Source organism: Paenibacillus sp. 7523-1 (assembly GCF_002276415.1).
In the GTDB taxonomy this organism is placed as follows: domain Bacteria; phylum Bacillota; class Bacilli; order Paenibacillales; family Paenibacillaceae; genus Paenibacillus; species Paenibacillus illinoisensis_A.
Map to the genome: position 1 here is coordinate 346029 of NZ_NPBR01000005.1, position 115343 is coordinate 461371.

At 45.5% G+C, this 115343-nt stretch carries 100 protein-coding genes and 1 riboswitch (1 of these 101 only partly in view); of the genes, 20 read left to right on the forward strand and 80 right to left on the reverse strand.

Annotated elements, in window-relative coordinates; all coding sequences use genetic code 11:
* The 7 genes from CHH60_RS05010 to CHH60_RS05040 all read right to left on the reverse strand — a co-directional run.
* Positions 1 to 594, reverse strand: partial view of a glycoside hydrolase family 88/105 protein gene (locus CHH60_RS05010; protein ID WP_095358655.1) — the 5' portion only. The gene continues 510 nt to the left of window position 1, outside the view; 594 of the gene's 1104 nt are visible here — the first part of the coding sequence; it begins with the start codon at positions 592 to 594; the stop codon falls past the left edge of the window.
* 127 nt (positions 595 to 721) lie between these two features.
* The gene (locus CHH60_RS05015) at positions 722 to 2779 is read right to left on the reverse strand and encodes a glycoside hydrolase family 65 (protein ID WP_095358203.1); all 2058 of its coding nucleotides are present in this window, start codon (positions 2777 to 2779) and stop codon (positions 722 to 724) included.
* Positions 2780 to 2816: 37 nt separating this feature from the next.
* Positions 2817 to 5108, reverse strand: coding sequence for a helix-turn-helix domain-containing protein (locus tag CHH60_RS05020; protein ID WP_095358204.1), 2292 nt, complete (start codon positions 5106 to 5108; stop codon positions 2817 to 2819).
* Between the two features lie 160 nt (positions 5109 to 5268).
* Positions 5269 to 6594, reverse strand: a complete 1326-nt coding sequence (locus tag CHH60_RS05025) for a Gfo/Idh/MocA family protein (RefSeq protein WP_095358205.1) — start codon at positions 6592 to 6594, stop codon at positions 5269 to 5271.
* Entirely contained in the window at positions 6591 to 8123 is a 1533-nt protein-coding gene (locus tag CHH60_RS05030; RefSeq protein ID WP_095358206.1) for an extracellular solute-binding protein, read from the reverse strand. Before CHH60_RS05030 ends, CHH60_RS05025 begins: the two co-directional genes overlap by 4 nt.
* Before the next feature lie 23 nt (positions 8124 to 8146).
* Complete coding sequence (locus CHH60_RS05035) at positions 8147 to 9016, reverse strand: carbohydrate ABC transporter permease (protein WP_095358207.1); 870 nt, start codon at positions 9014 to 9016, stop codon at positions 8147 to 8149.
* Complete coding sequence (locus CHH60_RS05040; RefSeq protein WP_246310935.1) at positions 9016 to 9894, reverse strand: ABC transporter permease; 879 nt, start codon at positions 9892 to 9894, stop codon at positions 9016 to 9018. The genes CHH60_RS05035 and CHH60_RS05040 overlap by 1 nt, the downstream gene beginning before the upstream one ends.
* Positions 9895 to 10054: 160 nt before the next feature.
* On the opposite strand from CHH60_RS05040, the gene CHH60_RS29700 reads away from it, so the two are divergent.
* The gene (locus CHH60_RS29700; RefSeq protein ID WP_176475987.1) at positions 10055 to 10192 is read left to right on the forward strand and encodes a hypothetical protein; all 138 of its coding nucleotides are present in this window, start codon (positions 10055 to 10057) and stop codon (positions 10190 to 10192) included.
* A 58-nt stretch (positions 10193 to 10250) separates the two neighbouring features.
* On the opposite strand, the gene CHH60_RS05045 is transcribed toward CHH60_RS29700, so the two are convergent.
* The 4 genes from CHH60_RS05045 to CHH60_RS05060 form a co-directional block, all read right to left on the reverse strand.
* A complete protein-coding gene (locus tag CHH60_RS05045) occupies positions 10251 to 10943 on the reverse strand; it encodes a hypothetical protein (RefSeq protein ID WP_095358209.1) in 693 nt (230 codons plus the stop codon).
* A gap of 146 nt (positions 10944 to 11089) precedes the next feature.
* Positions 11090 to 11818, reverse strand: coding sequence for an amino acid ABC transporter ATP-binding protein (locus CHH60_RS05050; RefSeq protein ID WP_095358210.1), 729 nt, complete (start codon positions 11816 to 11818; stop codon positions 11090 to 11092).
* The gene (locus CHH60_RS05055; RefSeq protein ID WP_095358211.1) at positions 11811 to 13259 is read right to left on the reverse strand and encodes an amino acid ABC transporter substrate-binding protein/permease; all 1449 of its coding nucleotides are present in this window, start codon (positions 13257 to 13259) and stop codon (positions 11811 to 11813) included. Before CHH60_RS05055 ends, CHH60_RS05050 begins: the two co-directional genes overlap by 8 nt.
* Before the next feature lie 379 nt (positions 13260 to 13638).
* The gene (locus CHH60_RS05060; protein ID WP_095358212.1) at positions 13639 to 14874 is read right to left on the reverse strand and encodes an MDR family MFS transporter; all 1236 of its coding nucleotides are present in this window, start codon (positions 14872 to 14874) and stop codon (positions 13639 to 13641) included.
* Between the two features lie 139 nt (positions 14875 to 15013).
* On the opposite strand from CHH60_RS05060, the gene CHH60_RS05065 reads away from it, so the two are divergent.
* On the forward strand, positions 15014 to 16786 hold the full coding sequence (locus CHH60_RS05065; RefSeq protein WP_095358213.1) for an ABC transporter substrate-binding protein: 1773 nt from the start codon (positions 15014 to 15016) through the stop codon (positions 16784 to 16786).
* A 116-nt stretch (positions 16787 to 16902) separates the two neighbouring features.
* On the opposite strand, the gene CHH60_RS05070 is transcribed toward CHH60_RS05065, so the two are convergent.
* Entirely contained in the window at positions 16903 to 18624 is a 1722-nt protein-coding gene (locus tag CHH60_RS05070) for an ABC transporter ATP-binding protein (RefSeq protein ID WP_095358214.1), read from the reverse strand.
* Between the two features lie 450 nt (positions 18625 to 19074).
* On the opposite strand from CHH60_RS05070, the gene CHH60_RS05075 reads away from it, so the two are divergent.
* A complete protein-coding gene (locus CHH60_RS05075; protein WP_095358215.1) occupies positions 19075 to 19887 on the forward strand; it encodes an undecaprenyl-diphosphate phosphatase in 813 nt (270 codons plus the stop codon).
* A gap of 189 nt (positions 19888 to 20076) precedes the next feature.
* Here CHH60_RS05075 and CHH60_RS05080 read toward each other — a convergent pair whose 3' ends face one another.
* The 3 genes from CHH60_RS05080 to CHH60_RS05090 all read right to left on the reverse strand — a co-directional run bounded on the left by CHH60_RS05080 (position 20077) and on the right by CHH60_RS05090 (position 27900).
* Positions 20077 to 20703, reverse strand: coding sequence for a spore coat protein (locus tag CHH60_RS05080; protein WP_095358216.1), 627 nt, complete (start codon positions 20701 to 20703; stop codon positions 20077 to 20079).
* Between the two features lie 160 nt (positions 20704 to 20863).
* On the reverse strand, positions 20864 to 23698 hold the full coding sequence (locus CHH60_RS05085; RefSeq protein ID WP_095358217.1) for a glycoside hydrolase family 2 TIM barrel-domain containing protein: 2835 nt from the start codon (positions 23696 to 23698) through the stop codon (positions 20864 to 20866).
* 161 nt (positions 23699 to 23859) lie between these two features.
* The gene (locus tag CHH60_RS05090) at positions 23860 to 27900 is read right to left on the reverse strand and encodes an S-layer homology domain-containing protein (protein WP_095358218.1); all 4041 of its coding nucleotides are present in this window, start codon (positions 27898 to 27900) and stop codon (positions 23860 to 23862) included.
* 357 nt (positions 27901 to 28257) lie between these two features.
* Here CHH60_RS05090 and CHH60_RS05100 point away from each other — a divergent pair, with 357 nt between their 5' ends.
* Both CHH60_RS05100 and CHH60_RS05105 read left to right on the forward strand, forming a co-directional pair.
* Positions 28258 to 28893: a TetR/AcrR family transcriptional regulator gene (locus tag CHH60_RS05100; protein ID WP_095358219.1), complete on the forward strand. Its 636-nt coding sequence runs from the start codon at positions 28258 to 28260 to the stop codon at positions 28891 to 28893.
* 273 nt (positions 28894 to 29166) lie between these two features.
* Positions 29167 to 30933 (forward strand): methyl-accepting chemotaxis protein, encoded by a 1767-nt coding sequence (locus tag CHH60_RS05105; protein WP_095358220.1) that lies wholly within the window; start codon positions 29167 to 29169, stop codon positions 30931 to 30933.
* Positions 30934 to 30997: 64 nt separating this feature from the next.
* Here CHH60_RS05105 and CHH60_RS05110 read toward each other — a convergent pair whose 3' ends face one another.
* The 4 genes from CHH60_RS05110 to CHH60_RS05125 all read right to left on the reverse strand — a co-directional run bounded on the left by CHH60_RS05110 (position 30998) and on the right by CHH60_RS05125 (position 34454).
* Entirely contained in the window at positions 30998 to 31621 is a 624-nt protein-coding gene (locus tag CHH60_RS05110; protein ID WP_095358221.1) for an ABC-2 transporter permease, read from the reverse strand.
* Complete coding sequence (locus CHH60_RS05115) at positions 31614 to 32480, reverse strand: ABC transporter ATP-binding protein (RefSeq protein WP_095358222.1); 867 nt, start codon at positions 32478 to 32480, stop codon at positions 31614 to 31616. The genes CHH60_RS05110 and CHH60_RS05115 overlap by 8 nt, the downstream gene beginning before the upstream one ends.
* Positions 32477 to 32860, reverse strand: a complete 384-nt coding sequence (locus CHH60_RS05120; protein WP_095358656.1) for a GntR family transcriptional regulator — start codon at positions 32858 to 32860, stop codon at positions 32477 to 32479. The genes CHH60_RS05115 and CHH60_RS05120 overlap by 4 nt, the downstream gene beginning before the upstream one ends.
* A 187-nt stretch (positions 32861 to 33047) precedes the next feature.
* On the reverse strand, positions 33048 to 34454 hold the full coding sequence (locus CHH60_RS05125; RefSeq protein ID WP_095358223.1) for a PQQ-binding-like beta-propeller repeat protein: 1407 nt from the start codon (positions 34452 to 34454) through the stop codon (positions 33048 to 33050).
* Positions 34455 to 34718: 264 nt separating this feature from the next.
* Here CHH60_RS05125 and CHH60_RS05130 point away from each other — a divergent pair, with 264 nt between their 5' ends.
* The gene (locus CHH60_RS05130) at positions 34719 to 35066 is read left to right on the forward strand and encodes an AMP-dependent synthetase and ligase (protein WP_095358224.1); all 348 of its coding nucleotides are present in this window, start codon (positions 34719 to 34721) and stop codon (positions 35064 to 35066) included.
* Between the two features lie 73 nt (positions 35067 to 35139).
* Here CHH60_RS05130 and CHH60_RS05135 read toward each other — a convergent pair whose 3' ends face one another.
* On the reverse strand, positions 35140 to 35994 hold the full coding sequence (locus tag CHH60_RS05135) for a manganese catalase family protein (RefSeq protein WP_095358225.1): 855 nt from the start codon (positions 35992 to 35994) through the stop codon (positions 35140 to 35142).
* 164 nt (positions 35995 to 36158) lie between these two features.
* Here CHH60_RS05135 and CHH60_RS05140 point away from each other — a divergent pair, with 164 nt between their 5' ends.
* From CHH60_RS05140 to CHH60_RS05155, 4 genes are all read left to right on the forward strand, one after another.
* Positions 36159 to 36677, forward strand: a complete 519-nt coding sequence (locus CHH60_RS05140) for a DUF3231 family protein (protein ID WP_095358226.1) — start codon at positions 36159 to 36161, stop codon at positions 36675 to 36677.
* 160 nt (positions 36678 to 36837) lie between these two features.
* Positions 36838 to 37677: a manganese catalase family protein gene (locus CHH60_RS05145; RefSeq protein WP_095287311.1), complete on the forward strand. Its 840-nt coding sequence runs from the start codon at positions 36838 to 36840 to the stop codon at positions 37675 to 37677.
* Between the two features lie 105 nt (positions 37678 to 37782).
* A complete protein-coding gene (locus CHH60_RS05150) occupies positions 37783 to 37974 on the forward strand; it encodes a spore coat protein (RefSeq protein WP_095287312.1) in 192 nt (63 codons plus the stop codon).
* 13 nt (positions 37975 to 37987) lie between these two features.
* Positions 37988 to 38299 (forward strand): spore coat protein, encoded by a 312-nt coding sequence (locus CHH60_RS05155; RefSeq protein WP_095358227.1) that lies wholly within the window; start codon positions 37988 to 37990, stop codon positions 38297 to 38299.
* 37 nt (positions 38300 to 38336) lie between these two features.
* Here the strand turns inward: CHH60_RS05155 and CHH60_RS05160 are convergent, their stop codons facing one another.
* Genes CHH60_RS05160 through CHH60_RS05170 form a run of 3 tightly spaced genes read right to left on the reverse strand, consistent with a single transcriptional unit; the run spans position 38337 to position 42313 of the window.
* On the reverse strand, positions 38337 to 39440 hold the full coding sequence (locus CHH60_RS05160) for a GerAB/ArcD/ProY family transporter (RefSeq protein WP_095358228.1): 1104 nt from the start codon (positions 39438 to 39440) through the stop codon (positions 38337 to 38339).
* 37 nt (positions 39441 to 39477) lie between these two features.
* Positions 39478 to 40713, reverse strand: coding sequence for a Ger(x)C family spore germination protein (locus tag CHH60_RS05165; RefSeq protein ID WP_369680174.1), 1236 nt, complete (start codon positions 40711 to 40713; stop codon positions 39478 to 39480).
* Entirely contained in the window at positions 40700 to 42313 is a 1614-nt protein-coding gene (locus CHH60_RS05170) for a spore germination protein (RefSeq protein ID WP_095358229.1), read from the reverse strand. Before CHH60_RS05170 ends, CHH60_RS05165 begins: the two co-directional genes overlap by 14 nt.
* 133 nt (positions 42314 to 42446) lie before the next feature.
* On the opposite strand from CHH60_RS05170, the gene CHH60_RS05175 reads away from it, so the two are divergent.
* Positions 42447 to 43073 (forward strand): LysE family transporter, encoded by a 627-nt coding sequence (locus tag CHH60_RS05175; protein ID WP_095287316.1) that lies wholly within the window; start codon positions 42447 to 42449, stop codon positions 43071 to 43073.
* On the opposite strand, the gene CHH60_RS05180 is transcribed toward CHH60_RS05175, so the two are convergent.
* The 5 genes from CHH60_RS05180 to CHH60_RS05200 form a co-directional block, all read right to left on the reverse strand.
* A complete protein-coding gene (locus tag CHH60_RS05180; RefSeq protein WP_095358230.1) occupies positions 43066 to 44502 on the reverse strand; it encodes an amino acid permease in 1437 nt (478 codons plus the stop codon). The genes CHH60_RS05175 and CHH60_RS05180 overlap by 8 nt on opposite strands.
* A gap of 137 nt (positions 44503 to 44639) precedes the next feature.
* The gene (locus CHH60_RS05185) at positions 44640 to 45629 is read right to left on the reverse strand and encodes an aldo/keto reductase (RefSeq protein WP_095358231.1); all 990 of its coding nucleotides are present in this window, start codon (positions 45627 to 45629) and stop codon (positions 44640 to 44642) included.
* Between the two features lie 16 nt (positions 45630 to 45645).
* Positions 45646 to 46545: a helix-turn-helix domain-containing protein gene (locus CHH60_RS05190; RefSeq protein WP_095358232.1), complete on the reverse strand. Its 900-nt coding sequence runs from the start codon at positions 46543 to 46545 to the stop codon at positions 45646 to 45648.
* Between the two features lie 207 nt (positions 46546 to 46752).
* Positions 46753 to 47340: a sugar O-acetyltransferase gene (locus tag CHH60_RS05195; protein ID WP_095358658.1), complete on the reverse strand. Its 588-nt coding sequence runs from the start codon at positions 47338 to 47340 to the stop codon at positions 46753 to 46755.
* A gap of 169 nt (positions 47341 to 47509) precedes the next feature.
* Positions 47510 to 48124, reverse strand: coding sequence for an esterase/lipase family protein (locus CHH60_RS05200; RefSeq protein ID WP_095358233.1), 615 nt, complete (start codon positions 48122 to 48124; stop codon positions 47510 to 47512).
* A gap of 177 nt (positions 48125 to 48301) precedes the next feature.
* Here CHH60_RS05200 and CHH60_RS05205 point away from each other — a divergent pair, with 177 nt between their 5' ends.
* Positions 48302 to 49363, forward strand: coding sequence for an S-layer homology domain-containing protein (locus tag CHH60_RS05205; protein WP_095358234.1), 1062 nt, complete (start codon positions 48302 to 48304; stop codon positions 49361 to 49363).
* 106 nt (positions 49364 to 49469) lie between these two features.
* Here CHH60_RS05205 and CHH60_RS05210 read toward each other — a convergent pair whose 3' ends face one another.
* The 6 genes from CHH60_RS05210 to CHH60_RS05235 all read right to left on the reverse strand — a co-directional run bounded on the left by CHH60_RS05210 (position 49470) and on the right by CHH60_RS05235 (position 55448).
* Positions 49470 to 50444, reverse strand: a complete 975-nt coding sequence (locus tag CHH60_RS05210; protein ID WP_095358235.1) for an aldo/keto reductase — start codon at positions 50442 to 50444, stop codon at positions 49470 to 49472.
* Positions 50445 to 50467: 23 nt separating this feature from the next.
* Positions 50468 to 50884: a MerR family transcriptional regulator gene (locus CHH60_RS05215; RefSeq protein ID WP_095358236.1), complete on the reverse strand. Its 417-nt coding sequence runs from the start codon at positions 50882 to 50884 to the stop codon at positions 50468 to 50470.
* Positions 50885 to 51140: 256 nt separating this feature from the next.
* Positions 51141 to 52169 (reverse strand): helix-turn-helix transcriptional regulator, encoded by a 1029-nt coding sequence (locus CHH60_RS05220; RefSeq protein ID WP_095358237.1) that lies wholly within the window; start codon positions 52167 to 52169, stop codon positions 51141 to 51143.
* Positions 52170 to 52373: 204 nt separating this feature from the next.
* Positions 52374 to 54347 carry a 5'-nucleotidase C-terminal domain-containing protein gene (locus CHH60_RS05225; protein WP_255247828.1) on the reverse strand — a complete coding sequence of 658 codons (1974 nt, stop codon included), beginning with the start codon at positions 54345 to 54347 and terminating at the stop codon, positions 52374 to 52376.
* 254 nt (positions 54348 to 54601) lie between these two features.
* The gene (locus CHH60_RS05230; protein WP_095358238.1) at positions 54602 to 54910 is read right to left on the reverse strand and encodes a hypothetical protein; all 309 of its coding nucleotides are present in this window, start codon (positions 54908 to 54910) and stop codon (positions 54602 to 54604) included.
* A 205-nt stretch (positions 54911 to 55115) separates the two neighbouring features.
* Positions 55116 to 55448 (reverse strand): antibiotic biosynthesis monooxygenase, encoded by a 333-nt coding sequence (locus CHH60_RS05235; protein ID WP_095358239.1) that lies wholly within the window; start codon positions 55446 to 55448, stop codon positions 55116 to 55118.
* 226 nt (positions 55449 to 55674) lie between these two features.
* Here CHH60_RS05235 and CHH60_RS05240 point away from each other — a divergent pair, with 226 nt between their 5' ends.
* Positions 55675 to 56949: a stalk domain-containing protein gene (locus tag CHH60_RS05240; protein WP_095358240.1), complete on the forward strand. Its 1275-nt coding sequence runs from the start codon at positions 55675 to 55677 to the stop codon at positions 56947 to 56949.
* 139 nt (positions 56950 to 57088) lie between these two features.
* Complete coding sequence (locus tag CHH60_RS05245) at positions 57089 to 57514, forward strand: hypothetical protein (RefSeq protein WP_095358241.1); 426 nt, start codon at positions 57089 to 57091, stop codon at positions 57512 to 57514.
* Positions 57515 to 57649: 135 nt separating this feature from the next.
* Here CHH60_RS05245 and CHH60_RS05250 read toward each other — a convergent pair whose 3' ends face one another.
* The 11 genes from CHH60_RS05250 to CHH60_RS05300 all read right to left on the reverse strand — a co-directional run bounded on the left by CHH60_RS05250 (position 57650) and on the right by CHH60_RS05300 (position 69907).
* Positions 57650 to 58837 carry an aminotransferase-like domain-containing protein gene (locus CHH60_RS05250; RefSeq protein ID WP_095358242.1) on the reverse strand — a complete coding sequence of 396 codons (1188 nt, stop codon included), beginning with the start codon at positions 58835 to 58837 and terminating at the stop codon, positions 57650 to 57652.
* Positions 58838 to 59017: 180 nt separating this feature from the next.
* A complete protein-coding gene (locus CHH60_RS05255; RefSeq protein ID WP_095358243.1) occupies positions 59018 to 60163 on the reverse strand; it encodes an NAD(P)/FAD-dependent oxidoreductase in 1146 nt (381 codons plus the stop codon).
* Between the two features lie 60 nt (positions 60164 to 60223).
* Positions 60224 to 60946: a methyltransferase domain-containing protein gene (locus CHH60_RS05260; protein ID WP_095358244.1), complete on the reverse strand. Its 723-nt coding sequence runs from the start codon at positions 60944 to 60946 to the stop codon at positions 60224 to 60226.
* Entirely contained in the window at positions 60933 to 62093 is a 1161-nt protein-coding gene (locus CHH60_RS05265; RefSeq protein ID WP_095358245.1) for a type III polyketide synthase, read from the reverse strand. The genes CHH60_RS05260 and CHH60_RS05265 overlap by 14 nt, the downstream gene beginning before the upstream one ends.
* Before the next feature lie 208 nt (positions 62094 to 62301).
* Complete coding sequence (gene murB / locus CHH60_RS05270; RefSeq protein WP_095358246.1) at positions 62302 to 63225, reverse strand: UDP-N-acetylmuramate dehydrogenase; 924 nt, start codon at positions 63223 to 63225, stop codon at positions 62302 to 62304.
* 285 nt (positions 63226 to 63510) lie between these two features.
* Complete coding sequence (locus CHH60_RS05275; RefSeq protein WP_095358247.1) at positions 63511 to 64392, reverse strand: carbohydrate ABC transporter permease; 882 nt, start codon at positions 64390 to 64392, stop codon at positions 63511 to 63513.
* A 15-nt stretch (positions 64393 to 64407) separates the two neighbouring features.
* On the reverse strand, positions 64408 to 65298 hold the full coding sequence (locus CHH60_RS05280; protein ID WP_095358248.1) for a carbohydrate ABC transporter permease: 891 nt from the start codon (positions 65296 to 65298) through the stop codon (positions 64408 to 64410).
* Positions 65299 to 65346: 48 nt separating this feature from the next.
* The gene (locus CHH60_RS05285) at positions 65347 to 66621 is read right to left on the reverse strand and encodes an ABC transporter substrate-binding protein (protein WP_095358249.1); all 1275 of its coding nucleotides are present in this window, start codon (positions 66619 to 66621) and stop codon (positions 65347 to 65349) included.
* 87 nt (positions 66622 to 66708) lie between these two features.
* Positions 66709 to 67620, reverse strand: coding sequence for an AraC family transcriptional regulator (locus tag CHH60_RS05290; RefSeq protein ID WP_095358250.1), 912 nt, complete (start codon positions 67618 to 67620; stop codon positions 66709 to 66711).
* 106 nt (positions 67621 to 67726) lie between these two features.
* Positions 67727 to 68722: a LacI family DNA-binding transcriptional regulator gene (locus tag CHH60_RS05295; protein WP_095358251.1), complete on the reverse strand. Its 996-nt coding sequence runs from the start codon at positions 68720 to 68722 to the stop codon at positions 67727 to 67729.
* A gap of 165 nt (positions 68723 to 68887) precedes the next feature.
* On the reverse strand, positions 68888 to 69907 hold the full coding sequence (locus CHH60_RS05300) for a Gfo/Idh/MocA family oxidoreductase (RefSeq protein ID WP_095358252.1): 1020 nt from the start codon (positions 69905 to 69907) through the stop codon (positions 68888 to 68890).
* A 183-nt stretch (positions 69908 to 70090) separates the two neighbouring features.
* On the opposite strand from CHH60_RS05300, the gene CHH60_RS05305 reads away from it, so the two are divergent.
* Both CHH60_RS05305 and CHH60_RS05310 read left to right on the forward strand, forming a co-directional pair.
* On the forward strand, positions 70091 to 70960 hold the full coding sequence (locus tag CHH60_RS05305; RefSeq protein WP_095358253.1) for a MurR/RpiR family transcriptional regulator: 870 nt from the start codon (positions 70091 to 70093) through the stop codon (positions 70958 to 70960).
* 31 nt (positions 70961 to 70991) lie between these two features.
* The gene (locus tag CHH60_RS05310) at positions 70992 to 71417 is read left to right on the forward strand and encodes a MaoC family dehydratase (RefSeq protein ID WP_095358254.1); all 426 of its coding nucleotides are present in this window, start codon (positions 70992 to 70994) and stop codon (positions 71415 to 71417) included.
* Positions 71418 to 71753: 336 nt separating this feature from the next.
* On the opposite strand, the gene CHH60_RS05315 is transcribed toward CHH60_RS05310, so the two are convergent.
* The 11 genes from CHH60_RS05315 to CHH60_RS05365 all read right to left on the reverse strand — a co-directional run bounded on the left by CHH60_RS05315 (position 71754) and on the right by CHH60_RS05365 (position 83607).
* Positions 71754 to 73520: a glycoside hydrolase family 2 protein gene (locus tag CHH60_RS05315; protein WP_095358255.1), complete on the reverse strand. Its 1767-nt coding sequence runs from the start codon at positions 73518 to 73520 to the stop codon at positions 71754 to 71756.
* Positions 73521 to 73609: 89 nt separating this feature from the next.
* Positions 73610 to 74416 (reverse strand): carbohydrate ABC transporter permease, encoded by an 807-nt coding sequence (locus tag CHH60_RS05320; RefSeq protein ID WP_095358256.1) that lies wholly within the window; start codon positions 74414 to 74416, stop codon positions 73610 to 73612.
* Positions 74416 to 75306: a carbohydrate ABC transporter permease gene (locus tag CHH60_RS05325; RefSeq protein ID WP_095287340.1), complete on the reverse strand. Its 891-nt coding sequence runs from the start codon at positions 75304 to 75306 to the stop codon at positions 74416 to 74418. The genes CHH60_RS05320 and CHH60_RS05325 overlap by 1 nt, the downstream gene beginning before the upstream one ends.
* 78 nt (positions 75307 to 75384) lie before the next feature.
* The gene (locus CHH60_RS05330; protein WP_095358257.1) at positions 75385 to 76677 is read right to left on the reverse strand and encodes an ABC transporter substrate-binding protein; all 1293 of its coding nucleotides are present in this window, start codon (positions 76675 to 76677) and stop codon (positions 75385 to 75387) included.
* A gap of 189 nt (positions 76678 to 76866) precedes the next feature.
* Positions 76867 to 77808, reverse strand: a complete 942-nt coding sequence (locus tag CHH60_RS05335) for an ArsR/SmtB family transcription factor (protein WP_095358258.1) — start codon at positions 77806 to 77808, stop codon at positions 76867 to 76869.
* 281 nt (positions 77809 to 78089) lie between these two features.
* Complete coding sequence (locus CHH60_RS05340; RefSeq protein WP_095358259.1) at positions 78090 to 79427, reverse strand: DEAD/DEAH box helicase; 1338 nt, start codon at positions 79425 to 79427, stop codon at positions 78090 to 78092.
* A gap of 109 nt (positions 79428 to 79536) precedes the next feature.
* Entirely contained in the window at positions 79537 to 79851 is a 315-nt protein-coding gene (locus tag CHH60_RS05345) for a DMT family transporter (RefSeq protein WP_095358260.1), read from the reverse strand.
* Positions 79848 to 80189: a DMT family transporter gene (locus CHH60_RS05350; protein WP_095358261.1), complete on the reverse strand. Its 342-nt coding sequence runs from the start codon at positions 80187 to 80189 to the stop codon at positions 79848 to 79850. Before CHH60_RS05350 ends, CHH60_RS05345 begins: the two co-directional genes overlap by 4 nt.
* 108 nt (positions 80190 to 80297) lie before the next feature.
* A riboswitch (guanidine-I (ykkC/yxkD leader) is annotated at positions 80298 to 80396 on the reverse strand.
* Between the two features lie 51 nt (positions 80397 to 80447).
* Positions 80448 to 81080: a pentapeptide repeat-containing protein gene (locus CHH60_RS05355; protein WP_095358262.1), complete on the reverse strand. Its 633-nt coding sequence runs from the start codon at positions 81078 to 81080 to the stop codon at positions 80448 to 80450.
* Between the two features lie 158 nt (positions 81081 to 81238).
* Positions 81239 to 82405, reverse strand: coding sequence for an MFS transporter (locus CHH60_RS05360; protein WP_095358263.1), 1167 nt, complete (start codon positions 82403 to 82405; stop codon positions 81239 to 81241).
* Positions 82406 to 82620: 215 nt separating this feature from the next.
* Positions 82621 to 83607 (reverse strand): aldo/keto reductase, encoded by a 987-nt coding sequence (locus tag CHH60_RS05365; RefSeq protein ID WP_176475989.1) that lies wholly within the window; start codon positions 83605 to 83607, stop codon positions 82621 to 82623.
* 235 nt (positions 83608 to 83842) lie between these two features.
* On the opposite strand from CHH60_RS05365, the gene CHH60_RS05370 reads away from it, so the two are divergent.
* Positions 83843 to 84760, forward strand: coding sequence for an AraC family transcriptional regulator (locus CHH60_RS05370; RefSeq protein WP_095358265.1), 918 nt, complete (start codon positions 83843 to 83845; stop codon positions 84758 to 84760).
* 96 nt (positions 84761 to 84856) lie between these two features.
* On the opposite strand, the gene CHH60_RS05375 is transcribed toward CHH60_RS05370, so the two are convergent.
* The 9 genes from CHH60_RS05375 to CHH60_RS05415 form a co-directional block, all read right to left on the reverse strand.
* The gene (locus CHH60_RS05375) at positions 84857 to 85936 is read right to left on the reverse strand and encodes a threonine aldolase family protein (RefSeq protein WP_095358266.1); all 1080 of its coding nucleotides are present in this window, start codon (positions 85934 to 85936) and stop codon (positions 84857 to 84859) included.
* A complete protein-coding gene (locus tag CHH60_RS05380) occupies positions 85933 to 86355 on the reverse strand; it encodes a MarR family winged helix-turn-helix transcriptional regulator (RefSeq protein WP_095358267.1) in 423 nt (140 codons plus the stop codon). Before CHH60_RS05380 ends, CHH60_RS05375 begins: the two co-directional genes overlap by 4 nt.
* Before the next feature lie 211 nt (positions 86356 to 86566).
* A complete protein-coding gene (locus CHH60_RS05385; RefSeq protein ID WP_095358268.1) occupies positions 86567 to 88285 on the reverse strand; it encodes an ABC transporter ATP-binding protein in 1719 nt (572 codons plus the stop codon).
* Between the two features lie 2 nt (positions 88286 to 88287).
* Positions 88288 to 88650: a hypothetical protein gene (locus CHH60_RS05390; RefSeq protein WP_176475990.1), complete on the reverse strand. Its 363-nt coding sequence runs from the start codon at positions 88648 to 88650 to the stop codon at positions 88288 to 88290.
* A gap of 204 nt (positions 88651 to 88854) precedes the next feature.
* Positions 88855 to 90231, reverse strand: a complete 1377-nt coding sequence (locus CHH60_RS05395) for a sensor histidine kinase (RefSeq protein ID WP_095358269.1) — start codon at positions 90229 to 90231, stop codon at positions 88855 to 88857.
* Positions 90228 to 90902: a response regulator transcription factor gene (locus CHH60_RS05400; protein WP_095358270.1), complete on the reverse strand. Its 675-nt coding sequence runs from the start codon at positions 90900 to 90902 to the stop codon at positions 90228 to 90230. Before CHH60_RS05400 ends, CHH60_RS05395 begins: the two co-directional genes overlap by 4 nt.
* 109 nt (positions 90903 to 91011) lie before the next feature.
* Positions 91012 to 91779 carry a hypothetical protein gene (locus CHH60_RS05405; RefSeq protein WP_255247829.1) on the reverse strand — a complete coding sequence of 256 codons (768 nt, stop codon included), beginning with the start codon at positions 91777 to 91779 and terminating at the stop codon, positions 91012 to 91014.
* Positions 91780 to 91860: 81 nt separating this feature from the next.
* Positions 91861 to 92514, reverse strand: coding sequence for an NAD(P)-dependent oxidoreductase (locus CHH60_RS05410; RefSeq protein WP_095358271.1), 654 nt, complete (start codon positions 92512 to 92514; stop codon positions 91861 to 91863).
* Positions 92515 to 92527: 13 nt separating this feature from the next.
* Positions 92528 to 93130: a TetR/AcrR family transcriptional regulator gene (locus CHH60_RS05415; RefSeq protein WP_095358272.1), complete on the reverse strand. Its 603-nt coding sequence runs from the start codon at positions 93128 to 93130 to the stop codon at positions 92528 to 92530.
* 282 nt (positions 93131 to 93412) lie between these two features.
* Here CHH60_RS05415 and CHH60_RS05420 point away from each other — a divergent pair, with 282 nt between their 5' ends.
* Complete coding sequence (locus CHH60_RS05420; protein ID WP_095358660.1) at positions 93413 to 94852, forward strand: DHA2 family efflux MFS transporter permease subunit; 1440 nt, start codon at positions 93413 to 93415, stop codon at positions 94850 to 94852.
* Positions 94853 to 94961: 109 nt separating this feature from the next.
* Here CHH60_RS05420 and CHH60_RS05425 read toward each other — a convergent pair whose 3' ends face one another.
* From CHH60_RS05425 to CHH60_RS05440, 4 genes are all read right to left on the reverse strand, one after another.
* Positions 94962 to 96194: a cytochrome P450 gene (locus tag CHH60_RS05425; RefSeq protein WP_095358273.1), complete on the reverse strand. Its 1233-nt coding sequence runs from the start codon at positions 96192 to 96194 to the stop codon at positions 94962 to 94964.
* A gap of 246 nt (positions 96195 to 96440) precedes the next feature.
* A complete protein-coding gene (locus tag CHH60_RS05430; RefSeq protein ID WP_095358274.1) occupies positions 96441 to 97334 on the reverse strand; it encodes a TetR/AcrR family transcriptional regulator in 894 nt (297 codons plus the stop codon).
* Between the two features lie 14 nt (positions 97335 to 97348).
* Positions 97349 to 97639: a hypothetical protein gene (locus CHH60_RS05435; protein WP_095358275.1), complete on the reverse strand. Its 291-nt coding sequence runs from the start codon at positions 97637 to 97639 to the stop codon at positions 97349 to 97351.
* A gap of 24 nt (positions 97640 to 97663) precedes the next feature.
* Entirely contained in the window at positions 97664 to 98791 is a 1128-nt protein-coding gene (locus CHH60_RS05440; RefSeq protein WP_095358276.1) for an NAD(P)/FAD-dependent oxidoreductase, read from the reverse strand.
* Between the two features lie 243 nt (positions 98792 to 99034).
* Between CHH60_RS05440 and CHH60_RS05445 the strand changes: the two genes are divergently transcribed.
* Positions 99035 to 99850 carry an AraC family transcriptional regulator gene (locus tag CHH60_RS05445; RefSeq protein WP_095358277.1) on the forward strand — a complete coding sequence of 272 codons (816 nt, stop codon included), beginning with the start codon at positions 99035 to 99037 and terminating at the stop codon, positions 99848 to 99850.
* On the opposite strand, the gene CHH60_RS05450 is transcribed toward CHH60_RS05445, so the two are convergent.
* The 8 genes from CHH60_RS05450 to CHH60_RS05485 form a co-directional block, all read right to left on the reverse strand.
* Complete coding sequence (locus CHH60_RS05450) at positions 99847 to 100488, reverse strand: HAD family hydrolase (protein ID WP_095358278.1); 642 nt, start codon at positions 100486 to 100488, stop codon at positions 99847 to 99849. The genes CHH60_RS05445 and CHH60_RS05450 overlap by 4 nt on opposite strands.
* 39 nt (positions 100489 to 100527) lie before the next feature.
* On the reverse strand, positions 100528 to 101121 hold the full coding sequence (locus CHH60_RS05455) for a DUF1349 domain-containing protein (RefSeq protein ID WP_095358279.1): 594 nt from the start codon (positions 101119 to 101121) through the stop codon (positions 100528 to 100530).
* A 64-nt stretch (positions 101122 to 101185) separates the two neighbouring features.
* Positions 101186 to 102430 (reverse strand): MFS transporter, encoded by a 1245-nt coding sequence (locus CHH60_RS05460; RefSeq protein ID WP_095358280.1) that lies wholly within the window; start codon positions 102428 to 102430, stop codon positions 101186 to 101188.
* A gap of 80 nt (positions 102431 to 102510) precedes the next feature.
* On the reverse strand, positions 102511 to 103542 hold the full coding sequence (locus CHH60_RS05465; RefSeq protein WP_095358281.1) for a zinc-dependent alcohol dehydrogenase: 1032 nt from the start codon (positions 103540 to 103542) through the stop codon (positions 102511 to 102513).
* A 59-nt stretch (positions 103543 to 103601) separates the two neighbouring features.
* Positions 103602 to 104882: an aminotransferase class III-fold pyridoxal phosphate-dependent enzyme gene (locus CHH60_RS05470; RefSeq protein WP_095358282.1), complete on the reverse strand. Its 1281-nt coding sequence runs from the start codon at positions 104880 to 104882 to the stop codon at positions 103602 to 103604.
* Positions 104883 to 104915: 33 nt separating this feature from the next.
* Positions 104916 to 106070: a glycosyltransferase family 2 protein gene (locus CHH60_RS05475; RefSeq protein WP_095358283.1), complete on the reverse strand. Its 1155-nt coding sequence runs from the start codon at positions 106068 to 106070 to the stop codon at positions 104916 to 104918.
* A 272-nt stretch (positions 106071 to 106342) separates the two neighbouring features.
* Positions 106343 to 107620, reverse strand: coding sequence for a BNR-4 repeat-containing protein (locus CHH60_RS05480; RefSeq protein ID WP_217989973.1), 1278 nt, complete (start codon positions 107618 to 107620; stop codon positions 106343 to 106345).
* Between the two features lie 276 nt (positions 107621 to 107896).
* Positions 107897 to 108829 (reverse strand): LysR family transcriptional regulator, encoded by a 933-nt coding sequence (locus CHH60_RS05485; protein WP_255247830.1) that lies wholly within the window; start codon positions 108827 to 108829, stop codon positions 107897 to 107899.
* A gap of 78 nt (positions 108830 to 108907) precedes the next feature.
* Here CHH60_RS05485 and dapA point away from each other — a divergent pair, with 78 nt between their 5' ends.
* On the forward strand, positions 108908 to 109804 hold the full coding sequence (dapA, locus tag CHH60_RS05490) for a 4-hydroxy-tetrahydrodipicolinate synthase (RefSeq protein ID WP_095358285.1): 897 nt from the start codon (positions 108908 to 108910) through the stop codon (positions 109802 to 109804).
* A gap of 103 nt (positions 109805 to 109907) precedes the next feature.
* Here the strand turns inward: dapA and CHH60_RS05495 are convergent, their stop codons facing one another.
* The 3 genes from CHH60_RS05495 to CHH60_RS05505 all read right to left on the reverse strand — a co-directional run bounded on the left by CHH60_RS05495 (position 109908) and on the right by CHH60_RS05505 (position 115127).
* Complete coding sequence (locus tag CHH60_RS05495) at positions 109908 to 112172, reverse strand: hypothetical protein (protein WP_095358286.1); 2265 nt, start codon at positions 112170 to 112172, stop codon at positions 109908 to 109910.
* A 110-nt stretch (positions 112173 to 112282) separates the two neighbouring features.
* The gene (locus CHH60_RS05500) at positions 112283 to 113245 is read right to left on the reverse strand and encodes an AEC family transporter (protein WP_095358287.1); all 963 of its coding nucleotides are present in this window, start codon (positions 113243 to 113245) and stop codon (positions 112283 to 112285) included.
* Between the two features lie 181 nt (positions 113246 to 113426).
* The gene (locus CHH60_RS05505; protein ID WP_095358288.1) at positions 113427 to 115127 is read right to left on the reverse strand and encodes an NAD-dependent malic enzyme; all 1701 of its coding nucleotides are present in this window, start codon (positions 115125 to 115127) and stop codon (positions 113427 to 113429) included.
* Between the last annotated feature and the right edge of the window lie 216 nt (positions 115128 to 115343).

Here is a 115343-nt window from a genome sequence, read left to right on the forward strand (position 1 = left end):
ATGGAAGGATTGACCCGTGTATTTGTCGCACCAGCGCTGTTCCCTGCTCTCATCCCATGCATGGTGCAGCAGACCGGTTCGCGGATCCCGGGTCTTGCGCTCAATCAACAGGATCTGACGCGCGACTTCATCGAAGCTCTCAGGGTGATCGAACACACGGCCATACTCGGCCAGAAACGGAGAAGACATATAGATTCCGTCAAGCCACATCTGGAACGGATATATTTTTTTGTGCCAGAATCCGCCCTCACTGGTTCGAGGTTGCCCTTTCAGCTGGGCGACCAGTCGTAAGATGGCCTGATGGTATTTCTCTTCCCCAGTACGCTTCCACATGGAGAAGAGATTTTTGCCTTCATTGATCATGTCCAGGTTATAATCCTCAAGCTGGTAGTTTCTGATGGTACCGTCTTTATCGATCAGGCCATCCATATGATGGAGAACCAGTTCACTATATCGAGGTTCACTATTCCATACTGCGGCACGTTCGAGGGCCAGAAGCGTCATTCCGGCAACATACCCCCATTTCCCCGCAATTTTGGGATGATTCCCGTCCCGGCATTCGGAAACTAGCGTATCCGCAATTTTGGCAGACATTCTGCGATTCTGAGTAGAGACCTTTGTTAACGTTTCAACCAACGTAATCGCTCCTTTTTCGCTCACGTTTTATTCCTCAAGCCAATACCGACACCTCAAAGTGTGAACAAACGATCACCTAATCGGATCAGGTCAGGGGGTGCAGCCCCTCCCATTGAACTGACCAGCTTCCGTCCTGCGGAAATCCCGGATTGTTCTCGTTTTCCACACCGCTCCATCCTGCAGCCATCATCGCTACTGCAGTTAACAGTCCACCATTCCCGGGCAGATACGCCCATAATCCTGGCCTTTGATAATTGTGTCCATTGGGCAAATAGGTGTTTTTGGTGGCATCCATCAATAAAAAGTCAACGGCCAGCTCAGGTTCGCCCAGCCTTGCCGCTGTCATGGCACACATCGGAAAGTCCCATCCCCATGCGGATTCCCAATCCCAGCATTCTTTCACTTTGAGAAGTGTATTTTTCATAATTCTGTTATCGATCAGCGTTCCGGGAAGCAGGCCGAGCGCTCCGAGCATGGAAGGATGATCATGGTTTTTGGCAGTAAATGTGTCGGGACAATGCTCGTGCGCAAGATAAACTCCATTTTCATGCACAGGAATTGCCATATGAGCCGCAACCTTTTTCCAATCCGGATTCGCTGGCCGCTCCAGCCGCTCCGCCCACATAGCAGCAATCTCAAGCCCGAATTTCCAGTATTCGAGCTCATATGGCGGATTCAGACTTTCATTCATGGCATGATTCTCCTGAGCCGGAATCAACGGCGGTCCAAGTACATATGCCTCTTTTTCTGCATCCCAGTGGGCAAAAGACACCATAAAATCAGCTGCCTCAAATACGATGTCCTTATACCGTTCCAATACAGACCTCTCAGGCCGGGCCAAATAACACATCTCGGCAAGTGCCATCGGATGAGGCTGCTGCCAGATTAACCCTGGGGCTACCGGTGACGGACTCTGCCCACCGTTATATCCGACCATTTTGGGCCAGCGCGCACCAGCATATCCTTGTGAACGTGCCAGTTCACGAGCTTTGGGCAAAATGGTGATGTACCAATCCATACTTCGGCGAAGCAGATCTGTACGGTCCCACAGAGGAAAATGTGCAGCATGCCACCAGTGCATTTCCAGATGCATTTTACCGAACCAACTATTATACATGTAGCCCGTTTCCTGAGGCGGCATGGAGCCGCCACTGTGCACGGCACACAGGAACTGGGACAGCACAATTCGTCGCTCCAGTTCTGCTGCTCGGAGATCTTTACTGCCGGATAGATCCATGGCTGCTCCACTGTTCCAGAACTGCTCCCAGTGGACCGAACTGGCTTGGAATACGGTCTCAGCTGGTTGAACTGATGGATTTGATGCTGCAAAAGCAACACTGCAAGACCAGGTATCCGAATGCTGCAGCGCTTCGGGAATAAGTGTGAACTTATGAGCTCCGGTCTGCTCCAGTCGCCCCTTGTCCCAGATCCACCTCACTCCATATTCGTCTTCATCCAAGATCCGTTTCAATGAAGCTGAAGCCGAATCGTTCTCCATTAGCTCGGTCCGATGTCTGCAGTCCTGTTCCCAATCGGGAAATACGGACTTGGACCAGCTCCGATGTGTCATATCCGGACAGGGGAAAACAAGGAACAAATGCAGACGCCCCTTGCGGATTAATTCTGAATGTACACGAATGCCGATGCCATCGTTCGCAGGATCACAGGCAGTCTCCACCTGAACCCTGAACCCATCTGCGGTGAACTCACTGTGAATTGTACCTGTCCACAGATTCAATTCCTGTCGTAGCGGAATCACATGTGACGAATCTGCTTCTTCTCCATCTTCTTTCAGTATCCGAAACGCGAGGCGTCCCAATTGAAGTCGATGTGGATTCTGCCGCAGCCAGTGATAAGCTTCTTCTCGATTCTCAGGTTTCATGGGATACTCCACTTTCCGTCCATACGTTTCAAACGACTGGTAGACGATATCCTCATCGCTAAAAACCTCATGCCCTCCAGTATAATGCCATCCCCAATTGGACTGCGTGCCAAGAGGGATTTCGTATGCCTCTGGAAAGGTCTGAAGGCCGGTAAAATCAGCACTGAACGCAAATTCGCCGTTGCCGACAGACAAAGGAGACCTGGGCTCAAGCTGGGTCAATACCGGATGATTTCGAGTGACAATCGTTTTACGGTTCATGTAAACCGTTCCTCCTTCTCTTCATTTGGATGGGAGACTAGGATTCCATCAAGGAATCCCTGCGGGCCCGCATCATCTCTCTGTATTTCCCCGGTGTAATATCCTTGGTTTTGCGATATACACGGATAAAACTATTCTCATGCTGATATCCCACCATGGAAGCGATCTCAGATATTCTGTAGTCGGTTTCCCTCAGGAGCTCACAAGCCCGGTCCATACGCAGCTTGGTAAAGTAACCAAGAATGGTGTCGTTCATTTCCTGCTTGAACAGCTGACTTGCCAAACTGGAACCGATACCTGCATGCTCAGCAATGTCCTGTATGCTAACCGGGTCTTCCAGATGATCATTCATGTATGCAATCATCGTTTGGCAAACGATATAGTCCTTTCTGAGCTGCATACTGTCATACCATGCCGCGAGCGCTTCTGCCTCATTGCGCAGCAGTGACCATGCAGACTCCAGATTCATCGTCCGCAAACCGGAAACTCGGAACCCGCAAGCCTCAGGATCCCGTTTCATGCGAATTCGTTCCAGCGTCTCCGCTACAGATTCAAGAAAGGATATCGCCGAGGACGGGTGCCACCGTTCACTCTTCATGCGGTTAAATCTTTTATCCATGAGCCTGATTGCCTCTTCACCACTGCCGGCTTCGATCGTTTCAGTCAATTGGGACATGAATTCATTTTCCTCTGCACGTCCAGGTTCTTCGTGATCAGAAATGTCCTCAAACCGTATCACTTGTTCATAACCGTGGTACAACCTGAAACCCAGCGCGCTGTCCGCTTGCTGCATCGCCTGTTGAAGGTCCTTGAGTCCGCCTTGGTCCTCGCTTACGCCTGCAGAGACCTGGAACTTGAGCAGTTTCGGAATCATTCTCAGTGCTTCACCAATTGAAGTGGATGCATCCGTTTCTCTTACGAGATCAAGCGGTTGCAGCATGATTAACAATCGGTCCCTGCCGAGATCTGCAGGAGTGAGACGCCACTCCCCTGACAGCAGTTCTGCAATGATATTGGCAATGGCAAACTTCAGAAGGGATTGATCCGACTTCTTAAACCTTTCGCACCATGCATGATAATTATCAATAGACAATATAGCAACGGTCAGCGGACTATCACTCCATTCCTTGAAGTATCGATTCCACTTTTCACCAATTTCCCGGTAACCCGTCATGTGTCCCGCATAGATATCGGTCAGAAATTTGGAGGATGCTTCAGGAAGTGTTTGTCTGAGATTAATGGCTTGCTGTGCATGGTCCGTCAGCAGTTGTCCTGTTATTTTCTCGAGATCAATCAACTCTGGACTGATACGGTGACGGTCATATCCGCTAAGCAGTTGTCTCATCCGTTTCACCGGTTTAAAGGCTGCTCTGTTATAAAAAGCAATCGTAGCGGCGCCTACGGCAAGTGCCAACAGTGAAACGAAGAATACAATGTTCCTAATCTTCTGAGCATTGGACAGTAAACTTTCCTGGGAAATAATTGAAAGATAGCGCCAACCTGTATACGGGGACATCGTCTGTGAAGCGAGCAGCAATTGGCCCTCGTGCTTGAACTCACCAAGCTTTTCTCCTTCCAGAGTCGCGAGGACCTGCTCCACCGCTTCCTCTTCTACTGGATAATTACCAAGGTCATATAATGGTTTATTGTTGGCATCCAGAATGAAACGATGATTATCGAGATCAGAGACGGAAGAAAGAAGCATGTGCTTGAACATTTGATCCGTTTTAAAATTGATGGCAATAATCCCTTTAAGTTGACCCGCCAGCATAATCTTGCGATACAGTGTAATCTGGGAGGCAGGAACCCCTGAACCTGCAGCAATCTCCCTCCGCTTCACCAGCATGGGGCGGTCATCTAATTCAGCAGCCACACCTACCCAGCCCGAATCGGGAAAATTGACTTTGCTTGAACTATATCCCTGAGGAAAAGCGACCATGCTCTCCCTTTCCACATCATAAATGTAAGCGCTTTTAATAAAAGGAGTACTGCTAGTCAAGGTTTCAAGAAACTGTACCAATTCGGTGACATTGCGGTATGATCCCTGCACCTCACTCGTGAGAAATTTATACACATGGTTATTCAGTGCAATTTTCACAGCGATCTGGTCGCTTTCCCGAATAACTTCATCAATATCATTCATACTGATGCGCAGCATCTGGTGCTGCGGTTCACTGAGCTCCTGCTGTAATACCGACTTGGCCGAATAATACGTTGTCATGCCTACTGCGATAATAATCATGAAGACAACAATGGTCAAAATAAGCAGCAGCCGGGTCTGGGTATTGGTGAAATTGAATTTTAACCACTTCAAAAAGGAAAGGGTCACAGTTATCTCCCACCTTATGTGCAATATACCGCAATTATACAGTTTCGCACTGCCCGGTGCGACCCGGCCTAACAGCCTATTTTGACTTCTTCAAGCATCTCAATCTCACACTTGCCTGCTGCTATGGCTGTTTTCACCATCATTTAATGTAATTAAATGTTCACTCACTTCTCGAATTCTGCACAGACACCTTATTCCCCCAGCCTCCTAGCACCGCTTCTATAGTTATGGGACGATGCTCGGAGACCGAACGCCATACGGCTTCGCCTGCTGCGACGGAGTAAGCTCCATCCACGGCTCCGGAGAGAATCCGGAAAGGACGGTGTTGATCTTCTCCAAGAAAGATATCCTCTAGAAGTAATGGATCCCCTCCACCATGTCCGCCTTCCCGATGTACGACGTGTATGGTCTCTTTGGAACCAAACAGTGGGAAATAGTCGATGGTCTGAACCGGAGTCGGAAAAGGAGTACGTGCAGGCATATGGTATTCAAGTGTTTCCAGGCGCCCCTTCGTACCGTTCACAGCCAGCCGATAGCCTTCATAAGGAAGTGAAAAATTGACCGAATAACTCATGAGTGCCCCGCCACTATATCTCACAGATGCTGTATACGTGTCTTCAATCTCGATGGTGGAATCAAAAATACATTGATCTGGACGATATGATGTGTATGGAAAGTCCGTAGTGGCCGAACCCAGCAGGTTCAGATGATCATCCGGTACGCGGATCTGCCGACTGCGCGGTGTCCAACGGGAGTAATACGCACAATCTTCCGAGACATTGCACGTACGACAATGCCGCCCATCTTCCCGTGCCGGATTCCACTCCCCATCTGCGCCATAATAATTCAGTGCTCCATAAGCAAAGACTTCCACAGGCTTTTGGTTAATCCACCACTGAACCAGGTCAAAATGATGGGTGCTTTTGTGAACGGACAGTCCACCCGAATAAGCCCGCTCACGATTCCAGCGCTTGAAATAGCTGGAGCCGTGATGCGTATCAATGTACCAGTTGAGATCGATGGAAGTGACTCGGCCAATCTTGCCTTCCTGTATCAATTCCTTGATCCGCATGTGAATGGGCATATATCGGTAGTTAAATGTTACGATGACTTTGCCTTTACTCAGCGCTTCAGCATCCAGTATTCGCCTGGCGTCTGCTCCGGTTGTCGCCATTGGTTTCTCGGTAATTACGTCCAAATCCCGCTCCAGCGCGGCGGTAATATAGTGGACATGGGTATCATCCCTGCCGGCGACAATAATGCAGTCTGGCTTGGTATCCTCCACCATGGACGCAAAATCAGATGCTCCATACACAGCAACTTCGGAGTGATGAGGAAAGCGCGCACGATAAGCTTCGAATCGCGCGGGATCCGTATCCAACAGTGCCACAATCTCCGAGTTGTGAGTGAACACCTCATGAATAGGCTTGGCGAACTGCCCCAAAGCTCTGCCGCTCACTCCGCATATAGCATATCTTTTTTTCACTTCTTCACCTTCTCATACCATTCCTGGACCCGCTGGGTGACCACTTCGCCTCCAGAGGCATTCCATTTCTTCACGTATTCATCATAAGCCTCCAGAGGCAGCTCTCCGATAACGATCTTGGTCAATACTTCTTGAAACAGCTTGTGTGACTGGATATCAGGAAACCCTTCATACACGGAAGCCGGCAGGCCATCACCCGCAATTTGTCGGGCATCGGCTGTGCTCACAACGAACATGTCTTTCACCATCTGCTGTTGGTCCTCCGGATAAGTCTCTTCAATCCGTTTGTTCATGTCCTCTGCAGTAGTCAAGTTCTTCATACCCAAGGCAAGCGGTTTGTTGTCTGCAGGCGGAAGAATAACTTTGCGTCCGTCTTTGACTTCATGTTGCTCCCCTTCCAGTCCGAAACGGACAAATTCATCATTTTCAGGGTTGTAAAAGAAATCAAGCAGCTTCAATGCATTAGGCGCATTATCCTGCTTCGCGGCCGGGATCATCCATTCCGGCTCACCCATGCTCTTCTGTGTTACGAACGCTTCGAAGCCTTCGGCTTTTGGCAGCGGCATCGCTGCGATATAGGCATCCGGTGCCTGTGTCAGCATAGCGTTAAGACGATCGCGAACATTCGCCGGCAAGTGGTACCAGCTGCCCACCAGGTTATTGTTAATTTTGGCCTGCCATACTTCTCCTTTGTTAAGGAACGTTTCATTATCAAGCAGTTTTTCTTCGTACAGCATCCGGATGAACTTAATTGCCTCTCTCATGTTGTCCGTTGTCCCGGCATACTGAATCTTGCCGTTGTATTCATCCCATTCCGGATACCCTTCCCACATGGCGACTCCGTACATGGCAAACAGATGGTCCATCCATCTTCCGAATTCCCTTCCGCTTGTGGGCAGTTCATCTGCTTTGCCATTGCCGTTCGGGTCCTTGTCACGGAAGGCTTTGAGCATTTCAACATATTCGTCAACGGTTGCTGGCATTTCCATGCCCACCTTATCCAGCCAATCCTTGCGGATCAAAGGTGCCCGTTCCGGGACAAGGAATACTTTAGGTACATAATAAATTTTGCCGTCGGGAGAAGCTGAGCGAACAATATCCCAGGCTTCTTGAGGAATACTTTCCCAGACATGCGGAGCGTACTCAGGGAGCAGATCATCCAGCGGCAGCGCTCCACCTTGTTGAATCAATGTTTGTTCCACACCTCCGATCGGGCGTAAAATATCCGGCAGCTCATCGGAAGCGATCATCAGGTTCAGATATTCCGAGGGTTCCGAGCCGGGAGGCGTTGTAATCAGCTCGTATTGGACGCCCGTCTTCTCAGCAACATATTTCACGTGTGGATCATCAGCTGCGGGCATGCTCCCGATGCCCATATGACTCTTGAATACTTTCACGATTGGGATACCGGAGCTCCCTTCAGCAGAACCACTCCCTGAATCGCTGGTGTTGGAACTGCAACCGGCGACTACCAGCATGGCCATACTGAGCACGATCGGTACAAACTTTTGGGTCAGTCGTTTTCTCATCGAATCATCCCCTTGATCAAGATTTATTCTTTTAGCGATCCAAGCAGCGAACCTTTGACAAAATATTTCTGTAAATAAGGATACACCAATATAATGGGAACGCTTGCAAAAAGAATCGTTGCTGCTTTCAATGTGGTGGTGTTGAAGTCGTAATCATCAAGGAACATATTTACCTGAGCCAGTTCTTCCGGACTGGTTAAATAGGCACGCAGCTTCATCTGAAGCGGCCACAGATCAGGATCCCGAACGAAGAGTACGGCGCGTTGGAACGTATTCCAGTATCCTACGGCATAGAACAGGCTGACTGTGGCAAGAACCGGTTTGGACAGCGGCAGATAGATCTGGAACAGGATTCGAAAATCGTGGCAGCCATCAATCCGGGCAGTATCATCCAATTCCTTGGGCAAGTTCATGAAGAAGGTGCGCAGAATGACCATGTTGAACGTACCGATGACCCCCGGAATAATCAGTGCCCATATGGAATTCATCATACCCAGCTCTCTGACCGTCAGGAAGAAGGGAATCATCGGTGCATTGAAGATCATCGTGATGACTATCCCAAGCATGACCTGTTTGCGAATCAGAAACTCTTTGCGTGATAACGGAAAGGCGGTCAGAATAGAAAAGAGCATACTCAGCGCTGTCCCTGCGACCGTGATGAATACGGTTACACCAAACGATTGCCAAAGGCCCGAACTCTGTAAAATATGTTTCCAGGAAGCCATGGTAAAGCCGACCGGCCACAGAAAAACTTCCTTGGAATCGGCGGCAACCGGCGAACTTAAGGATACAGCGAGCAGGTGAAGCAATGGCAGGATCATGGTTAAAGCTGCAGCTGTCAAGAACACATAGTTGGCGACTTGAAAGCATTTTTCACCAAAGGTTTGTTTCATCACCACAACCCCTCCCCTGTCTTTTTGGCCAATCGATTGAAGACCCAGAGCAGGATAAACCCGATGACGGATTGGAACAGTCCAATGGCTGTCGTGACACTATACTGCCCCTGCAGCACACCTGAGCGGTATACATATGTCTCAATAATATCCCCTACCGAATAGGTCATTGGCGTCAGCAGGTTATACACCTGATCGAAACCAAGCTCCAGAAAATTGCCGATATTCAGCAGGAACAGAATCAGGATCGTTGGGAACAACGCAGGCAGTGTAATATAAATCGCCTGTTTCCACTTATTAGCTCCGTCCATGACGGCAGCTTCATATTGGGTTGGATCAACACCGCTGATGGCTGCAAGATAAATAATGGTCCCCCACCCCACTTCCTTCCATATGGAAGACAAGACAACAATGGGCCGGAAATATTGCTCTTGCTGCATATACAGAATGGGCTCGAAGCCAAACCATCCACGGACAGCGTTTACAAAACCACCCGAGGCAAGAACTTCAAAGACGATTCCACCCACTACGACCCAGGAGAGGAAATGCGGTAAATAGAACAGGCTTTGCAGGAAACGTTTGGCCAGCATCTTCCGTACCTCATTAAACAGCAGCGCAAGCAGGATGGGAGCTGGAAATCCGACGACCAGCTTGTAGAACGCAATCAGAGCTGTGTTTCGGAGTACATTATAGAAGTCCTGATACGTAAAAATAAACTTAAAGTTATCCAAGCCCACCCACGGGCTGCTCCAGATCCCTTTCATGATCTGAAAATTCTGAAATGCAATGACGCTTCCTCCCAAAGGGATATACTTAAATATAATGTAAAACAAAATACCGGGTAAGATCATGACGTACAGCATCCAATGTTTCCTCATGTTTCGCAAATATCCTTTTTTGATGCGTTTGCCCACTGTAACTCCGGGTTGCCGTGCAGGTGTTTCCGTGAGCTCAGCCATACAATCTCGGGCCCCCTTTAGCAGTTAATAATGTGAATGATGAGCAGGATCCTCTGTTCACATCATATGGAGGAGCAGCATGATCAACAATCGTGCAATCGGCCAAATCATGAACCAATCGCTTACACAGCAACCTTTCGCAGGATTGGTTCATTCGCTGGAGAATCGGTTGGTACGGGTAAAATCATCAAAAAGGCCGCCATATGAGGCGACCTAAGATACGCAGCAGTTAAGCTCATTGTTTCGGATAGTATTTCTTAACACACTAAATGTAATCAGTCTTCAATCAGTAGAGATCCACTGTCGTTGGGATCATTAATCTCCTTAATTGCTATACGTACGCCTTCTTCGTTAAATGCCTTTATTTCGAATGGAGTGCTTGCAGACGAGGGAAGCAATACAAACCAAATGTTTCTTTCAGCCCCCACCTCAACCATTTTAGCTTTAGTAGAAATCTGTTTTCCACTTCCCTTCGTTTCGACCGTTATCCTCTTGATTGCAGGGTTCAGTACATTTCCGAATATGATGGGAAAAGGAGATTCGATATGTTCCAAGCGAGGCATACTCATATAGTCCAATGCGGGTGGATTTGATGGAGATTTACTAATCCCGTATCCTCCTCCCCATCCCCATTTCCAACCAAAAATCCTCTTTCGCACATACTCTATTTGAAGGTTACTGGATTCTGTGCTTGCTCTTTGTGTAAATACAATCATACCGCCTTCCACTGGCTCTTCATGGATAAATTGTGATGTATACTGTTCAGATCTAAACTTTTGAATCGCCATTTCCGGAGTTTTCCCAGTAGGGATATGTACGGTCTCATCCATGCCAAGCAATTTTGACATCCGTTGATCTGAAAATCCACCCGGTCTATCGTTAAGATAGACATAAGATAAAAACGAGGAGATCAAGAAAATAATCACAACTAAAAGTATCCCGATCCGTCGTTTCATTCGAAGTTGCATTATCTCCGAACCTCCTTGTTATTTAAATCAACTTATGAGAAAAATAAAACCCTTCTAATATTACCATATTTAACCTCTCAATTTCTGATTTATATATAACAAAAAAACCTTCAAGCACAGTGTCTTGAAGGTTTTTTTGTTGGATATTAAAGAACTTTTTCCAAAAAGCTGATCGTCCGCTCATGCTTCGGATTACCGAATATTTCGGCAGGCGTACCCTGCTCGATGATGTATCCGCCATCCATGAAGATCACCCGATCGGCAACTTCACGGGCAAATCCCATCTCATGGGTTACGATCATCATCGTCATCCCCTCGCTTGCGAGGTCCTTCATTACGCCCAGAACCTCACCAACCATCTCGGGATCCAGCGCGGAAGTCGGTTCATCAAACAGCATGACGTCTGGGTTCATTGCAAGCGCGCGAGCAATAGCGACCCGTTGTTTTTGACCACCCGAAAGCTTGTTAGGGTAACTGTCCGCCTTATCCGACAAGCCTACCCGCTCAAGCAAGCGCAGCGCAGTTTCCCGAGCTTGCTGCTCGTTCAGCTTACCAAGCTCTCTTGGTGCGAACATAATATTTTTGAGCACGCTGAAATGTGGAAACAAGTTAAAGTGCTGAAATACCATACCAATGTTTTCACGAGCTTTATTGATATTGGTTTTCGGATCATTCAGATCCTGGTCATCAACGATAACCCGGCCTGCAGTGATCTCTTCCAATTGGTTTATACAGCGCAGAAACGTACTTTTCCCCGAACCGGACGGGCCGATGACACAAACCACTTCACCTTCGGAGACCGTCATATCGATACCTTTCAGAACCTGATTCGAGCCAAAACTTTTCTTCAATCCTTCAACCTTAATTTTACCCACGGCGAACTCTCACCTCCAGATAGTCAGCGATTTTAGTCAATGCAATGATGACAATCAGATACATGATCGCAACCGTTAACCAGATGTCAAAAGAGGCGAACGTTCTAGCGATGACAATTTTACCCGATTGCGTCAACTCCACCAGACCAATGACGGACAAGATCGACGTATCTTTCAGTGTTATGACCATCTGATTGATGAATGATGGAATCATAATCCGGATGGCCTGAGGGATAACAATCTTCATCATCGCTTTGCGATAAGGCAGACCCAGTGAACGGGCAGCTTCCATCTGTCCACGATCAATCGATTGAATCCCCCCGCGAATAATTTCGGTAACATATGCTCCTGCATTCAAACTAAGCGTCAGAATGGCTGCCAGGAACAGTGGCATGGTGAAGCCCAGCGCCTGCGGAATCCCGAAGTAGATAAAGAAAGCCAGGACAATCAATGGAATCCCGCGGAATACATCCACAAATACGGTGGCTACACCGCGAAGGAATTTATTATGTCCCACTTTCATAAATCCGAAGATCAATCCTAGAATAAAGGCAAAAAACAATGAAACAATGGTGTATAAGAGCGTGTTACCCAGACCTTTAATCAGGGATGGCAGGGATTTCTGAACCAACTCCCAACGCCCCATATTGGCAGTTGTCGAAGCATTTTCACCAACATAGGTCTCAGTAATACGTTTATACTCCCCGTTTGCCTTGATATTTGTTAGTCCATCATTGAACATTTGCAGAAGTTCCTGGTTCTTCCCTTTACTTACGGCAAACCCATAGGAACCTCCTATTTCGGGTTCTGTAACCGTTTTAAGACCGTTATTCTGTTTCACCCCGTAAGCAAGTACAGGATAATCTTCAAAACAGGCTACGGAGTTTCCGGTTTTGACATCATCATACATTTGTGAAGAATCATCAAACGGTACAATTGTAAAGCCATATTTCGAGGCAATAGACTCTGCAAAAGTGTATCCTTCTGTTCCCGTTTTCACGGCGACTTTTTTGCCTCGGAGGTCCTCATAACTTTTTACGGAATCGTTATTGGCGCTAACGCCCATAACTACGCCTGAGTCGAAGTATGAATCTGAAAAATCAAACTTTTGTTTTCTCTCATCAGTAATACTCATTCCCGCAATAACACCATCGACCTGATTTGCCTCAAGTGCCTGCACCGCAGCGTTAAATCCGAGAGCTTTAATTTCATACTTAAAATTTTGATCTTTGGCAATGGCATCAAGCAAATCCATGTCGATTCCGACAAAATCACCATTTACATCCTGAAATTCAAACGGAGCAAAGGTAATGTCTGTGCCGATGACATAGGTTTTGCCGGTGTTGGATTCTGCATCAGCAGCCCCCGCCCAACCGGATAGTCCGGTCACCAAGAGCAGCACTAGCGAAAGTACAAAAAACGAGACCTTTGTTGTTTTCATATGTCCTCCCCTTCTCGGTCTACTACGTTACTGTGTTACATTTTTTTCAGACGTATTGCCCATTATACAGTCATATTGTTTTTGTGAAAATAAACATTTTAAATTTTAAGTATTGATTTCTTCTCCATTAGGAGGCTTCCCGTGTGACTGATGAGGGTTCATTTCGCATCCACTCTTTATTTACCGTTGTAAAGCGCACTCGTCCTTTCGATCATTCAGCAACCCAACCAATTTTTGGTGAATGTTGAATATGTGTTTTTTTCGTACGGAATCCATCCGGAATATGTTTATCATTTACAATAATCCCTCTTTCAATCAAAAATGTTTCGTCTCAACCATGTACTTATAACTGTCAACAGCCGCACCTTCCATTACCTTTTTAAGCACTCGCTTGAAACACTTTTTCTTGACGTTCCCGCAAAATTTGATGTTGACGTGCCTTCCATAGAAAAGGGAGACCCATCGCTGTTGCGAGCGCCAGAGGAGCAAAGACAGAAACCCCATTTGCTGACCCAAAATGACCAAGAAGCAGACCTCCAAACACCGGTGCTATCACACTGCCCAAATGATTAAAACCAATGGTTCCAAAATAGATCCCTTTGTTCTCCGGCTTAGCAATCCGGTCAATGAACAAGTCCATCATGGTAAACAGCAGCACTTCTCCAATGGTAAACAGGATGACGCTAATGAATAACACTACCAGTCCGTCTGCCCATCCGAACAGCAGCAAGCTTCCAGCGATAAGAATATTACCAAGAATGAGCGAGGCAATTGGCGAATAATGCCTGGCCGTCCGTACAATCGGGTATTGCACGAGGAGCACGGTCATGGCGTTAAGAGAGAACATATAGGAGAATATTTGGCTTCCGTTCTCTATATTCGGATTCAGGGTCAGATACTGCGCTAATGTTGAACCGAAATGTCCATAACCCAGTTCGCAGAACGTTGTTCCAATGAGGACCATCAGGAATACCCGGTCTCTAGTGGTTGTACTCAGAGCAGCCCTCAGGCTTGGTGCAAGAGTGTGGACTGGCCTAGGGAGATCGGTATGCCTCACGCTAAACTGAAACAACAAGACCAGTCCGTACATCACATATACCATGCCTGCTATGATAAAAGGAAACGTCGATTCGGCTGATCCAAGGTAAAGTCCGATTATTGGGCCAAAAACAACACCAAGATTAATCGAGGCATAACGCAGATTAAAAACGAGCAGCTTGTGCTGTGAAGGAGTAATATCCGACAATAACGCGCGTGAAGTTGGCTCAAAAAAAGCACGGCATAAGCCATTTAGTGAGTTGGCAATGAAAAATACCCATAAATGCTGCGCCGATGAAAAGATGAAAAAAACGCCTGCCCAGCTAAACACCGAGACCAGCATGACAATTGGACGTCCTATCCGATCCGAGATGTATCCTCCGTAGAAGCTAATGAGTACGCCAGCCAGAGAGCTTACTGCAACGGTTAGGCCCGTTTCTGTCGGTGAAGCCTCCAATACGCGAGTTAAATAGATGGATAAGAACGGAATGCTCATGGATGTCACCAGACGTCCGAACATGGTACCGATAATGATGGTCCACGCCAAAGGGTGTATTTGCCTGAGAAGCTGCTTCATAAGGTATATCTCCTATTCCGGGTGATTAAAAAAGGACTGCGCATGTCACTTTCATTAGTTATAATTGTAAGGATCAAAGGGGGAAATAAAAGTGTAAGTAATTCATTTTGCATTTCACCCTTTATAAAGGAGCAGACCTATGGATACATACATCACACACTACCTTCGGCTTGTCACATCAGAGCGGCTGTCCCTTAAAGTAGATGAACCTGCTGCGATAACAATAGAAAACCTCTCGACCGAGCTATTCTGCACTCCACGGAATGTCAAATTCATACTGCGTAAGCTGGAAGCAGCTGGTTTCATTTGTTGGCAGCCGGGGATAGGCAGGGGACATCATTCCAAATTGACACTTCTAAAGAGTACGGACGAAGTAATGGAAGATCACTTTCTTGGCTTAATAAGCAATGGCAAAATGAAGGAAGCTGTCGAACTCATCGGTTCGCTGGAATCTTGGGACTTGAATGGCGTGATCAGGCAGAGATTGCTCCGTTTGTTGAACCAGCAGATGGGTTTTCACAGCCATATGGAAACACGCTCGGGTCAGGATGTACTTCGAATGATGCGTTCGCGTCGTCTGGGGAACCTGGATCCGGCTTCTGTCTACACGGCATTTGAGACTTACCTGTTAGGTCAGATATGCAATACATTAATTACCTTTGATGCTCAGTCCGGGACTTTCCATCCAAGTCTTGCACATTCATGGGAATGCAGTGAGGACTACAAGATGTGGGTCTTTTATCTGCGTAAGGGTGTCCGGTTTCATCATGGACGTATCATGACTTCAGCAGATGTGCAGTCAACGTGGCAGCGTCTGCATGAGGTCCAAAGTCCTTCATTATGGCTGTACCGGGATATCGAGCACACCGAATTAGATGGTGATTACTGTATTCGTTTTTATCTCCATCAGCCCAATCGTTTTTTTCTACACCTGTTCAGCTGCATTCCCATGACAATTCTCCCCTATGATGTTGACAGTTCGAACCAACTGATCGGTACAGGTCCTTTCCAAATTAGTGAACTAAATAATGAAGTGCTCGTACTTCGTGCATTTGACAGCTATTATGGGCTTCGTCCCCTCCTCGATCAGGTATATATCTGGTTTGTGCCGGACTTGGGCAGCCAGCACCGATATTACGAATTGCAAGGAAAAGATCACTTGAAGAAGTCTGTAAATGATGAAACACCAAAAGATATTGACTATCCTGCACTCGGATGCCAGTATTTACTGTTTAACTTCCAGAAGCCTGGCGTTCACCATCATCTCCATTTTCGTCAAGCACTGAGAATAGTGTACGACTCCGCAGCTCTGGTCGCTGAATTGGGTGAGAATCTGATTACACCCGCTAGCAGCTTTCTCCCATGGAGAAGTGCGCAGCAGCATTGGTCAGAAGCATCGCTTGATCATGCAAGTGAATTGCTGGACAGCAGCGGTTATCAGGGCGAGACCTTGATTCTATCTTGCACCGTTAACAAGGATATGCGTGTTGCACATTGGATACAGCAACGTGCAGCAGCAATTGGACTGCACATTGAGGTGGCTGCTTCCATCGATAACTTGCAGCCTGAAGAGACATCATTTACCGATTTAATCATGGCGGAGGAGATTCTGGAGCAGGATTGGCAATACGGCATGATTCACTATTTCAAGACGTTGTCCAATCAGTTCAATGCCTGCATGTCAACTGAACAGATATCCATATTGGATGATAAGCTGGAGCCTTTTGCACAGCTGGATGAACCTGATCGGATAAGCCTGCTGAATGAAGCTGAAGATATATTACGCCTTAATTGTTGGATATTGCATGGGGCTCATGTGAACAAAAGGGCTCAGCTTAATCAGAGCCTTTCAGGTCTGCAGACGTCGGACTTTGGTTTTATGGACATTTCTAAGATATGGATTAAGCAGTAAAATAAAAAGAGGACTTCCGTCCAATGACGGAAATCCTTTTTTATTGTTGTATCTTCTCATCTGTTCTGGAACAATCCGAACCTAAGGTATATAAGAAACGGATCTACCCACCACCATCATTCAATCGGCTGCAAAGCTTGCTCCGCGTCCTTTCTTAGCCACAGCTCACGGAATGGTTCGCAGTTCTGAATCAATTTGTCGAAAGGTCCATGACCGACAATTTTTCCTTCGTCCATAACCACGATCTGGTCGACCTGCCGGATGAAGTTCAATCGATGTGCGACGATAATGACTGTTTTGCCGCTGAACTCTTTCAGGATCGTTTCCATTATGCTTTTCTCCGTTATATTGTCCAGAGCCGCCACCGGTTCGTCCAGAATCAACACGTTTCTGCGCTGTAACAGGATTCGGGCGAAGGCAAGCCGCTGACGTTCCCCGCCGGACAACTTCAACCCTCTCTCGCCAACAAGCGTATTTAATCCCTCCGGCCATTTCAGAATGGTATGTTTAAGATGAACTTTATCCAACAATTCGTAGATAGCTTCATCCGAAATCGATTGATCAAAGCAAACATTGTCCCGGATGGTCGCATCGAAGATTGGCGTCTCCTGTGACAAATATGAGATATGGTCATAGTAGCTATTCAGCTTCAGCTCGTCGATATCAAGGCCATCCACCAGCAGCTTGCCGCTGTTCTTTTTTAACAGGCCGGTTAACAGCTTGATCATCGTTGATTTTCCGCTCCCACTCCTGCCAACCAATGCAACGGAGGAACCTTGGGGAATGGTCAGCGAGATATCATGTAAGATACTATCCCCACTATAACCGAATGACACATTGCGAAACTCCACATTCCCCTTGAGCCCCATCACTTCATGACCACGATCCAGGTTGCGGTCCTCCGGAGCTTGAATGAACGCATCAAACCGCTTATAGGTCACTTGATTCAGCCGATAATCCACAAACAACACATTGAAAATAGCGATAGGTGAGTAAATCTTTTCTATGAAAAGAAACAATGCCACAATAACGCCAATGGAGGAGTCTCCTGTAACAACGCTCTTAACCCCAAAGAACAGGATGACAAGCTTAATGACGGTGATAAACACCTCAAATATCGCAAAAAAAGCTTCATGAATCATCCGCAGCTGCGCGCTTTTGTTAATCATTAGCCTTGCTGATGCGCTGAGTTTCGCCATTTCTTTCTCATATCGTTTGTTCGTCCGAAATACGACCAGTTCCATGAATCCGCGTATAGAGTATCTGGAGATGGACTCCTGTTCGTTCAATATCGTTGATTTCATTCGGTACAGAAATTTCAGGATCAGGTTCGTTACGCCAAAAACGACGACATAACCAGCCGCAATAATGATCATAATCCGTGGATCGTAGAAGCTGATAAACAGAAGGCTGAACAAAATCGTCGGCAGCAGTTCATGTAATGTCTTGAGGTAAAAGCCATAAATGATCTCATTCCCTGCTTCTGCACCATTTTCGATGACTTTGATCATTTTTCCAGTTCCCACGTTTTGATATGCCTGATAATCAATTTTTGCTATTTTGGCTAGTGCCATGATCTTCAATTGCTCGGTCAACCGCTTGGAAAGATAAACGCTTGGATACTCATCTACGTAGTTCAGAATGACCGTCCCCACCAAAAGTGCTCCGTAGATCATGATCAAATGGATCATCTCGTCCATCCGATTAACCTGTATTGCCGTATCCAATATCTTCTGGAAGAAGAATATCCCCAGGCTGCCGAATAGCTGAATGGCCCAGCCTAAGGCAATGTATAGGAAAATCCACCATTTTAATTGAAATAAACATTGTTTTAACACCGTTCTCCTGCCCCTTTATCTTTTAAAATGAGAAAAAGGCCAGGACGAGCTCAGTTATGGACCTGTGCAAGTCCTTCTCTATGAGAAGGTCATTGTAGGTTCCATAGATCTGATGTGTCCTGGCCTGCGAACAAAATGATTGCCTGGGCACCATCCGAAGTTTCCAGTTTCATGCGATCAAATGGGCAGACGCCCCCCTTGATAGCCGGTACGCGTTTTGATCCGGCCCGAAAACTAGTTACTTCGAACGATACGGGAAGACATTCATTTCACCTCAATTCAAAAGATATGGTCTAGTATAGCCTTTGGCCTTCCTTAAAATCAACCAATGATTTCAAGTGAATTTGTGCAACTTTATTAAAACTTGCAACTCAACAAGGGAACAAGCTATGATCATGATAGAATGAAAACCTATGTGTTTTTTCTGGAAATAACGTCAAGGAGGAGAAGATGGAAGACATTATTTTGTGGTTGAAGTATTTGTTTTTGGGAGTGGTCCAAGGAGCAACGGAACCTATCCCTGTTTCTTCTAGTGGACATCTGATCATTGCACAGCGGCTGATGGGGATGAAACAAAACGGCTTATCGTTCGAAATTCTAACCAACACAGCTTCGCTAATAGCTATCGTTTTTATTTATCGTGAAGATATCAAAAAGCTGATTGTTGGCGCAGTTCAATACCTTCGTACACGGGACCAACAATACAGAGCAGAATTTATGTTTGTGGTATACATCATTATTGGAACCATTCCTGCTGCGCTTGCTGCAGTGCTGTTCAAGGATCGCATTGAAGAAGTTTTCGCTTCCGTACATACCGTCTCCATTGCTTTATTAGTTACCGGAGTTGCTTTGTGGCTCATTCGCAATCTGCGTGGCCGCAAGCGTGATGGAGATCTGTCTACCAAAGATGCGATTTTGGTTGGGCTGGCTCAAGCCGTAGCCCTGATTCCGGGGATCAGCCGTTCCGGAGCTACCGTAATAGCTTCCATTGCGGTCGGTATGAAACAGGAAACTGCATTGAGATTTTCCTTTATGCTCTATATTCCGATTAGCTTGGGTGGACTGGTCATGGGAGCATCCGACATCGCAAACGACCCCAATCGATCAGAGCTTGCCATTCCTTATCTGATTGCCTTCATAACGACACTCGTAGTCACGTATTTCTCAATGAGATGGTTCATGGGCATTATGGCGAAAGGAAATTTGAAATACTTCTCCTACTACTGTTTTATTGCCGGAACATTATTGCTTATCTTCTTGTAACTTTAAGACCTGTACCTGCAAAGGAACATCTGGTGTTCAGCCCGGTGTTCTTTTTTTATAGTTCACCTCGGATCAAAAACTGCTCAAGATTAATGTCTCAAATATTTAAGGTTATAAACAAAGCGCAAGACAAACCCCATAGTAGACATGTGCATGTCTTCTATGGGGTCTGGTTTTACACTTTAAAGATTAGTGTGGCAAGTTTCCACCTGTTTGGGATGCAATCATGGATGGCGCGTACCCGTTCAGCATTTGCTGTATATCCTGCTGCGGGAGCTGTGGCACCTGATAGAATCCATTCTTGTTTTGATAAATGGAAATCTCATACGCCATCTCAATACAGTTTGGCAGTGAATCTGCCAGTACACGACGTACCACCGGGTTTGTGGATTCAAGCGCAGCCGTTGTTTTCATTACTGCTCCTGATTTTACTGCATTCAACATGCTCAGAGAGATGCTTTGGTCACAAATTTCAGTTGCAGAGAGCATTGGCTTCTTCGGTTGGCTTGGTTTCATGCCATATGTGAAGTCGTTGTCTTGTGACATTTTATAGCTTTGCGTCGGTTTGGATGGATCTTGTCCAGTTCTGAAGCATTCCAGCGTAATGTTGTATTCTTCGGACATAAATTGTTTTTGACGCAGCAAAATATCGCGCAGTTCCGGATCTTGGACATGCTGACTCAGCATCGTATAGGTATTTAACGTATTAATGGCTCCAGCAAGCACCTCATGGACATCAAACATCTCATGTCCACCATGGTTGAGTTGTGGTGGGATCGTTCCTGTTTCAACGTTTTGATGATTTTGCAATTGCATGTAGAATTACCTCCCATTAATCTGTTATTTTTGGCTGTCCCATTTCGCAGACTAATGTATTATGAAGTTTGCTTCTTCAAGTTATTCGGCATAAATTTTGGTTAATGTATGCTGCAAAAAAGAAAGACCGTCTCAAGAGGCGGTCTTTCCTACATCCATTTTATTTAAAAAGCAGCTGATTCAATGCGTTAACAGTCATCTCGTAAGTCGGTTGAAAATCATCACTTTCCATATATTGCAGCAGACTGTGAATAAATTGTCGCCCTTCGATCTGACCAAGCAGCTGATCATAATCCATTGCCCCAACTAACACTTTGCCTTTGCCTGCTTTGCACTCAAATAACAGTCCAAGCTTATGATTACGCTCAAAGTTATCGATCGTCTGCACAATCGGCTGTAAATCTGACGGGAGGTCGTCCAAAATGATGGAACGAGAATGGGTAACAATATTCCACCATGGGTAAGTGGAGTGCTTCTCGCTCGGGAAATGCTGAAGAGCCGGATGATCATTCTGAATCAGCAAACCAAGCGTCCCTACCGGAACAGGTTTATTCATGCTTTCCGAGATAGAGCGGAACATGGGATAACACCAGAAATCAGTACTATATAAGCCCTCAATAGCGTTGCTAACCTGTCCGGGAGAAGCCAGCAGAAGAACTGATCCCCCCTCTTCCAACCTTTGCAGCGCTGCTTCTGTCAGCTCCTTGTACACTGGCGCGCCAGCAAATTGGCGATCCTCTTGCTCAGGGTAGACCCAAATGCTATAGGATTTATAAATGTCCGTATTCGATATGGACAACTTTAACGTTACCTGAGTCATATTCTCTACACTTGGCAGAATTACATTAATGTTCCCAAGCTTCTGGTAAGGTTTGAGAAGATCCTCTGTAATGAGCTGTTCTCCTTCGGATATAACGCGGGTTCCTTGAGTACATTCCCATCGCAACGTTTCCCCTTTCAGAGGGACCTGACGATAATAACTCAACTCTACCGATGCGTTGAACGTCTCATGAGCCGCATAGTTATACTTCTCAAAGCGAGCCAAAAGGACAGCATCCGAGCAGAAGGTTCGCCATTCTTCAGCACTGATTAAACCTTTGGAGTCCATAAATGCATCCAATATGCCAACAAGGGCCGTCCCTTGTCCGCTAAAGTCCTGCAAGTCAAGCAGTTGAAAGCCTGCAAGTCGCTCGGATCGGAAAGCTGCCTCAAGCTCTTCCTTGTAACAATCTACGGCCAATTGACCTGAGGCACGGAAGAATGATTCAGCGAGATGCCCCATTCCCTTAGCCTGTAATCGTTCTCGAAAGATTTCAAAGTTATGTGCTTTGATCGAGCCTGTATACTTTTCAATCTCCGCAAAATCAGGATACATGGCATACTGCCCAATCTCGTGAGAGACCACAGGTAGATGTGGAATGAGCTCCTTGTCTGTTGCAGCCGCTTTCACCGTTTTGGAGACGGTCCCGTATTGGATCTGAATCTCCTGTTCCTGCAAGTGGGAATCCTCTAGTCCAGTGTGCTGCTGAGGGTGGATGTGCTCATCATAATCCTTCATGGTACCAGGCAGATCGGTTTGAACATGGCCCAGCGGAGCGTCACACATCGCATAGGAACCTCTGATCAAGCGGTCGCGGGAGAACCGCACACCACTGAAGAAATCTTCTTCCTCCAGAATAACCGGAGTAAACTGAAAATTGTTGGAGCCTTGCGTGTATAGATGGCGCTGATCATATGCCTTATATTCTTTCAGAATAGCACTAAGCTTTTCCTTGCTCCCCCACAATTCATTCCCCAGTGACATCATGACAAACGAAGGATGATTCCCGAAGCTGCGCAAAATGGCGAAGCCTTCCTCAATCAAATAATCCTGTTCTGCCTGGTTATGGTTCGCATCGCTCTCATCCGTAATCGTTCCCCAAAATGGCAGCTCGGGTTCCATGTAGATTCCCAACATATCGGCTGCAACAAATGCTGCTTCAGGTGGGCAGCAGGTATGGAATCGATAATGATTAATACCGTAGGATTTGGATATGCCGAGGATTCTCACCCATTCGTTCACATCCGTTGGTGCATAGCCAGTTAACGGGAAGATCAATCCATCATGCTTGCCTCGTAAAAAGGTTGGCCGGTTATTAATTGTAAACTTGTCTCCACTCGCCTTGAAATCCCGCAGTCCAATTACGATGTCCCGATCATCGATGATTCTCCCGCTCTCTTCTCGTAACGTGATGGCAATCTTATATAAATGAGGTGCATCGTCGCTCCATAAGAGCGCTTCATCTCCCAATGAATACGAGATACTCATTTCGTTATGATCAACTGGGTATATCCGCTCGGCAACTTCATGTACAGCTTCTTCTGCATCGGAAGTTTGCTCATCAATGGCGAAACTCGTGGCAGACACTGCAATTTGAGTATGCTGTAGCACTCCATCCAATTTCACCGAAAGCGTTATCGATTTATGCGTCGCATCGGTGTAAATTTGCACATCACTCATACGTGCTTCATTGCTGAATTTCAATTCCAGTTTGCCCGTAATGCCGTTCCAGTTCGTCTGTGTATCCTTGGAGGTCATATGCCCGCCTTTGGTTGGGTAACTCGTGTTGTCCACCTTGATTCTAACCGTATGAGTACCGGCAGAGAGCCCTTCCTTAAGCACGTACTCATGGGGCGTATTGAGACTGTTACGTGTACCTAGTGGAATATCATCAACCCAGACTGTTGTAACCCGTGTACGCTCCAGATGCAGACAGCAGTATTTTCCTGCCAATTCCTCCGGAACCTCAAACTCCCTCTCCAGCCAGAGCCATCCCTCGAAAGCGTATTCGTCCGTGAGCGCTCCAATCTCAGCCCGTTCGTTTTTCTTTCCCTTTCTGGCATGGGACGTTGTATTTGGCATGGTAATCGTGTCGTCATACGGAGTATTGATTCCCAGCTTGTTCTCGTCAAGCTGCATTCTCCAGACTCCTTGCAAGTTAATGATGGGCAACATGATTTCAACTCCTAATTTTGGGTTAACCGCACTTGTCTATCATTGTATCAGAGAATGGATTACCTATCTGTGAAATTTATAGATAAGGATCGTTCTGTTTACAAAAAAACCTGACCCCAGGTAAATAACCTTGCAGGGTCAGGCTGACTATTAACGAATATTTAGTTTTCGTCCAGAAGACTTAAGATTAATTTGACCGATTCAGCCCGCGTTGCTGTTTGCAATGGTGCAAATCGATTACCGCCTACACCGTCAATCAAGCCTGCCTCAACCATGGAAGCCACATACGGCGCTGCCCATGCAGGAATCTGATCCAGGTCTTCAAAAGAAAGCGAACCCGTGGAGCCTTCCGGTGTGCTGCTTGCACGAGCAATCATGGTCACCAACTCAGCACGGTTCAGTGGTTTATTCGGCTTGAATGATCCATCTGTGTACCCACTGATAATGCCTGCTGATGCTGCTTCCACAATGTATGGAGCAGACCAGATGGGAATTTGTTTTGCATCGGTATACGTGGTTACCGTGCTGCTTGTATTCAGTTTCATGGCTCTGCCCAGCATGGTAATGAACTCCGCACGGGTTACTTTTTGATTCGGACGGAAGGTTCCATCGCCATAACCTTGTACAAAACCTGCGGTCAAAGCTTGATCGATAAGCGACTTCGCCCAGTGTCCTTCCGTATCTTTCAGCTGTGGTACATTCTCATTGTTGCCACCACCAGATTGACCCGGATTGCTGGTATCCGGTTTGCCTCCCTGTTCTGTTCCGGGCTGCGTCGTCTCAGCACCTGTTCCAGGTGTTGGGGTAATGCTTCCAGACCCGCCACTGTTTCCAGAACCGCCACCTGAGCCAGGGTTGGATGTACCCGGTCCTGGGTTCGGCGTTTCCGTATTCGACTTCTTGATCATGCCAAATTGATCAATAATAAACGGTTTTGCGTCATTAATATTCTGATCAATTTCATAGGTTACCGCTGTAAGTTTGTTCCCATCGATGGTGATGCCAACAAAGTTTTGAACCTGTCCGCGTTTCGGACGACGATCGTCATTGGGATCTGGTCCATACTTTGCAGCATGATTTTCTTCTGCCAACTCAAACAAGCTGTAATACGCATCCCCAAGAACAGGTTCCTGATTTTTGTAGTACACTTTCGGTCCGGCTGTTGCTGGAATTAGATAAATGGTGCCATCCGGGTTCACCGCGTATTCAATCTGTTTACCGTTCAATGTTTCCGTAATCTTGACAGCATCTTTTGCCTTTCCTGTCTTATCAATCGGTTTAGTGCGGGCGTAAATATGATCATGCCCCTGTAACACAAAGTCGATATCCAGTTCTGCCATCAGCGGAGCAATTTTGTTACGTACTCCGTTTGGTCCGATAATATCCGAATCTGTCGCATGATTGGACGTTGTATAAGGACCTTTATGAATATTGACGATGATCCAATCTGCCCCATTTTTGCGCGCTTCTTTTACATCGTCCTGCAGCCACTGGACCTGTTCTGCCGAGAAATTGTTATACTCTTCTGAATCTTCGTTTGAATTCAACACCACGAAGTGTGCATTACTATAATCGTAGGAATAATAAGCCCCTGTCTCTGTTGCCGAGTTCTCCGGTATATCCAGGTTGAAATGATCGATAAAAGCGAAGTTTTCATCTTCATGATTACCCGCCGATGGAACGATCGTTGTATTCAGAAGACTTGATTGAGAATGACCGAGAAGCCAGTTCCATTGTTCTTCTTTAACACCTTTATCGACAATATCTCCATTGTGCACCACAAATTGTGCATTCGGAATGGTTGTAAGTGCCTTGTCCAGTGTCTCGGAGGAAAGGATCGCTTCATCCTCTTCCTTCGCCTGCGTATCGGCCAGATCAATAAATGTAAAGGCACCTGTCTTCGGCGCTGTACGGAACGTGCCCGTCTTGCTCCACGTATTGCTGGAGGCTTCGCCCACTCTGAAGGAATAAAGCGTATCTGGCTTCAGATTCGTTGCTTCCGCTTTGTGTACAAGTTCAGAAGGCGAATTCACGGAGCGGTCGGAACGTCCTTCATAAGAGATTGCACTGGAGAAGTCAGCGATATTTGCTGTTTTTTCAACAACCTGAAGATCACTTCCTGGAACCTGTTCGGATGTATACCAGGCAAATCCTTTACTAGTGGTTGGATCTCCATTAAACGTAACTGTAACCTTGCTCACTTGCTCATCATTGGATTGTGTGTCCTTGGTAATTCCGAATGTATCTACGACAAAAGGTTCAGCATTATATCGATTCTGATCAATTTCATAAACGATCGCTGTAAGCTTGCCGCGATCAACAGTCAATGAGGTGAAATTCTGCACCTGACCTCTTGCTGCACTCGTTGTATCTCCATATACACGGGCATGATTCTCTTCTGCTCGTTCAAACAGGCTAAAGTATGCATCGCCCAGTTGAGGTTTCGTATTTTTGAAGTATACTTTGGCCCCTGCCGTACCTGGAATCATGTAAATAGTTCCATCCGGGTTAACGGTGTATTTAATGCTTTGTCCTTTAAAAGTTTCCTCTATTGCGGAAACTTCTTCAGCTGTTCCATCCTGCTTAATTGGTTTTGTGCGAGCATAGATGTGATCGTGTCCTTGAAGCACAAGATCGATGCCAAGCTCATTCATAAGCGGGGCGATTTTATTTCTAACCCCGTTATCACCAATAATATCACTGTCGGTCGCATGATTGGACGTTGTATACGGTCCTTTGTGGATATTGACGATGATCCACTCAGCTCCAGCAGATTTGGCCTGCTCCACATCCTGCTTCATCCACTCCACTTGTTCGTTCGAGAAGTTCGCATAATTCGTCGAATTTTCATTGGAGTTCAGAACGATAAAATGTGCATTACTGTAATCATAGGAATAATAAGCACCTGTGACCGTCGCCGCATTCTCCGGCTGTTTTACATTAAAATGATCATAGAATGCATAGTTTTTGTTCTCATGATTGCCCGCGGAAGGTACTATTGTCGTTCTCATCAAATCCTCTTGAGAATACCCAAGCAGCCAGTTCCATTCTTGTTCCGAGGTCCCATTCTCAACAACATCACCGTTGTGAACGACAAACTCTGCATTCGGAACGGTAGTTAGTGCCTTGGACAGCGTTTCCGCGGATAAACGAGCCTCCTCCTCATCCTTCGCTTGAGTATCCGTTAAGTCAACAAAAGTAAATGCTCCACCCTCTGGAGCTGTCTTGAACTCTCCTGTTTCACTCCAGAGGCCAAGCGTCTCGTCACCTACGCGATAATAGTATGAAGTGTTTGCATCAAGTCCTGCAGCTTCTGCTTTATGAACCATTTCTCCCGGAGAGTTTCTGGAGATGATCGCTTCACCATTAAACGTTTGTGCCGCATTGAAATCAGGAGCCCCATCCTGTTTCCGGACCACTTGCACCTGACTATTGGTCGAAGCAAGCGGTGTATACCAGGTAAACCCCTTGCTCGATTTGGCGTCACCATGGAACGTAGCTGTAACTTTGCTAATTTCGATTGCCGGTGCCTCAGTTAACGCTCTCAGCTCCATATCAAAGTACAGATCTGAGCTTCCATCGCTTTGCTGATGGACCTCCACTGCGATAATATTCTCCCCGTCATGCAGGAGAGTTTGAAGCGGTTCGGTCAGATCCACATCTTCATACATGACTGGCAGATCCTTCGAAGATGTTGCTTTGGTGGAAAAGTTAATCTCACCATCAGGCATGCCGAATCTGCGAACTTCCGTGCCATTTACATATAAAACAGCACCATCGTCAATGCCGAAGGTACCCAGAATTTGACCATAGTTTTGGATTTGCTCCTGGTTGACTGTCAGCGTTGTCCGAAAATATGTAGTGCGGTGTTTCAGACTTTTGTTACCACCATAGTCCACTTCTGTATGAAGCGGTCCGAAATATGTCGTTGATATGCCGCTACCATTGTCTTTGTAACCAAAAGGAGCATTATCTACTGCCCATGTATCGTCTTCATAGACAGCCTGCCATACCGATTTTAAATCCTGACCTTGATCAAAATACTTCCACGTTGAATTTTTGCTAAGCAAGATATCTGCTTGAGGTTCAACCGTCTCCGCTGCTTTAACTACTGGTGCTGAGCCCAGTCCCCCAAACCATCCAATAACCAGTGCGGTTGATAGCAGGATGGCCAGAACCTTTTTGTACAATGGGTTAATCATCATGTTCTCCTCTCAATTGGCAATAATGTGAATCTAGCGCTATTACATGAATGATTACTAGATTATCCAGCTATATCATAAGAGAAGAACATGTTGACTTATGTATGTTTATGTAAATTAAATGTAAATATATTCATATTTATTGAGAGCTACGGTCGTCAATTCCGCCGGAGATCGTCAGGGATATGCTGCAGGTTAATACAACTTATTTCAGCATAGGGATCATTATTGAACCACTGTTGCTGGATTGCTGTTTGACAAACACATCCATATTCCTTATATTGTTGGTGCACTTATCCTTGGGCTCGCCCTGTCCGGACGATGCAAAAAAACATGTGAAGGAACAGGTTATCTCCTATGACTGAGAACTGGCACCAAAATTTTAAAAACAAAAACCGGGAAGCTCTAATTGCAGCAGCCAAAGAATTATGCATGAAGCAGAGCTTTCTTAATGTGAATATCAAAGATATATGCAGCGAAGCCGGAATAAGCCGGGTTACCTTTTACAAGCACTTTCAATCCATGGACGAACTGATTCTGGCGGTCCAAGTGGAGATTCTGGAGAGTATGACCGGATACGTGAAAAAAGCGGCTTCACCAGAAATGAGCGGCCAAGAGATGCTTGCTTCCATGCTCGAAGCTTGGGTCCATTACGCCTCCACTCATCTCGGTTATATCAAATTCGTATTATTATTCGACCTGCATTATGATGCCTATGATTCAGGCCAAGAATTGAAAGAACAATACAATCTGTTTATTAAACGTAAAAAGGAACAACATTTCCTTTTAGATGCTCTGGAGACCGGATATAACGATGGTACGTTGAAGCCTGATCCTGATCCCCTTAACACAGCCCATTTTATCTTTGTATCCATGATGAGTATGCTGCAGAAAATGAGTCTGGCTTCAGAAGAAGATCACGTTACCGTTCAAAGCGATCTGAAATTCGCCAAACGATTCATTGAGATGCTGGTACAGCATTTGAGTAATTGAAAAATTTCATGAACCCTGTTAAGACCAATCCAACCGGATTAGGTCTTTTTTTTGTTTGTACAGCATCCACTTACCATTTTATCTCAGAGGTCAAGATCGTTCCGTTCAAACCGGTTTAGATCAGGGTCTTCTCTATTTTCTAAGCAGCTCATGTTCACATATGTCAATCTAAATCTAGGACTGATCTTCATTTCTTCCTCACAATTTACGATAAATAGTATGGGGTTATACGAAAAACCCGTTGTTTTAACTACTTCCAAGGGGGAACAGAACGTGAGACAGACACGCAAGATAAAGATGGATCTAAGACTCAAACTGTATTTAATCATTCTGGTGCCACTACTGGCGATGGGCGGTCTCATCATGTGGACGACCATCCACTCCAGTGAAAATGCTTCAGTAATGACCATGCAGCATAACAATCAGCAGTTAGCAGTAAACACCGCCTCCCTGCTGGGCCAGGAATCGGAATTGATCAAGACATTATCCTCTACGGCTTCGGAGGAAAGCGATGAATACAAAAGTCTTAGAGACGAACTCGTTAAAGTCCGGCTTCAATCGGGAGCCCTCTATGTATATATGTATAACAAAACGGCGGACGGGTGGATTTACACGGTAGATGGGGCAGATTGGGACGATGCGGAATATAGCCCTTACGGAACGACAATGGAATTCAATCCCCAGATTCAGGAACGCTTGCTAAACAGTGAAGTCGTTACTACAGGCATTGTGGATGATCCAACCTGGGGACAGCTTCTCTCCTCCTTTACACCAATCAAGGATTCACAAGGTGAAGTTATTAGCTATCTGGGCATTGATATTTCTGCTGCATCAGTGAATCAAGTGTCCGCTGAATCGGTGAATAATGCATATCGGACCATTATCCCGATTTTTGTGGTTGTACTGATTCTATCGCTGGTCATGATGCTATTGGTGGTAAGAGGCATCCTCAGACAAGTGCGCGATATCAAGTCAAGCCTCGAACAGGTCGCGGATGGGAATCTCACAGTGGTATCCAAACATCTGTCCAACGATCAGCTTGGTGACATCAGTAACCTGATTAACGTCATGGCTTCGCAATTAACGAATATACTGATGGGAATACAGCAAGGGTCGAATACGCTGCAGCAGTCCTCGGCAAATATTGCAGAAACCGCTCAGACAAACCAGCGTCAGACCGAAGAACTTTCCAGAGCAATCGAGGAAATCGCCATAGGCTCCATGAAACAGGCGGAAGAAACAGAACACTCCGTCCAGCATTCGGAGAACCTCGGCAAGATTATGGATGAAGTTGGTTCATACGTACAGCAGTTCACCCATACTTCTGAGCAGCTATCTGCCGTACAAGTACAAGTTACACGCGAACATGAGGTTCTGCTAGAAAAGGGTCGGGAGAATGCCAAGCGGGTTGAGCATCAGCAGGAAATTTCCAGGTCTTTAACCACTCAATCAGAGCTCGCTGCTTCCATTAGTGGACAAATTCATAATATCCTGAAACAAACCCAGATTTTATCGCTGAATGCTTCCATCGAGGCAGCCCGCGCTGGTGAGGCAGGTAAAGGTTTTGCCGTCGTTGCTGGTGAAATGGGCCAGCTCGCTCAGCAATCGGAACGTTCCATCCAGGAGATTGATGGGATTCTGAGTTCATTTGTTCAAGAAATCCAACGGATGGGCCATCATTTTGAAGCGAATATGGTAGCGGTCAAGGAGCAGGAAGAGCAGATCGCTGATTGCCTTCAGGCGTTCAGACAGGTTAGCCAATTATCGACTGAAGTGCATGAGCTGGCTCAGCGTTTGGAGAACCGTACAATGAAAATGCATTCCATTCGTCAGGAAGTGGAACAGCACCTAAGCTATATCGCTTCTGCAACAGAGGAAACTTCGGCCATGGCTGAAGAAGTCACGGCCAGCGCTGTGGAGCAGCAGCGGTCTGCGAGCGAACTATCGAACATTTCCGGGCAGCTCGCTGGCCTTGCGGGAAACCTCAAATCATATTCCGATCAATTTCAGATCGAAGTCACGAAATCAGATCCAAAATAATGAAGAACCCCGCTACCTGACGAATCAGGCGGCGGGGTTTTCTTAATATCATTTGATCAAATTCTTATAAATCCTTTCTCGCGAACAAATGAGTGGTTAACACATAGGATGCACCGAAGATGAATATTACCCCAATCGATACTATGGCTATAAGTTGGCCATCTACGCCCTTCTCACTGACCATATTCATAAGCACGGCAAAGGGCTGCGCAAGAAGAATGAGTGCAACCATGAATATGGCATTGATAATTCCGGCTCCTTTTTTACTAAGTGCATAAAACAGCGGCATGTAGATGGAAACCAACACCAGTACCATGCCTATGGAAACCATGATGTCCATAAGGGTGTAGCTTGGCTTGTTTAATTCAGGGAAGTTCAAGTCGACCAGCCAGTGAATTCCGAACGAGGCGAGCACGCCAAATAAGGTATACAGGATCGCAGATACATACTTGGCTTGCACGATATTTTTGCGGCTAACCGGAAGGGTAAGCAGGAAATTGTGATTGTGGTTTTTGATATCGATCATGGTAGCCAGGATCACCGAACCAAATGCAGTGTAGATCCCCACAAAATACATCGACATTTCACTCTTAGGTATAAAGGCCAAGCTAAACACAATCAGATATAATCCTATTGTCCATAATGAACTTCTTAATGCTATGAAGTCTTTGCGAAGCAGGTTAAGCATGTTTTCGTCCCCCTTTTGCGGTAAAGTAGATCAGATCCTCCAAGGTTGGTCTTTGCAAAAGGGCAAAGCTTCCAAACAACCGTGCGGCCTCTTCCCTATTGTCTGCCAGTGCCTCAAAACCAACATCTGTCTCGCGAATTCCGATAAATTGATTCCGGGTATCCCCATCCAGCAGCTCCATATCTCCTTTAACGATCGTATATCTCTCAAGCACATCATCTTTCGTTTCGTTAAAAACAAGTTTTCCCTGATTGACGAATGCAATATAGTCCGCTATGCGCTCCAAATCTGTCGTGATATGCGTTGAGAAAATAATGGATCTTGTCTCATCCTGTATCAGATCCGAGAGCAGATCCAGAAGCTCTCTTCTAAATACAGGATCAAGACCAGATGTCGGCTCATCCATAATGAGAAGATCAGCATCGTGTGACAGAGCGATGGCCAGAGAGAACTTGATTTTCATCCCTTTGGACAAATCAGCGATTTTCTTCTTCGGCGACAATTCAAATTGCTCCAGGTAGCCATTGAATTTCTGCTCATCCCACTTCTTATAAAAGGGTGCAATCATTTTTTTCATTTCACGGATCGTCAGATGTTCATAATAAAAGCATTCATCGGAAACGACCCCAATACGCTGCTTAATGTTTACCTCCTGTGTGGGCATCTCATGTCCCAGTGTCCTGATCGTACCGGAGTCTGGGTGGATCAAGCCGATGATCATTTTGATCAGGGTGCTTTTCCCCGCCCCATTCGGTCCAATGAGTCCAGTAATATACCCCTGTTTTACATCCAGAGATACATTGTCCACCTTAAATAAGGGATACCCCTTGGTTAAATTACGCAGTTCAATTGCATTCATGATGAAGTTTCCTCCTCAGACAACATAGTAAAAAGATGAATTACATCTTGCTCCGTCATGCTTAATTCCTTACTTTCCCGAATAATCTCCAGCATTTTCTCTTCCAGTCGTTTCATCCGCTGCTCGCGTATAAAATCCTGATTGGCCCCTGAGACAAAACAGCCCTTGCCTACGACGGAATCAATTAATTTCTCTTTTTCCAGCTCTTCATAGACACGTTTGGTGGTAATCACGCTGACTTGCAGATCCTTGGCGAGCTGCCTGATGGAGGGAAGACTATCCCCGGCAACCAACTCTCCGCTCAAAATACTCTGTCTGATCTGGGTTAATATCTGCATATAGATGGGATCGCTCGAAGCGTTGGATATCAGAATTTTAATGGTCATTCACCTCGTTGGTGTTTATTAAGTATATAGTGTGTATATATAATATATACACTGTACACTCGTTCGTCAATCCATATTTGCCCATCTTATAAGACACTTATGCACAGCAAAAAAGGACGGAAATATCCGTCCCTCTAAGTTATATTTATTTCCCCTCACGGCACCACTCTTCAATCGCCCACTATTTCAGCGATGCTGGCAGCTTGACGCCAATCAGTTTGCCTTCGGCCTGTATAATAATCATGCTGCCGGTCTTCAGCGTTGCCTCGTGCAAATCAGCCCCGGTTTTCACACGGAATACAGGCTGGCTTGTCAGCATATTGATTCCAAGCAGTGTCCCGTTACGCTGCGCACGATAGATTCCTTTGCCATATATGCTAACCTGCGACACAGGAGCATCGCCATTCCATTGAACCGCACTGCCGTTTACCAGCTTGACACCCTTTAATTCGCTATCTGTAACAGAGTCCCTGTAGATCAGACGTTCCTGAACAACCGCTACCAGTTCTCCACTCACCCCGCCAGGAGGCTGAAACGTCCTCGTTGGAGCATCACCATTCTTGTACGTATTCAGATCATATTCAGCAATCTTGCCTGCCTGTTCAATATATATCTTCCCATCATTAGCCAATACACTCCCTTGGCCGCGCTCATACGGCGGGTCGCCGGACATTTTCCAAGTGAAGTCCATGCTTCCTTTACGTGTCCCTGTCTTGAGATTAAATGCATTCACCTGTACTTTCCGGTCCGGGTCAGATTCATAATCTTGAAGCAGCGGAGTGTAGTAATCGACGGAATATACCAATCCATTTTTAATTTGAAGTGCCTCTCCCTGTCCAAACTCACTCCATAGCTTTTTCCCAGTTTTCTTGTCATAAGCGTTTAATTGCACAGAAGTCAGTGCACCCTGCACGAAGAAGGTTCGCAGCACCACTCCATCGGATTCCTGCAGATACGCTGTACCATTGCCTTCGGCTAATGCTTCATCAGCCTTCCACCGCAGCTTGCCTGTCTTCCGATCAAAAGCATACGTAGTACTTCCGTTTATGACGTATAGTGTATCTGCAGTAGGAATTAATGCTTCTGTCCGCTCACGCGTATCCATCCATGTGGATGTGCCCGATTGCCATTCAGCCTTTCCAGTCTTGGCATTTACCGCATATGGCTTATGGCTAGAGGTTAGACCATAGAGAAACCCATTGTCATAAACCATGCTTGGGGTCAGATCTTTACCATGTGTCCAGAGCTCTTTGCCCGTTGCTGCATCCAAGGCGACCAGCTTGCGTTTAAAAAAGGCAAATACTTTACCGTCTTCTGCAACAGCCTGTTGTCCTTGATAGCTTTCATTCTGATCTGTATAAGAGTCTACCTTCACTGTCCAGGAAGGTTTAAGTTCAGGTACCGTTAATTTGGAATATGAATTCCAATCGTAGATGGAGATATCCGCTTTCTCCGCCAGTGTCTGAGAAGGCACCGCGCTGTACCCTCCGCTAACAGCGATGATGGCTGCGGTTAACCCTGTAAGAGTGCGAACGTAGGGATGATTTTTACGTTTCTCCGTTTGAGATTTAATCTGCTTGTTCGGCATGGAAATCCTCCTTCATGTTTGTGTAAGCTCTTAAATCTACTTAATATTGATTGCGTAAAAAGTAAACATTTGGAACGAATCTAGTATACAAGAGGATTAATCTGGGAGCAATTAACAAATTATATCTTGTCTGTAATTTGTTCAACTTAGATCATAATCAGGTAACGTTTAAGATCCCTTTTTCTTAGTAAATAGTGAATATTTCACCAAACTGATTTGCATACTACTTCAAGTAATCCAAATGACATTTAGGAGGCAACTCACTTGAATCAATTTTCACAGTCCCAACAAATTTCCCAACTGGCTCAGCAGCTCACGCAGCAAACACAGCAAGCGTCCATGCAGTATCAACAACTGCTGAGACAGGAACAGAGCAATGCTCAGCAGCTTGAACAACTGGCTCAACGCGAGCAGCAAGCGGCTCACATTATTCAGACAGCACTTCAAGGACACCAAACAGCTATCCAGCAATTGCAGCAAATCGCGAGCCTTGCTCAACAACTGGCAAACACAACTCAACACGTATCCTTCGTGGATCAACCATACAACAACCCGAATGTCGGTATTACTGGGCAAACGTTCGGACAGTTTCCAAACCAGCATCGTCAATAACATATGTATAAAAAAAAGGAACCCATGGATATGGGTTCTTTTTTTGCAGCTATTATTTCATGTAAGGAAGTGCTCAGGCATTCAAATCATGCAGGCCTGGACTATGCTCATTAGGAAGTTCCGGCATATATGGGAGCGGGAATCCCTGTGGTGGGTCAGTAACTTTCAGCTCGCCGCCGTTACGACTAGGTGATTGGCCGCTATATATTTCAGCAATCCGGGTATTGTCCAACCGGAAGTTAAACTGGGCATTATGGAAGCCGAGGTCAACGTATTTCTGACATTCCGGATATTTGTTGATATCGTAGTTCGGCACTGGGAACACTTTTCCCCAATTCACACCCAACGTTTCGAGGGCTTTTGCGAATGCATTTTGATGTGCATTATCACGAACAATCAGGAAACCCAACGTTTCACGGAACGCTTTGTTTGTACTCATTTCATAGATTCTTGTTTTTTGTAATACTCCCGTCGATTCCAGTACAACGTTGTCAAGCAAATTGCTGACCAGATTGCCATGATCATACACATAATTTCCAAGCCATGGGTTACCCGCAGCATCTACAGGCAATGAGCTCTGAGCCCCCATAATGTAGTGATGAGGATTGGCGTGCTTGATGGCTTCGTCCAATGGAGCCCCGTCAATACCCGCATCTCCCGCTCCTTCTGCGCCTGCTCCGGTTAAGAGCTGATTTATCGTTTGCTGCACCAATTCAATATGGCTTAATTCCTCGAGAAAAACTCCGCGCAGCAGGTCTCTGTACTGTGTTGCTTTTCCGCGGAAGTTGCTGCTCTGGAAGAAAAACTGCATCATTGTACGCATTTCTCCAAATTGTCCGCCCAATGTTTCCTGTAACACTTTGGCTGCTGCCGGATCCGGCTTATCCGGAACAATCATATTAATCAGATCTTCTCTATAAAAAAACATGGTCGTCCTCCATTCAAGTATATTACAGCCTTAGTTTCTGCCTTCTTCCTGGATTTATGTGAAAGTAAGCTCAACCAAAGTTTGGATTCGAAGCAAGAATATAATTCTTTTATTAAGGAGAACCTAACCCGGTAAAATGACTAAATATGTGGAGGGATACGATAATGGGTATTTTAAGTGGCAATCCCAAAGATGAACCTATGCACTACGGAGAAATCTTTAGCGTGTGGCAATGCTCCATGGTGGCAAAAGGCTCCATTTCCTGTTACCAGGCGTACATGAACCATGCCGGAGATAAGGATCTTAAAAAAATCCTAGATGACCTGCTGGATCAGGCCAAACTGGAAATCAAAGAGTGCGATGCTTTGTTAACCGAGAATGGCATTGCTCCAGCCCCAATGTTGCCCGAAAGACCTCCTGTCAAATTGGAGGATATCCCCGCAGGCGCAAGGTTCACTGATCCTGAGATTGCAGCCAAAATCGCAGCAGACACTTCGTTGGGTCTGGTTGCTGCGAGCCAGGTCATGGGACAATCCATCCGGGAAGATATCGGTGCATTATTCGCCAAATATCACGTAACCAAAGCGGCACTAGGCGTGCGCATTTTGCAATTGGTCAAAGAAAAAGGCTGGCTTGTTCCTCCTCCTCTTCAAATCAAAAGACCAGATTCAGACAAAGCCTAAGCAGCGCCTAATTTAAGCAACATTTAATGCCTATTCAAGACAAAGAAGGAGCATCATACTGCTCCCTCTTTGTCTTTTTTTTGTTTCCTTTTGTTTAGAATTAATTGGACAGGTTATATAGATTTAGAATTAATCAACCATACCAAATGGAGGGATTCACATGTTCAGACACCAAAAGGAATTACAATTCGAAGTAAAAGTAGATCGCCCGGATCCCGTATTCGCCCGTCAGGTCCAGGAAGTATTGGGAGGACAATTCGGGGAAATGACCGTAATGATGCAATACCTCTTTCAAGGATTTAATTGTCGTGGCGAAGAAAAATATAAAGATATGCTTATGGATATCGGCACAGAGGAAATCGGCCACGTTGAAATGCTCTGCGCTTTGATTAGCCAGCTGCTGGATGGCGCCACACCTGCTGAACAGCAAAAAGCAGCTGAGGACCCTGTTACTGCTGCCATTATGGGAGGAATCAATCCTCAACATCTGCTGGTGAGCGGACTCGGCGGCTTACCTACGAACTCTACCGGCGTACCTTGGAACGGTTCGTATATTGTGGCAAGCGGCAACCTTCTTGCAGATATGCGTTCCAACCTGCATGCCGAAAGTCAGGGCCGTCTCCAGGTAGCAAGACTCTATCACATGACTACCGATGAAGGCGTTCGGGCGACGTTCCGCAAAATGTTGGCGCGTGACCGTTACCATCAGTATCAATGGATGGCTGCCATTCAGGAATTGGAGGAAAAGAACGGCGTCGTTGTTCCTGCTTCCTTCCCACCAGAGGCCGAGCAGGAATCTCAACCTGAAGCCTATGAGTTCTGGAATCTTTCCGAAGGAACAGAATCCAGTGAAGGTTTATGGGCGAAAGGAAGTGCTCCGGATGGTACTGGTGATTTCGTGTACGTTTCCAACCCGGTTCCCAAAGGACAAGTCTACGAGCCTGTCATTCCTGCCACAGAACTTCATCACGACCTCGACGGAAAAGCGAGCGATAAGTAATCGTTAACCCATTGAAATTATTATATATATATCATTTCATTTACGTTTCTGCTCTATTATTTTGGGTACTAATCAATAGACAACGATATCTGGAGGTGTTTCATGATGGCGACGAAGGAACTTGCAGTACACGAGAAACTTGAAATTCATGAACTGCTAACGCTCAAAACATCATGTGCTACTAAAGCGGTGACCATGCTGGAGCTGGTCCAAGACGAGAAACTGAAATCCTTGATTGAAGACGATCTGAACAATTCTTCCCAAGCGATTGAAGAGTTGAAATCCCTATTGAAATAAGGAGGATCTTATTATGTCTACGACGATGACCAAAGAAATGCTGGTAAAGGCCATCAAACCAATGGATGATCTAGCGATTGCTACAGATATGCTTCTGTCAGCCAAGTCAGCTGTACGCACTTACGCGATTGCTCTTACCGAAACGGCGACACCGAGAGTTCGAAAAGTGCTGAAGGCCCAACTGGACACCGCAATTGATACGCATCAAAAAATCGCCGATTATATGATCAAAAATGAAATGTATCATCCGTACAATATCGAAGAACAAGTTGAGCATGATTTGGAAAAGTCGGATAAAGCTTTAAAACTGGTGGATTCTAACTAAATGTTGCTTTTCCCATCAAAAAAAACGACTCTGTTTTTCACGGAGTCGTTTTTTTGTTCGTTCTTTTTTTTAGTAAGATAACTACAAATAACAATATCGGAAGGAAAATTTGGAATACAGGAGAAGAATAATTCAATGTAACCCCCCGACCGACTTCTATATGTTCAGTATAAGTCGGTGACAAGAATGACAAACCACATAGAAGGATCCCTACCGCAAAGACCCACTTCTTGTAATTGACTCCTGTTACTCTTTCAAGACCTATAACAGCACCATGAAAGAAGGCGGCAATTTTAATGCCTAACCCTAAAAATAGAAGCAAAGTAAACAGAGCATCCATCCGCTCGAACACCTCAGTCAATTCAATCATTTGAACCGTTTCGAGGAGTGGCAGAGTACTATACGCAGCAATCTTAGTGCCTAGCACAAAAATAATAAGTTGATTAATAAAAGTTAGAGCAAGTGCAGTTACGATATAAGCAGTGATCACGACTTTATTAAAATTTCTTCCTTTACGAGCATATGGATAAAAAACCAGAAATAAAACAACTTGTCCGAATGGAAAGGAAATGATTTCAGGAAATGCAGCTTTGAAAATGGGATTCCATCCATTCTCCAAAACAGGTAATATCAGTTCCGCGTGAAAAATGCCTGTTGAAGGAATCAAAATGCTGATCAAGGTATATCCCAACAGCATCATAGGAAACAAAATCATACACATTAAAAACAGGACACGGTATCCGTATCGTACAGTATTGGAGACCACCAGGATGGTGATCACGGTGATAAGCCACATTGGTGTTCTGTTTAGCAGCGTCAATACGGTGACTTCACTTAAGTCACGTAAGTTTCGGGAAGCCTCATAAGCAAAATAACCCACAAACATCAAGTTAAGTATGGTTCCCATGATTTTACCCATATAACGACGAAACAACAGAAACAAATCCAATTCAGGTTCCTGATGATGAATTCCCAAATGAATAAGTAACAGTAACAACCCGGCTAGAGCCCCTGCAAGCATGGCTAACCACGCATCCTGTTTGGCTTCCCCACCCATTAAAAATAAAGTTGTACTTCCAACTTCAAATAGGGAAAGACAAACAGCCAGTTCCGATATGCGAAGAGAATTAGCTGTGGTCATTATTCTTCATCTCCTTGAGTGAGTTTACACCTTTTCCTTATTCGGATCCAAGCAATTTGCTAAAAGAGTCCTGAAGTAATCCTGTTCTTCTCACGCTAACTTCCACATTGATATTAATGTCCATGTTTCTAATTTCTTCTGGCCAGGATTCTTTTAGGGACTTCCACTCTTTGGGTTGATGCTGATGAATTTTGTTCCCAATCCCCAATAGGTCCACTTTTAGTTGCTGAGTTGCCTTCCACCCTTCCATCATCTGTGCTTCGATCAACTGTTCAGCCTGATGCTGTAACTCATTGATACTTTCTTTAGACGAGATTTTTTTCGGGGAAGTGCTCTCTTCCAGCTCTCCGCTCACTTTCGCATCTACACGAATGGTATAATGGAAGCCCGTCTTGATCGGCTTTGTCTTTACAGTTGCTTTTCGAACAAGAAATGAGTTGATTTCTCCATTTTCACCTACATATCTAAGATTCGTCCTTTTCACCTGATCCGTTAGCCAAGCTACCCCCAAGCTTTCACTTTGGCTTAGCTTTCCAATTTTCTTGTCCTTAGAGAAAACGCTCAACCCCTCCAGTCTTAATTTGGCTGGTGATGAAGTCTCTTTAAAAACATCTATATTTTCAATTTTTTTATGATCTTGACCTTTGACGGTTACGATGGGTATCCCTGCCGCTCCGCTGTCAGAAGAGATTTTCATAGCAAATTCGTGTAGGTTAACTAGAGGATAGTAGGATCCCCGCTCATGATTTCGTTGTAAGATATCGGAAAGGGCACGACCTGGGTTCTTTTCCGGTGGAACCATTTTATTCAGATAATCCCTTGCTTCCCCATCTGCGACAAGCATCTTTACGGTTTCGCGGGGTTCGATATTACGATAGTAATTATCAAGAATTTCCGCAATTCCCTGTTCTGCTGCTTCTTCCCCGATTACTAACACGTTGGTATGTGCAAAATACAACTTTTTCGGATTTTCTACACTGCTTTTTGCAACAGCTTCTCTGATCGTTTTTCCTTGAGAAGTAAAGGTGGTCACGGTAGACTGAGAGCCTCCCCCTGAGGATCCGCTTGTACTGCTCGCTGGTGGTACAATAACCTGATAAGTGATGTTCCATTTTCCGTTTTGTTTGTCAAAACCCGTTGCTGATGTAATGCCTAGATCGTTCATTTCAGTCCGATTACCACAACCTCCAAGTAAAGTTACCCACATAAGCGCTAAAAACATGTGTCGTCTATTCACAGGAATCACATAAACTGCTCCTTTACTCGCTATCATCAGATTGGTTTATACTGCTTATGGCATTGTCTGAACCTGCCGGATATTGATGCGGAGCTTGCCTTGTTTTATTTGAATCCGCTTTTTCAGCCGGTCTTGTCTTCATCGCCCACCAAGGTACCCGCAAGATCAGATCCTTCATGTTTGACTTGTAAAATGGACCGAATGGCATTAAGTAATCCACGCCGAATGACTTTAGTGACACCAAATGAGCCAACAGAGGCACTGCACCTGCCAATATGCCGAACAAACCAAGGGTACCTGCCAGCACCATAAATGGAAAACGCATTAACCTGACTGCTGTTGCCATGCTGAAATATGGAATAACAAAGTTCGATATGGCCGTGAAAGATACCACAATAACCATCGCTCCCGAAACCAGCCCAGCTTCTACTGCAGCTTGACCTATAACCAATGCACCGACAATGGAGATCGCCGGTCCTATTGCTCGCGGCATCCGAACTCCAGCCTCACGAATAACCTCAAATGTAATTTCCATAAGCAAGGCTTCAAGTAACGCAGGAAAAGGGACGCCTTCCCGCTGAGCTGCCAGAGTGATTAATAATGTGGTGGGTATCATTTCTTGCTGGAACGTAGTTAAAGCAATGAAAGTAGATGGCAGCAATAAAGAGACTAGAAAAGACAAGAAACGAATGGTTCTCAAAAAAGTGGAGATATCATAACGCTGGTAGTAATCTTCTGTGGTCTGAAAAAAGTTGAAAAAGGTGACTGGAGCAACCAGGGCAAAGGGGGTTCCATCAATTAGAATGGCAACTTGTCCGTCCAGCAAACTACCAGCAACGGTATCTGGTCGTTCCGTGTTAAGCATGGTTGGGAAAGGTGTTAGAGGCGCATCCTGAATGAATTCTTCGATGTATCCACTCTCCAATATGCTGTCTGTATGAATTGAACGGAGTCTTTTATTGACTTCATCTACCACTTCCGGTTTGGCAATCCCCTGGATATAGGCCACAGCTACCGAGGTTTGGGTATATTCACCAATATTGTGTTTAAAAAACTTCAGATCCGGTGACCGTATCTTTCGTCGAATCAAAGTAATATTCGTAGCAAGCTCTTCTGTAAAGCCCTCTTTTGGTCCCCTAACGACCGTCTGGGAAGTAGGCTCCTCTACTGATCTTCGTTCCCCTCCGGAAACAGATACAGCTATGACATGTTCAATCCCTTCAACAAGAATGATCAGATGTCCGGTTAATACCGCTTGATACACTTCCTCGAGGGATTCTATTCTTTCGATATTTCCTGAAGGCAGGCTTAATTCGAGGGACAGATCGGGAACTTCTTCTTCACATTGTGGAGAAGTCTTGACTATTTGAATGACTTTCTCCATGAGTTCTCCTACAAGCGATGGGTCTGTCAATCCTTCAAGATAACAGACAGCCAGCGAAGTATGACTTGGCACAGGATTAGGAAAATCACGAGCGACAAAATCAGGACTACTCTCAAACGCCTTTTTAATCAATTCAAATTTATTTTGAAGAGATGGGCCCAATTTTACTGGTTGTTTTGTTTGTCTCTGTTGTTCTTCCCCTTTGTTCTGCGGCTGAGATTGAAATACTCTTTTCATCCAGCGGAACAGCATAATCTCACCTCCTTTATTTTCCGTTTAATATGGATCATTTCCGTAAAGATTATGCCAAAATCTAGACGTTGTCCTATTTAAGTAATCCCTCGAATAAGCTGATAAAGTACTTGAAAGGAGAGGACGACGTTCCATGATACTAGGTTATATCTTACTGGGGATTTCATTATCAGCCCCAATCGGTCCCATCAATGCCGCTCAGTTGGACAAGGGTGTTCGGGGTGGGTTCATGCCTGCCTGGTTTGTTGGACTCGGCGCGATCGCTGCTGATATTATTTACATGCTGCTCGTCTATTTCGGCATCATTCATTTGCTGGATCTGCCTTTTGTAAAGGCTTTCTTATGGCTGTTCGGTTTTTTTGTACTTGTGTATACCGGTGTGGAAAGCATCAAAAATGCAGGAACCCTCACGCAGTCGAATATGAGAGGGGACGAAGCAGCGCTATCCAAATCGTTCATGAATGGATTCCTGATGTCACTGTTCAATCCCCTATCCATTATGTTCTGGCTTGGCATTTACGGATCCATTCTGGCCAAGGCCGTGAATGATTCAACTGTGGAGCAGACGCTAATCAACAGCGGAGCCGTTATTCTGGGTATCCTGATCTGGGATATATTCATGGCCGCCGCTGCGAGTTTATTTCGCAAGTATCTTACTTTAGGCGTCCTTAAGGGCATATCCATCATTTCCGGCCTCTCTCTTGTCGGTTTCGGATGTTATTTTGGAGCGAAAGCTGTTCAGTTTCTGTTTTTCATTTGATTTTATTCTTGCGAAGCCGAATCCCGGTAATGTGGAAGCTGGGACTTTCCAGGGTGTTGTGTGATTCTTTTTCTTCCTGATTTGTGGTGGAAGACTCTTCATTTTTCTTCTTCTTGCGAACTCGTTGCACAATCATATCGCTGATTCCAATAAGTAAGACAAGCAGCAGGCTGATAAAGAAGCCAGGTCGACTCAGCGGATGGAAAAGCGTACCTGTTATAGCGAGGCCAATCAGTACCAACCCAATCCATCGTTTGACAACGCTGAACCTCCCTGCTTTCAGAAGTCGGCCGGAAGATAGCAAAATGAACAACCAATTGTACATGAGCATTAATCCGGCTGCAGTTGTTACATATTCGTATACCTTGCCAGGAAGCAGCAAAGACATGACAATGGTTGCAATAAGCCCGCATCCGATCAGTGAGAGCGCGAATAATGGAAACTTCTCCTTCCATTTTCGTGAGAATAACCGCGGAGCGTCTCCTTCCTGGGCCAAGGTCAGCATCATGGAAGTCACCGCATAGAGTGACGCGGTCATGGTAGAGAAACCTGCTACAATCAATACTCCATTGAACAAATGCGGAACAAAGGCTAAATGATCACTGCTCAGTGCCAGTACAAAGGGACTCTCTTTGGGATTGAAGGCACCAAGTGGGACCATGGTCAGAGCCAGTCCAATCGACACAACGTATACCGTTGAAAGCGAGATCAGCATCACTTTGCCTGCCTTGGGAGCCTCTTCCGGGTTTTGAAGGCGGTAGGACATGATTCCGAGCACCTCAATTCCCCCATAGGCATAAAAGGCAAATAGAAACGCAGACCACAGACCGATCCCACCTTTCGGGAAAATTTCAGTCATGCTCAGCGGTACGTTATGCTCATATTTTGTTCCCCCAATCCATCCTGCGAGAAGCGCGATGGCAAGTACCAGAAACATAAGAATTGCTGCGATCTTAATAATGGCAAGTACATTTTCAACCCGGTCAAACCCTTTATTCCCGAAGAACACGATGCAAAGACCGACAATTCCGAATCCGGCTGCAAATATCCAGAGAGGAACATTCGGAAACCAAAAACGCGAGAAAATGGACAAGGCCGTCAACTGACTTCCCATAATAAGCAGCTCCGAAAACCAATACACCCATCCACTGGCAAAGCCAGCCCAGCTTCCGAATGCCTTCTTGGCATAGGAACGAAAAGATCCCTGCTCCGGATGATCCGATGTCATTCTCGCCAAGGCATCAAAAACAACATATGTACCGAGTGCAGCCAAAATGTAAGCCAGTAATACTGCCGGGCCACCGATCGAAATCGCGAGGCTGGAGCCCAGAAAGTATCCTGTGCCAATTGTGCCTGCTACACCAAGCAAGCTGAGCTGCCACCACTTTAGTTTCTTTTCCTCCGTTGAGGCCTCTGATGCTTTACTCATTTCTTCATTCCTCTTCTGTAATATTTTGGACCGCTTAAGGTATCCTTTCCCACTTGACCCTTTTTCATGTTGAAGGCAGAAAAACAAAAAAGCGAACGATAGGGCAAGCCCTTCATCCGCTAATATATTCACATCAATTATTGAATTGGAATTAAACCCACAACCGGATGTGGCACATAGGGTTCTTCCAACCACGCGATTTCTTCTTCTGTCAGCTTCAGGTCCATAGCTGCAACGGCATCCTCCAAATGTGATATCTTCGTCGCACCAATAATGGGGGCTGTTACGGGCTGCTTCTGCATAAGCCATGCCAGAGCAATGTGAACCCGCGGAACACCGTGCTTGCTTGCGATCTCTGCAACCCGCTCTACAATGAAGCGATCCGTATCGGCAGTAGAGTCGTATTTGGATTTCTGAACCTGATCCGTCTCGGAGCGATGCGTTGTTTCCGACCAGTCACGTGTCAGTCTTCCTGAAGCAAGCGGGCTGTAGGGAATGACTCCGATCCCTTCCTCCTTGCATAGGGGAAGCATCTCACGTTCCTCTTCACGGTACAGCAAGTTCAGATGATTTTGCATGGAAACGAATTTGGTCCAGCCATTGCGCTCAGCGACAAATAAGGCCTTTTGGAACTGCCAGGCGTACATCGCAGAAGCACCGAGATATCTTACTTTTCCGGCTTTGACTACATCATGTAATGCCTCCATCGTTTCTTCGATTGGGGTATGGTAGTCCCAGCGATGAATTTGGTACAGATCCACATAGTCGGTTCCAAGTCGCATCAGACTCTTATCAATTTCGCTCATGATGGCTTTGCGGGACAATCCGGCACCGTTCGGTCCTTCATGCATTCGTCCATGCACCTTGGTGGCAATTACAACCTCATCTCGTTTGGCATAATCCTTCAAGGCCCGCCCAAGGATCTCTTCACTTGCCCCCAGAGAATAGACATTCGCTGTATCAAAAAAGTTAATACCGAGCTCCAGAGCCTTCTTAATGACTGGCCGGCTATTCTCTTCGTTCAGTACCCATTGATGAATCCAGCGGTTGGCATCGCCAAACCCCATGCATCCCAGGCAAATTCTAGACACATCCAACCCTGTCTTCCCCAGCTTCACATAGTCCATCTTTTCGTCCTCCTCGTTATTCTTTTCTAATGTTCCGTCGTCTATATTCAGTTGGCGATAGATCAAAGCGCATTTTAAACACCTTGGAAAAGTGAGTCGTATTTTCGAACCCGCAGGCATAACAAATATCAGTTACCGACTGTGTCGTCTCGAGCAGGAGCTGACTGGCCAGATCCAGTCTGCGATTACGGATCCATTTTAGCGGAGAAGAGTTATACAATGCCCGAAATTCCCGCTTGAACGTTGACAGGCTTCTGCCAGACAAATAGGCCAGATCTTCAATGGAAACGGGATTGGTTACATTCTCTTCTACAACTTGTTCAATCTGACTCCGTTCAGCAGGATGGGGATACAACAGCTGTTGTAGCAAGTTCGTGTTTGCTTCGGCAAGATGAAACAGCAGCTCCATGAACTTGACGCCTACCAATCCGTCGCTGATCGAATCAGATTGGTTAAAATATGATTTTAGGGAGTGAATATATGCTCTCATTGGTTCATTAACTGGAATGACAGATAACGGAACGACATCATTGGTGGGATGAATGCTCTTCCAATCTGCAAAATCTGCGAACTTATGAAGTATGTCCTCATTCAGATAAAACATCATATAATCCAGCAAATATTCGGTACCGGGCTCACCCGACTTCTCGTAGTCTACCTTGATCGCTTTGTGCAAGAATATCATTTCATTGCTCCGCACCGTATGCTTTTCGTTCTTGAATTTAACCGTGTATACACCTGATTTAACGAACAGCAGCAGATGATCTTTCAGGAAAAATCCTCCTCTGGTTCCCTGCGTATGCAAACAAAACTGGATGACTGTAAGCCCATTCCATTTCAAGCTTCCCTCTTTGTCTGGTGCCTGTTCCATTCCTTTTGGAGCATGAATTAATTTTTTGGTTCGTCGTACATCCATTCTTCTTCCTACCTTCTGTCATCTCCTGCAAACATAACAATAACGCTTTTCTGCAAGAAATACTTTGCTCTGAAGCTCAAGTCATGTGATCATTTCGTTCATTCTTCTGAAGGTATGCATCCGTCAACGCCAAATCAATGAAACCAAAAACGGGTTCCAGTAAACTGGCTCCCGTTCTCTCTTCTATTCTCTTGGGCTATGACCAATTTACCCTCTAGGATATTTATTCTTATCCGCTTCCGTAATCGCTCGAATGACTCTGCATGGGTTACCTGCAGCAATGACTCCTGCTGGTATATCCTTCGTCACTACGCTTCCCGCGCCAATCACCGTATTGTCTCCAATCGTTACACCTGGCAGCACAGATACGCCTCCGCCAATCCATACATTGTCCCCTACTGTAATTGGAAGGGCAATCTCCAACCCTTGATTACGCTGTTCAGCATCCAGGGGATGACCAGCAGTGTAAAATCCGCAATTCGGTGCAATGAACACATTGGTGCCAAAGGTAATCTTCGCTGCATCCAGCATCACCGTATTATGATTACAATAAAAGTTTTCTCCAATCTCAATGTTGTATCCTTGGTCACAATAGAAAGGCTGTTCAATCCAAAACTTCTCTCCTGTTTTTGCCAAAATTTTTCTCATCATGGCTTCTCTTTCGGATATCATGCGCGGACGAAGCTGGTTGTAGTCGTAGCACAGCTCTTTTGCTTCAAGGCGTTCGTTTACCAATTGCGGATCATTGTTATTGTCATATAAGAGTCCTTGTTGTGCTTTTTCTTTCTCGGTCATCGTCATTCGTGTAAGCTCCTTCGTTGTGTCTATTTAAGTAGCCAAAATTCTATGTATGGACGCAGCAATGTACAATACAATCTATTATAAATTCATCTGTTAGCAAAATACAAAAAAACACGAGTGACCTCTTGGATCACTCATGTTTCATTCAGCTGCCGCTGTCTCTCTATTCATTCAATGCTGTCCTAATTAAGGCATTAACCCGTGAATTGAAGAGCAGACAGATATGGGACACCAGCGAAACCTGTATGTTATTCGCTCCGCTCAAGCGGGAAAGTGCAGGAGATACGATCGTGTCACTGGTAGAGTAGATGGAAGTAACCTCAACTCCCTGTGGGGCTGAAGTTGTAGTCAAACGATTGGCGCCTCCCAAGGTGACCAGCTTGTCTACTTTGGTAGAACCCCCACGGTTTAATATGTAATATAAACTATTAGCCCCGCCCATACTATGAGCCACAATGTTGACTTTGCTATGACCTGTTTCCCGAAGTACATTGTCTACGAATTGACTGATAGCTGCCGAATTCAACAACTGATTCCCCTGCTTGCTGGGCAGATCAATCGCAAACAGCTCATCTCTGGACCAGCCTTGACCACGCAGATAACTCTCAATATAAGTGAAATTGCTATCGGAACCTGTTAATCCATGAACAAAAACAACAGGTGTCCGTTCTGTCGCAGCGAATGTCTTTGAGCTCTGACCGATACCAGGTATCGAAATGGCTATCAGTATGCTCATGACCATGGCAAAAAACAATTTACTCTTTTTCACATCATTCATCCTCCTAAAATATAATTTACACTATATATAATATAAGTGAATAAATGGAATATAAATGGATCTTTAGTCTCAAATTTAATAGATTAAATCGTTAGTAAAGATTTCCTTTAGCCATCCACCCCCTTCTCTGTTATGCTGAATGACGGCAAATTTCAATTTACAGGAGGAACTTCCTAGATGAGACAAACGATTAACCGCATCACTCTTTTCTTCTTCGCCATGATCCTTGTGGTATTCCCTTTTTCGTGGAGCAAAGCCCATGCTGCCGATTCGTACAAATCGCTAGATTTGTATTTCCCGACAGATATTGATGGCCACTGGGCGTACGATACGCTTGACAATTTCGTTAACGCTGACCTTCTTAACGGTTACAGCCTGGGCAATGGCGAGGTCGCTCTTAAGCCCAATCATCCCATCACTCGTGCAGAATTCGTAGCTATTCTTGTTCAAGCTACAGGACTACATAGTACAGCTCAAGGAAAATCCTTCAGTGATGTAAAAGCAGGCAAATGGTATGCTGAGTCCATTCGGATTGCCAGTTCACTTGGCGTCGTTGGAGGTGTAAGCAGCACTGAATTCGGACCTGACCTCCCGATCACACGCGGCGATATCGCGGTAATGGTCGTACGTGCGTTCTCCGATACGGTGGAGTTTAAAGGTGCATCCAAAACCTTCAAGGACGTTCCAAACTACTATGCAGCTTCCGCCATTACCAAAGCGAGCCAGGCTGGTATTGTTTCAGGAATGACAACAACTACGTTTCAACCTTTCGCAAAAGCTACACGTGCTCAAGCTGTAGTTATGCTAGAACGTGCTTTACAATTGGAGCAAACCGAGCTGCCGGAGATATCTGAACTGACTGCACTTGCTTCCACTGCTACGGAGTCGGAGATTCAAGCCATGACGGATCATAAATATGATCAGTTGTCCGTAACCTATGCAACGTATTACACTGGATATCAGCTTTCATCCAACTTCACGTATTTGGAGGATTTAACTTCTGCAGCGGATGAAGAAAACTCAATGGATATTGAAATGCTCTCCCAACCGGACTTTTCCGTGATCGAAAGCTCTAACCGTCTGGCTGTATTAGAAGCAGAAGGCGGCAAGATGAAAGTAACGGTCCATTCGGGTAAAGAACAACAAGAAGAAACGGTTTCAATGGACGGATTGTATAAACTCAAGAAATTGAATGATAACAGCTGGAAGATCTATGCCATCCTTCCTTATGAAGAATAGGCTCTAATCTTTCATTTATTTCATTAACACTAACAACCACTGAATCCTAATTCAGTGGTTGTTTTGTATCTATTCGATTATATTCAATTACCCATGATCATTTGATTTAGCCATTAAGGAGATTCATGTGCTCCTTAAGATATCGGGTACCATGAATCCTATTTTTGGGGCTTACCTTTTCAATGCGTACCAGATCTTCAGGAGTCAACTCGATATCTAATGCTCCTACATTTTCCTCCAGATATTTGATCTGTTTCGTTCCAGGGATCGGCAATGCCCCATTGGCCAGCGTCCAGGCAATAGCAAGCTGAGAAGGTGTGCAATTCTTTTCGCTGGCTATTTTTTTGATTTGATCTACGATCTCAACATTTTTTTGAAAGTTTTCACCTTGGAAACGAGGCATATATCTGCGAAGATCATCTGCAGCGAGATCCTCAAACGTACGTAATTCACCTGTGATAAAACCACGGCTTAGCGGACTATAGGCCACATGAGTAATGCCTAATTCTCTAACGGTTGGAAGAATTTCATCTTCAATATCCCGGCTCCAGAGAGAATATTCACTTTGTAAAGCGGATATGGCATGTACCGCATGCGCTCGGCGAATCGTCGACGCGGATGCTTCCGAAAGCCCAAGGCAGCGAACTTTTCCAGCCTGTACTAATTCGGACATTGCGCCAATCGTTTCCTCGATAGGAACATTGGGATCTACGCGATGCTGATAATAGAGATCAATATATTCTACGCCTAATCGATTCAAACTTGCATCCACTGCTTTTTTAACATAATCAGGATGACCACTGATTTGCTCATAATTTGGCGTATATGAAAATTTGGTAGCAATGATCGCCTGGTCGTGCCGACCTTTGAGCGCCTTGCCCAGAAGTTCTTCGTTATGGCCATTTCCATAGACATCAGCCGTATCCAGCATCGTTACACCCATTTCCAGAGCACGATGTATCGTTTGGATAGAAAGCTCATCGTTAACCTCACCGTACATCCCCGGAGACATCCCCATTAATCCCATTCCTACCGACGATACCTTCAAATTACTGTTTCCCAATGTTTGACTAAACTTCATCCCAATCTTCCTCTCCTGTTCGATTAAATGTGTTTCAAACTGGACATTTCCTGTAATAATTTATTTTCTGAATCCTCTTTGCCTTTTTCCATATCATCATAGATTGATAATTTTTGATTCACCGCTTCTAACGCTTGATTAAGATCGTTTTGTCGTTGATACAATTCTTTTTTATATTGCGTGAGCATTGCTTTTCTGAGCGGTATCGTTGAAGCACCTTCCATGGCAAGGTTAACCATCTGCTTCAATACGGACACTTTCATGCCTGTTGCTCGAAAACAGGACATCACTCTCATCCATTCCAGATGCTCTTCTTCAAACAAACGATTTCCGTTCTGATCTCTGTTGATATATGGGAGCAAACCTTCTTTCTCGTAATAACGAATTTTATGTGCCGGGCAACCTAGCCGTTCTGATGCTTCTTTGATGGTAAAGCTCATATCATTATTCCTCCTTTGGATTCACATGTCCGGCTGGCTCTTTCACATCATAAGTATTAATGTGCACTTTAAGTCAACCATCTATTTTTTTGAATTTCTCTTAGCCTTTTCTCCTATTAAAAGGGGTTCAACCTGGTGTCTAAACCACCTGTCCGGAACAAAATATAAGAACCTTGAATTTTCAAGGTTCTTATGATCAGTAAGTCAGAAGACTATCGTATATTGTTATAGAAAAAGGTAGTTTACCTTCGATCCATCAATTCATGACTATCCTGTTACGGCTGCTTTCTTGCTTTGAGCGCCAATTCGTAGGCGTCTCCCCTTCCCATAGCCGGAAGGCCCGATAAAATGAATTCTGGTCTTCATACCCTACAAGAAAGGCCACTTCTTTGATATCAAGTGAAGGATCAGTAAGGTATACTCGAGCCTGCTCATGTCTGGCTTGGTTCAGCAGCTGTTTGAAGCTGGTGTTCTCATCGGTAAGTCTGCGCTGTAATGTTCGATCACTTACGCCTAACTCCTGCGCTACGATTTGGACATCGGGACGTCCACCTGTGAGGCTCCGTTTCAGAATCCATACGACCGCTTCTGTCATGGATTGGGCCTGTTTCTGTTCATCTAGCGAGCGATCAAGTATGGGCGTCAATATCTCAAGCAGTTCTTCGTTATACGAGATGAAGGCAAGATCCAGATCTTTTTGACGCAAAATCAATCGATTGCTTGGTGCACCCATCTGGATATGGCAGCCGAAGTAAGCTTCCAGAGCCTTCACGTCTCCCATGGGCTGTGAGAATTCGACCTGCAGTGCATTCAAAGACTGCCCTGTACCACGGCGTCCTAGCTCCAGAAGAAAGGCCAGCGTGATTCCAACCAGGACGGGAGGTCCAGACGGTCCACCATTCATCCACTCCAGTTCAATAATGCAGCGATCATCCTCCTCGGTAATGTGCAAGCTTTCGGGAGGACACATCCGTTTGTACCGAGCCATCCGATATAGCGCATCACGGTAGTCACGAGCATGGTAAGTGGCTAATACACTTGGTGGATAGTGGGCTGTTTCAAAAGCGGTTGCCAGTTTGATGGTTCCTTCAGCCGTGTCACCCATGAGGTCGGAATAAGCCTGCCAGATTGCAAAATATTGGTCAGTATTGACGATTGCGTTTGTAATCTTGGTGAGTGGCAGTTGTGCTCTGCGGGCTACGTCATGGGTATCGATCCCCAATTGCTCCAAGCCTGCCCAGAATCCGGCTGGAATCTTAATACGTTCATTGGAATGCGGCTTCATCTTTCGATCTCCTTCAATGGATCATAAGTATAAACAAGAATACTCCTTCGTCCACCAGATGTCTAATCTGATGGTCATCTCAACTAGAAGAACAACCAAAACCACACTATCCCCCATAAACTGACCTAACCCCTTTGCTTTCAATGCAAAAAAGCCGCCTTGATGGCGACTTCTTGTTCTTGCAATATGGAAGCAGTTTACTTCTTATTGTTTCTTAATAATTCCTTGCTTGAGCAGCTCGTTCACATTAAGCGATTGGTCATAAGGAACATCGATCTTGCCTTCATTCACCAGTTGAATGATCTCATCCCGATAAGGGCTTGCGAGATCGATTCCAACGATCTCCCAGTTATTGTCCACTTCCGGGGAAATCTCCTGATGTTCTTGAATGTATTCCACCAGGTAATCCCGAATGCTGCGTGGTGATTCCCAATCGCGGTTTGCTTCTACCAATTTGTAAGCTTTCAATGCGCTGCTGTATCGATAGTTGTTTACAGCAAGCTTCAGTTCTTGCGTATCAGCCAGAGGCTTGCCTTGATACATTACATCGATGATACGCTTACCTGCAGGCTTAGACAGGTCAATTTTGTAGTCTACGCCAGCAAACATATCATACAAATAACCTGGAACTTCAGGATCGAAGCTGATCGAAACGTCTCCCTCTTTCCACTGATTGTAGTGTGAAGCAGACCATTCCATATACGCCTTCAGTTCTTTACCCGTAACCTTAACCGTATAGAGCACATTATCGAATTTGTAAATATCGAAAATATTCGCATAAGTGATATTGCCTTTTTTCAGATTGGAGGTGTCTTTGAAGAGTGCAGCAGCCGAAACATCCGCTCCGCTCACTTCCATCTGAACCTTGTTGATCAGATCAACCACGGCTGTATCTTGTAGCTTGCCCTCAGGAATCCCATTAATTTCATTCACAGGCTGGAAGTCCTCGGTTGCCTGACCGAAGATACCACCAGACGAGCCTTCCGCTCCAGCAGAACCACCACCTGTAATGAATTGGATCGTAGCTTCGTGCTCTTCCTTCACCAGGTCACGAATCGCCGGATCAGGGGTGTAGGAAGCCATATCTACCACTTGAACCTGACGGTCCGTCACTTTATTTTTACCTTGATCTTTTTTCACTTCGATATCAAATCGCACAATGTCACGGCCAAGGTTGCGAGGACCGCCGATCACGGTTTGTCCGATTTTTTCGTTAACCACGATGTGCATGTGCCCAACCAGCATGGCATCAAGTTCAGGCACCATGTTTACAATTCGTTCAGCCGAGTCTGAAGCTCCGTCTTCGTCGAACTCAGCAAACATGCCTGCATGCGCGCTCGCGATAAGTACATCCACTTTTTTCTCATTTTTGAGGTATTGTGCAACCTTCTTCACCGTTTCACCCATATGCTTGAACGTAAGGCCGTCTACCTTATCGCCGTCCCAACGAGGTACATTTGGTGTCGTTACACCGATAATCCCTACTTTTATGCCATCCACATCGATAATCGTGTACGGCTCGCCAAGTGTCCCGCCATCTTCTGTCTGGATATTGGCTCCAAGTACGGGGAAGTTCAGTTCTTTCATAATTCGATCTACATGATCCAGTCCAAAATTGAATTCATGATTACCAAAAACCATAGCATCGTACTTCATGGCATTCATGGCTTTGGAAACAGGATGAATGACATCCGTGTTTTTACGATAAATATCATCTGTTAAAATATTGCCTTGATATGTGTCCCCATTGTCAATCAACAGCACGTTAGGGGAGGTCTTCTTCACATCATTGACATATGTAGATATCCGTGCGAGCCCGTTATTCGTTGTTTCCGCACTATCTTCATAAGTATAGCCCCACAGATTCCCGTGCACGTCAGAGGTGCCCAGGATGGTGATTGTAGTGGATTCGGCTTCCTCTTCTTTTTGAGGAACCTCACTCCCTGTGGACGGCTTCTCAGGAAGCTTTAACTTTTGGCCCACTTGAAGGATATTCACGTTTTTCAATCGATTGAGCTTTTGCATCTCTGCTACGGTTGTCCCATTTGTTTTGGCGATGGTCCACAACGTATCTCCTTTTTTAACGGTGTACGTCTCGGCAGCCGCAATTCCACCAAAAAGAGTAGAGAACACCAAAACCATGATGACAATCCAGCTGAGCTTACTACGATGCTTCATAAATCCCTTTCACCTCTTGTCTTATGATGTGTGTTACCAAGTCTATCCTCTAGATCATAACAAGATAAATCAAATAATTGGAGATTAAATTTACGTTTTGAACTAAATTATTACATTTTGCAACACATTCTTGTTGTTGCGGCAGGTTAATTACCTATTTTATTGGTAATGAGCCAATATTTAGGAGTATACAAATTATTGTTTTGTCATAATAAAAAAAGCCTGATCCACTTAAGGACCAGACTTCAAATTTATTATCCTTCCACGATATCTGCTTGCAGAGCAGTCGCGACTTCAATCATCTTGGGAACCACAGCTTCACTGGAAATGGCTACGTACAGATCCCCAGAATATAGCCGGAAAGGAATGTCCACATTATCCTGCTTCCACATAAAGAAATCTCCATCAATGGACATGGTACTTTCGGTTCCCTGAACAATGTAAACCTGTGAATACGTAAAGTCAGGCTGGGTTGCAAAGTATGCCTTGCACTCTTCGAGAGTAATGGCTGGTCGCTCATTCTCTTCTTGCATAGTTCGGGTGATACGGAAACGCTGATTCATTGATATGCCTCCAGATTGATTAATTCAAGTATATATTTTCATTCATAATAGCAATTTACGTATCGTTTCGGCAAGAAAAGCGCTCTGCAGCCGCAAAGGATGTTAATTTCTCTATATATGCGTGCGCTCTATTCGTTGCTGGTTTGAATGAAAAGAACCTCTCTTGGAGGTCCTGATGAACTTCATATAAACTATATTGTTGAACCTATTGTTGAACCGTACCTGTGCCTGTTTTCACCGTCTGGACTTCATACATATTTACGGTTGTGCTGATCAGATACGCAGGTTTCTCCTGCCCTCTTTTGTTGCGGTGGCCCTGGATGTGTGCATCGCTTTTCTCCCAGTTTTTCCACGCTTCTTCTGATTCCCAACGGATCAAAACCATAACCTCTTCATGTTCCTTGCTCTTCTTGTTGACCATGACACTAAAATCAATCAGACCAGGCATGTCCACTACTGGGGTTGGGCCATTGAAACGTTCCAGCACCTTGTCACTATGTCCTTTTTCTATAACCATACTGCGCGTCTGAATCAACATCATTATTCCTCCTGATTGCAGTTACACTGGAAACCCACCAGCCTAACCGCATTTTGTTTTACTCTTTCCACTATTGTAGCCTAATTGAAAATGATTATCAATAAAGCCAAGTTAGTCTATCTTGTAATTGGAACTCTATGAAAATTTTGCTATACTACACTATGCTAGATTACTGTCTATATGTCCTTTTTTCTACTATTTTATGAATGTGGAGGAATACAAAAACATGGTTCGTAAACACATAGGTAAAACCATTGCTGCCACCTTGATTGGTTTGTCCTTGCTTGGAACGTCGGTAAACATCGGTGATGTGCATGCAGCACCTGCCATATCGGTCAAGTTGGATAATGTAGTACTCCAATTTGATGCTGCCCCGCGAGTTGATAAGGGAGTTACTTATGTTCCCTTCCGTACCGTAGGTGAAGCATTAGGAATCCAGATTACGTGGAACAGCAAAACGCAAACCGTCAAAGCCGTAGGCAGTGTTAAAGGTCAAGCTACAGAGGTACTTCTTCAAGTGGGTAATACCACAGCCACCGTCAATGGCACCAAAGTGAAGCTTGCTGCAGCCCCGGTTCAGCGAGAAGGACGCGTACTCATTCCGCTCAGTTCGTTCAGCAGCCAATTCGGCGTCGGAGTGGGCTGGGATCAGGCTACACGTACAGTTTCTCTCGTATCCCCACAGCGTGAAATGCATTTGAGAGCATTTTATGCCGTACGGGCATTTCATGAAATCGATCTGGTCCCATCCATGAACTCTGTAGCTTTTGGCTGGAGTCGAATCGACCGGAATGGCCAATTCACGCTTCAAGGGGATGAATATTATCTGCCTGAGGCAGCAGGCGAACTGACCCCTCAGACCATCGTGGCGGATGCTGCAGATCAGAATATTAAACCATACCTTATGGTATATGCACTGGATGGTCAAGGCGAGCTAACCAAAGTTTTGAGTGACAGCAGTCTGCGCGAGAAATCGATTCAGGGCATTAACGATGCAGTTACGGAGAATGGATTCGGCGGCGTCGTTCTTGATTTTGAAGGATTGGGTTTCAAACTGGATGCCAAGCAGCAGCAGAAGCTGCTTAACGACTATGTCAAACAGTTAAAAGCGTCCTTGCCTCATGACATTTCGATATCACTGGCTGTACCACCTCTGAACAGTGCCTATAAAGGCTATGATTACAAAACGCTCGCTTCCTTGGCAGATGATCTTATTATTATGGCTTATCAATATAACCCTGCGGGTACCAAGGCACAGGTTCCGGAACCCAACAGTCTTGTTGACCAAGCCATCCAGCTTGCACTTAACGCAGGCGTTCCAAAAGATAAGCTGCTGCTTGGGATTAACTTAAACAGCGAAACGGGAACCTCCGTTGATGACAAGCTTGGATTGGCCAAGAGATATGATCTCAAAGGAGCAGCATTCTGGCGCCTTGGCTTATTCCGTGAATTCAACAATCAAATGGTAGAAGCCGTGAATTCGTCAGTCATCAAAGAGTAATTAAAGAATACCTTGTGCAAGTCATTCTCATATAAAAAATTCATGTGAATGGCATCAAGCCATTCACATGAAATGAGTCCATGCGAACTTTTCTTCTATGAATATACTATTCTATCTTATCGGATAGGAGGTATGCAGAATGACTCAGTTTCTGGATGCAAGAGTCGCGATCAATGCAACGTCGACCAACTCCATCTCAGTACCCATACCGGTAATCAATACGCCTACGTTATTTGCCCAGATTGGTCTTATTACAGCGGGTACAGGAGCTAATCCCAGAGTTCAACTCAAAGGGACGATTACGGTTCAATTACCTCTGGCGTTTTTCGTAGTGAGAGTTACCATTGTGAGAGGTACGCTGGCGACAGACCCTATCATCTATTCGGCAAATAGCACCTATGGATTGAGCGGTATACTCGCACCTGAAATCATTACTTTTTCAGCGAATGACTTTAACCCGCCCATTACACCACAACTGACGTATTCAGCGTTTATCAGTACAAACTTGCTCGGAACGGTTCGAGTCGGTCCCGAAAATTTTGACGGCTTCCTCGTATCTGATTGATCATCGATCGATTCCCATTCAAAAACCCTACCGCTGCAAATGCGGTAGGGTTTTTGAATGGAGAAAAGCCCCCTCACAGTTGAAAGGGCTAGATGCCACTTCAGCTGTACAGGGAGCTACCCAGATCATAAGTTATTAAGAATACTGCTTCAATACCTGCCCCAGAATTTCAATCCCCTTCACAATCTGTTCATCGGAAGGTGTGGAGAAATTCAATCGGATCGCATTGCAAGGTTCACTCTCATCAACGAGGAAAGCCGTGCCTGGAACTACCGCTACGCCGCTGGCTGCAGCTGCCTTGGCATAATCCAGCATCGGAATATGAGCCGGCAGATCACACCAGAGGAAAAGTCCACCATCCGGTTGGGTAAACGTAATGGAATTCCCCATGTGTTCCTTGAGTTTGTCCATCATTAAGGCAGATTTTCTGCGATATATTTCACGAATACTGCTGATATGTTCTGCATACTGGTATTCAGCCATGAACTTGTAGGCCAAGATTTGAGGAAGCATCGCCGTATGTACGTCTTCTCCCTGTTTGGCAACCACCATTTTCTGCACGACTTCGTTCGGTGCCAGCACATAGCCAACACGCAAGCCGGCAGACAGGATTTTGGAGAAGGAGCCCACATAGATCACTAGCCCCTCTTCGTCCATGGATTTGATCGTAGGCACATCTTCTCCACTGAATCGAAGCTCACCGTATGGATTATCTTCCAGAATCATCACACCATACTGTTTGGCAAGAGCATAAATGGCTTTGCGTTTCTCCAGACTTGTCGTTACTCCCGTCGGATTTTGGAAACTCGGGATCAGGTAGATCAATTTCACATTCTGCTCCGTCTGCAGTGCCAGTTCAAGCTTGCCGATATCAATACCGTCGCTTTCCATTGGAACGCCAACCAGCCTTGCACCTGAAGCCCGGAAGGAGTTCAACGATCCTATGAAGCTTGGGCTTTCACAGATGATTGTGTCTCCCTCGTTGCAGAATACTTTGCAGGCAAGCTCAATGCCTTGCTGTGCACCAGAGACAATAAATAGCTCGTCCGATGTTGTGCCTGTGTTATAGTTCGTCTTCAGGTGATGGGTCAATGTATCACGCAGCGGGGCGTAACCTTCGGTTATCCCGTATTGCAGAGCCGTTACCGGATCCTGCTCCAGAATGGACTGAGTGAATGTCCGAATGGCTTCAATGGGAAACGTCTCCGGAGCGGGATTTCCCGCAGAGAATGGAATAACGTTCTGACCCGAGGATGCCTTCAGGATCTCTCGAATAATGGACGGCTGCAGCGCAGCAATCCGGTTAGAAAATGAATAGTTCATCTTAATATAATGCCTCCCTGCTTCAAATCTGACGCTCAATACTACTTCTACATTCTTTTCTATTATACGAGTACTTCTCTGTTTTCAAAATGGTCTGCTTCAAATTCGTCAAAAACAAATAAAAAAGAGGTCGACATAAGCCGCCTCTTACAGATCCATCATTATGCATGTTTTCCCACATTACCCGCGAGCTGCATTCATCTCTGATAACCTTGTAGCCTTGACCAGATATGCTGCCAATCCAGGAAATACGCGGGCGAGCGCGGGATAATATTTATTGGTTTTGGCAAAAGCCAGCTTCTGGATTCTTCGTGCACGCCGAAGCAGCTCTGTAAATTCATCGCTGGCGTCTTTTGTATATCCTTCCTTCCACTGTGTAAATCCGATGTCCTTTTGCAAATAACGGTTGGTCCATTCCGCACACAAGATGGAAGAACGCAGCGCAATGGACATGCCGTCACCGCACAGGGGAGGAATCATCAGCATCGCATCTCCAATATGCGGGAACTGGGACCAAGGCTCAGGCACGTTCGACAAGTGAAGCGGAGCTATGGAAACCTGAGTTCCCTGAACAGGCTCTCCATCTGCCAGTCTTGCTGCGAGCCTTCCATTCGTTTCGGAGGCCGCCTGAAGGATATCGGTTACAGACTTGCCGCTTCCTTGCACCGTATCCAGCGTTAACAAGGCTGCTACATTCGCATAGCCATTCTCAATCGGTGAAATGCCGACGTATCCTCCCTCACAGAAATAGAGTTCAACTCTAGCAGGCATGACAAGACCGCTGTAATGAGACTTTATCCCAACATATACAGTTTCATCCCGGATTTCAGGCGGAGACGTCATTCCACGTGGCTTTTTGGTCCCATATGCTCCGATGACAGCCTTCGTTCCATAGCTTAATCGTTCATCCCCCTGTTTGACCTGCACCTCGTAATGATCATCTTCGAGCAGCTGAATACCAACGATGGTTGCTTTGGTTATAATTTCGACTCCCGCAGCTTCAGCTTGCTTGTGGAGAATGCGATCCAGTTCATGTCGACTGATGCCATAAGCGGGTCCTGGCAAGGGAGCTTCAATCTGACCGCCCTGAGGCATAATGATCTGTGCGTGATCCATCGTGCTGGGCTTCACTTCCTGAAGCTGAATATTTAGATACTCCAGCATTTCTTTGGTCTCTGGTGACATGAATTCGCCGCAGGTTTTGTGCCTGGGGAATGACTGTCGATCCAATAGAAGCGTACGATGACCCTGTCTGGCCAGCTGCAGGGCGCAAGAACTGCCAGCGATTCCAGCACCTATAACAATGACATCTAATGATTCGGACACCTAGTATCACCTGCCTTTAAGTTGGATTTTGAGCAGCCGTGACTATAAATGCTACCATCATTAACCTGCCTGGTGATTCGGTATCACGACAGAGTAGCGGAACAGCGGCTTCCATTCATAGGTCATGGTGTCATGATTCAATTGCTGTTTTAACTCCTCCCAATCCTTTGCCGTGAAGCCCTTGGCAACAGACAGCGGACCGTCATGACGGATATAACGATTACGCGAGATCATCCGGGTTGTAAGCCAGACCGCGGTATAGGATACCGGGTGGCGATGGATATCGTTAATCACAACACCATATTTGGACACACGCAGCATATGTGAAACGACATCAAGCAGCAGCTGTCCGTCAAAATGATGTACAAACTGCGATCCTGTAACGATATCTGCCGATGCATCCGGCAGTTTCATGACATCGGCACGCTGCACATTGACCCTCGGTTCATTTTGAAAGAGCAGTCTTGCCTCTTCGCAAGCTTCTTCGGTCAGATCGACCAATGTAATCGTAAGGTCAATCCCCTTCTGATTCGCCCAATGAAGCAGCTTCTGATTCACGTCTCCTGAGCCAGCTCCTACATCCATAATGCTCAGCTTAAGAGGTCTACCGACAGATATCCATAACTTCTCAACACCATCAAGAGTAGGGCCGGGAGCGGCAAATATTTTATTGAGACGACGCAGGTGCTGCAGTGCTTCACGCAATTCTTCCCCGCCCATGGAGAAATCATCCATCAATTCATCTTCCTTCGCCCGGATCGACAAGTTTCTAAAGAAGGACATGATCCTTCTCCTTCAGCGCTGGCGTATAGGACGGAACGTAAGTGAATTTCATGAGCTCCGCGATCAGCCCAGGTCCAAAAGCCATCGCCACACCCTCCGTCACAGATTGATTACGGGCTTTCATATCCTCACGCATGGCATGAAGTACAAATAAAATGGTATTGGATGATAAGTTTCCTACGGTTCTAAGAATTTCCCTGCTGTACATCGTCTGTTCTGCTCTTAAATTCATGACTTCCTGAACAGAGTCAACGATCCCACGTCCGCCTGGATGAATAGCCCATAGTTCGGGTAAACTGTCGCTCCCGAGCAATTGATAGAGCTCGTTCTGCAAGTGAGCACCCAGCAGTTTGGGGATGCGAGGCGATAAGTACAGATCATAACCTTGATTGCCTACCTCCCATGTCATATCCTCCGTTGAATCAGGAAGAAGAACGGAATATCCGGTTCCAAGATCGAGATAATGCCGCTGCTCGGATTCCGGTGCTCCAACGACACAAGCAGAAGCTCCGTCCCCGAAGAATGAGGCTGCAAACAGCGCCCCTCTTTCCTTAACCGGTTGAAAATGCAAGGTACAAAGTTCAACGCACACGACCAGCACTTGTGCATCAGGCGTTCCCTGGACGACATCACGAGCCATCTGTATGGCTTTTAATCCCGCCGCACAGCCCTGAAAAATCAGCGGTAACCGGTTTACGCGGGGAGATAATCCTAAATCGCGAATAAGCATGACATCCAGACCAGGCAGATACTGTCCTGTGCAGCTGACCGTTATGATATGTGTTATCTGTTCAGGAGACATGCTCGCATCCTTCAATGCCCTCTGGGCAGCCTCCATTCCAAGCGGGAGAGCCTCACGTTTATATGTATCCATTCGTTCCTGCGTGGACGGAATCTGAGAATGGTCCCCCGAAGGCAGGTAACGACAGTCCTCAAGTGACCCAAGATAGCTGGGTTCAACCGTATAACGTGTTTCTACGCCGCAGGACCTGAACACTCTTTTGGCAAACCGGGCCAAATCCTGTTGATCCTCAAACGATGAAGCAATGAGTTCAGCAATATCGGACTGGGCAACTTCATGAACAGGCAGTGCAGTTCCCATGCCCAGGATGGCGATATCCGTATGGTTATACAAGGGTTGATTCATTTTAAACCTCCTATGGTGGATGAGAGATATCCTTTAATTAACAACACTTACCCTTAAGAGCGTCGTTGTAATCTGTCGTTTCCTTTATATTTATGTATATGGTTTATGCTGACCCACATTCTCCATTCAGGTGCTCTTCTTCGGGAAAGAGTAAAAAAAAGAAGCCGCCTGAAGGCGACTTATCGAAAAAGTGTGGACTTGCGTCCCATTATTTATTCAATTCATCGCCAATGATGACGACTTCCGTTTCCAAATTCACATTGAACTGGCTGCGCACCTTCTCCTGAATGAGCGCAATCATATCAATGTAATCCTGCGCCGTAGCATTATCCACATTCACGATGAAGCCCGAATGTTTACGAGATACTTCCGCACCGCCGATGCGAGTGCCCTGAAGTCCGCAATCCTGAATCAATTTGCCGGCAAAGTGGCCTTCAGGACGTTTAAAGACACTTCCGCAGGAGGCATATTCCAGTGGTTGCTTGGACTCTCTGGCGTAAGTAAGTTCATCCATCTTCGCCTTGATCTCTACCGGATCTCCCGGCTGCAGCTGGAACTTCACCTCGATGATAATATCCCTTTTGCCCATAAATACACTCTTGCGATAACCTAGCAGCAGCTCCTCGCTCTGCATCGTAATAATTTCGCCTGCCTCTGTCACGACAATGGCAGACTCGACCACATCGGACATCTGTCCTCCGTATGCTCCTGCATTCATATAGAGCGCGCCACCTACCGAGCCCGGAATGCCGCAGGCAAACTCGAGTCCGGTAAGACTTGCATCTAACGCCTGCCGGGATACATCAATAATGGCTGCACCGCTCTGTGCTGTCATCGTATGACCATTCACATGGACCTGATTAAGATTCTGCAGCGACATGGTAATCCCCCGAATGCCGCCATCTCTGACAATCATGTTGGAGCCGTATCCCAGTATAGTCAGCGGGATATCATGCTGAACCGCCAGCTTCACAATTTTGGCTACTTCATCTATGGTCTCGGGGAATATTAGAATATCTGCTTCCCCGCCGAGTCGCGTGTACGTATAATTTCGGATCGGTTCGGAATATCGAATGCGGTCTTCGTGAAAGTTGTCAAACAGGGTTTTGCTTAATAACTGATATGAATTCATGATTTTCTACCACCTTGTCTTGATTGCATCGTATAGGTTATTTTACTCTGAATAGCTCCATTTTGTCGCAATTAATTCGAATTAATCATTAATTATTTAAAATGATGGTGCAGGACTGGAAAAAGCCGCCATATGGCGACTTGGTAAAGCGTTGCTTTGGCCTTACTCATTATAACTCATTTCAAGTAAGTGAGCATAATGCTTGCTGTCTTCCTTTTTTCATTTTAAATATAAGCACAAAAAAAGGGCACTTGGCCCAGAGGTTAATCCTACTATATAAGGTACCTATCCCTTCACAGCTCCCAGCGCCACGCTGCCTATAATCTGCCTGGAGAAGATCGCAAAGACGATGATGATCGGCAGGATCGAAATCGCAACTCCCAGATATAACAACCCATAATCCATACCATAGTAGCCCTGAACCAGAGCAACGAGGACCGGAAGCGGGTATTTATCCAATGAGAAGAACAGAACAAGTGGTGTCAGGAAGTTGTTCCATGAGCCGATGAACGTAAATATGCCAAGTGCCGAAATGGCAGGTCCCAGAATGGGCAGCACAATCTGATTGAATGTCCGAAACTCTCCTGCACTGTCCACACGTGCCGATTCAATGATTTCGTCGGGGATACTGCTCTCCATAAATTGTTTGATAAAAAATACGTTAAAAGCATTCGCTGCCGCAGGTAAAATAATGGCAGCATAGCTGTCCAACAGCCCCAGTGTACTGAACAGCCGGTACATCCCGATCAGAGCCAGCTGCCCGGGCACCATCATCGTGGCCAGCAAAAACATGAACAGCCAGGTACGTCCCTTAAACTTGAACTTGGCAAATCCATATGCGGTTAATGAACCAATATACAGTGACAATACGGTTGAAGTGCCGGCAATAAAAAGACTGTTCGCAAATCCGCGCCAAATGTTGATTTTGGAGGCCATGTTGAAGTAATTATCCGCTACGAATGGTCCGGGAAGGAAAGTAAAGGTGGATGCAATGGTCGCATTATTATGCGTGGCATAGATAATCATCAGATAAAACGGAACGATACAGATCACAGCCAGACCAGTCAGGAACAAGTAGATGATCACTTTGCCGATCGTAAGCTGCTTCGTGCTGGCATATTGCTGGATGGCTGCATTCGGTTGCTCAATTGATTTTGCGGTTTGCATAGTACTTCCCCCTCCCTATGAACGACTCTTCCGACTGGTCATGATGAAGGATACAACGGATAAGAGAATGATGATAACGAACAGACAGAAGGCGATAGCTGCGCCGTAACCGAAGCGTGTGCTTTGGAATGCTACATTATAGAGATACATAATACTGGTCATGGCAGCACGGTCCGGTCCACCATTTCCATTGGTGAGCGTGAACGGCTGGTCGAAAATCTGAATGCCTCCAATAATGGAGGTAATCATCTGAAACAGAATGATCGGTCGCAGCATTGGAACGATAATATGAATAAAAATGTGCTTCTTCTTCGCCCCATCCATCTGGGCCGCTTCCTGTAGAGCCGGGTCTATTCCCTGAAGCCCTGCAAGGTAAATGACCATTGAATATCCGAAATATTGAAAGAACAGAATGGCTGACACAATAAGTCTCATAAACCACGGATCATTCTTCCAGTTGATCGGACCATCAATCAGCCCAATCTGCACCAGGAAGTGATTCAGACCGCCGGACTGCCAATCAAAGATCAGGCTGACAAGCAATCCAAGTGATGCTGCCGTAACGATATTCGGAAAAAAATACACGGCTCTGAAGAAATCTCTTCCCTTAAGCAGCTTATCGTTCAGGATAAAAGCAAGAACAAGAGAGACTGTAAGCTGCGGGACGACAGATACCCCCCAGATGAATAATGTGTTGAACAGCGTTTTATAGAAAAGCGGATCTTGCAGTACAGCAATATAGTTTCCGACCCCAACGAACTCAGGGGTCGTAATGCCATCAAAGTTGGTAAAACTGATATAGAGAGAATAAAGAATAGGATAGAGTCCAAAAATAGCGAAAATGATAAAGAATGGAGCGATAAAATAATAGCCATAGTGGTCTTTGCGGATCGATTTGACAAACATGATGTGTTCCTCCAGTCATCGGATGATTAAAAGGTCCGTTCTCCTCGGCTAATCCACTTCCAGCTCAGGAAATCTCAATTTCACATCGCGTTTGATTCGCTTCACCGCTTCTTCTTTGGTCTGGATATCATTATTGAGATACAACTGAAGGACATTTTTATAAATGTCATTATTAATAATAGAGTCATACTTGGTTCGCTCGTAGACCGGAACCTGTTTGGCTGCCTCGGAGAAAAACTCGAAATGCTTTTGCCCTCCCAAATAAGCTGAAGTAACGGATGGTGCCAGCTGGTCATTCACGACCATGTTGCTTGTAAAATAATCCTGTTCCTTCGCCAGCTCAGACAGGAAATCATGGTCAAAGTTATAAAACTCAATAAACTTCCAAGCCGAATCCTTTTTTTCACTCTGACTGTACATCGCGATATACGTGCCTCCTGCGCTAAATGAAGACGGACCAGGTGCAAGCCCCCACAACCCTTCGGTGTCCGGCGCATTCGCCTTGAAGGTATATTGCAAAGCCCAGGTTGCACCCGGGTAGAACATCACTTCCCCCTTTTGCATCGAAGCGGCGTGCCCCGCACTTCCTTCTTCATACTCCGCAAGCACCTTGCGCTGACGAGCTTCCCGCACAAGGTCCAATACCTCCATATACGTTGGATCGATGACAAGCTTGCCATCCTTTACCCAAGGGATTCCATCATAGGAGTTGGATATGGCATTCCAGTTTGCCAGTGCATGTACTTTATTTCCGCTCTCCTGCTGCACCCTCTCTCCAATCTCAAATATGTCTTTCCATGTACCGATCTGTTCGCCCACTTTCACGGGGTCGTCCGTTCCCAAATATTCTTTGGCCAAATCCCTGCGATAATAGATGCCTCCTGGTGTCCCCTGATACCCAATGGCGCGAATATGGCCTTCACTGTCCTTTTCATTCGCCTGCACAAATGGATATTGTTCTGGAATCAGCTCATTCGCGTTATACGGGGATGAAGACAGATTCTCCAGATAAGGTACATCAATCAGCTCTCTGATGTTTGCATTTTCAATCATAAATACATCAGGTGCTTTCGACGTGGTCTGTAGTGCGGATTTTAATTTGGTAATGTAAAAGTTTCCGGGGATATTGACGAAATTCACCTTGATGTCTGGATATTTTTCTTCAAACTTCTCAATGGCATAACCGGCCTCATCCGTAAAACTCCACACCGTAATTTCTTCCTGATTGGATGCCTGCTCTCCCTTGGACTGACAACCGGATACGATCATCACTGCACTTACAAGTGCAATAATAGAGAGATACTTCAATTTAAATGTCTTCATGGGCCCCCTCCTTCAATAAAAGGAAACGCTTACATTTTATTCGAGTATAGTGATTTTGGCGAGGGCTTTCTCCTCAAATATTGTGAATCATCCTTCATATTTTGTGATATGGGTCTGATGCTTCTTCCTGAATTCAGAAGGTGTACAGCCATTATATTTTTTGAACAGTCGGTTATAGGAGTTCACATTGTTAAATCCATGCCCGATGGCGATATCCAAAATGGAGGTCTGACTAAACAATAATGCCCATTCCGATTTGATAATACGAAAGTGGTTCAGGTACTCCATCAACGTGACTCCCTTAGTCTCCTTAAACAGCTTGCATACATGAAATTTGCTGAATTTAATATGCTCAGCCACATGATCCAGCTTGATGGGTTCAGCGTAATGTTCCTCCAGATATTCGCAGACCGATTCAAGGAATTCGAATCTTTTGGCTCCGTTACAGGTCTCTTTGGAAACACATGGCTCTGTAGTCGGTTCCTTGGTCCGAAGCAGGTGGACGATGAGATCGTACAGCCTTGCTACCATTAACCAGCGGTATCCCGGCTGCTGCCTTTTCTCCTCTTCGGAAATGGCCTTGATATATCGGTCCAGATTCTTCTCATTACAGATGAGCGACGGAATCATTGTTGTTTTATGAAAAAGTTCGCGGAGGTCATGGGATTCAGGATCTGCTGCCACATTTCCCGTTACCCACTCCAGCCGAAACAGGATAATGGTTAAATACTCGGTACCTGGCAAAAAACAGTGTACATCTCCCGGCTTGATCAGCAGAACGTCTCCTTGTACAAGCTCATAGACCTCGTTGTTCACTCCAATTCTCGCGCGTTCTCCATTCACAACGACCAATTCAACCTCTTCATGCCAATGTGCAGCAAAATTAAACTGTTCACCCGTGTGAATTACCCGGATCGGGAACCCTTCTGTCATATGACCTGTTTCAAGAAACGTTGGAACTCCCATCAGATCACCCTTTCCATATTTTCCAATTTCCAAGCCCTAGTAATCATATTATGCATGAAGAGCAGGATTCCTTTCGAATGGATCAGGAAAATAAATTTCACACATGAAAAAAGCCGCTCTATAGGGCGGCTTAAAAAAATTACTCAATCGTCACTGTACGAACGGACTGACGTTCCACACATTGAATATCCAGGGTAAATACAGGCTTAACTTGCTCTCCGTTCAACATCTGAATGAGCAAATGTCCGGCTAGCAATCCGGCATCTGTCTTAGGTTGTCGAAACGTCGTTAGCGGCGGAGAAACATATTGTGATACATGGATATTGTCGAATCCAACGACAGATACTTGCTCCGGTACTGAAATGTGATGCTCGCGGAATGCTTCCAGACCACCGATTGCCATGTCATCATTTGCAAAAAACACAGCCGAGGGAAGACCATTCTCTATCAGCATCTTGGCAGCATGATAACCGCTCTCTTTGCAGAATTGTCCACCCAGTCTCCACTCGCTCTTTTCCTCGATGTCGGCTTCGCTCAGCGCTCTCAAAAATCCTTGATAACGAAGAAGATTACAATCCGAACTGAACGGTCCGTTAATGTAAGCGATCGTGCGATGACCTTGATCAATCAGATATTTTGTTGCCAAATATCCCCCTTGCTCATCATCCATTAGAACATTAACGATATGTTCATTCGCAAGTTTCCGATCCATCACCACGAACGGAAACTCCCTGGCTGCAGCTTCCGTGAGTAATTCATCCGGAATATCCTGCGCGATCACAATGGCTCCATCGATTCGCTTTTCCCGAATATATCGGTTCGCCGTGGATTTCTCCCCGCCCATTGAACTGCATACAATCAGATCATAACCATGACTCTTAATCGCTGATTCGATGCCCGGTACCAAATCGGAAAAATAGGGGCTAGACATATCGTGAACCATCACGCCGATGGTTTGTGTATTTTTACGTTTTAATTCCGAAGCAGGTCCATGCTTCACGTAATTGAGCTGGGTAGCTGCAGCAAGCACCTTCTGTCTTGTCAGTTCACTTACATTGTCTTTTCCATTAAGCACACAGGATACGGTAGAACTGGCCACACCAGCCCTCTTTGCTACATCTTTAATGGTTATCATTATAATGCTCCCTCAAAAAACCAATCCTTTTGTTATTAGAAACAACATCGTATGAATCATTCACTGCATTTTATCACGCTATCCGGTGCATGTCTCCTCGGCAAACCCTTGTTTATAGAAAAAGGTACTGATCCATAATTTCTACCGATCAGTACCTGTGAGTCATTACTTTAAGCCTCTTATCCCCTCTTCCAGAATGCCCATTACCGTTAATGTTTCTTCATCCTTGATGACTTTATCCTTGCCGTGAATGATGGCCTCATAGATATCATCGTACACACGGGCATAATCACCCCTTTCAGAGACCACCTTCTCTTCATGATACACACCTTCCTCATCTATATAGGTTAGCGTGCCATAATGTTGGGGCAAATCCACACCAAAATCAGCATGTCCTTTGGGTAGGTAAAATAATTTCAAATGTTCCTCTTGACGGTCTTCCGTTTGTTTGACAAACACTCCGTTTTTACCATAAGCAATCAGGCTCGGGCGTGGTTTCAAACGGAAAAAGCTCGATTTAACGGATACCTTCAGGGTTGAATAATAAAAGTCCAGATCAAAGTAATCGTTCATTCTGCCAGCACCGAGTAATTGACGCACATCTGAACGAATCGTGTCCGGTTGACCAAAATAAGATATCACTTGATCGATCGTGTGCACTCCATGTCCGTATAGGTAACCGCTGTAAGGAGAGAACTCCGTCGTGCCGTTCGGAATTTCCGGGCGATAATAATCATAGTGCATCTCCACTTCAAGCAGATCCCCAAGCTTCCCGGATTCAATAACTTTTTGAGTTGTCAGAAAATCCGAATCATATCTTCTATTCTGATAACATTGAATGACCAGGTTCTTCTCCTTGGCGTATTGAAATATGGATTCCGCTTCCTCTTTGGTTAACATGAACGGTTTCTCAACTAGCACATGTTTACCATGGTCCAGTGCCATCTTGGCATAACTATAATGAGATTCTGTATGCGTACAGATTACAACTAACTGAATCTCCTCATCATTCATCAGGCTCGACATATCGTTCGTGTAGTGAATCCCTGGCACCTTGTCCCAATCCGTTTTGTCCGGGTTCCGGGCATAGATCGTTTTTACGTTCAAGTGCTCCCGATTCAATGAAAAAGGAAGATGATAACGGTTTGTGCTTTTGCCATTGCCAATATAACCAATCGTTAACATGGTTGTTCCCCCCTGCTGCTCTGTTTCTTTTATTATAGAAGAAGAGTGCTGCGCGTAAAGGTTATCCATGCATTATGGTACATTTGACCAAAGTTCAGTTAATATGGCACATTAATATTGGGCAAAATGTTCAATTAAACATCATTTTAACTCAACAGAATGATAGAATCCGGGGTGAACCGATTGAAACTGCTGATGCAATTGTCAGAAATGCAGCATTTTACACCTAACGAACAGAGCATTGCATCATATATTTTAAGTCAGCGGGAACGCATGCTTCACTGCACTATTCAGGAGCTTGCTCAAGTTACATATACATCGCATTCTGCCATAAACCGTCTAACACGCAAACTCGGGATGACAGGTTACAAGGAATTTATCATCACACTTGCCCGTGAATTCCAGCAGAGTACCCAGAATGGTTCCAACCATGTTGATGCCAATTATCCTTTTGGTGTCGGTGAATCTCCTCTTCAGGTGGCTGCAGAGATTGCCGATTTGATGAAAGAAACGATCTCAAAAAACGCCGCCATTCTGGACGACGGCCTGCTTACCCAAACGGCACTGCTGCTGCACCAAGCAGATCGAATCTTCATCTATGCCTTGGGCGATTCGCAGATCCGGGCCAAAAGCTTCCAAAATAAATTGATTAAAATCAACAAGTATGCGATCATTGCGACCGAACTTTCCGAGTGGGCGCACCATACTCTCAATGTAACATCAAGCGACTGTGCCATGTTTCTAACGTATCACGGGAAGTCATTAAACTACATGAAGGCAGCACGTCACTTCAAACGTGAAGGTATTCCGTTTGTTACAATAACAGCAAAGCCCCAGAGTGAGTTGGCTAAATGGAGTACTTTATGTTTACAGGTTGCCAACGACGAGGAGAAGTTCACCAAGATTGGAACCTTCTCTTCGCAGATTGCCCTGGAATATGTGTTAAACGTGTTGTTCTCCTGCATTTACAATATGGACTATGCCAAAAATAAACAAACGGCCACAGAGTCTCTTCAGAAATTTGCCATGAGTGACATGATGAATGATATATAAATAAACATACGAAATGAACGAGGTGTCCGCATTGAAATTTAGTGAATATGCCGTAGGTCAGCGCTACGAAACCAAATCGATTAAACTGTCCAAGACCGATATTATGGAGTTTGCGAAGATTTATGATCCACAGTACATGCATTTGGATGAGGAAAAGGCCAAAAAAGGACGTTTCGGCAGCCTGATTGCTTCCGGCATGCAAACGATGAACATCTCCTTTAAGCTGTGGATTGAAGTAGGCGTTTATGGAGAAAATGTTGTCGCAGGTACGGGGATGAATCATATTCAGTTTATCAAGCCTGTATTTCCGGATGATGAGCTGAGCGTAGTTGCAGAGGTGATAGAACTGCTCCCAAGACGCAGAGGCAATGGCATTGTTACCGTCCTGCTCACGACCTATAATCAAAATCATCAAAAAGTATTCCAGGCAGAATTAAGCGCGTTAATTGATAATTAAGATTACATGCAAGTGTAACATAATCAAAATGTTGGGGATTGGCATCCAATTTTAATGGTCTATCTTTGGTTGAAGAAGAACCGACTCCGTACGAGTCGGTTCTTCTTCACCATTTTTATGCAATAGCTCAGCATACATTAAGCCTGCTCATAGCCCCATAAATATCTCCTGGTTCCAGACTGAATAATCGAACTTCATCAGTCTGCAAATACAAATTCCCATTCCCCATTCAAACTCATCCAGTTCTGTCGCACAAATTGCGGTCTTGGGTAATCTTCACGTAACATTGTGATCTACACCCCTGTTCCCATGAATCTGTAATGTATACTTGAGCCTTTATGCCAGATTGATTTTGCGGATGACTTCAAGCGGCACTTTCGGCTGACGATCTTCAGTTAACAGACCATTAATCTCCTGCTGCACATCCGTGACCTGTGTATAACAATAGCCCGAGATATAAGGAATAGCCTTGATCGCTCCCGTAATTGAACGAAAGCGTTCAACAAAGGCTTCAACGGAGTCCACCTGATTGCCATAGCCCCAGCCTTCATCCGATTGAAAGGCAATGCCCCCGAATTCACTGATGATAATGGGCTGTCCTTTATACTCGTAACCTTCGGCAAAAGCAAACTTCCATCGATTAGAGGAGATCTTGTTGTTTACAATCATGTCCTTATCCTGATAACGTTCCAAAAAGACATCTCCTGACTCCACATAATCGTGGATTGTCAGAATATCCGATACCGTATGCTCCCATCCGTCATTAGTAATGACCGGACGATAAGGATCAATGGCTTTGGTCAGATGATAAATGGATTGCGTAAACTGCTGCTGTGCCACCTCGTGAGCGATTGTCGGTATTCCCCATGATTCATTAAACGGAACCCAGGTGATCACGCTTGGATGATTGTATTGTTGTGGTACAATCTCGAGCCATTCCTTGGTAAAACGGCTAACAGCTTCATCATTGAATTCAAAGGTCGCAGCCATTTCCGACCAGACCAGCATACCCTTTACATCACACCAATATAAAAAGCGTGGATCTTCCAGTTTCATATGTTTGCGAATGCCGTTATATCCCATCTCGGCAATTTTATCAATATCTTCGATCAGCGCTTCTACTGATGGAGGTGTCAAATGGCTTTCAGGCCAATAACCCTGATCCAGAATAAGTCGTTGATAGAGCGGAGCATTGTTCAGCAGAACCTGCCCATTTTCAATCGATATTTTTCGCATGCCGAAATAGGAATGAATCCGATCGATTTCCTTCTCATTTTCGTACATAACAAACTCGATATCGTACAGATTCGGTGAATCCGGAGACCACAACGACTGTTTCCACGGGCCGCCCGCCTCATGTTTGACACTGGCCTCCACGGTCATCCAAGGTCTATCCGGAGACAGGCTGATGGTTTGCACATGCTGACCCTTCAGCTCAATCCTTGTTTCCAGACGTAAGTTGTTCCTGCCTTCAATCCCATTCAATTGAAAGTCCAAACGAATCATATGACGGTCGATATCGGGCGTCATCTTGACCGTTTCAACCCTTGCTTCACTCACATGCTCCAGCCAGACACTCTTCCAAATCCCGGTGCTTTGCACATAAAAGCATTCAAAGTTTTCATCTACCCAGCGCTGTTTCCCCCGAGGCTGCATTGCACTCTGACTGTCTGCTACTTCAAGAACAATATTGTTCTCCGAACCGTAAGTGATATATGGTGTAATGTCGAAGGAAAATGCCGCATATCCCCCCTCATGTTCACCCGCAACCCTTCCATTAACCCAGCATTTTGCGCGATAATCCACCCCTTGGAAGTGAAGAATAGTTCTCTTGCCCTTTACCTCTTGAGGAATGGTCACCAGCTTGCGGTACCAAACCAGTGGATGAAATGTCTCGATTCCGATTCCGCTTGCCTGAGTTTCATAGGTAAAGGGAACTTTAATTTTGAGTCCTTTTGGAAATTCAGCTTGATCATACCAATGTTCACTCTCACCTACCTGATTGTCATCAAAACTAAAGTCCCATTCGCCATTCAAATTCAGCCAGTCTTTACGTACAAACTGCGGTCTTGGATAATCCTTATTGTAAAATTTGGTTGTCATATCGTTTCTCCATTCTCCCTTGAGCTACATTGGGCGCGCTGGCCTGACATAGCAGTTTTATCGTTTTATGAAATTCAGACTTGCTCACATTACCCCTTAATTCCGGACATGCTGATTCCCTTGACAATCTGCTTCTCGAAAATGATAAACAAAATAATGATAGGTACTGAAGCCACTGCATTAATAACCATTGGTTTGACATAATCCTCAGAATATTGACCCATAAGTGTAGGAATACCCATCGGCAGTGTAAATAAATTGTCGTCGGTGATCGAAAGGAACGGCCACAGGAAGTTGTTCCAGGAACCGATAAACGTCAGAATGGCCATGGAAGCCATTGCCGGACGAGTGAGAGGTAACATGATGCTGGTGAATATTCTCCAGAAGCCACCACCATCAATCTGTACACTTTCGAGCAGATCATTGGGAACACCGTCAAAGAAACTTTTGAGTACAATGACAGCTACAGGCGAAGCAAGAGCCGGAATGATGAGTCCGCTGTACGAATTCAGCAAATGAAGATCTTTTGCCACCTGATAGAGTGGAATAATGGTAGCTTCCCCCGGAATTAACAGGCCTCCAAGGATGAAAAAGAAAACAATGGTACGATAGCGAAATGGTACCTTGGATAGCGCAAACCCCGCCATTGCTGCAAAAATGACAGTAAGCAACGTTACAATCACGGCCACGAACAAACTGTTGGCAATCCATTGAGACAATTTGGTCGTCGTTAGAATCTCTTCGTACACAGCCAAAGAATACGGAGGCTTAAACCAATCCAGGACTGTAATGATCTTCATGCCTTCTTCCTTGATCGATACAACAAGCATCCAAACCAACGGAGCCGCAAACAGTACAGCCATCAATGCAGAACTTATACGAAACAGCCACTTCATCAGCTATCCACTCCCTTCCGGTTGTTCATCCAGTACTGCAGCACGGATAATACCAGGAGTATGAAGAATAAAATATAGGACATCGTCGCGGCATAACCGAGGTTATTATTTCTAAATCCGGTTTGATAGATTAACTGGATAATCGGACGTGTCTGATCCAGTGGGCCTCCGCCTGTAATAACATAGATCTGCATGAAGACCTTGTATGAAGCGATAATTTGAAGCATCGTAATGGTTTTGGTGAGTGGAGAAAGATATGGAAGGGTAATTCTCCAAAATATTTGCGAGTCACTCGCTCCATCCAATCGTGCTGCTTCATAGATCTCATCCGGTATCTCCTGAAGCGCCGACAAATACAGAATAAAGTTAAAACCTACCGTCCACCACAAAGTTACAACGGTAATGACGATCCAGGCCAGGTTTGTTTCAGTCAGCCAGAAAATTTCGGCGTTTTGGGGTAACAGGCCGATGAGATGCAGTACAGAATTGACAAAACCGGTATAAGGCTGGAATACGAACAACCCCAGATAAGCTGCGACAGCAACCGAGAGTACACTTGGGATAAAGAAGATAATCCGGTAAAACTTTTGCAGAACCGATTTTCGATTCGCAATCAGAGCCAGCACAATGGCAAGTATGATCATGGTCGGAGTACTTAGAAAAACAAAGAAGGTCGAGTGCCATATCGCTTCCCAGACTTCCCTGTCCTGAAGTACCTTGCGGAAGTTATCCAGGCCAACAAAGTCCATTTTCTTAATGAGTGTCCATTTGTAAAAGGTCATTTCAATGCCTTTAATCATCGGCCAAATGGTAAACAATACATACACAATTAGGAAGGGAAGCAGAAAAACAAGCGCCTGCATCTCCGTCCTCATTTTTTTGAACTTCATACCCGTCTCCCCTTTGATCGACACGCAAGCCAACGTTAATGCCTACACATGCGCAAGCTTGCGTGACCCGTCTTCCTTCTATTCACTCAGTATTTTCTGAATGCCTGCCTCCATGTTGTTCATGGCATCAGCCGGAGTCATTTTATTGACCCATACTTCATTCAAAAATTTAAAGGCGACTTCTTCACGGATTTGGGCAGTTTTGGTTGATTTTTTGCTGAACTTAACGACACTTGCTACTTCAGAATAATCGCTGCGGTAAGGCATATCCTTAAATTCCTGTTTTTCCAGAACGGATGGTTTGGAAGGAATATGGCCGGCTTTGGCCCATACCTGGCCATTATCCGCAACCCAATCGGCGAAAATCATCGCCGCTTTACGCTTTGCTTCGTCTTCATCCTGAGTCAAAGGCAGAATAATCGTGTGAGAGTCTCCCCATGTTGCTTCCTGATCGTAAAATTTAGGTATCGGCATTGCACCAAACTCAAAATCTTTGGTGGATTCCCATGTTCCTGTCGTCCAGACACCCGTCATGGTAATTGCGGCTGTTCCGCTTTGGAAATTTTTATAAAAATCCGGATCATTTTTCTTGATATAGCCTTCGGTATACAACTTCTGAATATAATCGGCTGCTTTGATCCCCTTTTCTTTATCAATAGCCGCAGATTTCAGATCGTCCGATATTACATCATTCCCACCCAATTGCGAATACAATGACCACCATAGTCGGAAAGGATCATCATTGTTATTGGATAGTGCAAATGGAGTAGCCTTGGCTGGCAACTTTTCTTTTAATGTTTTAAGGAAACTTACAAAACCATAAGCTGATTGTTCCAACACGGGTTTTCCGTCTTCGCCGAGCAGACCAGCTTCTTTCAGCAGCTTTTTATTGTAAAACATGATAAAAGCATGTGTATCAATGGGTACTGCATAATGCTGATCGTCTACTGTAACCGCACTCAAAAGATTTTGATTGTAGGAATTCCAATCTACGCCTGCATCTGCAGCGGGTGTATCGAGTTCAGTGACTACCCCCTGATCAATCAAATCGGGAAGCCTAGAGGAATGGGATATGCCGATGTCCGGTCCGTTGCCGTTACCAACCGCGGTGACAAGTTTAGTATAATACTCGCCCCAGGCAAGCTTGGTATTTTTCACTTCGATGTCCGGATGGGTTTTGTTGAATTCATCAACTAATGCTTGCATGTTTGCCCCATCGCCACCATCGAACAATGTCCAGAAGGACAAGCTCACTTTCCCTTCACTTGCGGCATCACCGTCGGCACCACCACTGTTTCCACTGCATGCACTTAAAATCATAGACACAGAGAGAAGTAATGTTAGTGTCAACAAGCCCACTCTTCTTTTCATGCGAGTATCCCCTTTATTCTAATATTATAGATACAAACGATATACTTGATTTGTTACATTATTTATGTATCTATAGTGGGATTATAGCCACCAAACACCTTAATGTCAACGCTTTCAATTATATTTATTGTAATTATCCAATCAAAAAAAGCTTTAGTTACAATTTATCCGCAACTAAAGCTTTTCTCTTCAATCCACATCGGAATTCATTACGTAATTTATGGTCATTTTAATGTTCTGATCGTGATCTCCAAATTCTCTGCCAAACAGGTTCATCCCACCCTGGTGAACAGCATCTGGTTTGATGCCCACCCGCAAGCGCAATTTGTGACTATCCATGAGGTTCAGTTGATTTAATGTAACAGGCGAAACCTTCTCCATATCAAGCGAAGTCTTCTCTTTGTCTACTCGCCATGTCTTCAGCAAACCATATTGGGTAGACCACTCATACCACCAGGCTGGATTAAGATTTCCCCTTCTGTCACCAAAGTCCCCAGGACATGTCCACATGCCAATCTCCACGCCATTAATCCATACCGAAATATCGGAAGGCCAATTGTGATCGTAGTTAGGTGCCTCAGAACACATTTCCATAGATACTTCAAGCGATTCAATCCTTGCGCCGGGCGGTATTTCCAGTGGCATCAAATATTCAACATATCCTTTTCGAAACCACATAATCTGAGCTCCAATATGCTTTGGGTGAAAGAAACTGGAAGGTTCATCCTCACGTATAATCATTCCATCCGCATTGGCCATGCCACAGGTTGGAGATACCTCGCAATCGCTATAATGACCTATGGGCATGTCTACCTCATAGACTTGAACACCACCTCTGGGACCCGCCTTATCCAAATTCAGTGCAATGTGTATATCATCATAATTACGACTGCATACTTTCATCGCGCCGCGAGAAGCCGGCAGCAGCTCTGTATTAATTAATCTTGCAGCCTCCAAAATCTTGATATTGTTGGCTACGGTGGATACTGGAAGTTTAAGAGCTTCAGCAATCTCCACGATATTTAGGTTTTTGGAATTAAGAAGGCGGAGGATATCTACCCGGGAACGTGTAGATAAGGCATGGGTAACCGTTACCAGCTTGTCCGGGTCATCAAAACTAAGCTCAAGCATTGCGTAATCCACCTCATTCTAAGATTGTATTTCAATAATTTTACTTGTATGTTACCAAAGAGTCAAATTTGCTGTATTAAACCTTTTATTTTGTATTAAATGATTTTTATCGAATGCCTGCTTTCAACTTCACTTCAAAAGTGTTATTCACTCTAATAACCAACGCAACGCAAAAACACCTCAAAACGGTCCTCCATCTGATACAATGCGGAAGGTTTTTTGAGGTGTTTGACTTGCCAAACGATTCGGGGACAGTTCAACTAAGCAATTCTGCCCGTTTGTTAGACCGTTTTTTTATTGACTTTACTGCTTTTGGATTTATGGGGTTTGAAATTACTGTTTTGCGCTTTCCCCGGCTTGGTAAACCATTCGGACTTGGGTTTACGCGCAGGGTTCTTCTTAGCCTTGGCCGGTTTATTGGTCATGGAACTGTTAGCTGCAGCCTTCGATCCCTTGCTGTTTGTTACAAACACAGGAGCACTCGTCATCGGATAAGGATGATCTTTGACTTCGGGAATGCTCTTCTTGATTACCTTCTCAATATCCTTGAGGAACGGCATTTCTTCCTTATCACAAAAAGAGATTGCCATACCACTATGCCCTGCTCTGCCTGTGCGGCCAATTCGATGTACATAGGTCTCCGGAATATTAGGCAGGTTAAAGTTCACGACATGCGAGAGCTCTTCCACGTCAATTCCTCTTGCCGCAATATCTGTCGCTACCAGCACTCGGGTGACTCCGCTTTTGAAATTGTTCAATGCTTTTTGTCGATCATTCTGAGACTTGTCACCATGAATGGCTTGAGCAGTAACATTTACTTTGGTCAACTCACGTGTAACACGGTCAGCGCCGCGCTTCGTGCGGGTGAACACCAGTGCCGAAACAATGGATTTATCCTGCAAAATATGATTTAACATATGTTGTTTCTTGCCATTCTCCAATAAATACACAAACTGTTCAATTCGGTCTACCGTAGAAGATACCGGCGTAATTTCAACTTTCACAGGATCTATGAGTAACGTTTTGACCATTTTTGTGATTTCCGGAGGCATCGTAGCTGAGAAGAAAAGGGTTTGTTTCTTGATCGGCATCTTGGAGATGATTCGCTTCACATCATGAATAAAGCCCATATCCAGCATCCGGTCAGCTTCATCTAATACCAAAATCTCAATGGATTTCAAATCAATACGTTTTTGGTTAACCAGATCCATCAATCTGCCTGGCGTGGCGATAATAATATCTGCACCCTGGCTCAGCGCTCGTTCTTGCACCTTCTGTGAAACACCACCAACGATAGCGGCGCAGCGAATATCCGTATAACGGCTATACGTCTTAATGTTATCCGCAATCTGGATAGCCAGCTCTCGGGTTGGGCTTAAAATCAAGGAGCGAATACGGCGTCCTTGTCTGGGACCACTAGGATTTTCGCTTAATAATTGAATGATCGGCACCGAAAATGCTGCCGTCTTCCCTGTTCCTGTCTGTGCACAGCCAAGCAAGTCTCTGCCTGCCAATACGGCTGGGATTGCTTGTTCCTGAATAGGTGTAGGGTTCGTATAGTTCGCTTTGTTCAATCCTTCTAAGATGGGTGGAATGATATTCAAGTCTTTAAAGTTCATTGAGTCTCCTTCATGACGTCCATATATATTAGATGTATCTTGTTATCACACGTAACGAATAAGTATACCATTAAAAAGACGATCTGTATATTATCTTTTAATCCCAATGTCAGCTTACCAGTTTTAACCCAACCGCAGATCCAAGCACCATCGCAATAAACAATATTCGGAATGCGTTTCGGGATTCCCCATAGAAAATCATGCCAAGAATCGCTCCTCCGGAAGCACCTATTCCTGTCCACACAGCATACGCCGTCCCCATGGGCAGTGTTTTCATAGCCAGAGACAGCAGCCAGAAGCTTAACCCAAAACCTGCAACTAAGAGCAGGATGGATATCCAATTACGGTCTTTGTTCCATTTATTAATCATCAATACACCTAACATCTCAAATAGGCCTGCCATAATAAGAAATACCCAATTCATGAATGATGCGCCTCCTTCGTTTTCTGCTTGCTTACCATTTTCAGTCCGATTACTCCGAGCAGTAACACACCAATGAGTATCATTTTCCCAGCTTGGACAGCAGCCCCGAATAACAGGATCTCTGCCAGCACCGTGCCAGCCGTTCCCAATCCAACAAATACTGCGTATACCGTTCCGACATCAAGTGTACGGGAAGCCGCAATCATCAAGGAAAAGCTAACACCAATGGCGATCACCGTTGCTCCCCATTCCAACAGACCACTCGCATGCTTTAAGCCAATCACCCAACCCACTTCAAAAAGGGCTGCAATCACAACAGACAACCAGGTTTTGTTCATTTTGACCTACTCCTTTTGGTATCTAATTTCATACAACAACAACGATTAGGTTGTGTCTTAGAGAGCAAATAAAAAAAGCCCGGGAAACAAACTGCATTCAAGCAGTTTATCTCCCAGGCTTTTATCCCTCCGTGGCATAACCATCAGGTTATGAGCTTTCTCTCGGACCAGGCCGATCTCACTCGCGGAACCCTAGAAAGCATGTCGTATGATTTTATGTTACCTATTATACACACTTCTCCCCTTGGGGCAAGTCTTTTATGATTTGATCACAATTCCCATTAATCCGACGAAGGTCGCCGCTTGATAAGGTGAAATAACGCAGCCATTCAGATCTTCCATGTTCAATACGAGCGAGTCAAATTGGCAATTGCTAAGATCCAAACCCTTTAATTTCGTACCTGTCATGAAAGCCTGATCGATATTACAATGGTCCAGCTGCATTTTTTGCAAGGCTAGATAGGCGAAGTCAGCACTAATTAATGAGCATTCAGCAAAAGCGACTTGTTTAAGATGGGCAAATCTAAAATTGGAGTAGTCCCCCACACACTGAGCAAATTGAACGTTTTGCATTCTGCTGGTTGAAAAATCCGTGCCAACAAATTTGCAGTTGGTCCATGCGGCCCGGTGCATGATAGCACCTGAGAAATTGACGTTGGAGAAATCACAATTTTCAAAAACAACATCCGTAAATTCAAATTGCTCCAGCGTGGAATCAGAGATCATCACATTTCTGAAAATGACATTCTCGAAGGATACTTTGAGTGCTTCCTGGTTATCGAGTGAGATCTGTTCAATGAGTTGATTCCGGTATTCTGTTTTGGACTCCAATACATGAATGGTTTCTACGGTCATCGATTGTTCCTGAATTTTCGGGCTATCTATTTTCATGCTTTTTCCCCGTTTCTTTATAAGCTACGAATCACAATCGACTGATATCCAAAAACCATTTTCCATTGCTTAAAATTGTAACCAACCTTTTTCCCACGGCATCAATCATGATTTTAGAGCAATATGAGAAAAGACAGCATACGGTGATGTTATGGCTGCTACAATGCCTCATCTTTCTGAAGATACGTTCTCTTCCCTTGAATGGACTTTTTCACATGTATAGCAAACAACAACAAGGCTACAAAAACAGATAAGGCGCTGACACTAAATAGAACGCTGTAGCTCATGTATTCCGAAACCAATCCCAGCAAAATGGCTCCCAGGCCAATTCCCAGATCCGTCGCCGTCGAGAAAAAGGCATTGGCAGCACCTTGACGTTCCTTCGGCGCCATACGAAGTGTTATGGCCTGAAGAGAAGGCTGCGCAGATCCAAAACCAATGCCGTACAGAACAGCAGAACACAATACCCCAAACAAACTGGTCGAGAAACTCAAGACAAGGAGTGCCGCCATCGTAATGATAAGAGCCGGCACAATCACAGCCACCTCTCCGATTCGATCAGAGAGTTTTCCTGCGATTGGACGAGAAAGGGCAAGCGTTGCTGCGTAGATGAGAAAAAAAGTACCGGAATTGACCTGGATCTCAGCTGCAAATAGCGGAACAAACGTTGTAATTCCTCCATACGCCACAAAAAGAAAAAATATCGGTGCCATTACAGGCAAAACCGATTTTTCGATTATCTGAATCTTCTTCTGATCCGCTGTCGGTATGAACGGCATTTTAGCAGCAAGCGTCAATAACAGTGCAACGGCAGATAGAACAACTGCAAACAGGAACATGCTCTGATAGGATTGGCCTTGCATGATACTTAATCCGATCATGGGGCCAATCGCCATCGCGAAAGTCATGGAGGTACTGAACCACCCCATCCCTTCCCCGCGACGATTGGCCGGAATCATATCGGTGACGGCAGTCATCATGGAAGTCGTCGACATAGCCCAGCTTATACCGTGTATCATTCGGAGTCCCATCAGTACCAAGACGCCTCCAACCCAGTTATACATATACATGGATGCAATGAAAACGAGCAGTCCTCCAATCATAAACGGACGCCTGCCGAATCGATCCAGCAACCCACCGACAAACGGCCTGAATAAGACAGAAGATAACATCAATGCTCCCATTGCCAGTCCCACTTGCTGTTCATTGCCGCCCATCTCTTTAATAAATAGCGGAAGCGTAGGATACAGCATATAAAAGGCAGTAAATAAAAATAGTAATCCCAATGTCATCAAAATAAAGGACCTGGTCCATAAACGTTCCAACCATTCATCCCTCCTGATCAATCAATACGATTTTAACCATTTCATTTGTTCCGTTACCAAAGTAAGGCCTCTCTATATTCTACAAAACTGAAAAACGGAGTGGACTATTAAAAAAGTCGCCAGCAGGGCGACTTCATTCATTTTATTTCCGGTTCGTCCAAGTTTAACATATTCCATGATTTACGTTCTCAAATTATTTTTATTTGGCGATGGTGTCACAGACCAGTTCTTCGCTCCAGTTCCTCCGTATATCGCGCACCCACCAATGTGATCTTTGAGGCTGCTTCATTAATGCTGTGTACATCTTCAGGCTTAAGCTTAAGATCTGCCGAATTCAGATTTTCTTCCAAGCGGTTTAATTTGCGCGTGCCTGGAATCGGCACAATCCAAGATTTCTGGGAAAGCAGCCACGCAAGCGCTATTTGGGCCGGGCTGGCTTGCAGTTCCTCTGCTTTTTCTTTTAGCAAATCAACCAATACCTGGTTCGCTTCTAGCGCTTCAGGTGTGAATCGAGGCAGAATGTTGCGTAGGTCACCTTGTTCAAATGTCGTTTTTGCGTTAAAACTTCCTGTCAGATATCCTTTACCCAGAGGGCTGAATGGAACGAAACCAATCCCAAGCTCCTCCAATGCAGGGATCAACTCCTCTTCAGGGCGTCTCCACCACAGGGAATATTCACTCTGTACTGCTGCAAGAGGCTGCACAGCATGAGCACGCCGGATCGTTTGCACTCCTGCCTCGGACAATCCCCAATGTTTTACTTTTCCTTCCCGGATCAAATCCTGGACGGCTCCTGCCACTTCCTCGATTGGCACATCCGGATCGACCCGGTGCTGATAGTATAGATCAATGGCTTCAATCTGCAGACGCTGCAGCGACTCTTCCGCCACTTTGCGAATATGTTCGGGCCGGCTATTCATACCGCTCTGTTTGCCGTGCTGTATATCGAAACCAAATTTGGTGGCAATGACGACTTGATTTCGAACGGATTTAAGCGCTACTCCTACTAGCTCTTCATTGGTATATGGACCGTATACTTCAGCGGTATCGAAGAACGTCACACCACGTTCCACTGCTTTTTGAAGAACGGAGATCATCTCCTTCTTCTCCGAAGCAGGGCCATACCCATAGCTCATTCCCATGCAACCCAGGCCTATGGCCGAAACCTCCAGCCCGCTGTTTCCCAATATGCGTTTTTGCATCATTCATCATCCTTTCTCATTTGATTAGTTTCATTAATGATCAGAATCCAGTACTCGAACTCCATACGTTCCCACTTGCTTGATTCTGTGAGTTTAGTCTCATTATGACGAAGCATGCTCATCAAGTGGTATATCATTTATCTTAATTGATTGCCTAATCCTATCAGGGGGCCTTTTGCATTTGATGATTAAGTCATATAATGAAACGTGGTTAGAACCGCAAGGAGGAGTCCAAATGACTGAGGAACTACTTCAACAGAAACGGGAACTGAGCGAGTTGGTTGAGCGTCACTCCGTACGCAACGGTGCAACGGAAACGCTGATCCCTTCCCTGTTTTTCTATCACCATACAAGTATTACCGAACCGGCATACAGAGTTTACAAGCCTGCTTTTTGCGTCATCGTGCAAGGTGTAAAAGAAGTATTGCTCGCGCAGGAGCGCTTTGAATATGGACCATCCAATTATCTGATCGCTTCGATGAATCTTCCGGTAATTGGACAGATTATTAAGGCGTCCGCGGAAGCACCTTATCTAAGTCTTAAGCTAGAGTTCACGAAGAATCAAATTCTGGAAGTACTGAATGAATGCAATATACAAGTCACTTCCAAAGAAAACGCCAGACGAGCCATGTTCGTGGGACAGATGGAATCTTCCATTCAGGATGTTGTGCTTCGCCTTATCCGCTTACTGGATACTCCGGAGGAAATTCCTTTTCTGGCCCCATTGTACACCAAGGAGATTTTGTTCCGTCTTCTCCAGGGACCTTACGGAGGCGAGTTGGCCCAGATCGCGGTAGAAGGCAGCAGTACGTACCGGATTAGGGAAGCCATCGAGTATATCGTTCATCACTGGGAGCAGCCTTTTCGCATCGAAGATCTAGCAGAGACAGCCAGCATGAGTGTATCCTCATTCCATCGGCACTTCAAGGAGATCACGGCCATGAGTCCGCTGCAATTCCAAAAACAACTGCGATTACAGGAAGCTCGGCGCCTTCTGATGGCGGAGTCTGCCGATGCGGCTGATGTAGCATTTCGGGTTGGCTACGAAAGTGCCTCACAGTTTAGCCGTGAATATTCACGCATGTTTGGCGCGCCTCCACGAAGTGATATTAAACGAATGAAGGAAAAATATGATCTGATCTTGAGCGAATAACTTCTCAACTGTTCCAGTGAAAGCTAACAAAAAAAGGACGACAATATGTCGTCCTTTTTCAGTATATCGCAACTATCGAGCCTACATTTTCACGGTTTAAACCAGTGCTTCAGCCAGTTCCCGGGTTTCACTAAATTCATGCATTAATCGAGCGATATCACGAGCCAACGCATCCACATTCTCCTGCTTCGTCGCCCAACTGGTGCAAAAACGGACTGCACTATGTGTGGCGTCTACCTTCTCCCAGAAGGTGAACGTGTATTGGCTGCGTAATTTCTCAAGCAAAACATCAGGCAAGATCGGAAACTGCTGGTTGGTTGGTGATTCGTACAGGAACCCGATATGCTGTTCTTCAAGCGAATCGTGGATTCGCATGGCCATATCGATGGCATGTCGTGAAATTTCCAGATACAATCCGTCTTCGAACAACGTTTCGAACTGAATGCCCAGCAATCTGCCTTTTGCGAGCAGACCACCCTTCTGCTTGATCATATAACGGAAATCAGGCTTCAGTGCCTCATTCAGGATGACTACAGCTTCCCCCATCAAAGCTCCGATCTTGGTCCCTCCAATATAGAACACATCAGATAGACGGGCGAGATCAGCAAGAGTCATGTCACAATCCGGGGATGCAAGCGCGTATCCGAGCCTTGCCCCATCCACAAATAAAGGAAGTCCGCATCTCTTACTTGTCTCAAATAATGCCTGCAATTCTGCCCTACTATACATCGTACCGTTCTCGGTTGGCTGGGATATGTAAACCATTCCTGGCTGTACACAGTGCTCTGGAGAAGACTCACTCTTATGCGCTTCATAGACTGCTTGCACTTGGCCAGCAGTGATCTTCCCGTCTTCGCTGGGAACGGTAAGTACTTTATGACCCGTTGCTTCAATTGCCCCCGTTTCGTGAACAGCGATGTGGCCCGAAGTAGCAGCAATGACTCCTTGATAGGGACGCAGTATGGATGCAATGACCGTTGTATTTGTTTGAGTGCCTCCAACCAGAAAATGCACATCAGCCTGCTCGCTATCGCACGCTTGACGAATAAGAGCTCTCGCCCGATCACAGTGGGGATCTGTGCCATAACCGCTCGTTTGTTCCATATTGGTCTCGATCAGTCTTTGCAGAATGCGTTCATGCGCACCTTCGTTATAATCACATTCGAATCGTATCATCGTGTTGTCTCTCCTGCTTTCTTTGTCAACTTCTCTTGTATGTTCATCATGGAAGCATAGACCTCTTGGATCTCTTCCTCATCCAGATTCTGCATTAACTTCAATATTTGCTGGTCAGACCGATCGTTTAATTCAGCGTAAAGTTCCTTGCCTTTATCCGTCAGGCGAATGAGACTGACCCGGCTGTCAGCTTCCGAATTCACTTTGATGAGCAGACCTTCCTTGGTCAGCTTGTTCACAATTCGGCTCATATAACTGCGATCAATGGTCAGTGTATCCACCAGATTATTGGCAATACTTTCTCCACGAATACCAATTTCAATGATGACCCTTACCTCGGCAAACGAATACCCCGTACCAAGGATGTGCTTATCCAATACGCCAAGAATATTGGTATAAAAACGGTTAAAACGCCGCATGTCAGCCAGAATATCAGAATGTATATGCTGAGAGTCGATGCGAAACCCTCCCTTTTAGTGGACATTGTCAACATTATAATAATTTGATTAGTGGACGTTGTCAACATAATGATCGGGCCGGCCGAATAATAATTCGATTGCAGTCTATTGGAGGCAAATAAAACAGCAAAAAACCGCGCAAATTGCGCGGTTCAGCCTCAACAACCTTTTTCTATGAATGACTGTACTGCACCTGATGAAGTCGGCTATAGATCCCACCAGCTGCAACAAGCTCATCATGATTCCCCTGCTCGGCAATGCCATCCGCGTTCACAACCATGATCCGGTCCGCATTCTTGATGGTTGTCAGGCGGTGTGCAATGACCAGCGTAGTTCTGCCCACAGACAGTTCTGCGAGAGATTTCTGAATTAAAGCTTCCGTTTCCGTATCCAGAGCCGATGTTGCTTCGTCAAGGATCAGTATCGGTGGATTTTTCAAAAACATGCGAGCGATGGACAAACGCTGCTTTTGCCCTCCTGATAGCTTAACCCCACGTTCACCGATGATCGTATCGATGCCGTCCGGCAATGTGAGAAGTAATTCCTCAAGTGATGCCCGGCGGGCAGCATCCCAGATTTGCTCATCTGTTGCCGTAAGATCCCCATACGCGATATTCTCCTTGATGGTTCCCGAGAACAGGAATACATCCTGCTGAACGATACCAATGTGCTTGCGAAGGGATTGCAGCTGGACATCCCGAACATCAACGCCATCCACCGTGATTCTTCCCTCCTCCACTTCGTAGAACCTTGGGAGCAGACTGCAGATGGTTGTTTTTCCTGCACCGGAAGGTCCAACGAATGCAACGGTTTCTCCCGGTTTAATAGACAGACTGATGTTATTCAGTATCCGGCGGCTGGATTCATAACCGAACGATACATTCTCGAAACGGATATCGCCCCGAACATGTTTCAGCTCAACTGCGTTTTTGGCATCCGCGATTTCAGGCTCCGTATCAATAATTTCGAGATAGCGCTTGAAGCCGGCAATTCCCTTCGGATAGCTCTCGATGACTGCATTGATTTTCTCAATCGGACGGAAGAAGATATTGGAGAGCAGCAGGAATGCCATGAAGTCACCCATATCGATTTTGCCGTCAATAAAGAACCATGCACCGCTGATCATCACAAATACAGTGACCAGTCTCATCATCATATAGCTGACCGAGATGCTCTTGGCCATCGTTTTATAAGCAAGCAGTTTGGTTTGACGAAAGTTTTCATTGTCGACGGAAAATAGTTTTTTCTCATGTTCTTCATTCGCAAAGGATTGAACGACACGAATTCCGCCTACATTATCTTCGATCCGGGAATTGAAATTACCCACGTTTCCAAAGAGTCGACGATATGTTTTGGTCATGCGTCCACCAAACACGATAATGACCCAGGCCATGATCGGTATAATAATAAATGTAATCAATGCAAGCTCCAGATTAATATTCGCCATGAGCCAGAATGAACCGATCAAGGTCATCACAGCGATGAACACATCCTCCGGTCCATGGTGAGCAACCTCTCCGATGTCGTTCAGATCATTCGTTAAATGACCAATCAGATGGCCCGTTTTGCGATTATCAAAGAAACGGAACGACAACTTCTGCAAGTGAGCGAACATCTTCTCACGCATGTTGGTCTCAATGTTAATACCGAGCATATGTCCCCAATATGTAACCACATAATTCAAGGCTGTGTTAAGTGCATAAATCGACAGCAGAACAATACAGGCCAATATAATGAGCGGCCAGTCCTGGCCTGGCAATAATTCATTGATAAATTTGCTCACGGCAAGAGGAAATGCCAGTTCCAGCAAACCTGCGATCACTGCACATCCAAAATCAATGACAAACAGTTTCTTGTAAGGCCGGTAATACGAAAAGAAACGACGAATCATTCTTATTCACTCTCCAAATCCTTATTAGGGCTTTCATTTTCATCCTGCAGCTCGAAGAGATGAATATATTCATCGATAACCTGGTCAATGGCTTTTAATTCACCGCTAATCATCGGACGAATATGCTCATATTCCGCTTGACCCAGCTGTCTGGCTAAAGTTGTTCTTCGATTTTGCATTTGCTCCAGAAATACCAGAATGCGGCCACGACGGAAAGTTTGTGCCCCATTCCCTCGCTTACCTTGATGTTCACCATGTCCTCTGCCCCTTCTGGACCGTTCACCACGCTGTTCTTCTTCTCCGCGTCCACGTCCTGAACGCATATTTTGACGTTCTACAGACTCATTAGCGTATTGTTCTCTCATTTCAAGAACACCTCCATATCGTATACATTTGTATACGAATTAATATGTATACGATTGTATACGCAGAATCACATCCTGTCAACCTGTTTTTTCCAGTTATGTGATTTTCCTTTTCCATGAAAAAAAATGCTGAGGACACATACAAGTGTTCTTGTATGTAATCCTCAGCAGATAGCAGCCAGACCACAGAAGACACTGCAATCTCTATCTATGTCTTTCGGCAGGATGGATCGGCAAGGTCACGACAAATGTTGTTCCCTCACCCGGCTTACTCTCTACTTGAATGTCTCCCTTATGAAGTAAAACAATCTGTTTAACGATGGCGAGTCCCATCCCGCTACCCTCGTATTTGCTGCCATGGGAACGATCCGCCTTGAAAAAGCGCTCGAAAATACGCTGCTGATCCTCTGGTTCAATGCCAATACCGTTATCGGATATACGTATGATCACATCAGAGTGAACTTGTCTCATGCTGACAGCCATAGTACCATCATCTTCTGAAAATTTAACACCATTCCTGAGAATATTCATCCATACCTGATCCAGCTGATGATGGTCTGCTGTTACTTTAATCGCCTGCAGATCCAGCTCGAACTCAATGTTTCGGGCAGTCCATTGTGGCTGCAGTGCCACAATTACGCGCCGGATCTGTTCATCAAGATTGCGCTCCGTGAATCGCAATGATTGCGAATCGGATTCCAGCAAGCTCAGTTTCAGCAAGCTGTCACTCATTTTGGACATTCGCTTTGCTTCAGCAATAATGATATCCAGATAACGGTCTCGTTCATGCTCCGCAAGATTGACCTGCTTGAGCGCTTGGGCATACCCGGAGATGGAAGTAAGCGGCGACTGAACCTCATGTGAAACATTAGCTACGAATTCTCTGCGCATTTGTTCCAGGTGCTGCAGATCATGCGTCATTTCTTCAAAGCTTCTAGCCAAAGCTCCAAGCTCTCCCGTTTGCTTAATATTCAGCCTGACATTAAAATCACCTGATGCCAGACGCTTGGTTGCTTTGGTAAGTTTGTTAATCGGTTTCACCACGTATATGGAAGCAATCAGAATCAACAAACTCCCTATGACCAAAGAATATATCAGGAAAGTGGATAACCATCTTACGTTGAAAGAAGTGTACGGTGATAAGAGCGGCTGTATAAATAACGCTTTCGCCCCCGTTTCCGTCATTAACGGCAATCCGACAAAACCTGTAGATTCGTTGGACGAATCAGCACGAACGGTTTCCCCATTCAGTACGTTCTTTACTTGATCCGATGACACCCGAGCAGAAGCCTGGTCACCCAGTGCTCCATAGGAATAGACCTCAGTATTATCCTCGTCGTAAATGCGGATATAATAGGAGTTGAGCTGCTTCATCCCTCCCACAAATTTGTCTGCTTCATGCAATGGAATAGTCTCATAGATACGCACGATATCCTGTCCGAAACTCAATAATTCTTCCTGGACATTCTCATTCATATTCCCCCTGAATACCAAAAAGGTAATCACGAAAGCGATGATCGTACCCGCGATGACGGAAATTAAAAAGGTTAGTACCACACGGATATACAGAGACCTGATCATTCACTAACCTCAAGCCGATAACCAAGGCCGCGCACCGTTTCAATTCGAAAATCAGTTGAAGCGACAAACCTTTCTCTCAAACGTTTAATATGTACATCAATCGTTCGATCATCTCCGGCATAATCAATTCCCCAAATTTGATCGATCAGTTGTTCACGCGTATACACCTGTCCAGGTGTCCCCGCAAGTTTGTATAGAAGCTCAAATTCCTTCAGCGGCAGCGTAAGGGATTCCGTGCCATTCGTGATTTTATAGGTTTGCTTATCCAAAATGAGCTTGCCCAGCTGAATCGTTTGTGTTGAACCGATCCGGTAGCGCTTCAGCAGTGCTCTAACCCGAACCGTCAATTCCAGCGGATCAAACGGCTTGGTCAGATAATCATCTGTTCCCAGTTCAAAACCCTTTACCTTCTCCCAAGTTTCACCTCTTGCAGTCAACATAAGCAAAGGAAGGTCAGGACTTGCCCTGCGAAGTTCCTTGCATAATGTCCAACCATCCATAATCGGCATCATGATATCAAGCACAACCAGATCGACAGGTGTCGAGGCATAAACCGCCAGGGCCTGCTTGCCATCTGCTGCTTCTACCGTTGTGAAACCGTCATTCTTCAGAAATAAACAGACAAGTTCGCGAATGTTCGCATCATCGTCAGCAACAAGTATTGTCGGCATGTGCTTCTCCTTTTTCTCCAATGCATTCTAAGTAGTCTCAACTATTATACTATTAATTTACTTGGTTGACCCCGAGTGTGATGTTTATCCAGACTGCCGCTTGAAACTCTCATTGCTTTTCATAGGCAGGAGCAGCTGTATGGAGATTGTTCAATCTATGCTGCATGTCTGCCTTGTTTTGTTGAAACTGTTTGAGCCGATAACCGTTAGCACCGGATGGATGGGGGAAGCCCCACAATATCCTTTTCTCCTGTATACGTTTCTCATCAAGCAATTGATGAAGCACAGCTTCAACTGACTTCCCAAGCGGAATAACTAAGGGTTGGTTCAGTTGACTCCACTCAGGCAGAAAAGACCCAATCACAGCTTCATATAGAAAGTTATTCTGGGTGATGGCAGGCTGATGTCCCGTATAATTTTGCTGCTTCACAAAGATGGGATACCGGATCAGGGAAGTGGTGTGCAGAAGCTTAGACTCAGGATCAAAGAGCGCTGCCACATGAGGTACATTTAAAAAATGATGCAGTCCTATCTCCTGAAGCATTTGGATTACGTTTGTTCGCATGACGCCAGCCATTCTGGCAGCAAACTTTGCTTCCTGACAGGCTGTTTCGTAGGTGGCCTGATGCTTCAAAGCTTGGACGGCTGTGCGAAAAGCAATCTCCATCTGCTGCCAACCCGGTGTAATGCCAACAAGCATGACTTTGGCAGAGGAATTAATGAATTCATTATGCGGAGAATAGTACATCTCAACGTTTCCTGCTGATCCCAATTTCAGATCATTAATTAACAGATCCGCTTTTGTGTACTTTTGTTTCAGGGGAAGTGACTTCATGATCTCAATCAGATGTTTATGTCGGATAGAATCTAACAGCATAACGTTCCCTCCTCGCCTTACAGTATTATGTCATTTGAAAAAACCGCCTATGGGCGGTCCTGAATTGGTGTCCGGGATGACCTACTCTGTAACCAATACGGCCTTACGATCATACGTGCTATCGTTCACATGTTTAAGCATAAAATCAGCCAAATTGGCACGCGACAGCTTGAGTTTCCGAGACTTGTCCGGGTGGATCTCCGCTTCGTGAACATACTTTCCATTATAACGATCCATCGTGAGCACGGGAGGTTGAACCAGTATCCAATTCAGCTCGCTGCTGGTTACGAGGATATCCTTGTCCAGGTGATCGCGAAGCAGATTGGTCATGACGTTCGGGATGACATATTTGTATAAGAAACCGAGCTTACCGGCCTCTCTGTGAGTACCAATAAACGACACATGAATCAGTTTGCCTGCTTCGTTGTTTTCCATCGCCTGGATGATATTTTTCAGAGCATCGATAAGAACGAGATCTCTTTTGAACATGCTCTTCGCACCAAGAACCGAAAAGACTGCGTCAAATTTTTCTTTTTTCAGGACATGATCGACATCCGTATACCGGGTTACTTCGCCCTGTACAACCTTTAATTTTGAATCAGAAATGCCTAGTTTGGAAGGATTTCGGACAAATGCAGTTACGGTATGCCCTTCATCAAGTGCACGCTGCAGCAGCTCCTTGCCTGTTCTTCCGGTCGCTCCAAATATGATGATGTTCAATTGTCCCACATCCATTCTTCATTGTTATTTACATGAACCCTTTGTATGAATACGAGCGAATCAACGAAAATTGTTTAGCCAGAAAATGTGGTGCATATGGCATGTCATTGCGAAGCCAGGCCACAATGGTTCCGATCAGTGCCGAAGAGGTGTACCAAATTGCAATTTCCTTATGGATGCCTGCCTGCGCAAAAGCACTTTCCATCTCCAACTTCTCTATCTTCTCTGTAACGAGTCTAGTGAGCAATTTCAACAACCGTTCTGTGAAAATAGGGGTTCGTTTGGAGGCGAGTACGACTCGATAGAATTTGGGATGATCCGCAAAATGCTCAAGCACTTTCACCAGAACTGGCCAGGCGTCCTCTGTCTCATGATTGTCAAATCGGTGGTACTGATCAACGATCCGTTCAATATGCTCGTTCATCTCGTCCGCCATCTTCTCCATCATATCCGTAATATCACGATAATGAAGATAGAAGGTTACCCGGTTAATGGTTGCACGCTCGGCAATCCGGTTCACCGTTAACTTCTCGATATCCACTTCCTGCAGCAGATCTACGAAGGCATCCCGAATAAGCTGTCTTGTGCGAAGTATTCTCGGATCGGTAGCTGACTTGTTATCGTTTTTCATAACGTATCACTCCTTCAATTTGAGAAAATTACAATTTTAAATAATGAGTCGTTTATTTTCGCAATAAGCTACATAAATAACGATTCTGTAAAATAAGCAACAAATATGCCCAGAAGTGTAAATTGTAATCTGCGGGAATATGTATATAATTCAATAAATACAATGTAAACTATACAACACGTTGTAAATTTAGTCACGTGTAGATTGAAAGGATGGAATGGATTGAGTCAGGCTAGATTAGATGATGAGAAAAACATCAAAAAAGGTCCCATACTGTTTGTCATGATTCTGGGTGCATTTCTTGCCACATTGAATCAAACCCTAATGAGTGTTGCCACGCCTGAGCTGATGGGTGATTTCAATATCTCCGCTACAACGGCGCAATGGCTAACCACCGGCTACATGCTGGTAAATGGAGTACTTATTCCAATTACTGCTTATTTCATGCAGCGCTTCTCAACAAGGCAGCTCTTTCAGGCTTCCATGTTCATCTTCCTGATCGGTACGATCATATCGGCTTTAGCGACCAACTTCGGTACACTGCTAACAGGCCGTATGGTGCAGGCTGCTGGAGCAGGTATTATCATGCCGCTGCTGATGCATGTCATTCTCACTTTGTTCTCCCCTGAGAAACGAGGAGCTGCCATGGGGATGGTCGGCTTCGCTGTCATTTTCGCCCCGGCAATCGGCCCTACCCTCGCTGGGTACGTGCTCGAGAACTATTCGTGGCAAACGATGTTTTACGGAATGATCCCATTGACGGTCATTGTTATCGGATGTGCATTTGTATATCTGAAAAATGTATCAGAACGCATTGATACGAAATTTGATACGCTTAGTGTGACCTTATCGACCATTGGTTTTGGTGCACTGCTGTATGGATTTAGCCGCGCAGGAAGTCTGGGATGGTCCAGTGCAGAAGTGCTTATCTGTCTTGTGGCAGGAATCGTGGCCCTCGCCTTGTTCACTTGGCGTCAGCTCGTTTCTGCAGCCCCGCTGCTCGACCTTCGTGCGTTCAAGTATAATATGTTCTCCTTGACCACGATCATTAATATCGCAATTACGATGATTATGTATGCAGACATGATGCTGCTGCCTTTGTATCTTCAAAATGCACGAGGTTATACCGCACTCGAATCCGGATTACTGCTGCTTCCAGGTGCTCTCGTCATGGGATTCCTGATGCCTGTTACTGGACGTTTGTTCGACCGCTTCGGTGCAAAATGGCTTGCCATCATCGGTATGGTCATTACAATCGTAACGACGATCGGCTTTATCGATCTGACCGATTCGACCAGCTACACTTACTTGGTTCTGATGTCTACTGGACGCCGAATTGGTATGGCTCTGCTCATGATGCCAATTCAAACCGCAGGTCTGAATCAGCTGCCACCGAGACTCGGTCCTCATGGTACAGCAATCTCCAATACGGTCAGACAAGTCGCTGGCGCAGTCGGTACTTCATTACTCGTGAGTGTCATGACCAGTCGTACAACGACACATGTTCAGGATATGATCGCAAGTGGTGCTGCGAACGGCTTGTCCCGCGAACAATTGGCGATGGAGTCCATGATTCAGGGAATCAACGATGCTTATGTCGTTATTATCGGCATAGCAGTCGTAGGGCTCGCACTCTCCTTCTTCATCAAACGTACGAAGCAGGCCACTGAAGAAGAAGTGAAAATGCCTGTTAGACAGAAAGTTTCCATGAATTCGAATTAAATTGGGAATGATAGCAAACTAAAAAAAGCGGCAGATCAGGACGAACTTCATGTCCTGTCTGGCGCTTTTTACTTGAATCATCTTTACTTGAATCATCGTTAAACTAACCTTATTCGAACATCTTCAGCGGTAAATGCGTCAAGGACTGTCCTGGAGCAGAAGTGGACAGATTACGTTCAAGCTCAAATGTGTCCACAGCTTCTATATGATTAACCCTCTCCACAAAGGCAGTTAATACAAGAGTAAGCTCCATCCTTGCCAGTGGTGCTCCAAGGCAAAAGTGCGGGCCATTACCAAAGGTGAGATGTTTTTTATTGTTGCGACGGTGAATGTCAATTTCAAACGGGTTATCAAACATACGCTCGTCCATATTCGCCGCGCTCATCCAGGAGATGACGACATCCCCTTTTTTCAGATCAACACCAAGCAGCTGGTTGTCCTTCTTGACGGTACGATGTCGTTTCGCATTATGGAATCGGAATCGAAGCATTTCTTCCACGGCAAGCGGAACAAGCTCCGGATTCTGTCTTAACTGGCCGTACAAATCTCCTTCGTCGTACAAGAAAGAATAAAATGTGCTCGAAACCATATGGCTCGTCGTTTCTATGCCGGCACCAAGCAGAAGCATCGTTGTTCGAACGACCTCATCTTCAGTGAATTTCTCTCCATCCACATCGACGTTCAACAAATCAGTAATAATGTCCTCCCCGGGATTTTCACGTTTCTTCACTACGAGAGGATACAGAAATTGATAGTATTCCTGAGCAGCAGCCTGTTTCTTTATTTCACTTTCTTGTGCGTTTTCTTGTGTGGTAGGTTGAAAGAGAATATCTACCCAGCTTTTGAACCGGTGGCTGTCCGAGAGTGGGATCCCGAGCAAATCCGCCATAACCATGGCAGGAAGTGGAGCAGCAAGCTTTTCAACGATATCAATCGTCTTATTAAACTCCAGGTCTTCCACCAGCTGCTTCGCAATATTGCGAATTCGGGGTTCCCAGTTTTTGAGACTGCGGGGTGTAAAGGCTGCGGATAACAATGAGCGGCTTTTTTGATGTCTTGGCGGGTCAATGCTTGAAATGTTTAATTTGTCCGGAGGTGTGCCTTCCTTGTTCTTCGCCCCAACAGCTATGGTTGTTCGAGTTCCCTCGGCGGAGAAATATTCATGATTGCTTAGAACCTGTTTAACATCATCATACCTAAATACATTCCAGGTATCGGTATCCTCATGGTAGTGCACTGGGCTTTCGGACAACATTTTTTGATACCATTGGATGGAAAAAAACTCCTCGGATCTGGACTGAAATCGGGTGATATCCTCAACTCGAATCACTTCTTTGTACATGCTGACGCCACCTCCTGGAATATTTTTTGTTTGAATGCTAGTCGTGTAAAGGTTCTTGCTTGGAATATCGTAAAGGCCACTCCTCCTTCTTCGGTACATGAATTGACAGTTCAGCACCTAGTTAAATTTTATACGATTCGTCTATTTTATGATATAAACCATTTGAACTAATTAAAAAACCCTCTAATAAAGAGGGTTTTGATTATACGATTCGTATATCAAATAGATTGTTGTATTGTTTACCAGCTATTTTACAGCCTCGATCATTCCATTCATTTCAATAAACCACCAGCATAACTGAGCAATCGTTCTTGATTGTACCTGTTCCGATCCGGAATCAAAAGCAGCTTGAAAGGCTGTTAATGTAATCCTCAGCATTGAAAAATTAAGCTTATCTTCCCGAAACAGGGACCATAGTCCTTGGGTTAGTTCCTTGGCATGGATGGATACGTGCGATTTCTGAATAGAACGGTTGAACTTCTCCAGCTCAGCAAGCAGATGCTGCTTATCCGGTACCGTCTGCTTGAATTCAGGATCGATAACAGCCAGACTGGCTGCGTCAATAATATGCTCCTGCTTGTCCACCATGTCTCTCAGCAGGACCTCGGTATAGTTCAGGAGCTTCGGCACAAGTGCTTTCCAGTGAGGCTGGTTCAAATGAAAGTTTCTCCATGTATTCGAGATCTGGTGAACCATTCCGAAACAAAAAATGGCCCCTTCGCAGGCGTATGGCCTTACCTCTTCACCAAATAACTGTACAAGTCGTCCAGCAAGCCAGTTTAACTGGATTCGTGTGAGATTTTCGACATCAAATTCCCCTGAATAAAATCCTGTCCAGAACAACTCAACCACTCGCTGTTTGTCCGGGGATATCATCGGCACCACGATCTGTTCTACCAGCAAATCAAAGTCAGAGTTATGATTTTGTGCCTCAAGTTCCTGACGAATCATCATATCTTCCTGGATGCGCTGCTCAAGGATCGCAAGAACACAATCATCCTTGGAATTGAAAAATTTATAAAATGTGCCTTTCGATACACCTGAATGATCAAGGATCATCTGGATGGTTGTATTAGACACGCCATTTTTCTCAAAAAGCATAAGTGCTGTGTCCAATAGCAGTTGTTTTCGTTTATTCATAAGGTAAGTACCTCTCAATCTGCCAACTTCTCCATATCATCCTGCAATTGAATTAGCCGTGTACGGATTGCTTCCATACGACTCTTCACTTCGGCTATTTGATTCTGCAGATTTTCTTCAATATCGGTATCCCGGAATAACTGGGCATCATCCGTCTGAGACGTTCTGAGCTGATTCAGTTCAGATTCGTACTTGATCTGCTGCCTTTCGGCTTGTTTCAATTCGTCTTCCGCCGCACCGATCTGGTACTCCAAATAGGATACATCGGAAGAGCTTGCTTGGGTTAAACGCTGTGAATAGGTCATGATTCACCTCAACATTCCTTCTTCTTAAGATTCATCCATCGCTTTGGAAAGATCATACGGATGGATATCGATATCCAGCTCCTGATTCAGAGCCAGCTTTGCTAATTGGCTGCCGATAAAGGGCCCCATCGTTAAGCCTGAAGCACCAAGCCCGTTGGCTGTGATCAATCCCTTCCATCCTGGTACAGTTCCCATGACCGGAAGAAAACCTGGCGTAAACGGCCGGAAGCCAACTCTTACTTCTTGAAAGGTGCTATTAGTCAATCCCGGTGCGAGCTCCAATCCTTTATTCAAGATTTCCTGCATACCGCCCGGCGTGATTCTGGTATCGTAACCTTCAATTTCATTTTCATGTGTGGCCCCGATCACGATTTTGTGCTCGGCAAAAGCCAAAAGATATTGATCAGAAGGTGGCATAACTACAGGCCAACTTCCTGTCTCTTCCTGATCGGATACCTGCAAATGCATAATTTGTGCTTTTTGGTAATGAACCTTAAAGTGAATACCCAGAGGCTTCATGATCGAATTGGCCCATGCTCCGGCACATACAATGACTTCATCTGCCAGAAATTGCTCTGTACCAACCGACACTCCGGTTACCCGACCAGAATCGAATAGAAGAGCAGCATCTCCATGAATGAGGATGGCTCCATTCCGCTGTGCGGATCGAATTAAGGCATCTCGCAGGGCACGACCATCTATACGCGCTGCACCGCTAATATATACTGAATGATAACCTGGACCGAGCAATGGAAAGCGTGCATGCGTTTCCTCTTCGTTAAGCTTTGTAATCTCCCCGACTTCCGGTGCATCTGCTCTTCGAAGATGAGCACGATCCTCCATCTTGCCGATCTTTTCGAAATCCGAATGAATACTCAATGCCCCCACTCGGGCATACCCGGTTTCCGTTTCTCCCTCGCTCTGCAGTTCTTCAATAAGTTTGGGGTAAAAGCGTGCGCCGGCCTTGGCAAGCTGGTACCAATCCTGGTTACGCCTTTGCGACAACCAGGGGCAGATGATGCCTGCGGCAGCATCCGTAGCTTGTCCGATATCACCACGATCCACAAGGATGACTTCCGCACCCCTTTTTGCTAACTGATAGGCTGTCGAAGCCCCCAGTATTCCTGATCCTACTACGATGACTTTCTTCATGCTTGCATCCCTTTCCTCTATCACTGCTTCCATTATAGCGTATACTGTTTCGCATCCGATTAGCAAGAGATGCCCCTGTCAGCATGAAAAACTAAAAGGTTTTCGCTCTCTGATCCAATGTTGCAATCATGTCGTTTAAAATAATGTTAATTATGTAATATAATTCAAATTAGGTTTCTTTTAACGCTGTATCCGCGCCCTTAACGCACAAGATCCTTTAACGAAAAGAGGAATAACTCAACGATGCCGAAACCTAGCATGGAGAATCCGCTGGATGCCGATATGCCACTAATGATTACAGGGCAGATCCAGATGAATGCTGATGAATTCAAGCATTGGAGCGACCATTCACGGGATTACACCATTGTACAATGCATCGGAGGAACCGGGCGAATCGCAGCCAAAAATCATGAATTCCTGATCCGTGAAGGAACCGCTCTTATTATGTTTCCTGAAGTTACCTATCGTTATCACAATCTGAGTGATTCATTGTTGTTTGATTGTCTTACGTTTAATGGCTATTTGTTGCCCCGCTTCCTGCATACCTTGCAGATCGGGGAGCTGCGCGCCTTCAAGCCGGATGGAATGATTCATATCCTTCTGCATGAAATAACGCTGGCGCTGCAGTCCCGGCACAAGGATCAGATCTGGCACGTATCCGCATTGCTCTACATGCTTCTGGTCAGATTGACGATCGAAGGAGATCGTTATGGTGCTTATGAACGCTCCGATGCACGCCTAAAGCTTGGCGGACTCGTTACTTTTATCAAACAGAATTATCATGAGGATATCTCGCTTTCCATGCTGGCTCAGCAGATGAACGTAACCGAACAGCACTTAAACCGGATATTCAAAAAGGAATTTCAAATGACTCCGCTTGAGTATCTGACACGATATCGTCTGCTGAAAGCCAAGGAAATGCTAATCGAGAATGATGCCATTACCGCTCATGATATTGCCAAAGCAGTCGGTTTTAACAGTGCCAGTTACTTTGGTTCCGTATTTAAGAAATTCGAAGGAATCTCTCCGATTGAGTTACGCAAGCAGTACCTGGGTTAGAGAATTTCCACATCGATCTCAGCCAGCGAGGATAACCGCAGATCATGCAGCTGGAACTCCAGATCGCGAGTTACCTCGTTCGGCACAATGACGCAGCGAATCCCCGCAGCCTTGGCTGCTTTTAGCCCATTAGGCGAATCTTCGAAAACAACCGCTTCCGAAGCTTCGATTCCCAGACTGTGCAGAGCCAGAAGATATAATTCCGGATCTGGCTTGACCCGCTTGACATCCTCAGCCGTATGAATGACCGCAAATTGTTCGAATATACCCAGCTTGTGCAGATAGCCATGCACCCAATCGCGCGTGGAGCTTGAAGCAACGGCAAGCTGAATCCCCTTTTCACGAGCTGTCCGAAGCAGTTCATGCACTCCCGGCAGGATGGTTGCCTGACCCAGGTAGGATGTATACTTCTGTTCCGATAACAGCTTGATCTGGTCATGATCAATCGGTTTTTGCAGTGCCTGTTCCAAGTACAGAAACGGATGAAACTCTTCAAAGTTGGTTCCCACATTTTTGGACCAAAGATCCAGTCCTAGTTCAAGGCCGTGTTCCTGATAAATGTCCCGAAAAGCATAATACCAAGGTGTCTCTGTGTCCAGGATCAGTCCATCAAAATCCAAAATAAATGCTTTTATCATGAACCTGTTCTCCCTCCAATGATCGGCGGGGGAAATAGCTTAGAAGCGTGCAGTCAAGTCAGGCCTTGTAACCTCCAAGGACAAAAAGCGACAGGTACAACCTGCTCCGGTTGGTGACTGTGCAACGATGCCTGCCTGAATCTCCCCCTGAATCGGCATGCCGAAGTACCGAATTAGTTTCCACTCTTCCCCATCGGGTGAATAAAAAAATGAAATGCAGTCCTCTACCTTGCGTATGCGCAGGTATGGATCGGGTACGGGTACTTCAATCGAATTGCAATCGTCAGAGGAACCGTCCCGGGTAACCACCGACACAATGGTTGCTGCTTTTCCATCATACTCAAAACAAAGCTTGCACCAGTTGCGTTCATCTGCCATGACCATCAGGCAACCGGAGTCATACTGGTGTTTCATGTCCACAGTTAATTGGGTGGTCAGTTCAAAATCACCCGGTACAGGTATCGCCAGGAATGGAGCAGATGCACGGACGTTAATGCCCGCGGGGTCCTGAAAAAAATCGGTATCAGCCTGAGCCTCCACAATAAGTACACCCTCTTCTGTGTAAGACCAGCTTTCAGGTTGATTCATCCAGTTCATTTGACTTCTTGTTTCTGCTGCAAATACATTTGACATCTCTTTACCTCCCAAGTCGTTTTCTGTATTACATATTCTTGCTATATACAGAAAACCCCTTCTCCTACATATTTTTGTAAGTTTCGATCACTTGGGTATGTTTCTGTGGATCAGGCAGGAATAACATAATGACCATCAGGATGACGTACAGTGCAAGAATGACGCTGAACAAAAGTACGGGATGATGATGGTACAGCAATCCTGTCAGATAACCTGATGGAATGGCAGTTAGTGTCATAACCGTCTGTACGGCAGAGAACATATCGGCTTTTTCATGCGTGCCCAGTCTGTTCATGAGCAGGGAATCCCGGTATGTCTGCAGAATAAAATTACCGGCTGCAAGCACAATCAGGGTCAGGAACAGCATCGCTATGTTTCCAACAGGTATCAACAGAAACAGCACGGCTCCGATTGTACTTAATATGATGGAAAACCCAACATACTTCTCCTCTGATCGTTGTTTCAGGCGTGGTATGATGACCAAATACAGCAGCATGACCGTTAATGCCGTCACTACCGGGATAAACGAAATCACACGATCATTAAACTTGAGCTGTTCCTTGAAGAAAATGACCTGAAAAAAGTTCAGCTGCAAAATCAGATTGGAAAGCACGGTAATCAATATGATCGGAAAGAGTCTTCGTTTATAAAACGATCTGCCGAACAGTCGTAAACTTGAAGCAAGGCTGTGCAGCACCCTCGTTTGACTATGCATGCCCATCAACTCTTTTCCAACCTCGGTTTCATCGGTATATCGGTTGCGAATGAAGAACATGGCGGTCATCAGTATTCCTCCGACGAAATAGATGCTGGCCAGCGTTGGCACAATACCAAAATCAGCAATAACTACACCTGCGATCGGCGTTAATACTCCAGCTGCCGTGATAATCATGTTAAGAATGCCGAACACTCTGGAGCGTTTATGTTCTTCGACATCCTCAATGATGAGACAGTTGAAGGATACCGTCACGAATTTAGAGGTGGCATTCAGCAGGTAAGCAATCAGAAACAGCCAGAAATTATGCGAAAATGCCCAGATGAACATTGGAATACTCCATGCAACCAGATCAAAGATCAGCGTCGTCCGTTTCCGGCCCAGCTTGTTCGTAATTGAACCGGCGAACAATTGAAATATAAAGGCAAAATAAAGATTCACCGAATTGATCAAACCGATTTCGATGTCCGAGAGTCCGGCTTCCTTCATATATAAAGGAGCATAAAACAGGACAATCGTGCCCGGGATGGCCCATACCGGTTCAAGCAAAATGGAATACCGCGGGTTTCTCGGCAAATCCTGAAGCAGCTTCACTCCACATCCCCCTCTTTCTGCGGATCTTGCCGCCGCGGATGATGGTCCATCGCAGCGGCAATTCCGAGACTTCTATACTTCTATAAAATCAAAGCTGTTTTGACCGAGTTCATCGGCAGGGGCTCCCCGGTACGCAGATGATACCCCACTGTACCGTTGAAAGCCTCCTCGTAATCAGACAGCAGCTCCTTGGCCGTCACCATACGCTCCAGTTCCGGAATGCTTTGCGCGAATTTCAATGCCGTACTAATCATCGAATGTACGGCTACGGCGCCAATAATGCTGATTCCGTCATTGATTACATCTGTTGATTTGAAGGTTACTTTGTAGCTGTCGTCATAGCCCATGGGAATGATTCTTCCCCCTTTGGCAATCATCTCAAATCCAACATGAAGCTGATTCCCTACCGCATCGACTACGATGTCGAACTTTTTGTTGTTGTTGATTTTATATACATTATCCAGCGTCAGTTCCTGAGGATAGAACACATGATCAGCAATGCCTGAAGCAAATTCTTTGCGGTACGGGTCTACTTCAGTGCCAACGGTGAGCCTTGCCAATCGTTTGCTTACGAGCTGACACAGGGAACCAATGGCGCCTGAACCCAGAACGAGTACTGAATCGCTTGGCTTCACGCCTGCTTTCATAAACGTCTGCAGCACACAACCAAGCGGTTCAATCATCATCGCCGTTTCCCAGCTCATGGAATCCGGAATCGGGTAGATGTATTTCTCATCTCCCACATAATATTCCGCAAATGTACCGTGCGTGGTCATGCCTACCTGATAGTCATCGAAGTTTTCGCAATAGATGAACAAGCCTTCGCGGCAGTAGGAGCAGGTTCCGCAGGATTGAGTGGGATCAATCAGAACGCGGTCGCCTACCTGAAATCCACGGACTTCAGGGCCCACCTCCACAACCGTACCCACGCCTTCATGACCGATAATCGTTCCCTTGTTTGCCGGAACTTTGCCTTTGACAATGTTTAGATCTGTGCCGCAGATGCCTGAGCCATAAATTTTGACTTTAACCTGGTTCGGCTTCTGAATACTTGGTTGTTCAACATCAAGTAACGCTACCTGTTTATGGTCCTGATATACGAGTGCTTTCATGGATGATTCCTCCTAATCGATTCCCTGTAGGGATGAAGTTATAAACGTTTTCGAATACGTTACCGAGCAAGATGCTCCTGTTTACGCAGCTCTTTCCAATCCGAAAGGGTCTGCAAGAGGGCTTCTTCCACCCATAGCAATTCTTCGCGCGTATGGGCATCCGAGAAAATAAAGTATCCTTTGGTGAAAATGCCGAAGTGTGCCATTTTCTTTACGATAAACTCACGGAAGGGATCCGATTGGAAGTTCTCCTCCGTAATTGAATGAATGTAGAAGCTGGCATAGGTACCCTTCAATGCCAATTGGTCCGTCAGCCCAAGAAGCACAAGCTCTGCCTCAATCAGATCCATGATTCGGATGGTGGCATCCCGCCAGCTCGGCCATACCTTGGCAGCTTGCATCAATCGCTCACATGCGATGGCTGCTGCAAGTGCAGTGGTCTCACTGGAATGCGCATTGCTGAATCTGACTTGTCCTGAAAGGGACATCAAATGTTCGGGTCCCATCACGGCAGCAAGGGGCAATCCGTTCGCCATTCCTTTGGAGATACAGAGCAGATCAGGCCAGATGTCATACTCCCCTGCTGTGGCCTGCTTGCCCATACGAATGCCCGAAGTAACTTCATCAAAAATCACAATGATATCCAATGATCGGCAAAGGGAGACGACTTGCTCCAGCTGTTCACGCTTCCATTCATTGGGACACAGCACAATGCAGGCGATGTCTTCAGGTGACGCTGTGATCTGAGCTTCAATTCGTTCTGGTGAAGGCTTGTCCACCCAGATCGTTGTACGTTCGATATCAACCGGAATGCCGCGCTCTTTCGTTTCCCGACCATAATAACCATAGGCTGACCAGTCATGCCACCCATGATAGGCTGTTGCAATCACCTTGCTTTTGCCGCTTCCTGCCCTAGCGAGACGCACGGCTCCACTGACAGCATCCGCACCGCTCTTCGTGAATCGCAATGAAGGATATCGCCCGCCAAACCGCTGAAGGATCAGATCAGCACACTCCAGTTCAATGTCAGCAGGGATGGAATAGCTTGTCCCTTTTTTCAACTGATGAATGACGGTCAATTGAACTTCATGCCGCGCATGCCCCCAAGGAGCGGTACCCATGGCCATCTCGCAATCCAGCCATTCATTCCCATCAATATCGATAAAGCGGGAATTCCGTGCTTCCGCACAACACACGGGCGTGTAGCCTGGAAACAACCGTTCAGGCGCTTTGGCAAGTGTACTGCATCCGCTCGGGATAACCTTTTCGACGTGCGCAAGCCACTCCAGATTACGGGTAAACCTTACGGCACGGTCCACCGTGCTCTCTTTTGATTTCACCTATAGTTCCTCCCTTTATACTAGGTTTAATGGTTAACGAACCTTGGTTCCAGGCCAGCAGCCGTCATAGATGCGATCCATCGTAATGACATTGCCATACAAATCGATAATCAGATCCTTGGCCCGATGCGCATGCCTCATCTCGATCCAGTACCGGTTTTCCAGCAAACGGGCGAAATTGTCTACCAAAAACAGCAACCGGTTTTCACTGTGAATGAGTTCCTTGCCCAGTACCTGCGGCAACCAGATAGCCCCGTTCGAATTGAAGCGGTTGGAATAATCACGCACCTCTGTAATAGGTGCAATCTCAGCTTCCTCAAGCTTGGTCCAGAACGTATCAGCATCACTGCGTACTTCAGCGAGATCAATGCCGACGATCGGCAGATGTTGGTGCTCCAGTTGGTTACCCAGCTGTTCTTTCAAGTGGCTGAACACAAACGGCCAAACATCTGCCTCGATCTCACTCCCCCACTTTTTCCAGAAGCGGGCCAAATTGTTTTTCCGGTTGAAATTTCGATGAATGCCGCTGCTGCGCTCCCAGTGATAAGCGCGAATGTTCGGGTTAATGACTGTATCATATCCGGCTGCACGTGCACGCATCTGGTAATCAAAATCCTCGTATCCGTTGAAAAATTTCTCATCCAGGGTACCGATCGTTTCGTAGACTTCCCGCTTCATGCCGAACATGGCGAATACAACCAGCTGCACCGAGAACGTCTCTTTTGGAATATCTTCAGGAGATGCATTGAGGAAAAGGTGCCTGCCGATGGTGTCCGCAAAAGCAATACCGCAGTGCTGCACGCCCCCGGTTTGCGGATACAGCAGCACACCGCCAATCATGCCGATGGTAATATCGCTATCCAGCGTCTCTCTCATCAAGGACTGCCAATCCGGCTGTAAAATGGTGTCGGAATCCAGAAAGAAAATATAATCCCCCTCCGCTCGCCGCAGCGCACTGTTAATGGATACTGCGCAACCGAGTGGAAAATCATGCTGCAGAATTTCAATCGTTACCCCTTCTCGAACTTCCTGCTTCAGTTTCTCCAGATGTTGAAAGACAGCCGAGCCGGAACCATCATTGATGAAGATAATCTGTGTAGACGGGCTTACCGTCCGAAGCAGTGAATCGGTGAACAGGTTCAGAATGTTATAATCCTGGTTAACTGGCACAATAATCGTATAAAGCATGGAATCCCTCCTATTGGATATGATGAAATGCGTTCAAGCTGTTCACTCTGGAAAGTATGTCTGGATACCAGCCTCCTTGTTCCGAATATGCTGTCTTAATTTGGTAATTGTTTGGGTCTACTAGAAATTTATATCATTTCTTGTAATTATGAAATCTCAAATTCTGAACTCTATTAATATTTGAATATGATCAAAAAAACACCTCTGGAGTGATTCCGCACTGGCTGTGCGGTTGACTCTCCAGAGGTACTTTTCAGAAGTGGAAAAGCAGCTTAGTTTCTGCCGTAATACAGCTTACGATTGGTGATATCCACCAGGTACAGAATGTCGACACCATTGGCATTACGATCAACACTGAGCCTCTCAATTGGTTTGCCGGGAGCAATCGACGTCTGGGTCCATCCGCCATTGCCGTCCGGAACCGCCATATATGCACGGTCGGTGCCGCTATATTTCGTATAATAGACCCGGACTTCTGACCCCGTCCACGTAATATCAATTCCCGCTCTTGTTGCCGTGGCATTATATACGGTCTGCTGCGTCCATCCACCTGTATCATAAGAAGCATATTTCACGGAGAAGTTCGTGCTTCCTTCCTCCCGGTATCGGTAGACAATCTTCGGATTGCCTGCTGAATCTACGGCCAGCTTGGCGCTCTGGATTCCCGGTCCCCCTGGATCGCCTCCATCCTTGACGTAGGCCTCGGTTGGAGCAAACGGCTGGACAATATCCACATTACTTAGCGATACGGGTGAAGTTATGACACTGCCATCTGCTTTATAGAAGGTACCTGTAGAAGGTCTGTACTTCACGTAAGACAAATCATGACGGAGTGCGCTCGAAACAAAAGTAGACCATTCAAACAGGATGTGTAAGTCACCTTGCGCATCGAAAACCAGATCATTGGGATAGAATGAACGACCCGCGTTCGCACCGACGACCGCCTCTTGGCTCCAGCTGGACTGGGCATTGTTCCAGCGATACAAAATTCCAGGACGATATCCGGTCGTGTCATCGCTTGATCGAATCAAAAGATAGACATCACCATTTGGTGCTGTTGTCAGAACGGGGTATGTCCCCTTGAAAGTGGAGAAGGAAGGCATATCGGAAGAATGATTCTGCGGAACGCCTCCAACGGTATCTGACCTGAAATAACGCCAGCTATCGTTGTGCATGGATGCAAAGACGTGAAATCGGCCGCTGCCGTCTCGTGCTATGGAAGGTTGGTTGTGCCCAATGTCATCACTGTACTGTGCAATGCTGCTGCCATTCATCACCGGAATGTTGGACCACGTTCCTGATCCGTCCCGTCTTGCGATATTTACAGTATGTGTGCTCTCTGAGCCTCCCGGGCCGTTATATGCCAAGTACGCATACTCATTTCCCGTGCCATATGTCTCAAGCGGCGTCCACCATCCCGCCTGATTGCTTGAATCCATGGCATAAGGTACCTCCGTGAGTGTTGCTGCTGCCATACCGGTGCTCGTTGGCAATACGGATATGAGCAATGCGGCAGCGGCGCCTATCTTCCAGAACCTGCTTTTTCCCAAGATCATTCGCCTCCTTCATGATTGGTGTAACATGAATTCGTAGAGAAAGGATCCCCGGCCGGGAATAATTAAAGCGCTTACAGTTTACTGGGTGCTTGTTAGCGCCATCATCATGGTAACATGAGTTTTCCGCTGTACGTCATATACAAAATCATGCTTTTAATAGAACATAATTTTGATATTTTAGCTTCAAGATAAGATGGAATAGAACATTTCATCACTTCCGGTATTGCTAAACGTTTTCGAAATATTCCACCGCTAAAAAGACCGAATGGGTTACCATTCAGTCTCCTTAGCTCCGAGGTTTGTGACAAATTGGCGCAATGCATGAGATACCCATTTTCGAGTGTGAATGACTAACTGGATTTCGAGTCTGAAATCACCATGCTCCAGCGGCAATACGGTTAGCTCCTCCCGCCGGATCTCATCGAGGGCGATCATTTGAGGCAAAAGCGAAATTCCCGTTCCTGCCATAATGCTTCGCTTAATCGCCTCAGGGCTTCCAAGCTCCAGACCTACTTTGTAAGGAATAACGTTAGCCCTCAATACTCTCTCCAGCAGCTGTCTGTAATTGCAGGTATCCTCGGGCATAATCCATTCTTCGTCAGCCAGATCGCTCAGTTCAATTTTCTGCTTCTTCGCAAGGGGATGATCTGTGTTAACGATGAGGACGAGCGGCTCTTCCCGGATGGTGATCCACTGCAATCCTGATTCGGATGATGCATTCGCCAGAATAAGTCCCACATCGGCTTCTCCCTCTTTTACTTTCTGCAAAATCATGTCTTCGCGATCCGTCTGCAGCCGAATACCCAGTTCAGGATACTGCTTGCGTGTCGTCTGAATCGGGGCAGGAAGAAAATAGGAAGCCAGCGAATCCATCGTTGCGATGGTAAGGGAACCTCCGCCCTGTTTGGTCAGCTTTTCCTGCGAATGTTCATATATCTCCAGGAGTTGCCCGGAGAGCTTGAACAATTCTTCCCCTGCTGAAGTAAGTCGGATTTTATTGTTATTGTAACGTTCGAATAATTTGACCTGATAGATTTTCTCCAGCTTTTGAATCTGTGTCGTTACACTCGACTGTGCGTAGCCAAGCTCTTCTGCCGCCTTGGTGAAACTTTGCCGCACGGCCACTTCACGAAAGGTTTGAAAATAATTCAAATCCATGATCCTGAACCCTTCCTTATCAAAATAATCGATAACACCCATCATCTATTATAGTTAACTATGATGCTAATTCCCATGGTAAAGTGAATTTAATGTCATTTCAACTTAAATGGAGGCCATATTATGCTAACCGAACAACAGATTCAAGGTATTTATGTACCGGTAATCACCCCTTTTACGAAGGATAATCAGCTCGATATCCCTTCCTTTCGGAACTACATCACACATATGGCGAATAGCGGAATTCACGGTTTAGTTATTAACGGCACTACTGGAGAGTCACCTACGGTTTCATGGGATGAAGTGGAGCAGCTCGTTCAAGTCACGAAGGAAACCTTGCAAAGCATAAATAAAACAATACCCATCGTCGTTGGGACCGGAACCAACGATACAGCATCAACGGTCAAGCGTACACAAATGGCTGGTGAACTCGGAGCGGACGCCGTTCTTGTAGTCACTCCCTATTACAACAGACCAACAGAGGAAGGCATTTTTGAACATTTTCGTGTGACTGCTGAAGTGGGAGTACCCATTATTGTATATGAAATCCCTGCACGCACGGGTGTACGTGTCTCCGTGGATACGATGAAAAGAATAATGAACTTAGACGGGGTTATTGGCCTTAAGGACAGCACCAACGGCGTGGAATTAATGTCGGAGCTGGTACGAAGCGGATCCAAACCCATCCTGTGCGGGGATGATGCATTCTTTTACGATATGTTAAGCGAAGGTGCTGCTGGCGGCATGCTGGCATCTGCCAATATTAACACAGAGCAATTCATTGAGGTGTACGATCGCTTTAAAAATGGGGACAAAGAGGGCTCGCGTGAGCAGTTTACTCGAGTCGCTCCTTTTATTGACCATCTCTTTGCAGAGCCTGCTCCTGCCATGATCAAATGGCTGCTTGTCAATCAAGGAATCATTAGTTGCGATCAACTGCGCCTGCCGCTGATGCCGGCATCTGAGCAATTAAAAGCGAAGATGGATGAATACTTGGTGAGCAGTAACGCAGTAAGCTAAACACATCATTAACTACAGTGAATAGACATTGAAAAAGCCGCAGATCTGCGGCTTTTTCAATGTGTTTTATGAAATTCTAAATACAAGCGTTTGCTGAGGGATGCTATCCATTTGATGAATAATTTAGGATGAGAGCTTCACGTGTCTGTTCATCATAACTGATCCAGAGCTTGTCGCCGATCTCTACACCGAATATAGGATCGATCGACTGACGAATTTCATAGATCTGTCCACCTCGATCCACAGTAATCCGCGCCAAGGGACGCTCGCCGGCAGTTATCCCTTCATACATGACGGTGCGAATCGTGGCCGCACCCTGTTTGCCTTTGGCTAACCGAAGTTCACGCTCATAATCTTCACGTTTCATATGCATTGGAATCCGCGTTCCGTTCTGAACATCAGTACCCAATGGTACGAACAGGCTGTTTGTTTTGCGTATGCTGTCCTCACCACTTGTTATCATCAAATCCATGACCAATAGCTCCCGATCGAGGAACTCCGTCTCTTTCTTCTCCATTCGGACAACTTCTGCCTCCAGCGCCAATTGATCGGCAAGTTCCGAAGTACTCACACCATAACTTTGAAGACGAACCTGGCCTCCAGCCAGAATCAAAGTTGCCTCGGTCCCTACACGGTAGCTGAAGCCCGGAGGCTGCACAACCGGCACCTCGTATTCTTGATCATCCGCTGTAAAATGGAGCAGGAGGACCTTGCCGCGATTCAGGAATCCATAGTGATCAATACGTTCAAGAACAGCATGATGTATGGTTGAAGGCATCTGGTCCTGTAAATCCTCATCGGATATCAACATGGCCTTTTCCTTTTCCCGATTATAGCTGATAACTACCTGATCGCCGATACGATTAGCATTCAGGAGAGAGATGACCTTTTTGAGTTCAACCTCCTTCCGTTCACCATCCAGCTCGAAACGAATTTTGAAGCGAACGAGAGGCTGATTGTTGACGTAGGTGCCTGTCTCTGCCATCTCCATGATCGTACCATTCAACAGTTCACCCTCATTAATCTGCCGTGTACGCCGTTTAAACATTAGTGGCAGGATGAACTGTGGAACGATAATAACTAACAGCGGAATGGCAAGCCAAACTGCCCAGTTGAGGACAAGAACCCCCCCTTCACCAATACGACCTAGGAAACCACGGAAGGATAACTGTCCATCATTCGCTGCTTTGATCCATTCGAGCATCTGATCCTTCGTCTGCATATGGACTAGTCCTGTCTCCACGTTCATGGCGCCTGCCACCTGATCACCGTCGGAATAATAGAGCGTATCATCTTCGAGAGCTTTGTAAAATTCAACGTCCGTGTTCTTCAGGTCCTCATATGTTAAATGCCCCACCATTGCTCCTGTATCTATGAAAGACTTTTTCTTTTCATTATAGATATAACCGCGAACTTCACCTTGTTTCTCATCTTCCATGGAAGATCCGACAATGAAAACCTCCTGGTCATTCAATAAGAAAACACTCGCTTGGTATACCTGTTTGGGAGTATTGACTACAGATCCCCACTCATTCGTTTTGGCATTATAGAAACGGACTTGTTTGGGATTGGAATCCTCGGCGCGAACCAACCGAGTGTTATCAACGCCAAATGATTTGGCGAACGTATTGGAAGCCTGTTCCTGTGCGAGGAAAATGCCTACATCCTCGGACTGGATCTTCACGGCAGGAAGACCATCCCGTTGAAGAATTCCACTTACATGGGCCCTTTGGCCATGTTTAAGTACCACTTCAAATAAAGGAACAGGCAGCTCGTTTTTGAAGCTCCCGTCTAAGTCAGAGATATTTTCCGGATCCGATGGAAGTACATCTGGACTATTAAGAATCACTTTTTTTACTTCTGCGTCCCTGACCTCTGCAAGGTATGTCGTTGAACCTAATGTTTCTCCATTCACAATGAGCCTGCCACGCCAGGCGTGTACATCTGCCCAAGGAGTATCGAGCTGCAATGTACTTCGGGCTAATTCTGTCACTTCTCCCGTATCCCGTACGTGAGTCAGCTGTAAGCTCTGACTGCTGTCTAATGTTGGGATGATCACACCGTTATTCTGATATGTAGTTGCTGCTAATGGACCTTGAGAATTGGCACGGATTATTTGTTCTTTGATCAGGTTTCCCGTGTTAGCCTCATACATGTGGAGCCTCGAATACATGCCGTCCCTTTCATCCGTTAAAGCTACAATTTTGTTCCCGCCATCAAGATAATACATGCCTGTCAAATTGGAATATTGATCTTGGACGCTCATAACCCCACCTCGATAATCATTCCAGATCTGTACCGTCAAGATCATCGCAGGAACAAAAAATACGAGAATTGTAAACGGAATTCTATTCTTCTTCTTTTTCAATTAACCTCCTCCTTCCGCACATCTAAACATTATTCATAATTTTCATCGTATACGCAACTTTTTAAGTTCAGAAACGGAAAAAAGCCGCGAATATCGCGGCTTCTTCTGAGTCAAACCAATATGGAGATGAGGATTGGCAGTGAGATCAATGACAGGACGGAGCTCATGACAAAGGATGATGCCGTCTCCACCTCAAGTGTATCGAACCTGGATGCAATCATCGCAGCTACGGCTGAACCTGGGAAGGATACTAGCAGGATGACCATAGTCATGTCGGTTGATGATAGTCCCATCAATAATGCAAACATGTACGTAAACAACGGCAGCGCAATCACCTTCAACAGTGAAATGCTGATGGCATTCAGGCTGAATTTAATCCGGTTAATGCCCACCGTTACCCCGATTGCAAACAGCGCTGCTCCGGAAGTAATGCTACCGATCTGATCAAAAGAGCTTTGCAGCAGCTGAGGTGACTGGAAACCAACAAGCGTCAGGATTACACCCAGAAGCGGAATGCAGGCAAGCGGTTCTTTCAGACCATGGATGATGGAATGGATCGTTAGTTTTAACAAGCTTTCGCCATGACCATTTTGCTTGCCCTCTTCCGTTTTCTTCCCCACAGAACTGACAATGGTCGCGATTGGATCAAGCAGCGCATTAACTACGATGCCCGTGATTGCAATTGGAATGGTGACTTCAGCCGCACCGAACAGGTTACCCAGAACCGGAATCCCCATAAATGCAAACGAAGGTTGAGTAGCATTCAATGAAAAGATCGATGACTGGCTAAGATTGACTTTGAAAATGAAACGCATCACCAGCAGCAGCACAACATAGAAACCGATAATCCCCAAGAATATGGTCATGAAGAATGGCCACTTGTCAATCAGGGTCTCTTTTTTAGTCGTAGTGATACCAATGAACAAATGCGCCGGCAGCGCAAACTTGGTCACCAGTGTATTCAGGCCTTTGGAGGATGCGGAGTTAAATACTTTGAAATAGCCTCCAAAAAAACCGAGTAAAATTACGAAAAATATAGGAATTAAAATAATGAAAATGTCACTTACTGACATGTTGGTCAAACCTCCATTTATGATCTGAGCATTTGCAACACTTCAACAAATGACAAAAATTTTGATCATGTGATATGTTATTTTCAATTTTGGACACAGCCAAGGAATACCTGTACGGATGGACAGGTATTCTCTCGGTGTGACGTATTGTCATATTCAAACCATTGCGTGTTCACAGTTATCAAACTGCTGCAAGGATCGGTCTATATACAGGGTGCCACATGGCATCCTTAATCGCCTCTTCCACGTTTTCGAGTTGACGGCGGGCAACGCCGTCTTCGATTGCTGCTTTCGCTACTGCAACTGCCACTTTGTAAGAAACATCCTGCAATTCTTTCACCCTTGGCAGCAGTGGAGCTCCAGGTTCAGAAGAATCTACTGCACCTGCTACCGCGATCGCCGCTGCTGTAAACATATTCTTCGTAAATTTCGAAGCTTTGGCTACAATAGCTCCCAATCCCAGACCAGGGAAAACAAACGCATTGTTGGATTGACCGATTTCGAACTGAATGTCATTATACATTACAGGTTCAAATGGGCTTCCTGTTGCGATCAATGCTTTGCCATCCGTCCATTCAATCAGGCTTTTTGGAGCTGCTTCGGCGAGGGAAGTTGGATTGGACATCGGCATAATGATTGGACGTTCCACATGCTTGGCCATTTCCTTCACAACCTGTTCGTTGAAGGCACCTGTAACACCCGATGTACCGATCAGAATGGTCGGTTTAATACGAGTAACAGCTTCAAGCAGATTAACCTGCCCCTGTTCATCCCGATTCCAGTCTTTGATCTCGTCCGCTTTGCGTACATACGGCTTTTGGTACTCGAACAATCCCTCGATCTCGTCCGTCAAAATACCGCGATAGTCAAACGCCCAGAACCGGTTTTCTGCTTCTTCCTGCGTAAGTCCTTCTTCCATCATGGCATCTCTGATCTGATCCGCATTACCAATACCGGCAGCCCCTGGGCCAAATACCAGTACGCGATGCTCACGAAGTGGTACACCTGTAACCTGAACGCCTGACATCACAGCAGCCAGTGTAACGGCACCCGTTCCTTGAATGTCATCGTTGAAGGTGAGAAGCTCTTCTCCATATTTATGGATGATGTTTCTGGCATTTACGCTGCCCATGTCTTCCCAGTGAAGCAGCACGTCGGGGAACCATTTGGTCGTTTCCTTCACAAAAGCTTCAATAAACTGATCATACTTCTCACCGCGGATACGTTCATGACGATTCCCTACATATAATGGATCATTCAGCAAAGTAGGATTGTTCGTTCCTACATCAAGTACCACTGGAAGTACTCGGCTTGGATCAACCCCTACTGCTGCGGTGTACACTGCTAGTTTACCGATGGCAATGTTAATGCCGCCTACACCCCAGTCTCCGATACCAAGGATGCTTTCCGAGTCGGTTACCACAATGAGATCCACGTCTCCAGCTTGCAGACCACTGTTTCGGAATGCCTCCTCCAGGCCGTCCATATCGTTAATGGAGAGGTACACTCCGCCAGGTCTGTGGTATTGATGGCTATATTCCTGAATCGCTTGACCGACCGTAGGTGTATATACAATCGGCAGCATTTCACTAAGATGTTCTTTCAATAATCGATAAAATAAAACAATGTTTCGGTTAAACAAGTCATTCAGCATGATGCTTTTACGCAAGTTATCAGACTCATTTTGCAGCTGCTGATAAACCCGGCTCACCTGTTCTTCAATATTTAAAACCATCGGCGGCAAAATGCCGTTCAGGTTCAGTTCTTTTCTCTCTTCTTCGGTAAAGGCAATACCCTTGTTCAGAATTGGATTGGATAGAACTTCTTTACCTCTTAATTGTGTTTTCAGATTCCCGCTCGAATCAACAAAAAATGTGTTCATTGCTACTAGCCTTCTTTCATGATGTCTCTTTAGTTTCTTTTTAACACTAAATAACTTTAAGTTAGTTGTTAACCTTCCGATGACAATTATATGACTTTTTCACTATGATGTAAACGAAGTTATGAAACTTTCATGAAAGGAATTTAGTTGCAATTCGATAAATAATATTTATCGATTTTCTATTTTTCAAGAAAATCATTTTATAGCATTCTTTGG

Excerpts from the sequence above, each read along its gene's own strand:
- CHH60_RS05015 (WP_095358203.1), bottom strand. The coding sequence starts at position 2,779 with ATGAACCGTAAAACGATTGTCACTCGAAATCATCCGGTATTGACCCAG.
- CHH60_RS05030 (WP_095358206.1), bottom strand. The coding sequence starts at position 8,123 with ATGAGAAAACGACTGACCCAAAAGTTTGTACCGATCGTGCTCAGTATG.
- CHH60_RS05035 (WP_095358207.1), bottom strand. The coding sequence starts at position 9,016 with ATGAAACAAACCTTTGGTGAAAAATGCTTTCAAGTCGCCAACTATGTG.
- CHH60_RS05040 (WP_246310935.1), bottom strand. The coding sequence starts at position 9,894 with ATGAGGAAACATTGGATGCTGTACGTCATGATCTTACCCGGTATTTTG.
- CHH60_RS29700 (WP_176475987.1), top strand. The coding sequence starts at position 10,055 with ATGATCAACAATCGTGCAATCGGCCAAATCATGAACCAATCGCTTACA.
- CHH60_RS05045 (WP_095358209.1), bottom strand. The coding sequence starts at position 10,943 with ATGCAACTTCGAATGAAACGACGGATCGGGATACTTTTAGTTGTGATT.
- CHH60_RS05055 (WP_095358211.1), bottom strand. The coding sequence starts at position 13,259 with ATGAAAACAACAAAGGTCTCGTTTTTTGTACTTTCGCTAGTGCTGCTC.
- CHH60_RS05060 (WP_095358212.1), bottom strand. The coding sequence starts at position 14,874 with ATGAAGCAGCTTCTCAGGCAAATACACCCTTTGGCGTGGACCATCATT.
- CHH60_RS05065 (WP_095358213.1), top strand. The coding sequence starts at position 15,014 with ATGGATACATACATCACACACTACCTTCGGCTTGTCACATCAGAGCGG.
- CHH60_RS05075 (WP_095358215.1), top strand. The coding sequence starts at position 19,075 with ATGGAAGACATTATTTTGTGGTTGAAGTATTTGTTTTTGGGAGTGGTC.
- CHH60_RS05080 (WP_095358216.1), bottom strand. The coding sequence starts at position 20,703 with ATGCAATTGCAAAATCATCAAAACGTTGAAACAGGAACGATCCCACCA.
- CHH60_RS05085 (WP_095358217.1), bottom strand. The coding sequence starts at position 23,698 with ATGTTGCCCATCATTAACTTGCAAGGAGTCTGGAGAATGCAGCTTGAC.
- CHH60_RS05090 (WP_095358218.1), bottom strand. The coding sequence starts at position 27,900 with ATGATTAACCCATTGTACAAAAAGGTTCTGGCCATCCTGCTATCAACC.
- CHH60_RS05100 (WP_095358219.1), top strand. The coding sequence starts at position 28,258 with ATGACTGAGAACTGGCACCAAAATTTTAAAAACAAAAACCGGGAAGCT.
- CHH60_RS05110 (WP_095358221.1), bottom strand. The coding sequence starts at position 31,621 with ATGCTTAACCTGCTTCGCAAAGACTTCATAGCATTAAGAAGTTCATTA.
- CHH60_RS05115 (WP_095358222.1), bottom strand. The coding sequence starts at position 32,480 with ATGAATGCAATTGAACTGCGTAATTTAACCAAGGGGTATCCCTTATTT.
- CHH60_RS05125 (WP_095358223.1), bottom strand. The coding sequence starts at position 34,454 with ATGCCGAACAAGCAGATTAAATCTCAAACGGAGAAACGTAAAAATCAT.
- CHH60_RS05135 (WP_095358225.1), bottom strand. The coding sequence starts at position 35,994 with ATGTTTTTTTATAGAGAAGATCTGATTAATATGATTGTTCCGGATAAG.
- CHH60_RS05140 (WP_095358226.1), top strand. The coding sequence starts at position 36,159 with ATGGGTATTTTAAGTGGCAATCCCAAAGATGAACCTATGCACTACGGA.
- CHH60_RS05145 (WP_095287311.1), top strand. The coding sequence starts at position 36,838 with ATGTTCAGACACCAAAAGGAATTACAATTCGAAGTAAAAGTAGATCGC.
- CHH60_RS05150 (WP_095287312.1), top strand. The coding sequence starts at position 37,783 with ATGGCGACGAAGGAACTTGCAGTACACGAGAAACTTGAAATTCATGAA.
- CHH60_RS05155 (WP_095358227.1), top strand. The coding sequence starts at position 37,988 with ATGTCTACGACGATGACCAAAGAAATGCTGGTAAAGGCCATCAAACCA.
- CHH60_RS05160 (WP_095358228.1), bottom strand. The coding sequence starts at position 39,440 with ATGACCACAGCTAATTCTCTTCGCATATCGGAACTGGCTGTTTGTCTT.
- CHH60_RS05165 (WP_369680174.1), bottom strand. The coding sequence starts at position 40,713 with ATGATAGCGAGTAAAGGAGCAGTTTATGTGATTCCTGTGAATAGACGA.
- CHH60_RS05170 (WP_095358229.1), bottom strand. The coding sequence starts at position 42,313 with ATGCTGTTCCGCTGGATGAAAAGAGTATTTCAATCTCAGCCGCAGAAC.
- CHH60_RS05175 (WP_095287316.1), top strand. The coding sequence starts at position 42,447 with ATGATACTAGGTTATATCTTACTGGGGATTTCATTATCAGCCCCAATC.
- CHH60_RS05180 (WP_095358230.1), bottom strand. The coding sequence starts at position 44,502 with ATGAGTAAAGCATCAGAGGCCTCAACGGAGGAAAAGAAACTAAAGTGG.
- CHH60_RS05185 (WP_095358231.1), bottom strand. The coding sequence starts at position 45,629 with ATGGACTATGTGAAGCTGGGGAAGACAGGGTTGGATGTGTCTAGAATT.
- CHH60_RS05190 (WP_095358232.1), bottom strand. The coding sequence starts at position 46,545 with ATGGATGTACGACGAACCAAAAAATTAATTCATGCTCCAAAAGGAATG.
- CHH60_RS05195 (WP_095358658.1), bottom strand. The coding sequence starts at position 47,340 with ATGACCGAGAAAGAAAAAGCACAACAAGGACTCTTATATGACAATAAC.
- CHH60_RS05200 (WP_095358233.1), bottom strand. The coding sequence starts at position 48,124 with ATGAATGATGTGAAAAAGAGTAAATTGTTTTTTGCCATGGTCATGAGC.
- CHH60_RS05205 (WP_095358234.1), top strand. The coding sequence starts at position 48,302 with ATGAGACAAACGATTAACCGCATCACTCTTTTCTTCTTCGCCATGATC.
- CHH60_RS05210 (WP_095358235.1), bottom strand. The coding sequence starts at position 50,444 with ATGAAGTTTAGTCAAACATTGGGAAACAGTAATTTGAAGGTATCGTCG.
- CHH60_RS05215 (WP_095358236.1), bottom strand. The coding sequence starts at position 50,884 with ATGAGCTTTACCATCAAAGAAGCATCAGAACGGCTAGGTTGCCCGGCA.
- CHH60_RS05220 (WP_095358237.1), bottom strand. The coding sequence starts at position 52,169 with ATGAAGCCGCATTCCAATGAACGTATTAAGATTCCAGCCGGATTCTGG.
- CHH60_RS05225 (WP_255247828.1), bottom strand. The coding sequence starts at position 54,347 with ATGAAGCATCGTAGTAAGCTCAGCTGGATTGTCATCATGGTTTTGGTG.
- CHH60_RS05230 (WP_095358238.1), bottom strand. The coding sequence starts at position 54,910 with ATGAATCAGCGTTTCCGTATCACCCGAACTATGCAAGAAGAGAATGAG.
- CHH60_RS05235 (WP_095358239.1), bottom strand. The coding sequence starts at position 55,448 with ATGTTGATTCAGACGCGCAGTATGGTTATAGAAAAAGGACATAGTGAC.
- CHH60_RS05240 (WP_095358240.1), top strand. The coding sequence starts at position 55,675 with ATGGTTCGTAAACACATAGGTAAAACCATTGCTGCCACCTTGATTGGT.
- CHH60_RS05245 (WP_095358241.1), top strand. The coding sequence starts at position 57,089 with ATGACTCAGTTTCTGGATGCAAGAGTCGCGATCAATGCAACGTCGACC.
- CHH60_RS05250 (WP_095358242.1), bottom strand. The coding sequence starts at position 58,837 with ATGAACTATTCATTTTCTAACCGGATTGCTGCGCTGCAGCCGTCCATT.
- CHH60_RS05260 (WP_095358244.1), bottom strand. The coding sequence starts at position 60,946 with ATGTCCTTCTTTAGAAACTTGTCGATCCGGGCGAAGGAAGATGAATTG.
- CHH60_RS05265 (WP_095358245.1), bottom strand. The coding sequence starts at position 62,093 with ATGAATCAACCCTTGTATAACCATACGGATATCGCCATCCTGGGCATG.
- murB (WP_095358246.1), bottom strand. The coding sequence starts at position 63,225 with ATGAATTCATATCAGTTATTAAGCAAAACCCTGTTTGACAACTTTCAC.
- CHH60_RS05275 (WP_095358247.1), bottom strand. The coding sequence starts at position 64,392 with ATGCAAACCGCAAAATCAATTGAGCAACCGAATGCAGCCATCCAGCAA.
- CHH60_RS05280 (WP_095358248.1), bottom strand. The coding sequence starts at position 65,298 with ATGTTTGTCAAATCGATCCGCAAAGACCACTATGGCTATTATTTTATC.
- CHH60_RS05285 (WP_095358249.1), bottom strand. The coding sequence starts at position 66,621 with ATGAAGACATTTAAATTGAAGTATCTCTCTATTATTGCACTTGTAAGT.
- CHH60_RS05295 (WP_095358251.1), bottom strand. The coding sequence starts at position 68,722 with ATGATAACCATTAAAGATGTAGCAAAGAGGGCTGGTGTGGCCAGTTCT.
- CHH60_RS05300 (WP_095358252.1), bottom strand. The coding sequence starts at position 69,907 with ATGTTAACGATTGGTTATATTGGCAATGGCAAAAGCACAAACCGTTAT.
- CHH60_RS05315 (WP_095358255.1), bottom strand. The coding sequence starts at position 73,520 with ATGACAACCAAATTTTACAATAAGGATTATCCAAGACCGCAGTTTGTA.
- CHH60_RS05320 (WP_095358256.1), bottom strand. The coding sequence starts at position 74,416 with ATGAAGTGGCTGTTTCGTATAAGTTCTGCATTGATGGCTGTACTGTTT.
- CHH60_RS05325 (WP_095287340.1), bottom strand. The coding sequence starts at position 75,306 with ATGAAGTTCAAAAAAATGAGGACGGAGATGCAGGCGCTTGTTTTTCTG.
- CHH60_RS05330 (WP_095358257.1), bottom strand. The coding sequence starts at position 76,677 with ATGAAAAGAAGAGTGGGCTTGTTGACACTAACATTACTTCTCTCTGTG.
- CHH60_RS05335 (WP_095358258.1), bottom strand. The coding sequence starts at position 77,808 with ATGCTTGAGCTTAGTTTTGATGACCCGGACAAGCTGGTAACGGTTACC.
- CHH60_RS05340 (WP_095358259.1), bottom strand. The coding sequence starts at position 79,427 with ATGAACTTTAAAGACTTGAATATCATTCCACCCATCTTAGAAGGATTG.
- CHH60_RS05345 (WP_095358260.1), bottom strand. The coding sequence starts at position 79,851 with ATGAATTGGGTATTTCTTATTATGGCAGGCCTATTTGAGATGTTAGGT.
- CHH60_RS05350 (WP_095358261.1), bottom strand. The coding sequence starts at position 80,189 with ATGAACAAAACCTGGTTGTCTGTTGTGATTGCAGCCCTTTTTGAAGTG.
- CHH60_RS05355 (WP_095358262.1), bottom strand. The coding sequence starts at position 81,080 with ATGAAAATAGATAGCCCGAAAATTCAGGAACAATCGATGACCGTAGAA.
- CHH60_RS05365 (WP_176475989.1), bottom strand. The coding sequence starts at position 83,607 with ATGCAAAAACGCATATTGGGAAACAGCGGGCTGGAGGTTTCGGCCATA.
- CHH60_RS05370 (WP_095358265.1), top strand. The coding sequence starts at position 83,843 with ATGACTGAGGAACTACTTCAACAGAAACGGGAACTGAGCGAGTTGGTT.
- CHH60_RS05375 (WP_095358266.1), bottom strand. The coding sequence starts at position 85,936 with ATGATACGATTCGAATGTGATTATAACGAAGGTGCGCATGAACGCATT.
- CHH60_RS05380 (WP_095358267.1), bottom strand. The coding sequence starts at position 86,355 with ATGCGGCGTTTTAACCGTTTTTATACCAATATTCTTGGCGTATTGGAT.
- CHH60_RS05385 (WP_095358268.1), bottom strand. The coding sequence starts at position 88,285 with ATGATTCGTCGTTTCTTTTCGTATTACCGGCCTTACAAGAAACTGTTT.
- CHH60_RS05390 (WP_176475990.1), bottom strand. The coding sequence starts at position 88,650 with ATGAGAGAACAATACGCTAATGAGTCTGTAGAACGTCAAAATATGCGT.
- CHH60_RS05395 (WP_095358269.1), bottom strand. The coding sequence starts at position 90,231 with ATGATCAGGTCTCTGTATATCCGTGTGGTACTAACCTTTTTAATTTCC.
- CHH60_RS05400 (WP_095358270.1), bottom strand. The coding sequence starts at position 90,902 with ATGCCGACAATACTTGTTGCTGACGATGATGCGAACATTCGCGAACTT.
- CHH60_RS05405 (WP_255247829.1), bottom strand. The coding sequence starts at position 91,779 with ATGCTGTTAGATTCTATCCGACATAAACATCTGATTGAGATCATGAAG.
- CHH60_RS05410 (WP_095358271.1), bottom strand. The coding sequence starts at position 92,514 with ATGGATGTGGGACAATTGAACATCATCATATTTGGAGCGACCGGAAGA.
- CHH60_RS05415 (WP_095358272.1), bottom strand. The coding sequence starts at position 93,130 with ATGAAAAACGATAACAAGTCAGCTACCGATCCGAGAATACTTCGCACA.
- CHH60_RS05420 (WP_095358660.1), top strand. The coding sequence starts at position 93,413 with ATGATTCTGGGTGCATTTCTTGCCACATTGAATCAAACCCTAATGAGT.
- CHH60_RS05425 (WP_095358273.1), bottom strand. The coding sequence starts at position 96,194 with ATGTACAAAGAAGTGATTCGAGTTGAGGATATCACCCGATTTCAGTCC.
- CHH60_RS05430 (WP_095358274.1), bottom strand. The coding sequence starts at position 97,334 with ATGAATAAACGAAAACAACTGCTATTGGACACAGCACTTATGCTTTTT.
- CHH60_RS05435 (WP_095358275.1), bottom strand. The coding sequence starts at position 97,639 with ATGACCTATTCACAGCGTTTAACCCAAGCAAGCTCTTCCGATGTATCC.
- CHH60_RS05440 (WP_095358276.1), bottom strand. The coding sequence starts at position 98,791 with ATGAAGAAAGTCATCGTAGTAGGATCAGGAATACTGGGGGCTTCGACA.
- CHH60_RS05445 (WP_095358277.1), top strand. The coding sequence starts at position 99,035 with ATGCCGAAACCTAGCATGGAGAATCCGCTGGATGCCGATATGCCACTA.
- CHH60_RS05450 (WP_095358278.1), bottom strand. The coding sequence starts at position 100,488 with ATGATAAAAGCATTTATTTTGGATTTTGATGGACTGATCCTGGACACA.
- CHH60_RS05455 (WP_095358279.1), bottom strand. The coding sequence starts at position 101,121 with ATGTCAAATGTATTTGCAGCAGAAACAAGAAGTCAAATGAACTGGATG.
- CHH60_RS05465 (WP_095358281.1), bottom strand. The coding sequence starts at position 103,542 with ATGAAAGCACTCGTATATCAGGACCATAAACAGGTAGCGTTACTTGAT.
- CHH60_RS05475 (WP_095358283.1), bottom strand. The coding sequence starts at position 106,070 with ATGCTTTATACGATTATTGTGCCAGTTAACCAGGATTATAACATTCTG.
- CHH60_RS05485 (WP_255247830.1), bottom strand. The coding sequence starts at position 108,829 with ATGATGGGTGTTATCGATTATTTTGATAAGGAAGGGTTCAGGATCATG.
- dapA (WP_095358285.1), top strand. The coding sequence starts at position 108,908 with ATGCTAACCGAACAACAGATTCAAGGTATTTATGTACCGGTAATCACC.
- CHH60_RS05500 (WP_095358287.1), bottom strand. The coding sequence starts at position 113,245 with ATGTCAGTAAGTGACATTTTCATTATTTTAATTCCTATATTTTTCGTA.
- CHH60_RS05505 (WP_095358288.1), bottom strand. The coding sequence starts at position 115,127 with ATGAACACATTTTTTGTTGATTCGAGCGGGAATCTGAAAACACAATTA.